Origin of the sequence: Clostridium grantii DSM 8605, from assembly GCF_900129965.1 — a bacterium.
Classification (GTDB): domain Bacteria; phylum Bacillota; class Clostridia; order Clostridiales; family Clostridiaceae; genus Clostridium_AF; species Clostridium_AF grantii.
In genome coordinates this window covers 1-115343 of record NZ_FQXM01000005.1, presented here as the reverse complement: position 1 = coordinate 115343, position 115343 = coordinate 1, and the positions used below count along the sequence as shown (strand labels likewise).

General features: G+C 31.2%; 103 protein-coding genes (1 of these 103 running past the window's edge). 21 read left to right on the top strand and 82 right to left on the bottom strand.

The features are described from left to right. The 10 genes from BUB83_RS05585 to BUB83_RS22685 form a co-directional block, all read right to left on the bottom strand. A protein-coding gene (locus tag BUB83_RS05585) for an EAL domain-containing protein (RefSeq protein ID WP_073337463.1) crosses the window boundary here: on the bottom strand, positions 1-1511 show its 5' portion. It extends 748 nt beyond the left edge of the window; 1511 of the gene's 2259 nt are visible here — the first part of the coding sequence; it begins with the start codon at positions 1509-1511; its stop codon lies off the left edge, out of view. 219 nt (positions 1512-1730) lie between these two features. After that, positions 1731-3086 (bottom strand): putrescine aminotransferase, encoded by a 1356-nt coding sequence (locus BUB83_RS05580; RefSeq protein ID WP_073337462.1) that lies wholly within the window; start codon positions 3084-3086, stop codon positions 1731-1733. An 81-nt stretch (positions 3087-3167) separates the two neighbouring features. Then, positions 3168-4646, bottom strand: coding sequence for an aldehyde dehydrogenase family protein (locus BUB83_RS05575; RefSeq protein WP_073337461.1), 1479 nt, complete (start codon positions 4644-4646; stop codon positions 3168-3170). A 33-nt stretch (positions 4647-4679) separates the two neighbouring features. After that, positions 4680-5732 carry an ABC transporter substrate-binding protein gene (locus BUB83_RS05570; RefSeq protein ID WP_073337460.1) on the bottom strand — a complete coding sequence of 351 codons (1053 nt, stop codon included), beginning with the start codon at positions 5730-5732 and terminating at the stop codon, positions 4680-4682. 25 nt (positions 5733-5757) lie between these two features. Further along, on the bottom strand, positions 5758-6555 hold the full coding sequence (locus BUB83_RS05565; protein ID WP_073337459.1) for an ABC transporter permease: 798 nt from the start codon (positions 6553-6555) through the stop codon (positions 5758-5760). 2 nt (positions 6556-6557) lie between these two features. Beyond that, positions 6558-7424, bottom strand: a complete 867-nt coding sequence (locus BUB83_RS05560; protein WP_073337458.1) for an ABC transporter permease — start codon at positions 7422-7424, stop codon at positions 6558-6560. Between the two features lie 11 nt (positions 7425-7435). Next, on the bottom strand, positions 7436-8545 hold the full coding sequence (locus BUB83_RS05555) for an ABC transporter ATP-binding protein (RefSeq protein ID WP_073337457.1): 1110 nt from the start codon (positions 8543-8545) through the stop codon (positions 7436-7438). A gap of 15 nt (positions 8546-8560) precedes the next feature. After that, entirely contained in the window at positions 8561-8908 is a 348-nt protein-coding gene (locus BUB83_RS05550; protein WP_073337456.1) for a P-II family nitrogen regulator, read from the bottom strand. Positions 8909-9079: 171 nt separating this feature from the next. Beyond that, the gene (locus tag BUB83_RS05545; RefSeq protein ID WP_073337455.1) at positions 9080-9829 is read right to left on the bottom strand and encodes a helix-turn-helix domain-containing protein; all 750 of its coding nucleotides are present in this window, start codon (positions 9827-9829) and stop codon (positions 9080-9082) included. Positions 9830-10369: 540 nt separating this feature from the next. Continuing rightward, positions 10370-10492: an iron-containing alcohol dehydrogenase gene (locus BUB83_RS22685; protein WP_143160481.1), complete on the bottom strand. Its 123-nt coding sequence runs from the start codon at positions 10490-10492 to the stop codon at positions 10370-10372. 188 nt (positions 10493-10680) lie between these two features. Between BUB83_RS22685 and BUB83_RS05540 the strand changes: the two genes are divergently transcribed. Further along, complete coding sequence (locus tag BUB83_RS05540; protein WP_073337454.1) at positions 10681-11307, top strand: cupin domain-containing protein; 627 nt, start codon at positions 10681-10683, stop codon at positions 11305-11307. 94 nt (positions 11308-11401) lie between these two features. On the opposite strand, the gene BUB83_RS05535 is transcribed toward BUB83_RS05540, so the two are convergent. Together BUB83_RS05535 and BUB83_RS05530 are read right to left on the bottom strand one after the other, a co-directional pair. Beyond that, a complete protein-coding gene (locus BUB83_RS05535) occupies positions 11402-13696 on the bottom strand; it encodes a PAS domain S-box protein (protein WP_207649328.1) in 2295 nt (764 codons plus the stop codon). Positions 13697-13907: 211 nt separating this feature from the next. Then, positions 13908-15386, bottom strand: a complete 1479-nt coding sequence (locus BUB83_RS05530; RefSeq protein WP_073337452.1) for a sulfatase-like hydrolase/transferase — start codon at positions 15384-15386, stop codon at positions 13908-13910. A gap of 110 nt (positions 15387-15496) precedes the next feature. Here BUB83_RS05530 and BUB83_RS05525 point away from each other — a divergent pair, with 110 nt between their 5' ends. From BUB83_RS05525 to BUB83_RS05505, 5 genes are all read left to right on the top strand, one after another. Then, positions 15497-16393, top strand: coding sequence for a helix-turn-helix transcriptional regulator (locus tag BUB83_RS05525; protein ID WP_073337451.1), 897 nt, complete (start codon positions 15497-15499; stop codon positions 16391-16393). A gap of 149 nt (positions 16394-16542) precedes the next feature. Beyond that, a complete protein-coding gene (gene trkA / locus BUB83_RS05520) occupies positions 16543-17898 on the top strand; it encodes a Trk system potassium transporter TrkA (protein WP_073337450.1) in 1356 nt (451 codons plus the stop codon). Continuing rightward, positions 17899-19341, top strand: a complete 1443-nt coding sequence (locus BUB83_RS05515; RefSeq protein WP_073337449.1) for a TrkH family potassium uptake protein — start codon at positions 17899-17901, stop codon at positions 19339-19341. Positions 19342-19681: 340 nt separating this feature from the next. Then, positions 19682-20719 (top strand): uroporphyrinogen decarboxylase family protein, encoded by a 1038-nt coding sequence (locus tag BUB83_RS05510; RefSeq protein ID WP_073337448.1) that lies wholly within the window; start codon positions 19682-19684, stop codon positions 20717-20719. 31 nt (positions 20720-20750) lie between these two features. Next, positions 20751-21707: a CobW family GTP-binding protein gene (locus tag BUB83_RS05505; RefSeq protein ID WP_073337447.1), complete on the top strand. Its 957-nt coding sequence runs from the start codon at positions 20751-20753 to the stop codon at positions 21705-21707. Positions 21708-21764: 57 nt separating this feature from the next. Here BUB83_RS05505 and BUB83_RS05500 read toward each other — a convergent pair whose 3' ends face one another. The 16 genes from BUB83_RS05500 to BUB83_RS05425 all read right to left on the bottom strand — a co-directional run bounded on the left by BUB83_RS05500 (position 21765) and on the right by BUB83_RS05425 (position 39592). Beyond that, the gene (locus BUB83_RS05500) at positions 21765-23873 is read right to left on the bottom strand and encodes a HAMP domain-containing sensor histidine kinase (protein ID WP_073337446.1); all 2109 of its coding nucleotides are present in this window, start codon (positions 23871-23873) and stop codon (positions 21765-21767) included. Beyond that, entirely contained in the window at positions 23848-24534 is a 687-nt protein-coding gene (locus BUB83_RS05495) for a response regulator transcription factor (protein ID WP_073337445.1), read from the bottom strand. Before BUB83_RS05495 ends, BUB83_RS05500 begins: the two co-directional genes overlap by 26 nt. A 224-nt stretch (positions 24535-24758) precedes the next feature. Further along, positions 24759-25136: a hypothetical protein gene (locus BUB83_RS05490; protein WP_073337444.1), complete on the bottom strand. Its 378-nt coding sequence runs from the start codon at positions 25134-25136 to the stop codon at positions 24759-24761. After that, on the bottom strand, positions 25115-25675 hold the full coding sequence (locus BUB83_RS05485) for a DUF6036 family nucleotidyltransferase (protein ID WP_073337443.1): 561 nt from the start codon (positions 25673-25675) through the stop codon (positions 25115-25117). The genes BUB83_RS05490 and BUB83_RS05485 overlap by 22 nt, the downstream gene beginning before the upstream one ends. Positions 25676-25835: 160 nt before the next feature. Then, the gene (locus tag BUB83_RS05480; RefSeq protein ID WP_073337442.1) at positions 25836-27530 is read right to left on the bottom strand and encodes a M3 family oligoendopeptidase; all 1695 of its coding nucleotides are present in this window, start codon (positions 27528-27530) and stop codon (positions 25836-25838) included. 195 nt (positions 27531-27725) lie between these two features. Then, entirely contained in the window at positions 27726-27923 is a 198-nt protein-coding gene (locus tag BUB83_RS05475) for a cold-shock protein (RefSeq protein WP_073337441.1), read from the bottom strand. Positions 27924-28142: 219 nt separating this feature from the next. Beyond that, positions 28143-29522, bottom strand: a complete 1380-nt coding sequence (locus BUB83_RS05470; RefSeq protein WP_073337589.1) for an MATE family efflux transporter — start codon at positions 29520-29522, stop codon at positions 28143-28145. Between the two features lie 220 nt (positions 29523-29742). After that, on the bottom strand, positions 29743-29994 hold the full coding sequence (locus BUB83_RS05465; RefSeq protein WP_073337440.1) for a (2Fe-2S) ferredoxin domain-containing protein: 252 nt from the start codon (positions 29992-29994) through the stop codon (positions 29743-29745). Between the two features lie 5 nt (positions 29995-29999). Next, complete coding sequence (locus BUB83_RS05460; RefSeq protein ID WP_073337439.1) at positions 30000-31688, bottom strand: [FeFe] hydrogenase, group A; 1689 nt, start codon at positions 31686-31688, stop codon at positions 30000-30002. Positions 31689-31692: 4 nt separating this feature from the next. Then, complete coding sequence (gene nuoF, locus BUB83_RS05455) at positions 31693-33567, bottom strand: NADH-quinone oxidoreductase subunit NuoF (RefSeq protein WP_073337438.1); 1875 nt, start codon at positions 33565-33567, stop codon at positions 31693-31695. A gap of 1 nt (position 33568) precedes the next feature. Continuing rightward, entirely contained in the window at positions 33569-34045 is a 477-nt protein-coding gene (locus BUB83_RS05450; protein WP_073337437.1) for a complex I 24 kDa subunit family protein, read from the bottom strand. Positions 34046-34445: 400 nt separating this feature from the next. Beyond that, positions 34446-35207, bottom strand: coding sequence for a hypothetical protein (locus tag BUB83_RS05445; protein WP_073337436.1), 762 nt, complete (start codon positions 35205-35207; stop codon positions 34446-34448). Further along, positions 35197-36507 (bottom strand): sensor histidine kinase, encoded by a 1311-nt coding sequence (locus tag BUB83_RS05440; RefSeq protein WP_073337435.1) that lies wholly within the window; start codon positions 36505-36507, stop codon positions 35197-35199. The genes BUB83_RS05445 and BUB83_RS05440 overlap by 11 nt, the downstream gene beginning before the upstream one ends. 12 nt (positions 36508-36519) lie before the next feature. Further along, complete coding sequence (locus BUB83_RS05435) at positions 36520-37191, bottom strand: response regulator transcription factor (protein WP_073337434.1); 672 nt, start codon at positions 37189-37191, stop codon at positions 36520-36522. A 50-nt stretch (positions 37192-37241) separates the two neighbouring features. Then, positions 37242-38078 carry an XAC2610-related protein gene (locus BUB83_RS05430; protein ID WP_073337433.1) on the bottom strand — a complete coding sequence of 279 codons (837 nt, stop codon included), beginning with the start codon at positions 38076-38078 and terminating at the stop codon, positions 37242-37244. A gap of 251 nt (positions 38079-38329) precedes the next feature. Continuing rightward, positions 38330-39592, bottom strand: a complete 1263-nt coding sequence (locus tag BUB83_RS05425; RefSeq protein ID WP_073337432.1) for a hypothetical protein — start codon at positions 39590-39592, stop codon at positions 38330-38332. A gap of 194 nt (positions 39593-39786) precedes the next feature. Between BUB83_RS05425 and BUB83_RS22680 the strand changes: the two genes are divergently transcribed. Continuing rightward, positions 39787-40764: a prepilin-type N-terminal cleavage/methylation domain-containing protein gene (locus tag BUB83_RS22680; RefSeq protein ID WP_084133416.1), complete on the top strand. Its 978-nt coding sequence runs from the start codon at positions 39787-39789 to the stop codon at positions 40762-40764. Positions 40765-40853: 89 nt separating this feature from the next. On the opposite strand, the gene BUB83_RS05415 is transcribed toward BUB83_RS22680, so the two are convergent. Further along, positions 40854-45155 carry a 2-hydroxyacyl-CoA dehydratase gene (locus BUB83_RS05415; RefSeq protein WP_242950638.1) on the bottom strand — a complete coding sequence of 1434 codons (4302 nt, stop codon included), beginning with the start codon at positions 45153-45155 and terminating at the stop codon, positions 40854-40856. Positions 45156-45520: 365 nt separating this feature from the next. Here BUB83_RS05415 and BUB83_RS05410 point away from each other — a divergent pair, with 365 nt between their 5' ends. Continuing rightward, entirely contained in the window at positions 45521-46351 is an 831-nt protein-coding gene (locus tag BUB83_RS05410) for an AraC family transcriptional regulator (RefSeq protein ID WP_073337431.1), read from the top strand. A 59-nt stretch (positions 46352-46410) separates the two neighbouring features. On the opposite strand, the gene galA is transcribed toward BUB83_RS05410, so the two are convergent. Continuing rightward, positions 46411-48906 (bottom strand): beta-galactosidase GalA, encoded by a 2496-nt coding sequence (gene galA / locus BUB83_RS05405; RefSeq protein ID WP_073337430.1) that lies wholly within the window; start codon positions 48904-48906, stop codon positions 46411-46413. A 383-nt stretch (positions 48907-49289) separates the two neighbouring features. Between galA and fliB the strand changes: the two genes are divergently transcribed. After that, positions 49290-50510 (top strand): flagellin lysine-N-methylase, encoded by a 1221-nt coding sequence (gene fliB / locus BUB83_RS05400; RefSeq protein WP_073337429.1) that lies wholly within the window; start codon positions 49290-49292, stop codon positions 50508-50510. Between the two features lie 135 nt (positions 50511-50645). On the opposite strand, the gene buk is transcribed toward fliB, so the two are convergent. The 23 genes from buk to BUB83_RS05285 all read right to left on the bottom strand — a co-directional run bounded on the left by buk (position 50646) and on the right by BUB83_RS05285 (position 71758). Then, on the bottom strand, positions 50646-51713 hold the full coding sequence (gene buk, locus BUB83_RS05395; RefSeq protein WP_073337428.1) for a butyrate kinase: 1068 nt from the start codon (positions 51711-51713) through the stop codon (positions 50646-50648). A 41-nt stretch (positions 51714-51754) separates the two neighbouring features. Continuing rightward, positions 51755-52303, bottom strand: coding sequence for a BMC domain-containing protein (locus BUB83_RS05390; RefSeq protein WP_073337427.1), 549 nt, complete (start codon positions 52301-52303; stop codon positions 51755-51757). Continuing rightward, entirely contained in the window at positions 52296-53642 is a 1347-nt protein-coding gene (locus BUB83_RS05385) for a 4Fe-4S dicluster domain-containing protein (protein WP_073337426.1), read from the bottom strand. The genes BUB83_RS05390 and BUB83_RS05385 overlap by 8 nt, the downstream gene beginning before the upstream one ends. 70 nt (positions 53643-53712) lie before the next feature. Continuing rightward, positions 53713-53991, bottom strand: a complete 279-nt coding sequence (locus tag BUB83_RS05380; protein WP_073337425.1) for a EutN/CcmL family microcompartment protein — start codon at positions 53989-53991, stop codon at positions 53713-53715. 246 nt (positions 53992-54237) lie between these two features. Then, positions 54238-54891 (bottom strand): phosphate propanoyltransferase, encoded by a 654-nt coding sequence (pduL, locus tag BUB83_RS05375; protein ID WP_143160480.1) that lies wholly within the window; start codon positions 54889-54891, stop codon positions 54238-54240. Between the two features lie 24 nt (positions 54892-54915). After that, positions 54916-55194, bottom strand: coding sequence for a BMC domain-containing protein (locus tag BUB83_RS21530; protein ID WP_143160485.1), 279 nt, complete (start codon positions 55192-55194; stop codon positions 54916-54918). 324 nt (positions 55195-55518) lie between these two features. Beyond that, entirely contained in the window at positions 55519-55812 is a 294-nt protein-coding gene (locus BUB83_RS05365) for a BMC domain-containing protein (protein ID WP_073337424.1), read from the bottom strand. A gap of 22 nt (positions 55813-55834) precedes the next feature. Further along, positions 55835-56113, bottom strand: a complete 279-nt coding sequence (gene eutM / locus BUB83_RS05360) for an ethanolamine utilization microcompartment protein EutM (protein WP_073337423.1) — start codon at positions 56111-56113, stop codon at positions 55835-55837. A 39-nt stretch (positions 56114-56152) separates the two neighbouring features. Next, on the bottom strand, positions 56153-56461 hold the full coding sequence (locus BUB83_RS05355; RefSeq protein ID WP_073337422.1) for a BMC domain-containing protein: 309 nt from the start codon (positions 56459-56461) through the stop codon (positions 56153-56155). Positions 56462-56472: 11 nt separating this feature from the next. Continuing rightward, the gene (locus tag BUB83_RS05350) at positions 56473-57684 is read right to left on the bottom strand and encodes a zinc-dependent alcohol dehydrogenase (RefSeq protein ID WP_073337421.1); all 1212 of its coding nucleotides are present in this window, start codon (positions 57682-57684) and stop codon (positions 56473-56475) included. Between the two features lie 12 nt (positions 57685-57696). Beyond that, a complete protein-coding gene (locus BUB83_RS05345; RefSeq protein ID WP_073337420.1) occupies positions 57697-59103 on the bottom strand; it encodes an aldehyde dehydrogenase family protein in 1407 nt (468 codons plus the stop codon). Beyond that, positions 59103-60065 (bottom strand): cob(I)yrinic acid a,c-diamide adenosyltransferase, encoded by a 963-nt coding sequence (locus BUB83_RS05340; RefSeq protein ID WP_073337419.1) that lies wholly within the window; start codon positions 60063-60065, stop codon positions 59103-59105. The genes BUB83_RS05345 and BUB83_RS05340 overlap by 1 nt, the downstream gene beginning before the upstream one ends. A 15-nt stretch (positions 60066-60080) precedes the next feature. Then, positions 60081-60416 carry a glycerol dehydratase reactivase beta/small subunit family protein gene (locus tag BUB83_RS05335; RefSeq protein ID WP_073337418.1) on the bottom strand — a complete coding sequence of 112 codons (336 nt, stop codon included), beginning with the start codon at positions 60414-60416 and terminating at the stop codon, positions 60081-60083. Between the two features lie 9 nt (positions 60417-60425). Next, positions 60426-62243 carry a diol dehydratase reactivase subunit alpha gene (locus tag BUB83_RS05330; RefSeq protein WP_073337417.1) on the bottom strand — a complete coding sequence of 606 codons (1818 nt, stop codon included), beginning with the start codon at positions 62241-62243 and terminating at the stop codon, positions 60426-60428. Between the two features lie 10 nt (positions 62244-62253). Then, on the bottom strand, positions 62254-62655 hold the full coding sequence (locus BUB83_RS05325; RefSeq protein WP_073337416.1) for a diol dehydratase small subunit: 402 nt from the start codon (positions 62653-62655) through the stop codon (positions 62254-62256). A gap of 50 nt (positions 62656-62705) precedes the next feature. Then, on the bottom strand, positions 62706-63371 hold the full coding sequence (locus BUB83_RS05320; protein WP_073337415.1) for a propanediol/glycerol family dehydratase medium subunit: 666 nt from the start codon (positions 63369-63371) through the stop codon (positions 62706-62708). Positions 63372-63385: 14 nt separating this feature from the next. Further along, a complete protein-coding gene (locus BUB83_RS05315; RefSeq protein ID WP_073337414.1) occupies positions 63386-65050 on the bottom strand; it encodes a propanediol/glycerol family dehydratase large subunit in 1665 nt (554 codons plus the stop codon). 26 nt (positions 65051-65076) lie between these two features. Beyond that, positions 65077-65868 carry a class II aldolase/adducin family protein gene (locus tag BUB83_RS05310; RefSeq protein WP_073337413.1) on the bottom strand — a complete coding sequence of 264 codons (792 nt, stop codon included), beginning with the start codon at positions 65866-65868 and terminating at the stop codon, positions 65077-65079. Positions 65869-66077: 209 nt separating this feature from the next. Next, positions 66078-66842, bottom strand: coding sequence for a DeoR/GlpR family DNA-binding transcription regulator (locus BUB83_RS05305; protein WP_073337412.1), 765 nt, complete (start codon positions 66840-66842; stop codon positions 66078-66080). 228 nt (positions 66843-67070) lie between these two features. Continuing rightward, a complete protein-coding gene (locus BUB83_RS05300) occupies positions 67071-68495 on the bottom strand; it encodes a rhamnulokinase (RefSeq protein WP_073337411.1) in 1425 nt (474 codons plus the stop codon). 29 nt (positions 68496-68524) lie between these two features. Then, positions 68525-69823, bottom strand: a complete 1299-nt coding sequence (locus tag BUB83_RS05295) for a class II aldolase/adducin family protein (protein ID WP_242950633.1) — start codon at positions 69821-69823, stop codon at positions 68525-68527. 104 nt (positions 69824-69927) lie between these two features. Further along, positions 69928-70251, bottom strand: a complete 324-nt coding sequence (locus tag BUB83_RS05290; protein ID WP_073337409.1) for an L-rhamnose mutarotase — start codon at positions 70249-70251, stop codon at positions 69928-69930. Positions 70252-70264: 13 nt separating this feature from the next. Then, a complete protein-coding gene (locus tag BUB83_RS05285) occupies positions 70265-71758 on the bottom strand; it encodes an L-fucose/L-arabinose isomerase family protein (RefSeq protein ID WP_073337408.1) in 1494 nt (497 codons plus the stop codon). Between the two features lie 233 nt (positions 71759-71991). On the opposite strand from BUB83_RS05285, the gene BUB83_RS05280 reads away from it, so the two are divergent. From BUB83_RS05280 to BUB83_RS05255, 6 genes are all read left to right on the top strand, one after another. Next, positions 71992-72801, top strand: coding sequence for a helix-turn-helix domain-containing protein (locus BUB83_RS05280; RefSeq protein WP_084133414.1), 810 nt, complete (start codon positions 71992-71994; stop codon positions 72799-72801). A 99-nt stretch (positions 72802-72900) separates the two neighbouring features. Beyond that, positions 72901-73671, top strand: a complete 771-nt coding sequence (locus BUB83_RS05275; protein ID WP_073337406.1) for a DeoR/GlpR family DNA-binding transcription regulator — start codon at positions 72901-72903, stop codon at positions 73669-73671. 164 nt (positions 73672-73835) lie between these two features. Continuing rightward, positions 73836-75383 (top strand): sugar ABC transporter ATP-binding protein, encoded by a 1548-nt coding sequence (locus BUB83_RS05270; protein WP_143160479.1) that lies wholly within the window; start codon positions 73836-73838, stop codon positions 75381-75383. Beyond that, a complete protein-coding gene (locus tag BUB83_RS05265) occupies positions 75380-76360 on the top strand; it encodes an ABC transporter permease (RefSeq protein ID WP_073337405.1) in 981 nt (326 codons plus the stop codon). Before BUB83_RS05270 ends, BUB83_RS05265 begins: the two co-directional genes overlap by 4 nt. A 14-nt stretch (positions 76361-76374) precedes the next feature. After that, positions 76375-77346, top strand: a complete 972-nt coding sequence (locus tag BUB83_RS05260) for an ABC transporter permease (RefSeq protein WP_073337404.1) — start codon at positions 76375-76377, stop codon at positions 77344-77346. 41 nt (positions 77347-77387) lie between these two features. Continuing rightward, on the top strand, positions 77388-78386 hold the full coding sequence (locus tag BUB83_RS05255; protein WP_200801439.1) for an autoinducer 2 ABC transporter substrate-binding protein: 999 nt from the start codon (positions 77388-77390) through the stop codon (positions 78384-78386). Positions 78387-78432: 46 nt separating this feature from the next. Here the strand turns inward: BUB83_RS05255 and rhaS are convergent, their stop codons facing one another. From rhaS to BUB83_RS05210, 9 genes are all read right to left on the bottom strand, one after another. After that, the gene (rhaS, locus tag BUB83_RS05250; RefSeq protein WP_073337403.1) at positions 78433-79476 is read right to left on the bottom strand and encodes a rhamnose ABC transporter substrate-binding protein; all 1044 of its coding nucleotides are present in this window, start codon (positions 79474-79476) and stop codon (positions 78433-78435) included. Between the two features lie 62 nt (positions 79477-79538). Next, positions 79539-80528, bottom strand: a complete 990-nt coding sequence (locus BUB83_RS05245; RefSeq protein WP_073337402.1) for an ABC transporter permease — start codon at positions 80526-80528, stop codon at positions 79539-79541. A 3-nt stretch (positions 80529-80531) separates the two neighbouring features. Beyond that, entirely contained in the window at positions 80532-81536 is a 1005-nt protein-coding gene (locus BUB83_RS05240; RefSeq protein ID WP_073337401.1) for an ABC transporter permease, read from the bottom strand. A gap of 43 nt (positions 81537-81579) precedes the next feature. Beyond that, entirely contained in the window at positions 81580-83076 is a 1497-nt protein-coding gene (locus BUB83_RS05235) for a sugar ABC transporter ATP-binding protein (protein WP_073337400.1), read from the bottom strand. A gap of 414 nt (positions 83077-83490) precedes the next feature. Continuing rightward, entirely contained in the window at positions 83491-84612 is a 1122-nt protein-coding gene (locus tag BUB83_RS05230) for a glycoside hydrolase family protein (RefSeq protein ID WP_073337399.1), read from the bottom strand. 235 nt (positions 84613-84847) lie between these two features. Continuing rightward, positions 84848-87475, bottom strand: coding sequence for a family 78 glycoside hydrolase catalytic domain (locus BUB83_RS05225; protein ID WP_073337398.1), 2628 nt, complete (start codon positions 87473-87475; stop codon positions 84848-84850). Positions 87476-87655: 180 nt separating this feature from the next. Next, positions 87656-88021 carry a sensory rhodopsin transducer gene (locus BUB83_RS05220; protein WP_073337397.1) on the bottom strand — a complete coding sequence of 122 codons (366 nt, stop codon included), beginning with the start codon at positions 88019-88021 and terminating at the stop codon, positions 87656-87658. Between the two features lie 49 nt (positions 88022-88070). Continuing rightward, the gene (gene rhaA / locus BUB83_RS05215; protein WP_200801438.1) at positions 88071-89342 is read right to left on the bottom strand and encodes an L-rhamnose isomerase; all 1272 of its coding nucleotides are present in this window, start codon (positions 89340-89342) and stop codon (positions 88071-88073) included. A gap of 175 nt (positions 89343-89517) precedes the next feature. After that, positions 89518-90396 (bottom strand): AraC family transcriptional regulator, encoded by an 879-nt coding sequence (locus BUB83_RS05210; protein WP_073337396.1) that lies wholly within the window; start codon positions 90394-90396, stop codon positions 89518-89520. A 192-nt stretch (positions 90397-90588) separates the two neighbouring features. Here BUB83_RS05210 and BUB83_RS21525 point away from each other — a divergent pair, with 192 nt between their 5' ends. Beyond that, positions 90589-90732 carry a transposase gene (locus tag BUB83_RS21525; protein WP_143160478.1) on the top strand — a complete coding sequence of 48 codons (144 nt, stop codon included), beginning with the start codon at positions 90589-90591 and terminating at the stop codon, positions 90730-90732. A 177-nt stretch (positions 90733-90909) separates the two neighbouring features. Here BUB83_RS21525 and BUB83_RS05205 read toward each other — a convergent pair whose 3' ends face one another. From BUB83_RS05205 to BUB83_RS05120, 18 genes are all read right to left on the bottom strand, one after another. Next, positions 90910-92388 carry a sulfatase family protein gene (locus BUB83_RS05205; protein WP_073337395.1) on the bottom strand — a complete coding sequence of 493 codons (1479 nt, stop codon included), beginning with the start codon at positions 92386-92388 and terminating at the stop codon, positions 90910-90912. Position 92389: 1 nt separating this feature from the next. After that, positions 92390-92530 (bottom strand): helix-turn-helix domain-containing protein, encoded by a 141-nt coding sequence (locus BUB83_RS22910; protein WP_073337394.1) that lies wholly within the window; start codon positions 92528-92530, stop codon positions 92390-92392. Between the two features lie 7 nt (positions 92531-92537). Further along, positions 92538-92855 carry a helix-turn-helix transcriptional regulator gene (locus BUB83_RS05195; RefSeq protein ID WP_143160477.1) on the bottom strand — a complete coding sequence of 106 codons (318 nt, stop codon included), beginning with the start codon at positions 92853-92855 and terminating at the stop codon, positions 92538-92540. 162 nt (positions 92856-93017) lie between these two features. Beyond that, positions 93018-93734, bottom strand: a complete 717-nt coding sequence (locus tag BUB83_RS05190; RefSeq protein WP_207649327.1) for a sensor histidine kinase — start codon at positions 93732-93734, stop codon at positions 93018-93020. Positions 93735-93859: 125 nt separating this feature from the next. Continuing rightward, positions 93860-94345, bottom strand: coding sequence for a CHASE3 domain-containing protein (locus BUB83_RS05185; protein WP_073337391.1), 486 nt, complete (start codon positions 94343-94345; stop codon positions 93860-93862). 26 nt (positions 94346-94371) lie between these two features. Next, positions 94372-97287, bottom strand: a complete 2916-nt coding sequence (locus BUB83_RS05180; protein ID WP_073337390.1) for a glycoside hydrolase family 2 TIM barrel-domain containing protein — start codon at positions 97285-97287, stop codon at positions 94372-94374. 87 nt (positions 97288-97374) lie between these two features. Beyond that, positions 97375-98127: an ABC transporter substrate-binding protein gene (locus tag BUB83_RS05175; RefSeq protein ID WP_159434049.1), complete on the bottom strand. Its 753-nt coding sequence runs from the start codon at positions 98125-98127 to the stop codon at positions 97375-97377. Beyond that, positions 98121-98987 (bottom strand): carbohydrate ABC transporter permease, encoded by an 867-nt coding sequence (locus tag BUB83_RS05170; protein ID WP_073337388.1) that lies wholly within the window; start codon positions 98985-98987, stop codon positions 98121-98123. The genes BUB83_RS05175 and BUB83_RS05170 overlap by 7 nt, the downstream gene beginning before the upstream one ends. 745 nt (positions 98988-99732) lie before the next feature. Further along, the gene (locus BUB83_RS05165) at positions 99733-99933 is read right to left on the bottom strand and encodes a hypothetical protein (RefSeq protein ID WP_073337387.1); all 201 of its coding nucleotides are present in this window, start codon (positions 99931-99933) and stop codon (positions 99733-99735) included. A 186-nt stretch (positions 99934-100119) separates the two neighbouring features. Continuing rightward, the gene (locus tag BUB83_RS05160; protein WP_073337386.1) at positions 100120-101145 is read right to left on the bottom strand and encodes a Gfo/Idh/MocA family protein; all 1026 of its coding nucleotides are present in this window, start codon (positions 101143-101145) and stop codon (positions 100120-100122) included. Positions 101146-101156: 11 nt separating this feature from the next. Further along, positions 101157-102314: a Gfo/Idh/MocA family protein gene (locus BUB83_RS05155; protein WP_073337385.1), complete on the bottom strand. Its 1158-nt coding sequence runs from the start codon at positions 102312-102314 to the stop codon at positions 101157-101159. Continuing rightward, on the bottom strand, positions 102307-103170 hold the full coding sequence (locus BUB83_RS05150) for a sugar phosphate isomerase/epimerase family protein (RefSeq protein ID WP_073337384.1): 864 nt from the start codon (positions 103168-103170) through the stop codon (positions 102307-102309). The genes BUB83_RS05155 and BUB83_RS05150 overlap by 8 nt, the downstream gene beginning before the upstream one ends. A gap of 76 nt (positions 103171-103246) precedes the next feature. Further along, positions 103247-104020 (bottom strand): sugar phosphate isomerase/epimerase family protein, encoded by a 774-nt coding sequence (locus BUB83_RS05145; protein WP_073337383.1) that lies wholly within the window; start codon positions 104018-104020, stop codon positions 103247-103249. Positions 104021-104629: 609 nt separating this feature from the next. Beyond that, a complete protein-coding gene (locus BUB83_RS05135; protein ID WP_073337382.1) occupies positions 104630-107284 on the bottom strand; it encodes a hypothetical protein in 2655 nt (884 codons plus the stop codon). Between the two features lie 335 nt (positions 107285-107619). Next, positions 107620-108885, bottom strand: a complete 1266-nt coding sequence (locus tag BUB83_RS05130) for a TolB-like translocation protein (protein ID WP_073337381.1) — start codon at positions 108883-108885, stop codon at positions 107620-107622. A gap of 12 nt (positions 108886-108897) precedes the next feature. Next, entirely contained in the window at positions 108898-109329 is a 432-nt protein-coding gene (locus BUB83_RS22195; protein WP_200801437.1) for a sulfatase/phosphatase domain-containing protein, read from the bottom strand. Next, positions 109284-110261 (bottom strand): sulfatase-like hydrolase/transferase, encoded by a 978-nt coding sequence (locus BUB83_RS05125; RefSeq protein ID WP_200801436.1) that lies wholly within the window; start codon positions 110259-110261, stop codon positions 109284-109286. The genes BUB83_RS22195 and BUB83_RS05125 overlap by 46 nt, the downstream gene beginning before the upstream one ends. A gap of 409 nt (positions 110262-110670) precedes the next feature. Further along, positions 110671-110856 carry an oligopeptide/dipeptide ABC transporter ATP-binding protein gene (locus BUB83_RS05120; RefSeq protein ID WP_242950632.1) on the bottom strand — a complete coding sequence of 62 codons (186 nt, stop codon included), beginning with the start codon at positions 110854-110856 and terminating at the stop codon, positions 110671-110673. Between the two features lie 95 nt (positions 110857-110951). Here BUB83_RS05120 and BUB83_RS21850 point away from each other — a divergent pair, with 95 nt between their 5' ends. The 5 genes from BUB83_RS21850 (at position 110952) to BUB83_RS22675 (ending at position 113085) form a co-directional block, all read left to right on the top strand. Continuing rightward, positions 110952-111092, top strand: coding sequence for a hypothetical protein (locus BUB83_RS21850; RefSeq protein WP_159434048.1), 141 nt, complete (start codon positions 110952-110954; stop codon positions 111090-111092). 187 nt (positions 111093-111279) lie between these two features. Continuing rightward, the gene (tnpB, locus tag BUB83_RS05115; RefSeq protein WP_073337379.1) at positions 111280-111630 is read left to right on the top strand and encodes an IS66 family insertion sequence element accessory protein TnpB; all 351 of its coding nucleotides are present in this window, start codon (positions 111280-111282) and stop codon (positions 111628-111630) included. Between the two features lie 90 nt (positions 111631-111720). After that, positions 111721-112518, top strand: coding sequence for an IS66 family transposase (tnpC, locus tag BUB83_RS05110; protein WP_073337378.1), 798 nt, complete (start codon positions 111721-111723; stop codon positions 112516-112518). Next, complete coding sequence (locus BUB83_RS22905; protein WP_084133427.1) at positions 112505-112810, top strand: IS66 family transposase; 306 nt, start codon at positions 112505-112507, stop codon at positions 112808-112810. Before tnpC ends, BUB83_RS22905 begins: the two co-directional genes overlap by 14 nt. A gap of 26 nt (positions 112811-112836) precedes the next feature. Beyond that, on the top strand, positions 112837-113085 hold the full coding sequence (locus tag BUB83_RS22675) for a transposase domain-containing protein (protein ID WP_084133426.1): 249 nt from the start codon (positions 112837-112839) through the stop codon (positions 113083-113085). Positions 113086-113228: 143 nt separating this feature from the next. On the opposite strand, the gene BUB83_RS05090 is transcribed toward BUB83_RS22675, so the two are convergent. Beyond that, a complete protein-coding gene (locus BUB83_RS05090; protein WP_143160475.1) occupies positions 113229-114788 on the bottom strand; it encodes a sulfatase family protein in 1560 nt (519 codons plus the stop codon). A 165-nt stretch (positions 114789-114953) separates the two neighbouring features. Further along, positions 114954-115343, bottom strand: a 390-nt coding sequence (locus tag BUB83_RS05085; RefSeq protein ID WP_200801435.1) for a fibronectin type III-like domain-contianing protein, incomplete at its 5' end; no start/stop codon positions are given.

The window sequence follows — 115343 nt, the reverse complement described above, 5'->3', positions numbered from 1 at the left end:
TTCTTTTTTTCCATATCTTCTATAATAGAATTATCATAAAATGTATAATCCCTTTTCTCTTCTAGTGATTTTTCCATAGCCAAATTAGCATTTTTAACTACATCCATATATTCTGCACCATCATTATGAAAAATATCTATACCTATTACCGATTCCAAATCGCACTGATAATTTGAAATGATTTTAGAATTATTTATACTTCTTGAAATTTTGTCCGCTGTATTTTTAACTTCACTAACCTCACTGGTATAAAGAACACAAATAAAGCTATCTTCATGGACTCTTGCTAGTATATCCTTGTTTGATAAATATCGTTTTATATTTTCAATCACTTTATTTAACAAATCTTCTCCGCTACCCGATCCATTCATTTGAATTTTATTTTCGAATTTTAAAAGCTTTATATACAATATGCTAAAATCAGTATTCTCTTTGTTTTCTGATAATATTTCTTGCTCAATATAATTTGAATTTGGTAGTAAGGTTGTTTTATCAATATAAGCTGCATTATATATAATCTCTTCTTTAGCTTTTTCTTCTGTAATATCTGAAACAAAACCTATAATTTTCATAGCTTTATCACTGTCATTAGTAATAATTTTCCCATTCAATGAAAAATATTTATATTCATTGTCTTTAATTTTTATTCTAAATTGTTCTTTATAATATTTTGTTTTATCTAAACTGTTTTTTTCAAAACTAGTTTTGAATTTTTGTATATCATCTTTATGAATATATGTTTCTATTTTCTTTAGTTTATAATAAAGTCTTTCCTCATTTAAACCCATTATTTCCAATGCTAATTTAGGTAACTTAACAATCTGATTTAAAACATTATATTCCCATATACCATCTGATGAAGACTCCATAGCTACCCTATAGTTATTTTCCATCTCTTTGAATTCTTTATTAGATTTTTCAAAATATGCTATTATCATGCCAAGGCCTATTAAAATAAAAGAAATTGAATTCATTAAATATTTCAATGAAGAATATTGGTCAAAATCTTGAATTAGCCAAAATAATATATAAATAATTCCCATTAATATAGAAATAAATCCAGCCACATTTTTTCCAATTATAGATTTACTTAAAGAATAATATATAACTCCAGCTGAAATAACACTTACAGCTGCAGACTCTAAATCAAAAATATCATAATTGAATGCCAAAAATAATCCTATAAAACCTATTATAACAAAAACAACTATTATTGCTAAATCTGTAGATTGAGTTTCTTCTTCCTTTATTCCATTATTAAATTTATATAATGAATATAAAGCCATTAAAGCTGCCATTGACAATGCTATTTCTTCTATGAATGAAAAAAATGATGCTTGTATATATTGGATATTCCCGATTTTAGCGAAATATACAGCTGCAATGATAAATCCTGCCCACCCATACAACCCAAAACTTTTTATACCACTTTCTCCACTCATATACACAAGTATAGTAGTAAATAATAAAATGCATAAAGCTGAAATCACCAATATTAAAACCATATTCATTTAGATCACCCCTCTGTATACAACAATCTACATTTTCCCTATTTTATTTCATATTCCTTATTAGATATTCATAAATACTGGATATGAAACCATTTAATATTTAATTTAATTATAACTTACATTAAACATTGTTGTCAAACAAAATAAACTTAGAAAGTTTTAGTGTACTTTCTAAGTTTATCATATCTTTTCAGATTTTGTTTTTTTTTAATTTAACCTTTATAATGAGAAACTTTTCTTTGTCTCTGCTAATGCTTCATCCATTCTTTCAATAACATTATCTATATCATCTTCACTAATTAAAGCTGATGGCTCAAATCTAATGCATTTAGAATTTACCAAAGTTCCTGCTGTCATAACTCCACGTTTAAATAACCCTTTAGCTACATCATAACCAACTTCACATTGGCAAAATTCTACCGCAAGCATCAAGCCTATTCCTCGTACATCATCAAGTAAAGTAGGGTATTTTTCCATTAATTTTTCTAAGCCTTCTTTTAAATATACACCCTTTTCTTTACATGCTGTTGGAATATCATTTTCAATCATATATTTTATTGATGCAAGAGCTGCAGAACAACATACTGGATTTCCCCCAAAGGTAGGCGAACCAAGCAACCAAGGATTATCAATTAAGTCCTGTGTCCACATATGCGGTCTACATATAAGACCAGTAATAGGCATTACTCCTCCTCCAAAAGCTTTTCCAAAACACATCACATCCGGAACTACTTCTTCTGCTTCGCATCTCCACATGGTACCTGTACGCCCCATACCGGTTTGAATTTCATCAAAAATTAAAGCAACCCCGTACTCATCACAAATTTTTCTTACTTCTTTTAGATAACCTTTTGGTGGAACAATAATTCCTGCCTCACCTTGAATTGGTTCTAAAATTACTCCTGCTACTTTTTCCCCTACTGATTGTAAGTTTTTAATTGCTTTTCTCATATCTTCTGCATTACCATACTCCACATGTTGTACTTGCTGTACCATAGGTGTATACGGTGTACGATATCCATCTTTACCACACACAGACACAGCTCCCATTGATTTACCATGAAAAGCACCAATTGTTGATATATACCAACGTCCACCAGTAGCAACTCTTGCAAGTTTTAAAGCCATTTCTACCGCTTCTGCTCCTCCATTTGTAAAGAAACAATGTTTTAAATCTCCTGGTGTTATATCTGCTACAGCTTTTGCAAGATACCCTCTTAAAGGATCTAATAATTCTTGTGAATGAAGTGCTTGATGATCTAACTGGGATTTTACCACATCTATAATCTCATCGTTCCTATGTCCAAAAGTATATATTCCAAATCCACCTAAACAGTCAATGAATTTTTCACCATTTAAACCATAACAATAAGCACCTTCATCTGACCACTCAACAACTGCTGCATCTGTTGATACTGATTTTCTATATTTTAGCCAACCTGGACTTACATAACTATCAAAATATTCTACAGTCTCTTTTGTAATTCTGTCTTTGTCTTCCCTTGATAACTCTTCACTTTTAATATATCCAATAACCCTACTAATATCTTCAATTACTTGTTCTTTATTACTCATAATGTCTCTACCTCTCCCTCTCAAAATATGCTTACTTTATATTTTCTACTTTCTACTTTCTACTTTCTACTTTCTACTCTCTTAATGCTCGTACCATCCCACTACTCCAGGTTGAAGGTTGATATTTATCTGCTTGATTTCTTGGTACTCTGATAGTCCATGTATCCCAAGTTCTCTCCCAATTCCACTCATCTTATATCCACCCCAAGGAGCTTCATTAAAAGTAGGATTATAACAATTAATCCAAGTTATACCTGCTCTCAATTCTTTTATCACTGAATATGCCCTTGAAATATCTGAAGTAAATACCGCTCCAGCCAATCCATATTCAGTATCATTAGCTAGTGCAATAGCTTCCTCTTCTGATTCAAAAGTTTGTACAGTTACCACTGGTCCAAATATTTCTTCTCTTACAATTCTCATATACGATTGACATTCGTCAAATATAGTAGGTTTTATAAAGTACCCATTTGCACATTCTTTTTCCACATAGCGTTCACCGCCACATACAAGTTTTGCACCTTCTTCTTCACCAATTTTTATATATCCTAATACCTTTTCCATATGCTCTTTTGTGATAACAGGACCAATATCTGGATTATCAATAGGATTGCCTATAGTCATTGCTTCTGCTTTTTTCTTTAAGCGTGCTACAAATTCATCCTTTATTGATTTTTCTATAATAATTCTTGAACCTGCAGAACAAACCTCTCCTTGGTTAAAGAACACACCAATCATTGCCCATTCCACTGCTCCATCTAAATCTGCATCTGCAAAAATAACATTTGGAGATTTTCCTCCAAGCTCTAATCCTATTTTCTTTATATTACTTGCTGCATTTCTCATAATACTCTGTCCAACTTTTGTGCTTCCAGTGAAAGTAACCATATCAACATCTTTATTTATACTCATTTCATTTCCAGCTTCAGCATCACCCTGTACCAAATTCACGCACCCTTTTGGCAACCCAACTTCTTCAAATATTTCAAAAAGTCTTATAGTAGATAATGGTGCTTTTGGACTTGGTTTTAGAACAATACTGTTTCCTGCCGCTAGTGCCGGTGCTAATTTCCACACAGACATAAGTAGCGGATAATTCCAAGGGGTAATCTGAGCACATACCCCTACCGGTTCATGAATAGTATAAGAATGCATTTTTCCAAAACCATCATTTACATCATATACTCCACCATGAGGAACTTTTATAGCTCCTGCATAGTATCTAAAACAATGAATCGCATCACTAATATCCCCCTCTGCTTCTCTAAGAGGTTTTCCGCTGTCTAAAGTGTCCATAAGGCTTAGTTCTTCACTATATTCTTCAATTTTATCTGCTATTTTAAGCAATATATTTCCTTTTGCTTGAGAATCCATATTTCTCCAAATTCTTGAAACATAAAAGGAGTCTTTTGCTGCTGCAATTGCAGCCTTTACATCCTCAACACTACTTTCATATACCTTTGCAAATACCTCACCACTAGCTGGATTAATCACATCTAGTATATTTCCCGAAGTACCCTGAACCCACTCACCATTAATATACATCTTTTTAACTTCCAAAACTTAACACCTCTTTTATTTATACTTTCTAAGCTAATTTTTCAATTCTGTCCACATTTGATCATATATAGCTAAAGTATCTACATCTAAATTATCAATATATTCTACTTTTTGTATAACCTCTGTAGGTATATTCTTAGCTTGATTTTGAATATATTCTTCACCCATAGCTTCCACTGCTGCTGCATTAGGATTTAGGTATGGGAATTCTTCTATTACCATTTGTGTATTTTCCGCATCTAGCATAAAATCAATAAATTGCATTGCTTCATCATAATTTTTAGCTCCTTTAGGTATAGCCCAATTATCCATAAACATATAAGAACCTTCCTCTGGGAACACTATTTTAATGTCAGGATTTTCTTCCATAGCAAGAGCAATTTCTGCACTCCAACAACATGCTACTGTACAATCTCCTGATATTAAAGCTGATTTAGGACTATCTGAATCATAAAGTTTTACATTATCTTTTAGCATCATTAGCTTATCTGAAATTTCCTTTAATTTATCAGGATCAGTTTCGCTCATACTATATCCCATACTTTTTGCTGCAATACCAATATTTATTCTATAATCATCTAGCATAACAATAGAATTTTTAAGTTCTGGGTTAAATAAATCATCATAACTTTTAATATCTAAATCAACTTTAGAAGTATTAACCGCTATTGGTACAACTCCACCCTGATAAGGAATAGAATATACATTTCCCGGGTCATAAGTAGCATCTAAATATGCTTCTGATAAGTTGGATAAATTAGTTAATTTGTCTTTGTTTACTTCCTCCAACAATCCTTGCTCTATCATCAGCTTTACCATATAATCTGTTGGTTGAACAATATCATAAGTTCCCTCTGCTTCCGCATTTACTTTTGAAAGCATATCTTCATTAGAAGAAAATGTAGACATATTAACCTTTATTCCTGTTTCCTCAGTAAACTTATCAACTACTGACTGTGGAACATACTCTGTCCATACATATATATTTAACTCCCCAGCCGCTTCAGTATTTTCACTGCCCCCACAACCGGTTAATAAAGAAACTGTTACTAAACATATCATTAATAAACTAACTATTTTTTTCATATTTTATATCCCCCTTTTCTTTTTATTATGCTTTTTTCTTAATCAAATTACTTTCTTTAAGAACTACAAATAATACAGTTACAATTAAAATTAAAGTAGAAAGTGCATTTACATCTGGCGAAACCCCACTTTTAATACTTTCCATTACTTTTAAAGGATAGGTTTTCACTTGTCCATTAACAAAATAACTGATAATTACATCGTCAATAGAAAGTGTAAAGGCTAGCAAAGCTCCTCCTCCTACTCCAGGTGCTAACACCGGCAAAGTAATTTCAAAGAATGTTCTAAGCCGATTGGCCCCCAGATCCATACTGGCCTCTTCAATGGAATTATCATACCCAGACAACCTAGCTCTTACATTAAAAACAACGAAAGGAATACTAAAAGTAGCATGTGCTAAGATTAAAGTAATCATTCCTCTTGGAATATCAACTTTTGCAAAAACAGTCAACATTGCAATTCCTAATACTATTTCTGGGATTACAACAGGAATATACAACAATCCATCAATAACACTTTTTCCTTTAAATTTATATTTGTACATACCTATTGCACCTAATGTACCTATGATAGTGGCTAGTATTGTAGAGGTAATAGCAATAACAATAGTGTTTTGAAAAGATTCTAATAGTAACCTATTATCGAATAATTTTATATACCAATCAAAGGTAAAACCCTTCCATGATAAATATGGTTTTGATGTTGTAGAATTAAAAGAATTGACTACTATAACCACTATGGGCAAAAACAAAAACAGGTATACCAAGGTGCATAAAATGACTTGAAACAACTTATCTATTTTTTTTTGCTGTTTTCTTTTCATAATTACACCCCCAGACTTTCCATATCTCCACCAATCCTTTGATAAAGTTTTACCAAAAGAAGTGTGATGACAATTAATATTATAGAAAGCGCCGATCCAAGAGGCCAATTATTCCCACTTTGGAACTGCCTTTCAACCAAGTTACCTATAACGTCTGAATTTCCTCCCCCTAAGATATCTGATACAAAGAAATATCCCAGTGTTGGAATAAATACCATAAGACTTCCAGAAAAAATACCACTTACCGTCAAAGGTAAAATTACTTCGAAAAACGTAGCGGATTTTTTTGCACCTAAATCTGCTGAAGCTTCTAATAAATTATTATCCAATTTTTCTATAGCAGAATAAAGAGGAATAACCATAAATGGAAATAGACAATATACCATACCTAATACAGTGGTTCCTTGCTTAAATAATAGTTCTAGTGGTTCCTTGGTAATATGCAAAAATTGTAGGATAGTGTTTAACCAGCCACTAGTACCAAGAAATGTTCTCCATCCATAGATACGAATCAAAGAATTTGTCCAAAAAGGAATAATTACCAACATGTAAAGTAAATTTTTTCGTTTTCCTGCCTTTCTTGCAATGAAGAAAGTAAAGGGATATCCAACAAGAATACAAATCAATGTTGTAGAGAATGCAATTAATAAAGATCGTCCATATATAATTACATAGTTAGCATCAAACAATCGTTTATAATTTGCCAAGGTAAAATTGAAAGTCACATTATAATATTTATCTAAGGAGCAAAAACTCATAACAACCACGTATATTAAAGGTATTGCCACCAAAAATAATAACCATAAAGTTATAGGCCCCACTGTGGCATAAACTGAAATCATTTTTCTTTTAGATTTTAATTTCTCCATATACCATCCTCCTAACCTAACACAATATTTTCAGCAGCTTGGAAAAATACTTGATCCGGATTATGAGTCAACACTCCATCTTTCTTATCCCAATATAAAAATACCTGTTCATTTATCTCAGGTAATGGCTGTCCGGCTAAACGTTCTATCTTTGCCTTCTGCCCATTGGATAAAATAGCAATACATTTTATTATAGACCCCACATAAATATATTCTGATATTACTGCTGTAATAGAAAATTCTTCTATGGGTTCCTTTGAATATTTCATTTTCTCCGGTCTTACAGATATACTTATGAATTCATTTTTTTCAAATCCGCTTCCATATCCAATAACCTGCCCATTCTCAAGCCCAACTGTAGCATATTCCCCCTGAATATCATTGATACATCCATCAAAAACATTTGATTCTCCAATAAAGGTTGCAACAAACTTTGTTTTAGGATGTTCATATATATCAATTGGAGTAGCAATTTGTTCTACTATTCCATTATTCATAACAGCTATTCTGTCACTCATGGTAAGGGCTTCTTCCTGGTCATGGGTTACATATATAAATGTAATGTTTAATTTTTTCTGTAAGTGTTTTAATTCTAACTGCATTTGCTTACGAAGTTTTAAATCCAACGCTCCTAAAGGTTCATCTAATAACAATACTCTTGGTTGATTAATTAACGCTCTTGCAATGGCTACCCTTTGCTTTTGTCCACCAGACAACTGCTTTGGATAACGTTTTTCAAAGCCTTCAAGTTGAACAAGTTCCATCATTTCTTGTACTTTTTTTGCTATATCCTGTTTCGGCACCTTCTTCATCTTTAATCCATAAGCGATATTATCATATATGGTTTTATGCGGAAATAATGCATAACTTTGAAATACTGTATTTACATTTCTTTCATAAGGTTCTTTATCCTCAATTTTTTCTCCTTCAACTGTTATAGTACCAGAGGTTGGTTCCTCGAAACCTGCTATCATTCTCAATGTTGTAGTTTTCCCACAACCTGAAGAACCTAACAAAGTTAGAAATTCACCTTTCTTTATTGAAAGATTCAAATCTTTTACTACATGATTTGTACCGTATATTTTATTAACTCCTTTTAGTTCAATAATATTGTTTTCCATTAGTTTCCACCTCTTTTATAAAGCTTTTACTCCTCGCTCTCCTGTTCTAATACGAACTGCTTGTTCTATGTTACGAACAAATATTTTACCATCACCCACATGATCCGTAACCAAATGCTCTCTAACACTCATGATAAGTGTTTCCACATCTTTATCATCAACAACAACCTCTACCTTAATTTTAGGAAGTAAATTTATAGTTGTTTTAAATCCCTTTATTTCATTAAACCCCTTAACATTTCCTTTCTGACTTCCACACCCCATTACAGTTGAGATTGTCATACCTCCACAATTAATGCTTTCTATAATTTCTTTTACATCCTCTAAATTCTGAGGTCTAATAATCATAATAATTTCTTTCATTTCATAATTCCCCCTATTATTGGCTTATTTTATTGATTACCAAAAACTACTATACCACTAATACATTTTGTGTATAAATATATAAATGTTGTACTTATATAAAATAATATACTTTTTTGTATTATACTTCAATTCACTATTTGTACCATCTTTCTACTCATTTTTAAGTACTTATTCATAATCCTTTATCAATTTAAACATCTGCACACGACTACTAATTCCTAATTTTCGATATATATTCAAAATATGTTTCTTTAAAGTATTTACGCTAATTGATATTTGGTCACAAATCCAATCACTTTCTTCCCCATTCATTAGCAATTGTAAAATAGTATGCTCTCTCTTTGTTAATTGAAATTTTTCTGCTGCTTCTAATATAGATAATTTCTCTTCATCTCTTTTTTCTTCTTTTTTATCCTCATATAGTCGGTATGACAGATGATCCTTCAGCATATCTAAAATAAAAATATCATCATACTGAAAATTTTCTTTACCGATGGTTCTGTAAAATGTAATTACTCCTAAAAATTCCTTATTCATTGCTAACACCATTTGTAGTGAGTAATACCAGTTATTTGGAACATAAACTTTTTTATAATATTCCGATTCAAGTCTTACTTCCTCTGAAATAATATCTGTTTCTCGGTACACTATACTTTTCCCGCTATACATAATCCCCCTACTATAATCTATCTCATCATAAATTGCAGAAACATTATCATCAAAATTATACATAACTGGTTTTACTAATTTTTTACTACCGTCATCATCTGACAAATGAAAATCCGCACTATCAAAATCTACCACCATCTTTAAAAGACCTAGTAACTGTTCCCTCATGTTAAATGAATCGCTTGTAGTATAAATTTTATAAATAATATTATTTAATACAATCCAATCATTCATTTCTAAATTTTTCACTATATCACCCTCTTGCTTTTATTAATATTGTAATATATTATCAAATTAATTGCAATATTAATAATTTTTAATTATTTTTTCTGTTATATTATTAAAAATAATTAGTTTTTATGATTATATTAACAAACTTCATTTTCGCAAGCTTTTATAACAAAAAATCAAAATGAGAGAAAATATGATTTGTATAAAATCTATATTTTCTCTCATTTTTTTCAATTAATCAAATTTTACAACTATTTCTTATATCTTCTTAATAATATTCCATCATTCTTTTATATGAACAATATAATTTTATTTTTGGAGATGTATTTTCATCTAGTTCTTTTATGTTTTTTATAAAATTTATTATATTTTTTTATTCAAAATAAGTATTATTTATATGCATTCTTAAGAATTAATGTTGTTTCTTCTAAAGACAATTTATATGGGTCTAGTTTGAAAAGTCCCCCCATTGTATCCATTACATTTTCAGCATATTATCTTTATCAATATTAAAATCAGATAATTTTAGTTCATTTACTCCACAAGCTTCCTGCATTTCTAAAAGTCTATCCACAAAATGTTCTGGTTTGTAGGATTTTCATATCCAAGTGCTTTAGCCATGTCAATAAATTTTTCAGGAACTTTATCTGCAAAGAATCTATAATAAGATTCAGACAACATAATAAGTCCTGCTCCATGTGTAAGTTCTGTATAATATGCACTTAATGCATGCTCTAAAGTATAAATTAATATAGGTATCCTTTAAGTAAAACTAAGATGAACACTAACTTTTCTATCGCCATTGAAATCACCTTATATAATCATAAAGCATATTATAATTTTATAATACTTTGAAAGGAACAAAAACCATGTATAATGTTTATAACCCTTATGCATCTTTTTATTACCCAAATGTCCCAATGTGTAACTTATACAATATGTATAATGCTTATACAATGTATCCATCTCCTTACTTTGGTACAGCTCCCATGGATAACCCTGAATTTTTTCAATTCTTCAGAAATCAACAAGCTTTCTTTAATGAGGAAATGGACGATAATGGTTTAATTAAATTAAAAGATTACGGACCAGAACCCTTTGTGTTTGATATTAATGAAGCTACTATAAGAAATAATACTTATCGTACTGCTTTATGGACAGGTGACCATTTACAAGTAACCTTAATGAGCATTCCTGTAGGTGAAGATATAGGCTTAGAGATTCATCCTACAATTGACCAGTTTTTAAGAGTTGAAGAAGGAGAAGGAATTATTAAAATGGGTAACACCAAAAATAACTTATGCTTTCAAAAAAAAATAGTAGATGACTCTGCCATCTTAATCCCTGCTGGAACATGGCACAATTTAATCAATACTGGTGACAAAGCACTTAAACTTTACTCTATCTATGCACCACCTCAGCATCCATTTGGTACCGTTCATGAAACTAAAGCAATAGCTGAAGCATCAGAAAAAGAAGACGAGTTTCTTTACTAAATAACTCAACAAAGACCATAAAATTAATTTATGGTCTTTCATAAAATCAAAATGGTGTGGGCAAAATTGCATACACCATTTTTATGTTTATTAATTACAGGTCATTTATATCAATGGTGAAAAAAGCTTCAACTACGCTTGGATCAAATTGAGTTCCTGAATATTTTCTAATTTCTTCTATCGCTTCTTTTTTGGTTAATCTTCTATTGTATGGTTTACATGATGTCATTGATTCATATGCATCAGCTAAAGTTATGATTCTGGCAATTAATGGTATTTCATCATTCTTGAGTTTTCTTGGATATCCAGTTCCATCCCACCTTTCGTGATGAGAAAGTACATATTCTGCTAAAGAGGAATATTTATCAACTGACTTTAATATTTGGTAACTATTTTTGGGGTGCTTTTTTACTTCTTGAAATTCTTCTTCTGTCAATTTTTTTGGCTTATTTAAAACTTCTTCATCAATTGATATTTTTCCAATATCATGCATTAATCCAGCAGTTTCAGCTTCTTTTATATTTTCATCATCAAGTTTCATAACTTCAGCAATTTTTTTACTAATTAAACTTACTTTTTCAGAATGAACTTTTTCCCTACCATTTTTTTCGTATAAAGCATCAAAAATCACTTTTATAGTTTTATTTCGCATACTTTGACTTTCTGTAAGCTTTTTACTATACATATGTTCTTCTGCTTTAATAAAAATATCTTTCATTTCTTGCTCTTTACTTGTTTTTGTATCCCATCCTATGGATACAGAAATTACGCCATTTTCAAAATATTCTTCAGAAATAGCTTTATAAATTCTTTTAATAATAATTTGAGTTTCTTCATGATTAGTTTTAGGAAATAAGATTATAAACTCATCCCCTCCAATTCTTGCTATTATATCGTCGCTTCTACATTCTCTTTTTAACGCATCACTTACTTTTCTTAAAAGTTCATCTCCTACCAAATGTCCAAAAGCATCATTTGTTAGTTTTAATCCATTAACATCTATCATGGCAATGGTAAATGGTAAATTTCTATCAGTATCCAATCGTACTAGTTCTTCTTCAAAAAATCTTCTATTATACAAATCTGTTAACTGATCATGATAACTAAGATAGGATATTTTCTCTTGCTTTTCTTTCTTATCTGTAAAGTCTCTAAATACAATTACTGCTCCATTAATATTATTATTTTTATCTTTTATAGGCGCTATACTTTCTTCAATTGATAATTCCTCACCATTTTTTTTAATCAAAACAATATCGTTTTCTAATTCAACCATATTTCCTGTTTGTAAAACTTGGTTAACGTAATTTTCACATTTTTCTTTAGTGTGCTCATCTATAATGTTAAATATTTCCTTAGCGTCAAGTCCTTTAGCTTCCTTATAAACCCAACCTGTAAGTTCTTCTGCTACAGTATTCATTATATGTATTTTACCATATTTATCAGTTGCTATTACCCCATCACCTAATGAATGTAAGGTTGTTTGAAATAAAGATTTTTCTTTTTTAAGCTGTTCTTCAAGTTTTTTTATACTTGTAATATTTATATGACACCCCACCATCTTTAATGGTTTGTTTTCTGGTGACCATTCTATAACTCGACCTGAACAAATAACCCATACTATAGACCCATCTTTATGATGATATCTAACTTCATTGTAATAGGCAACTCTTCCTTGACTTTCTACATGCCTATTAAAATTATATTTCAATTTTTGTAAGTCCTCTTGAAAGATAAGTTTTTTCCAAGATTCATTAGAATTTTCAATTTCATCATTTTCATATCCAAACATTTTTTTAAAAGAAGGACTAAAATAAACTGTTTCATTTTCTATATTCCAATCCCAATAACCTGATAATGTATCTTCAAGTATAATCTCAAGTATATTTCTTTCCATTTCGCTTTTCTCTTTAGCTTGTACTTGCTCAGTTATATCTGTAAACATAGTAATAAACTGCTTCTTCATAGGACTGTACACACTAACATTAAAATGTTTTCCCAACTCTTTAGAATAATTGCTAAAACTTGTAGCTTCACCCGTCAAAGCTACTTTCCCATATTTTTCAATCCATTCTTTTTCTGTTTGAGGTAATATTTCTTTTACCGTTTTGTTCTTAATTACATTCTTTTTCAAACCTGTAATGTTTTCAAATGATTTATTCACATCTAAAAACTTATAATCCACAGGATTACCATTTTCATCACAAATTATTTCATGAATTGCAAATCCTTCTTGCATATTATCAAAAAGACTTTCCAATCCGTAATTTTCTATTTTCATTTTTCTTCTTGATTTATTTATAAATAACAATGCAATTATTATAACTATCAATCCAGCAATAAAAAAAAGTGTCATTTTTATATTGTTTGCTATTGGTAAAATATTCAATACCTTCACCTCATTAATATTCATTTTATATATTCAGTTCATACTCCTGTTATATTATTATATCTTATTTTTCAATATTTTTAACTGTTTTTTAAGAATTATTTACTTTTTATGCATTAAAATCTTCTTTATACAGTACTAAAAGGAAGGGACACAAAGCTGCGCCCTTCCTATAAAATATATAAAAAATTTTCTTCATTAGTCAATATTTCTACTTCTTTCTAACGTATTCCGTTATAGGAAGACCTGTTGAATAATCAAGTTGATGAACTTCATCCTCTTCTGTGTATCTTTGTCTAGTCATACCTGTATATTCCCAATGCGCTGGTTTTGCATCTATTCTCCAAGGACGGCGTTCCCAATAATATCCTCTAAATGGGTCTCTAGTTTCATCCATAAACTTAAGCACTGTATCATGTAATTTATTTCTTATGCTTATATGTGATTCACTTTCAATTAAATTATGCATTTCACATGGATCTTCTTTTGTATCATACAATTCATCTGTGGTAAGCAAATTGATTGATAACTTATAACGTCCATCTGTTACTGATCTAATTGGTTGAAAACCACCAAAACCGTCATGGTCTACTTCATATCTACTAAACTCTGTAAAAACATATTCATTTGTTTTAATATTAGAATTAATAAGCTCTGGTAACATACTTTTACCTTCAAGACATTTAGGTAGCTCTAAATCAAAAATATCCATTACTGTTGGCACAATATCAATATGAGATACTGGATTCTCACTTACTTGTGCTGGAGTTATTTTTTTATTCCACTTCACTAAAAATGGAATATTTGTTATTTCTTCATACATAGCTGGGCCTTTATCCCATAAACCATGAGCCCCTAAAGCTGACCCATGATCAGATGTGTAAATAATACAAGCGTCATTTGCAAAAGAATCAATAGCATCAACCACTCTACCTATTTCTTTATCTACATAAGCATTGCAACCCATTAATTCATAAGCAGAATAATCATTATTATTAACAGTTTCTGCCCATAATCTGATATGTTCTGGATGATCTTTAAGGTCAACATTAATATTTCCGTAATTATTATGATTTCTATTCTTAAATAATTCAAAATAATTACTAGGTGCTAAAAATGGTTGATGAGGTTCATCATAAGATATCACTAAAAAATAATCCTCATCTTTGTGTTTTTCAATAAAATCAATTGCACGGTCACTACATTGATGAGCATATGTAAAACTTGGTGCTACCTCCTTTTCAAAACTTGTTTTGGTTTTTCTAGATATAAAACGATCTTCTTCACTCATTAAATCCAAATAATTTCTCATATCAAACCAATATTCTTTGTCCCAACCATTTGGACATTTTCCTTCACCAAAATAGTCTCCTCCGTCTAAATGCCATTTACCAACATAAGCCGAATGAACCCCTGCCTTTGTTAACCTTTGTCCAATAGTTTTAGTTGTTTGGCTAAGAGCCATGCTATTACCAAAACTTCCATTGGTATGTGGAAATGTTCCTGTAAAAATTGCTGACCTTGCTGGCCCACATACTGGTTGTGCTGTATATGCACGTTCATATCTTATACCTTCATTTGCAATTTTATCTAAAAAAGGTGTATTCATGTTTAATTCTTTATTATAACAACTTAGCATATCTTTTCTTTGTGTATCCGTCATAATTAAAATAACTTGATTTCTTGACATTTTACAACCTCCCATATAAAGTACTATTTTAAGTATATAGCAATTTTCATCTTACATTGTAGGTAAAACTTCGATATAATAAGTGTATAATTCCGACATGAGGTGATAATATGAATCATATATTAACCATTCAATCCATTAACCCTTGCATCAGAAAAGTTGGCATTGAAGGAAAAAGAATTAACCTAGGCCCTAAAAGATTTATTTACGACTATGAATTTATTTATTGTCACAAAGGTAGGATGGCTGTTATTTATGATGACCATATTGATGAATGTTTTGATGGACATATGCTAATAATTCCTCCAAAAGTATTTCATCAACTAGACTCAAGAGATATTATTGAAACTTATTGGGTTCATTTTGATTTAACTGATTCTATTGACCAAGAAGCTTTATCCTTATTTATTGAAAATCAAGAAATAAGCAAAACTTATCCTTTGGATTATACTAGGCACTTCATAAGAGGTCAGGCTTTATTTGTACCTAATAAAAGATTACCTTCAATATATTCTGTTATAAACCCAATTAATACTTTGTCTATATTCTTATCCTTATATAAAATATATACCTCCAAAGATAATAAATGGTTTCTTCAATGTAAAACATATTTGTGTCAATTATTGTTAGAAACACTAGACCATTTGAAAGAAGATTCTTCATTTTTACGTGACCAACGCTTTTTAGTAATGGATATTAAACGGTATTTAGAGTCCCATAACCACAGACTGGTAACCAGTGATGAATTATCTGGTGAATTTCATTACCATCGTGATACCCTTAATCGTATATTTAAACAAGAGACTGGGGAAACCTTGGGGTCATACAGTCAAAATTTGCGTCATTCTAAGCTAAAAACACTTTTAAGCACTACCACATTATCTCTAGAAAACATAGCCGAACTATGTGGTTATACAGATAGATCGCACCTGATTAGATCATTTAAAAAAAATGAAGGAATTTCTCCCAATGAATATAGAACTATTAATATTCTAACTACTAAATAAATTCTTTTGTACTAAATTTCTACTTTTTTCGATATTATTTATTCAATTTGCCAAATTCATTGAAATAAATAATTCTATCCTTTAATATAGAAACTAGGATAAAAAATTTAAAAACTGGGTATAAAATTTGACAGAAAGGTTGGTATATCATGAAAGTAATGATTATAGGAGCGGGTAAACTTGGAACAAAGCTAGCAACAGCAATGCTCAATGGAGAAATTCATGTTACCATAATGGACAACAACCCAAGTGTTCTTGAGCGACTTAAGGACCATTTAGACGTATTAACAATAACTGCTAATGGAGCAGTAAAAGAAGTTCTTGAAGAAGTAAATATAGCATCTTATGATTTAATTATTTCAGTTACAAGCAGTGATGAGATCAATATATTAATCAGTTCAATAGCTAAAAATTTAGGATGTAAAAGCAGTATTGCTCGAATTAGAAATCCTGAATATTCTAATCAATTAGATTATATGAAAAATGTTTATAATATAGATCATGTTATTAATCCTGAACTAGCAACTTCAAATGAAATTTTAAGATATTTAATGGAAAGTTATACTTTCCACTTTGGTGACTATGCTGGAGGAAAGGTTTCTTTAGCTTACTTTAACATTAAAAATCTTCCTAATTTCGTGAATAAAAGTATAAGTCAAGTAAATTTTATTGATGACATATTAATAGTTGCTGTGTCTAGAAACGGTGATATTATTGTGCCTAATGGTGATACAATTTTAAAGGAAAACGATTTTATATATGTTTTTGGTCATAGATCCAATCTTGAAACTGTGGCTAGAAGTTTAAAACAGTCTATTGATAAAAAAACTGTAAAAAAAGTTATGATTCTTGGTGGAGGAAAAATTGGATACTATTTAGCTGCTAGTCTTTCTAAAAGAGGCGTTTATGTTAAAATTATAGAATCAGACCTTGATAGGTGTAAATATTTAGCCGACAATCTTCATGATAACACTTTAGTTATTCATGGTAATGGTACAGATAGCAATCTTTTAGAAGAAGAGGATTTAGCTCAAATGGATGCTTTTATAGGTGTAACTGGTTATGATGAAGAAAATCTTTTTATGTCTTTAAGGGCAAAACAATTAAATATTGATAAAGTTATTGCTAAAATTTCAAGACAAAGTTATGTGAATATTATTGAAAGATTAGGAATTGATTTAGCAATTAACCCCGTAAACATTACTGCCAGCGATATTTTAAAGTATATTCGTGGTGGACGAGTTGTTTCAGTTTCTTTACTTCTTGATGGCCAAGCTGAGGTAACTGAAATTATAGTTTCTGATAATTTACAAGTTTTAAATAAACCTATTAAAAATCTAAATCTACCTAATGGAATCATTATTGCATCTATTGTTCATGAGGATAAAGTTATTGTTCCTAATGGTGATTCTACTTTACAAGCTGGAGATCGTATTGTAGTATTCTCCCTTTTATCAGAAGTTCCAGCTTTAGAAAATTTCTTTAGGTTAAAGGATGGTTTTTAGATGAATTATAAATTTATTTTCAAAGTATTAGGGTATCTTTTACTTATTATTGGGGTAAGTATGCTTCCACCATTTATTATTTCAATAGTTAGTAAACAAACGGATATGGTAGCTTTTGGCGTAAGTATAGCCTTAACCTGCTTAATAGGTTTTGCATTTACAAGAATATCTGTTACTAAAATAAGAATAAAAGTAAAGGAAGGCCTTGCTATCGTAACTTTAGGTTGGATTTTTGCATCAATTTTTGGTGCGCTTCCTTTTTACTTATCTGGCAGTATCCCTAGTTTTGTCGATGCATTTTTTGAAACTGTATCTGGTTTCACCACTACTGGTGCCACTATTATTGATGATATCGAAGTACTTCCTATGGGAATATTATTTTGGCGTTCTTTTACTCACTGGATTGGTGGTATGGGTATTTTGGTTGTTGCCGTTGCAGTACTTCCTATGATGGGAGCAGGTGGTTTTTATGTATTTAAAGCTGAAAGCCCTGGCCCCATAGCGGATAAAATTGTACCTAAAATTAAAGATACTGCAAAAATTTTGTATACTTCTTATATAATCATTTCCTTAGTTGAATTTATTCTATTAATGTTAGGTGGAATGACTCCCTTTGAATCTGCTGTGCATACCTTCGGGACATTAGGTACAGGTGGATTTTCTACTAGAAATGGTAGTATTGGAGCTTTTAATAGTTCTTATATAACCATTGTTATTTCTATTTTTATGGTTATGTCTGGCACTAATTTTTCTCTTTATTATGATGTTTTTAAGGGAAAATGGAGGGATGTAATCAAAAATAGCGAACTAAGGCTCTATCTTAGTATTATAGGAATATGTGTTTTATTTATTACTATTGATATGAATATACATTTATATGGTGATTTATTTACTTCTTTTAAACATTCATTTTTTCAGGTAAGTTCAATTATTACAACAACTGGATACACCACCTTTGATTATGAGCAATGGACAACCTTCTCAAAAGCAATTCTTTTTATGCTTATGTTTGTAGGAGGAAGTGCTGGTTCCACGGGTGGATCAATAAAAGTAATAAGAATTCTAGCATTGATAAAACTTATTAAAAGAGAAATAGTTAAGATTCTTCATCCTAGAGCTATTGTTTCTATAAAAATTGATGATAAGCCTATTTCTGATGATAATTTACTTAATATTTCTGGATTTTTTGTGTTATATATGTTGATATTTATCTTTGGTTCTATCCTCATATCCTTGGAAGGTATTGGTTTAATGGGTTCTACCAGTGCAGTTGCTGCAACTCTAGGTAATATAGGCCCAGGTTTTGAATTTGTTGGGCCAACCCATACTTACTCACAGTTTTCAAGCTTTAGTAAGTTATTATTATCCTTTTTTATGTTATTAGGAAGACTTGAACTCTTCACAGTGATTGCTTTATTATCACCAAAATTTTGGAAAAATTGATTAAACAAAAATAAAGAGTTTTTGAATAATAACTTTGGTCTTCAAACCCAATCAAATTAGGAACATCTATATGCCTAATTTCATTCAATATACTATTAGCACCCTCAATTAGCACCCTCAATATTCTTGCATTTTACACATTGAATTAATTCCTTTTCTTTTTCTATTGGATAGTTTATTTTAATTTTTTCTTGTTTGTCCAAACTCTTTATATAATTTTCAATAAAGATAATAAAAAAGTACAAAAAATAGTGTTTTTTTTATATAACCACCTTGAGTAATATTCTATTATTAGTATAAAGAGAAACAAAAAATAATTGATTACATTGGAGGAGTTAAAATGAATTCATTAGAGCGTGTTAGTTTAGCTTTACAACATAAAGAGGCAGATAGAATACCTGTTTATCCACTTCTAAATAGTGTTTCAAGAGATATTATAGGAATAGATTATGAAAAATGGACTAAAAATACTGAATTATGTGCTGAATCTATAATTAAAACAACAGAGGAATTAGGCCTAGATGTAATTTGCTCTTTAGTTGATTTATCTGTAGAAGCAGCCGATTGGGGACAGGACTTATTATATTTCGAAGATGATGCTGCATGTCCTGACCATAACAATAGAGTTATAAAAAGCGTAGAAGATTACAGAAAAATAAAGCAAATTAATCCTAGAGAAACACCTAGAATGAGTGAACATATTAAATTGTGTGATTTATTAGTAAAAGCAAAAGGAAATGAAGTTCCAGTAGTAGCTTTTGTTTTTGGGCCTCTTGGAATAGCAAGTATGCTTAGAGGCCAATCAGAGATGTTTATGGATTTAATTCTTGAGCCTGAAGCTGTAAAAGAATGTGTAGCAGAGATTACAAAGACCTTAATAGAATATTGTAAAGCCTTAATGGAAACTGGAGTACATGCTATTATGTTTGACACTTTATTTGCGTCTCAATCTATCTTAAGTAAACAAATGTGGGATGATTTTGAGGGTGAAGCTATGGAGGAACTTGCTAAATTAGTTCATGATGAAGGTCGTATGGTTATGATTCATAATTGTGGTGATGGAATTTATTTTGATGCTCAAATAAATAGAATGAAGCCTGAAGCTATTTCCTTTCTTCATACACCAGATGATTGTATTAGCTATGAAGAAACTAAAGAGAAATATGGAGATAAAACTACATTAATTGGATGCCTTGATCCAGGTTGGCTTGTATCTGCTTCATTAAATGAAGTGGTAGAAGAAACAAAAAAACAAATTGATGTATTTAAAAAGGATGGTGGTTTTATTTTATCTACTGGTTGTGAATATCCTTCAACTTTAGGTTTTGAAAAAGCCAAAGTTATAATAAATACTGGACTAGAGTACGGAAAATATTAATCAAATGCTATTATAAAGTAGGTGTTTTTATTTGAAAACTAAAGTAGATATAATATCAGGTTTTTTAGGTGTAGGTAAAACTATGCTTATAAAAAAGTTAATAAAAGACGCTCTTGGTTCCGAAAAAATAGTGATTATTGAAAATGAATTCGGAGAAATTGGGATAGATGGTAATTCCTTTCTAGAAAATAATGTTCAAGTTAAAGAAATGACTTCTGGATGTATTTGTTGCTCTTTTAAGAATAATTTTAAAAAAGCTTTGCTTGAAGTGATTGACGTTTATAATCCTGATAGAATAATCATTGAACCCACTGGTGTTGCAAAGTTATCTGATATTTTAAAAATCTTAGAAAATGAATCTATAAAAGATAAAATAACTGTAAATATGATACTTACAGTTATAAATCCCGAAAAACATGGATTGTATTTAAACACTTTTGGTAACTTTTATAAAAATCAAATTATTTATGCAAAAACTCTTATTTTCAGCAGGGCGCAAAATTTTTCCAAAGAAAACTTGGAAAGATTTGCTCTCTCTATTAAAGAATTAAATTCCAAAGCTAATCTTATAACCTCTCCATGGAATCATATTGAGGGCGATTTAATTCTTCGAATGTGTGAAAATATTTCAGAAGATTTATTATTTAGTAATCCTAGACTATCTAAATCTAGTAAAATAAACTCAATTTCTACTTCAAAACCTATAAAAGCTTCGGACATTTTTGATAGCTTAAGCATTAAAACTTCCAAGTTTTTTTCTGAAAAATATTTAGAAGAATTATTTTATGGTTTTAATAAAGAAAATCACTGTGGCTTTATAATTAGAGCTAAAGGTATTGTTCAAGTTTCAGAAAATAAATGGATACAATTTGATTATGTTCCTGGTGAATTTAATATAATAGATTCCACTTATTTTGATACTGGCAAAATTGTTATAATTGGTGAGAATTTAAACAAAAATAAACTTAGCGAATTATTAGCTTTATAAAAACCCCTTGAATTATTTGGAATATATTAAATAATTCAAGGAGTTTCTTTATATTTATTATTTTTTATGCTTTGGCATTTTTATAATAGCTTTAAACAAGTCCCCATCTATTTCTATAGCAAAATTTCCCTTTTGAATATCAATCAAACTTTTAGCTATAGATAATCCAAGTCCACTGCCTTGACTACTTCTAGATTCATCTCCACGTTTAAATCGTTCCATAAGTTCATCAGTAGATATGTTTAATTCATAAGCAGAAATATTTTTAATTGTAAATTTAACTTCATTCTCTAAATCTTCAACATCTAAATAAACCCTAGACCCGCTTTCAGCGTATTTAAATATATTTGACAATAAATTTTCTATGGCTCTCCATAGTAGTTTTCCGTCTCCTTCAATAAATAATTTTTCTTTAGGCTCATTTATTTTAAACTTTAATTCCTTCTTTTCTATTTTATCGTTAAGTTCTCCTAGTCCCTGTTTAATCAAAGAAATAATATCTATTTTTTCATAGTTTACTGGAATACTTCCACTAGAAGCTTTTGATGCCTCAAATAAATCATCTGTTAAATCTTTTAATCTTTGAGATTTCTGACTTATAATTTCTATATATTCTTCTGATTTTGATTGGTCTTTTTCTATTTTTAATAAATCAACATAAGTAATAATAGAGGTTAATGGAGTTCTTATATCGTGGGAAACATTAGTGATTAATTCTGTTTTTAATCTTTCACTTTTAAGCTCATTGTCCACCGCTTCTTTTAATCCATTGCTGATTTCATTAATATTAGTAGCGAGTATTGCAAGTTCTCCCTTTCCTTTTGTATCTAAAATATAATGAATATCTCCATTCTTTATTTTTTCTACCCCTTCTTTTATCTCATTAAATTTATTAACTTGCTTTAAAGCCAACCAAGATACAAAGGCTATGGTTAGTGGATAAATCAAAAAGGTTAGTGGATAAATGAAAAAGGTTAAACTTACTAATATGGGATACCCTATTACAATCAAAAGAATCTTGGAACCAACACTTCCACTATCATATATAGATTTTATAGATTGAAATACTTTATGGTAAAAAGTAAATATTAATGTGTGTTTCAATAAAGTCTTGTTTTTAAATTTCTTAACCAATGATAGAATTAAAATAAATCCTAAAGTAGCTATAAATGTAGTTATTGGAATCATTATTCTATAAATATCAACTTTATAGGAATCAAAGAAAAATGATACTGACAAAAGCCATAGAATTATAAGTCCAAAACATATTTCCAAATTTATATCACTATATATTTTATCAACTAAATTTAAATGTAGCTCTTTATCCTTAAAGAATTTTCTTCCCACAACTATTATTAAATATATAAAAGATACTAAAAATCCTATGAACAATAAAGCTAGTACAAATAAACTTTTAGTAATACTTTCTTTAGCTTCCTTCCATTCTTTTATATTTGAATTTAAATAATCATCATCATAAGCAATATATATTTTTTCCCCTACCCTATTCTCCATATTACTATTTGGGGATATTATCCAATAATTTTTGCTATACTCAATTTCCTTTGGATATACCTCATCTCCTTCTTCATCAAATACCATAAAAGAAGAAAAAGTTTTAAAATAGTCTTTAGTTTTGTTCAAACTATTAGTAAATTCTACCTCTCCATCACTAGCGTAATAGATAACATCTTTATAACCTTCCAAAACTTTTAGCGTAATTTCATATTGTTCCAAATCATTTTGTATAGTATCTTTTTTAATCTGAGAAAGTTCATAAGCATAAACCTCTTTGAATTTCTCATGATTTTCTGCATTAGTCAAATTAGGATTAAAGTATTTAGAATTCCATTGAAATTCTGAATATAATCCATCTTCTGCTTGTTCAACTTCTGATTTATCAATGCTTTGTCCACTCAAAATGTATCCTTCACTTTTATATTTTTCTATTAGCATTGCTAAGCTTGATACAACATCTCCACTTTCATAAGTATATTCATCACTTTTAAAATAACTATCTTCAAAAACAATATCAACTTCAGCTTCATGATATTCATCAATTTTTACACATAATGTGATTATTCCAGTAAAGCAGGCTATCATAACTATAAAAACAATACTTTTTGTTTTCATTGAATGACTATATTTTTTCCACCTTGTATCCAATTCCCCACACCACCTTTAAATATTTTGGTTCTTTAGGATTTATTTCAATCTTCTCTCTTATTTTTCTTATATGTACTGCCACAGTATTTTCAGGACTAAAAGAAGTTTCATTCCACACCTTCTCATATATTTCATCAATGGAGTATACCTTTCCAGCATTTGCAATCAATAATAATAAAATCTTATATTGAACAGGAGTAAGTTGAACTTCTTCTCCATCAACGGTTATAATCTTACTTTCATCATCCACTACAAGTCCACCTGTTTTATAAACATTAATTTTTGTTTCAATGCTTCCTAATGTTGTATATCTTCTTAGCTGAGATTTCACCCTTGCAATTAATTCTAAAGGACTGAATGGCTTAGCTATATAATCATCGGCTCCCATATTTAATCCCATTATTTTATCTGTATCCTCAGTTTTTGCTGAAAGCATAATCACTGGTATATTATTGTTTTCTCTTATTTTCATAACAGCTCGGAGTCCATCCATTTTAGGCATCATCACGTCCATTATAATAAGATGTATTTCATTTACTTTTAATACCTCTAATGCTTCTATACCATCAAAAGCCTTCAATACTTTGTACCCTTCATTATTCAAATAAATTTTTATAGCTTCTACTATTTCTATATCATCATCACAAACTAGTATCGTCAAGAAGTATCCCCTCCACCTATTAATTTATACATATTATACCACATCCTTTATTTTTTACTTTAAATTAATGGTATCAACTAAATCTTAACAAATCGCTTATATAAATCTTAAGATTTCCTTAATATTATAAATTCCTATACAATAAAAAAAAGCATGTCTCTTTCTTAAAAGAAACACGCTGTTATTTTACTATTTTTACCCAAAGGTATAACGTTATCAATTTATTACATTGGTTTTAAAGTTTTTTCTTCAAAGAATACATTCCTAATAGAAAATTCCTTTGGCGCAGAAAATATTCTTTTTAGTCTTGATATACTTTCATATTCAACGCCAGGTGTATATGGTTGTTCTAATTTTAATCTCTTTGAATATATCCAATTATAAAGCTGAACATCTGCATTTCTATTTCCAATATATTCAATCACGGCTGCAATTTTTGTTAATTTATCAATTTGTTTTTGACTTAGATTATTTATTTCATTTTCATCAAAAAATAAATCCTTAAAATATTTTTTATTATCACTAGAATATAAATCGATAAGTAAATTTGTTAATTCTATGTTAAAATCTGAAGAATTTATTATATCGAAAATTCTTTCCATGCTTTTCTCAAATCCTTTCCAACATAGTTTAGAAATATTTTTTGTCGATTACCTAAATACCTTCTCCCTATGTAATTATTAAATATATTTATTACTTCTTCTAACGTTTCGATTTTAAGGTACTCAATTAAATACTCTGCATCATCAAAATCCTTATATGGTTCTGGTCTAGCTGATAATATCTTCATAGCTAACATCTGCTCAGCACTTGGTGCTAGAACTTTAAGATTTTTAAATTTGTATATTTCCTTTAAGTTTTCTTTCTTCATATATTTCAACGGTTCTTTAATATCCTGATTTATCCAATCTTTATCTAACTCATAGGTCTCAGCAATATCCACTAATATATTATTTATTTGTGGAGATATATCAAATAGTGCATCTATATCTTTTGTAGCAGGTCTTGCATCAAAACAAGCCATCATCACAGTATCACCATATATATTTAATATAAGTTCCAACTTATTTTCTTGTAGTTTTTCATCTAACACCTCAAGTATTTCTATGAAAAGTTCCTTTGTAACTTTTACTGAACTCACCAAATCACATCCTTAATTATTATGTATTTTGATTATTAAAACTTTCCTACTAATAGTATATCAAATTTATTAATAATATTTACACTATATTCTTTTTTTAAACAGTTTAAAGAAGCCAATTTTGGCTTCTCTAAATTATTAAATAAAAATTTCTGTTTTATTAGAATTTTGTAACATCAACACCCTTAAGCCAATTTTCAATATCCCCTGTAACTGACTGTACCGCACCATCGTTAAAGGGAGATTTTAAGTTGGCTAGTTCCACTAAATCCAAAAAGGATTTACTTCCGCCAGCTAAACAAAGATTCATATAATCTTTCCAAGTGCTTTCTCTATCATTATTAGCTTTTTTCCAGAATTGAAAAGCACAAACTTGAGCTAACGTATAATCTATATAATAGAAAGGATCACTAAAAATATGTCCTTGTTTATACCAATAAGTTCCTTTTTCTAAAAAGTCATTTTCTTCGTAATCTCTATGTGGTAAATATTTCTTTTCGATTTCTCTCCAAGCTGTTTTTCTTTCATCTGGTGTAGCTTCAGGATTTTTATAAACAAAATGTTGGAATTCATCAACAGTTACTCCATAAGGTAAAAATAAAAGTGATGCACTTAAATGCTGATATTTATATTTTAATTCTTCCTCTTCAAAAAATAAATTCATCCATGGCCAAGTTAAAAATTCCATACTCATAGAATGAATTTCAGCAGCCTCATAAGTAGGAAAATTATACTCAGGTATTGCATAATTTCTGCTGCAATAAGCTTGAAATGCGTGCCCTGCTTCATGTGTTAGTACATCTACATCCCCTGAAGTTCCATTAAAGTTTGAAAATATAAATGGTGCTTTGTATTTCCCTATAAATGTACAATAACCACCACCAGCTTTTCCCTTTTTACTTTCCAAATCTATAAGTTCATTATCAATCATGAAATTGAAAAATTCTCCAGTTTCTTTTGATAATTCCTCATACATCTTTTTACCTTGATTAACTATCCACTCTGGATTTCCATGAGGTTTTGCATTTCCATTTTTAAAGCTTATATCTTCATCGTAATAGTATAAATGATCTAAGCCCAAAATATCACATTGATTTTTTCTTAATTTAGAAGCAATAGGAACAATATATTCCTCAACTTGCTTTCTGTAATTAGCAACCATTTCAGCATTATAATCTGTACGAAGCATACGATCATATCCAAGTTGCACAAAATTCTCATAGCCCAATTTTTTAGCAATTTTAGTTCTTACTTTTACAAGGCCATCATAAATCTCATCTAATTTTTTTTCATTTCCAGCAAAGAAATCATATTTAGCTTTATTAGCTTCTTTTCTTATATGTCTTTCTGTAGACAAAGTGAAGGGAGTTAATTGAGATAATGTTCTTTCTTCTCCTTCAAACATTATTTTTGCAGAAGCTAGTAATTTTGTATATTCACTAGATAATTTATTCTCAATTTGTAGATCTTCAATTATTTCTGGTGAAAAAGTTTTAATATTTAAAGCAGCTATACTAAAAAGTTGATTTCCCCATTTTTCTTTTAATTCATCTTTGAATTTTGAATTTATAAGAGCTTCATAATATTTTGTTATTAACCCTTGATATATAGGCATATTTTCATCAATAAAATCCTGTTCTTTTTCATAAAAGTCATCTTCAGTGTCAATAGTATGACGAATGGCTACTAACTCAGCCATTGACTCCATTTCAGTTCTTAAAGTATTGATTTCTTCCATAATTGAATTTGCAAGTTGAAAAATGTCACAATTATTAAATCTGTTTAATAAATCAGTAAACTTTATTTCTAACTCTTTCATATCTGGTCTTTTGTATTGCATTTCTGTAAATTTCATAATGTCCACCTTTCTATATGTTTAAATAAATAATAGCATATTTTATAGGAATCCCACTGTGAAACTTAATTTATACTTGTACAAATTCTCCATGTTTCTAGGAGTTTTAGACACGTATAAATTAATAGTTGAACTGGGATACCTATACGAAAAAAAACCTGAAGATAAATCTTCAGGTTTAATATTCTAATAAAATTAGATTGTTTGGATGCTTTCTGCTTGAGGTCCTTTAGGTCCTGAAACAACGTTAAAAGAAACTTTTTCGCCTTCTTCTAAAGTTTTGTATCCATCTTTTTGAATTTGAGAAAAATGAGCGAATACGTCATTTCCTTCATCTGTAGTAATAAATCCGAATCCTTTTTCACTGTTAAACCATTTTACTGTTCCTGTCATGTTTGTTACCTCCGAAATTTTTATTCCTTTAATCCTTTGAAAAAATAAATCATCAATAAAAATTTCGAAATATATGTATTTAAGTTATACTCATCTATATATAATTCAATTGATTTTCTAATAATAAAATATTTGCTTCTGAATCAAGGTTCTACTTAAGTATACACTATATAAAAAATAATGCAAGTGTTTTATTATTAATTTAATGTATTTAATTAATTAAAGTAAAATTTCACTTGTACTTTTTTTATAAATTTCAGGATGCTTCATAATAAATATAACAAACCATGCGGTCAATATTATTCCTTTAAATACACTAGTCATGCTTATACTCCACCATACCCCCATCAAACCTAATGTGCTAAAAGAGGAAAGGAAAAGTGCAGAAGGTATTCTAAGTCCGTTGAATATAATACCTACCAAAGATGGAGGTATTGTTCTACCTATGCCGTTAAAGGCTCCAGCTGAAGCAATTTCTATACACATAAATAATTGAGATAATCCTAGAATTCTTAAATATATAATACCTTCAGCTATAGCATCATTTTCTTTTATAAATATTGAAAAAATAGGTCTTGCGCCAAAGATTAAAAGAACCGTTGCAGCTATACCTAAAATAGTTACAATTCCCATTGATATAATGTATCCCTTGTATATGCGATTCCATTTTTTTGCACCATAGTTTTGTCCAACAAAAGTACTAAGTGCCGTTGCAAAACCACCTGCTGTCATCCACGAAATTGCTTCTATTTGTGAACCCACCTTTTGAACAGCTATAGGTACAGGCCCCCAATTTGCAATAATTCTAGCAATAAACATAGAAAATATTGTGAATAATCCGCTTTGTATTGCTACAGGTAATCCTAGATTTACAATTGATTTTACTATTTTTTTATCCAGTCTTTGCATTAAATGAAAATCCTGAAAAAAATCTGTTTTTCTTATAAAAAAGAAAATAAATATTATAGTTACTACAAATTGTGAAAAAATTGTTGCAATAGCTGCACCATTAGCGCCTAATGCTGGGAAAGGTCCAAATCCAAAAATCAACATAGGATCAAGAATAATATTTGCAACTAATCCTACCGTATTTATTATAAAAGGCGTTTTGCTATCTCCATGCCCATTTAAAATTCCAGTAAAAATAGGATTAATAAAATAGAATACTATTCCCAAGGATATAATTAATAGATAACTCAAGGACATTTCAATAACTTCTATATCCCCCAAATTAAAAAAAGCAATAAGATTTTTTCTAAACACTAACAAAAAAACTCCATATATTGAAGCCAATATAATACCTATTTGAATTGTATGAGTAGTATACCCTTTAGTTTCAACTGCATTTTTTCTTCCTATAGATTGAGCTATTCCAATTTCTGCTCCCATCTTAGGTATTATTATAAAAGCCATAGCCAGCCATGTAAAAAAACCAGCAGTGCCGATAGCCGCTACAGCTTTACTTCCTAATCTGCCTATCCAAATCATATCCACCATGTTGTATGCCATTTGAATAAAAGATGTCCCCATAATTGGTAACGCTAATTTCGTAATTGCTTTTAAAATATTTCCCTCTGTTAAGTCATTCTTTTTTGCCATTTTATCACACACTCTCATATAAATTTTCCCTTATAAATATATCAGAATAATATATCACTTTCAATCTATTTAGAAAACTGAAATAAACTACATTAAAAGAAAATCAAGGTTATTATGCTTCTAAACCAGTTCCTTTTGAGGAATTCAAAAAACAATTATAATTTCACAAAAATAGCCACAATCATAATTTGATTGTGGCCGTTTTTATAAAATCAAAATTCTATAAATCTACCTTAGGCAATACCTCAGTTTGAAAAAATTTTCTTGCTGTTGATGATGAAACACTATGAACTTGCGATTCATCAATTTTCACAGAAACCCCTTCTGTACAATGTCCCAAGCAAAAAATCGCTTTTAATTCAACTTTATCAGAAAGATTATTTTCTTCAATAAGTTGCTGAAAAGTATTTATAACATTGTATGAGCCTTTTATATGACAGGCGCTACCTACACAAACACTTATATTAGTCATGAAAATTACTCCTCCCCTTTATAGTTTACATGTAATAGCTTATGAACATTTCCTTTTAACAAGCCTGAATACAATGACATCATTAATGGATTCTCTTCTGAACGTTTTATACTACTCATTCTATCTGCTTCATATAATCCAGCACTTCGTTTTAATTTTCCATCAATTTTAGTAAATGGTTGCCCTGCGCCACATACACAGCCTCCTGGACATGCCATAACTTCAACAAAATCATAATGAACTTCACCTTCTTGCATCTTTTTCACAAGATTGTCTGCATTTCTAAGTCCACTTACTATTGCTACCTTAATTTCACGACCATCCACAGTTATACTAGTTTCTTTAACTCCATCCATTCCTCTTATACCCTTAAAAGCAAGAGAACGTAATGTGGCATTAGATTTATCATCTAAAACTCTACGTATAACAGCTTCAGTAACACCGCCTGTTACTCCAAAAATAACACCTGCACCACTACTAACTCCAAATGGCATATCCACTGCCTCTGGCTCTACTTCTGAGAATACAATTCCAGATTCTTTTATCATTTCAATAAGCTCTAATGTTGTTATTACATAATCTACATTAGGAACATCTTCTTCTTTAAATTCATCTCTTTTTGCTTCGAATTTTTTTGCTGTACAAGGCATAACTGCCACAGATACAACTCTCTTACTAGAGTATTTATAGTGTTCTTTTAATACTGAAGCGAACATTTGCATAGGAGAACGACAAGTAGATATATTATCTATTAAATTTTTATGATTCATTTCAACATATCTTACCCAAGCTGGACAACAAGATGTAAATAAAGGTAATTTTTCGTTTTTCTCTAGTCTTGAAAGAAATTCGCTTGCTTCCTCTAAAACAGTAAGGTCTGCTCCTGTTGATGTATCAAAAATTTCATCAAACCCAATTCTTCTAAGAACACTAACGATTTTACCCATTGCATTATCGCCATCTTCTTCCCCTAATTCTTGACCAATTCCTACTCTTACAGCTGGAGCAATTTGAACTATAACCTTTGTATCTTTGTCACTAAGGTCTTTCCAAAGCTTTTCTGTATCTCTTTTTACAACTATTGCCCCTGTAGGACAAACAGCCGCACATTGTCCACACCCAACACAATTAGATTCAGACAATGGTTCTTCATAAGCAGTACCAACTGTCATCTTTGAACCTCTTTTAATAAAATCAATAGCTCCAACATTTTGTACTTCATCACACATTCTTACACAGTCGCCACATAAAATACATTTACTTGTATCTTTTACTATACATGAAGATGAATCATCTATATTTTTATTTTCAGAAGTGTTATTGAATCTAACCTGCTTTATACCAAATCGTTGTGCTAAATCTTGTAATTTACAATGTCCATTTTTATCACAAGAAGTACAATCTCTACAATGATTTGCAAGCAATAATTCAAGGATCATTTTTCTGTGTTTACGAACCTTTAAGGTATTAGTGTATACCTTCATACCTGCTCTTGGAGGTGTAGAACAAGAAGCATCCATGCCCCCCCATTCATTTTCTACCACACACATACGACAAGCACCATAAACTGAAAGCTCAGAATAATAGCATAAGGTAGGTATATCTATACCTACTTTTCTAGCTAATTCAAGAATATTTTTTTCATCTTTTATCTCTACTGGTATATCATCTATATACATAAACTTTTCATTCATTTTTTTAATCCTCCTTTATAGCTTTAAAACCACAAGCATCGATACAAGCACCACATTTAATACATTTCTCTTGATCAATTATAAATGGTTGCTTAACTTTACCTGAAATAGCTCCCACCGGGCAAATTCTTGAGCATTTCGAGCAGCCTATACAAAGCTCTTTATCAATAAATATTGTTTTAAGTTTCACACAAGTTTTAGAAGGGCATTTTTTATCAATTATATGCATCTCATACTCTTCACGGAAGTTCTTAATAGTACTGACAACAGGAAATGCAGCTGTTTTTCCAAGACCGCATAGTGCCGTTGACGATATTGTATCTGCAAGTTCTAATAACAAATCTATATCTGAAATCTCACTATTTCCCGAAACAATTCTTTCAAGAATTTCAAGCATTCTCTTTGTACCTTCACGACAAGGAACACATTTACCACAAGATTCATTTTGAGTAAACTCCATAAAAAATCTTGCAACTTCAACTATACAAGTATTGTCATCCATAACTACAAGGCCACCTGATCCAATCATTGCCCCTGCTTTTTTAAGAGAATCAAAATCTAGTGGTAAATCAAGATCTTTCTTTGTAAGGCATCCACCAGAAGGTCCACCTATTTGTACAGCTTTAAACTCTGCACCGTCTCTCATACCTCCACCTATATCAAATATTATTTCTCTTAAAGTTGTACCCATTGGTACTTCAATAAGTCCTGTATTTTCAATGTTTCCTGTTAAAGCAAAAGCCTTTGTTCCTGGACTTTTTTCAGGACCTATAGATTTGTACCATTGTGCTCCTTTAATAATAATTGAAGGAACATTAGCAAAGGTTTCTACATTATTAAGTACTGTTGGCTTAGCAAAAAGTCCTTGCTCTACTGTTCTTGGAGGTTTCACCCTTGGCATTCCTCTTTTTCCTTCAATTGAAGCTGTAAGTGCACTACCTTCACCACATACAAAAGCTCCTGCACCTCTGTTTATTTTTATATCAAAGCTGAAGTTTGTACCAAGAATATTTTCTCCTAAAAGACCGTAACTTCTAGCAGTACTAATTGCATTTTTAAGCCTACTTACCGCAAGAGGGTATTCAGCACGAACATAGATATAGCCTTCTTGTGCTCCACATGCAATGGCAGCAATCATCATTCCTTCTATTACTCTATGAGGATCTCCCTCCATTATACTTCTATCCATGAATGCACCTGGATCTCCTTCATCACCATTGCACACAATATATTTAGTCTCTTCCTTTTGATTTTTCACTTGTGCCCATTTACGACCTGCTGGAAAACCACCGCCGCCACGGCCTCTTAAATTAGACTCTTCTATTTGTTTAATTATTTCATCTGAACTCATATCAAATAAAACTTTTTCAACAGCTTCATACCCTCCAACTGCAAGATATTCTTCAATAGAAGTTGCATCAATATGTCCACAATGCTCTAGAACAAGCCTAGTTTGTTTTTTATAAAAGGGAATTTCCTCTTGTTTCTTATGTATTTTTCCATCTTTTTGATATGCAAGTCTTTCAACACACTCATCATTAATTATTGTTTTATTTAATATTTCTTCACAATCATCCGGCTTTACTTTTATGTATAAATATCCCCATGGTTCAATTCTTACTAAAGGCCCCATTTCACAAAATCCATGACATCCACTTTTTTTAACTCCAACAGATTTATCATGAGGTTCCTTTTCAAGGCTTAATTCACAGTTTATATTCTTTTCTTTCATTAACTTTATAAATTCATCATAAATCTCTAATGCTCCACCTGCAACACATCCAGTACCAGCACAAATAATAATTTTCTTATCTTGATTTTCAAGACTCTTTTTATACACACTTGTAATATTAGTTAAATCATCTCTATTAAGAAGCATACTATTTTTCCTCCTTAAGGGTTTTTAAAAGTTCCGCTGTTTTTTCAGGTGTCATAGCACCATAAACCTTCTCATTAACTGTAATAACAGGTGCTAGTCCACATGCTCCAAGACATGAAACAGTTTCTACTGTAAATATTAAATCATCTGTTGTAATTTTCTTTTGTGAAAGTTTCAATTCTTTTCTTAACATTTCTAATATAGGAATAGATTTTCTTACATGACATGCTGTACCATCACATATTTTTATAACATACTTTCCTTTTGGCTCCAAAGAAAAATTATCATAAAAAGTTGCTACACTATATATTTTTGTTCTACTCATGCCAAGTTTTTTTGATAAATAGCTAAATATCTCTTTAGGCAAATACCTATATATTTCTTGAGTATCTTGTAATATTGCTATAATATTACTAGACTTAAACTCGTGATTTTCTAATATAGTATCCAACTGGCTATAATCAAATTGTGTTTCCATATTAATTCCTCCTCTTTACTTTGTTAAATTTTTATCATAGATATATAATATATCAATCTATTAATGTTTTCAATAGTAAACATTAAATTTTTTATATAAACTTTTGATTTGTTTAAACCTTTCACGCTTTACATTTGTTTACACGAAAATACCAGTATAATCTATATTTTTTAGTTTATACTGGTATTTTTTGATATATTATTCTAAATTTATAAAATTCACTGATTTAAAACCATATTTCTTATCCACTTTATGCAATTTTTTTTTTACTTTATATCCACAAACTTTGTTAATATATTAATAATCTTTAGTGGAATTAATGGAAAATTATAATCTAATACTTAAAATTTACAGTGCCTTTCCTACTGACTTTTTTTCTAAGTATTATTCAGTAACAAAATTATTTTGAAAGTTCCTTAGAAAATACACTCCAATTAACTCCTGACTCACTTAAAACAAAGTCAGCCGTAGATGGATTGTAGATAGAAAATTCGCTATAATAACTTTTACCTTGAAAATCACCAATACTAATTTGATAATATTTAATATGATTCTCATTTAAATCATCTATGGGACTAATATTATCAATTTCAAAATATTCACTAATACCATTCATATAATCAAGATTGGTAAGTGTAAAATCCATTTCTTCATCAATTAATGTAACTTCATAAATTTTATCCGTTCTACCATCCATCCAAATACTATATTCAAAAGAGCTATAATCAGTAAACTTGAACTCTTTTAATGAAACTGATAAAGGTAGTGAAACCTGATCTGTTGAATTTAAAATATTGTAGTAAGCCACATAAATAAGGTGTTCCTTAATCTTCTCGCCATTAATTTGCTTAATCAAGCCACATTTTACTAAATTGTTTAGCTCCCCATATAGCCTATTAAACTCACTATCTGTCATTTCTTTTTTTTGAAGTGCTTGTAAATTTGTAGAATTTGAGTTTTTAATTAATTCACTTCCAATTTTTAAATTCTCAATTACATCATTGTTTGTTTTCTCTGAATCCTCAATAGATATTTTTTTTTCAACAATTACTTTGGATATATCTTTTGCATCTGAAATTCTAAAATATATTTGTGGTAAAAATACTGCAATTGCCAAAAGTAATGAAAGCATAATAAATCCAATATAAATTTTATTTTTCATTATTTTCCTCCTTAGTTCTTGGAATTTTTAGTATTATTCTAGTTCCATGTCCTAAAGTGGACTTCACTTGCATTTTAACATTTGATCTTTTTGCTATTTGGTTTACTATTGCCATTCCAAGTCCAGCACCACCCTCTTTACGAGTACGTGCTTTATCTGCCATGTAAAAAGGTTGTGTCATCTTTTCAATAGTTTCCTCATTCATACCGCAACCATTATCAACAATTGCAATTTCATATACTTCAAAGTTATTTTTTCCAATCAAAGAAATCTCTCCATTTTGTGAAACTGCTTTTCTTGCATTATCAAGAATATTAATCAACATGGATTGATATAAATCTTCTGCCCCTATCAAGGTGCCTTCTTCAACTGATATATTGAATACTATCTTATTTTCTTCCATTTTTCTTTCAACAGATTTTAAAACTTTATTTAATAATTTTTTTACATCAATACTTTCTTTAGTAATTTTTTCATCTCTAATATTTGATAAAAGCATCATTTGCTTGGTGAGTCTTTCAAGACGCTTACCTTCGGAAAAAATATACTCCGCTGATTCCTTTTGTTCCTCTTCACTTAAATCCGTTGATCGTAGCATATCCGAATAGCCTATAATGGATGTAAGTGGTGTTCTACATTCATGAGCAAAGGAAGCTGAAAATTCTTCTTGCCTTCTTGATGCAAGTTCAATTTGTGTCAATCTTTCTGCAATTCGAATATTTTTTTCAAATCCTTTTATCAGTAAGTACAAACCCACCGCAAATAGTATAAATATAGCAAATATAACAATTCTATATCCACTAACCTGCGCATCTCGTTCAGAATATATTTCTGCTATATCCATAACTGTTTTAACATATAATGTGTCACCGCTAATCTCAAGGCGATTAGTTACTTGTATATAATGTTTTTCGCCTGTTTTAAAATGTTCAATATACCAGTTATCCTCACTTGAATAATCAACTTTTCTATTTGTATTTATATCAATCAATCTACTGGTGTACAAAGTATCAGGATAATTGCTAACAATGTAGGTTACCGCATGGTTATTCATACTCTTATAGATATTGTCACTTACATAATTTAACACCACAGAATTATCTACTATGCTTTCCGCTTCCAACATCTCAATTGATGTAGATAAAGCATTAGAAAATTGAATATTTGCATTTTGTACATTTTCAAGCTCTCTGTTAAAAGCCATATTAAAACTAAAAGATAATGCACTAACTTCAAATAATACAAATATTCCTGTAATCAAAAGCATCAAAATTCCATATATACGATAGTAATTTTTCATAAGCCCTTCTTCCTATAAAATCTTTTGTATAGAACTCAGCAATCTATATCCCACCTTATAAACACTAACTATTTCTTTGTCCCAATAAAGCTTTTTCTTTAATCTTCTCAAACTCATATCAATTGTTCTACTCTCCACATCATATTCCCCACCCCAAACATTTTCATAAATCTGTTCACGAGTTAAGGGTTTATCTATATTTTTAATAAAATATTCAAGCAAATCAAATTCCAATTCTGTTAATACAATTGTCTCTTCTTCTCTTTCAATAAGCCTTTTATTAAAATCAATTTTAAGATTGTGGATGTTATAAATCCTATTAGTACTATTACTTCTCCTCAATACATTATCTACTCTTGCAATAAGTTCTGCCATTTCAAAGGGTTTTGTGATGTAATCCTCTGCCCCCATTCTTAATCCTTTAACCTTATTATTCGTTGTATCCATTGCTGTAAGAAAAATAACGCTTATTTTTATTGATTTGGCATATTCCATAACTTCAAAACCATCTACATAGGGTAACATAATGTCTAAAAGAATCAAATCGTAATTATGTGTTTCAATTAAATCACAAGCTTTCATGCCATCAAAAGCACAATCACATTCATGTCCTTCTTTGGTAAGAAACATTCTTATTAAATTAGAAATTGGTTTCTCATCTTCAACAATTAGTATTTTTGCCATAATTCCTCCAGATCAACTTTGCCATGGTGATTTTAGGTATCTCAGTTTAACTATTTGACAATCTCAATATTGTATTCTTTCCAGATAGAATCTAAATCTGAAACACTTTTAATGGGTGTTGCTTTACCAGTACCTATAACTTGAGTATATCCAAATGTACCATCATCTTTAATTTCAGCTTTAATCTCTGCTAAAACAGTAAGTTTGTTATCTTTTACAGTGTATAAAGTATAGTTACCAAGACCTCTATCATAATTAACTCCAAAAATTTGTTTTTTCTCTGCATTAATAGAAGGATTTGATATGCCCATAAAGTCTTGATTCAATTCAAATTCTTTAGTACTTTCATTCCAAATTCTAATATTATAATATTGATTTACCATAGCCCCATACTGCTGAGTTTTAATATCCATGTTACCATCAAAATTAAAATCTGCAAATTCAAATAATTGGCCACCATTGCCTTTATACATTTCATACCACCCTTTATCAAATAAAGGTTTTTCAGTGAATTTGTATGTTGTTTTTCCATCTGTACCTGTTATAATATAATCTACTGTCAAATTGCCATCTTTACCTTCATTAACATTTGCTACTCCTGTTAATTTAACGCTTTTAGTTACCTGCTCTTTATTAGCATCTTTGGTTGTATCTGACTTTGTATTTTCCTCTGTTTGCTTATTTTCATCCTCTGATTTTTCAGAATCTACTGTTTCTTCTTTTTTATCATCACTTTCTACTTTTGACACATCATTTTCTGTTTTGTTTACTTCTTCAACTATTGTCTCTTCCTTTACTTCACTAGTATTCTCTTTACTATTGTTTGCACATCCTGCTAACAAGCTTATTGACATACATACTGCTACTATTAATCCTATTTTTTTCATAATTTTATTCCTTTCAAGCATTTAAGCTTAATTTATTTTTACTACTCTTTAATTATATCAATTGATTGTAACACAATTGTAACTGAATTTTTCTTTATTTTTTATAGGCATAAAACAATAAAAGGTAGCTAAATTTGTGTAAATACAAATTTAGCTACTCTTGATTAAATCAAAAGAAAAACGTTCAGTATTATCTTCAGACGCATTAGAAACAGAGTTTACATCTATTATATAAAAACCATTTTATTGCATTATTTATTAATTACTCTATCCCAGCTATCAACATATTTCCCGTATGACCACTGTTCAGATATAATTTTATCATAACCATCATTATCTATGGATAAATCAGGTTTGGATAAATCCCTATTGTTATCTTTATAAACAAGAACTTTATCCTTTGTAAGTATAATCAAAAGCTCACTTTCATTTGAACTTACAGCATCTATTGCATCTGGTAATACCTTTATAATTTCACTCCACTTTAAACTCAAACTATTATTTAATACTAAATCTGAAGGCAATTCAGTATTAATAGTTAAATATTCCGTTGGATAAATAAAGTTACTACCATTGCCATAATGTCCTGTTTCAACTACTACAGGTACTTGGGCTACCCAAACTCCATTTTCTCTACCAAGTACAATGTTATCCCAATCCATCTTTTGAGTTTCTTTATAAAAAGTTTCATTATTAACTTTTTCATCTTTTAAAACCTTGTTATACTTCTCATTGTATTCAGCATATTCCTTTGTATCTTTAATTTTTAGTAAGTCAAACAATTTTAATTCATTACTTTTTTTGTTAAAATCAGAAATTTTATGGATTTTTGTATAATAATAACCGCTTCTATAGGTTCCTCCACCTGTTTCAAACTTATCACCTAGAATAGTAACATATTCATTACCCACATAAATTACTTTTTCATTAACTTCTTGTATTGGCCAATCAAGCTTTGGAATTTGTTTTTGCATGAATTCTTCCGTATATTGAGGAGCTATTATTTCACCTATCTTAGCTGCCCCTATAGTATTATATGTAAGCTTATATTCGTAGGAACTTATTGAGTAATCAGTTTGATTTTTTTCAGCCCAGTCTCCTAATTTCGACATGGAAAAATCTATATTTTTCATTTGATAAAAATCATTTCCATGAGGAGCTATTATTACATCACTTTTAATCTTATGTGAAACCTCACCATCTATTTTAGAAATCCATATAGTTTTATATTCAGAAGAATAGTCTCTAAGTCCTTCTGGTTTTGAAAATCCAAGGATTACCCCTGCATTATTAGTAGAGTCTTTTGTAGCTACAGTGTCACTAGTATCCTCTAATCCTTCTGATTTATCTGCATTTGATTCATCAGTTTCGGTAGTAGTTTCGGTAGTAGTTTCAGTATTTAAATTTTCTTTAGAATTATTCACCTTTATTTCATTATTGCTTGAACATGATGCAAAAAACAATACTATTGTAGATATAATTAAAATAAGTACTACGTTCTTTTCTTTTGTCATTTTTATCCTCCATTAAATTCATTGTAAATTAAGTATACCATTATAAAATAATTAAATAGTTACATTAAAGTTACAGTAAAGTTACAGTAAAATATAAGTGATAACTACTCTTTTTAATTCAAAAGCGTCCTATTTAATGGTATAATATATATTATTATATATATTATAGTATTATTTTCAAGGGATGTGTTTATATGAAAAATGTTAAATCCGGTTTTACACTTATAGAGCTTATTATTGTTATTGCTATACTTGGAATACTGTCTGCTGTAGCAATTCCTAAGTATAGCTCATATCAAGATAATGCAAAATATGAAGTATGTTTAGATAATAGAGTTAGCCTTCTAAAAATGTATTATTTGCAAATTTCTCAAAATAATTATGAAGATGAAGAGCAATTGCTACAAGATATTATAGACAATAAGGACAACCTTTATTTTAATGAAATTCCTAATTGTCCTGAAACTGATGATACACATGATTATACAATAAAGAAAAGTGATTATGGCTTTAGTATTCACTGCAAAAATCACGAAAATGACGTAGTAATATATGATGATAAAGCATATGTTATTGATTATGATTTTTCAAATAAGGATGCCCAAGACTTAGCTGCCAACGGATTTTTATCCTCAAATTTATCAAATTGGAAAGTATTTAATGGAACTTCCATAAGAAGTAGTTATGGAACAATTTTTAAAGAAATACCAAAATCTGAATATAATATTAGCCTAACAGCAAGTTTAGAGGGTAATAACACAGCTGGGGGATATGGTGTTTTTTTTGATACTACAACAACAGATGGCGGTAAAACAGATTCAGGATATATTTTTCAATTCGATAGAGGTTATTCCGGCGGGGAATTAATTATAAGAAAAAGAACAGTTAATAGCAATGTTACTGTTAATGAAAGTGCTATACCCTTTAGATATTCTGAGGGACTTCCCGCTAGTTCAGATCCTTGGTGGACCGACTCACATGATATTGAATTAAAAGTCACTAATACAAATAGCGGGAATACTAATAAGAATCTGAAAGTATATATCGATGGCGAATATAAGTTTGATTGGGATTACCAAAGTACAATAACTGCGGATTCAGGAACTTCAAATTATACAGGTTTTAGAACTTGGGGGGACGGTACTCAATTCAATTCATTAAAAGTAGAGTAAAAAGTAAAGATTATAAAAGCCAATTCTTCGAATATACGAAAGATTGGCTTTTAAATTTATTTCAAGCTTATTTAATTTTTCGACTTACTTTATACTACTGATTTCTTTATATTTTCTACTGTTTTCATGTTTTTATTGGCTACAGATAGCATTAACTTCAACCTGTTTAATTGGTTAACTTCACTAGCCCCTGGGTCATAGTCAATAGCAACAATATTGGCTCTTGGATGCTTTTCTTTAATTGGTTTAATCATTGCTTTACCAATAACATGATTTGGTAAACATCCAAATGGTTGTACACAAACCACATTTTCAAATCCATGCTTCACTAATTCTACCATTTCCCCTGTTAAAAACCAGCCTTCTCCTGTTTGATTTCCAAGAGAAATTAGTTCTTCAGCATGCTCTGCTTTTTTCTGTATACTTGTTGGTGCAGTAAAATTTACGCTATTTTCAAAAGCTTTTCTTGCAGATTTTCTGTATATTTCACATATTTTAATAAACATATTAGCATGGTTCCAAGCTTTTTTACTACCATTTAACTTTTCATATTTGAATTTTGCTGTAAAAGCTGAATAAAGGAAAAAGTCCAATAAATCTGGCACACTTACTTCAGCACCCTCTTCTTCTAGTACTTTAACTATTTGATTATTCCCTGTTGGATGATATTTAATTAATATTTCTCCAACAATACCCACTTTAGGTTTAAGAATGTCTATTCTTTCTAAAGCATCAAATTCCTCAATAATTTTTTTCACATTATTTCTATATACAATAACATTTCCATTTTGAATATTATTTATTGCAATCTCTTTCCATTTGTTATGCAACTCTTCTGTAGAGCCTTTTACTTTTTCATAAGGTCTTGTAGCTTGCGTAACACGAAGGAAAATATCCCCATATACTATTGCCATTACAGCTTTATTAAGAATTGATCTTCGAAGATTAAATCCTGGATTTTCTTCAATACCATATGCATTAATAGAAACCACAGGGATTTGCTCCATATTAGTATCTCTTAAGGCTTTTCTTATTAAACCAACATAATTAGATGCTCTACATCCCCCACCAGTTTGAGTCATAAACACAGTGGTATTATCTAAATCATATTCTCCTGATTTAAGAGCTTTCATAATTTGTCCAACTGTTAATATAGAAGGATAACAAGAATCATTATTTACATATTTCAACCCTTCATCCACAGCCCCTGGGTCCACCCCTGGCAATATAACGATATTATATCCTTCACTTTCAAATACAGTTTTTATTAAATCAAAGTGGATAGGTGACATATTAGGAGCTAAAATTGTATGTTTCTTTTTACTTTCTTTTGTAAACACTGATTTATTTGTATTAATATGAACCTTTTCTGGAATTACATTTTTTCTTTCACGTTCATCCATAGCAGCTTTTAAGGAACGTATTCTAATCTTAATAGCACCAAGATTATTTCCTTCATCAATTTTAATAAGACTGAAAATCTTTCCATAGCTTTCTAATATTTCACCAACTTGATCACTTGTCACTGCATCAACCCCACATCCAAAAGATGTTAATTGAATAAGCTCTAATCTTGGATTATTTCCCACAACCTCTGCTGCTGAATACATTCTACTATGATAACTCCATTGATCAAGAACCCTTAGTTTACGGTTTGTTTCATTTAAATGGAAAATAGAGTCCTCTGTTAAAACTGCCATACCTAAATTAGTAATAATATTTGTTAAGCCATGATTAATTTCCTCATCTATATGATAAGGTCTTCCCGCTAGCACAATTCCTTTTTTATTATTATCTTCTAGATATTGAAGAACTTCTTCTCCTTTATTTGCAATTTCTTCTCTAACTTTCAGTTTTTCCTGCCAAGCTTTCTTAGCCGCAGCTTTTATTTCTTCACTTGGAATATCAAATCCATATTCCAAAAACTCTTCATTTAATCTCTCCGCTAATCTTTTTTCATCATCCATTGGTAAAAATGGATTCATAAACTTAACATTTTCCTCTTGTAACATGCTAACATTATGTTTGATAGCTTCAGGATATGAGGTTACAATGGGACAATTATAATTATTATCTGCCTGCTTACTTTCCTTCACTTCATAGGGAATACATGGGTAGAAAATAAAAGGCACCCCTTTTTTAATCAAATGAATAACATGTCCATGAACAAGCTTAGCTGGATAACACACTGATTCAGAGGGAATTGTTTCAATTCCTTCTTCATATATTTTTTTACTTGATTTTGGAGATAACTGAACGCTAAAACCTAACTCTGTAAAAAAAGTATACCAATATGGATAGTTTTCATATAAATTTAAAACACGAGGTATTCCCACAATTCCTCTTTTGGCATCCTTCACTTTCAAAGGCTTATATGCAAATATTCTACCCATCTTGTAATCATACAAATTAGGAATATCTTTATTTGGAATCTCTTTTCCTGCTCCTTTTTCACATCTATTACCTGAAACAAATTGTTTGCCATTATTAAACTTTGTAGTGGTTAACAAGCAATTGTTTCCACATAACTTACAATGGCTAATGGAAGGTTGAAATTCAAATTCTGATAACTCTTCTTTTTTAAGTAATGTAGTTTGTTCCCCTTCTACAAATCTTTCTTTTGCGATTAAAGCCGCTCCAAATGCACCCATTAATCCTGCAATATTAGGTCTAATAACTTCTCTTTCAGATATATGTTCAAAAGCTCTAAGAACTGCATTATTGTAAAAAGTTCCCCCTTGAACAATAATCTTTTCCCCCATTTGTTTTGGGTCTCTTATCTTAATTACCTTTTGTAATGCATTTTTAATAACTGAGTATGATAATCCTGCAGAAATATCTCCTACAGATGCCCCCTCTTTTTGAGCTTGTTTAACACGTGAATTCATAAAAACTGTACATTTAGAACCAAGGTCTACTGGTTTATCCGATAATGAAGCTGCCTCAGCAAAATCTTCAATTTTATAATTAAGAGAAGTTGCAAAAGTTTCTATAAAAGACCCACAACCAGATGAGCAAGATTCATTAAGCATTATATCATCTACCGTGCCATTTTTTATACGTAGACATTTCATATCTTGTCCACCAATATCCAGTATAAAATCTACTCCTGGTAAAAAGAAGTCTGCCGCTTTATAGTGTGCAATAGTTTCAATCTCTCCAATATCTATTTGAAGTGCTTCTTTAATAAGTGATTCTCCATAACCAGTAATAGTTGACTTTACAATCACAGCTTTTTCAGGCAGTTTTTCATAAATTTCACTTATAATTTTAATAACTAACTCAAGAGGCTCTCCATTATTACTTCCATAATACTCATATAGCAATTCACCTGATTCATTAATAAGAGCTGCTTTTGTTGTGGTAGACCCTGCATCTATCCCTAAATAGCAATTACCTTCATAGGTACTAATATCTGCAACTTTGGCAACATTTTTATCATGTCTTTTCTTGAATGCCTCAAGGGCTTTTTTATCTTCAAATAATGGATTTAATCTAGCAACTTCGTTTGCACTAGAATCCTTTAAGCTCTCTGATTTTTGCACTAATTCTTTAAAAATAATATCATCATTAACTTCAGACTCTATAGCAGCTCCTAAAGCAACAAATAATTGTGAGTTTTCTGGAATTATTGCTGCCTCCTCAGATAATTCTAAGGTTTCAATAAATCTATTTCTCAGTTCTGATAAAAAGTAAAGTGGCCCCCCTATAAATGCAATATTACCTTTAATAGGTTTTCCACAAGCAAGTCCCGCAATGGTTTGATTTACAACTGCTTGAAAAATCGATGCTGCAATATCTGCTTTTGGTGCACCATCATTAATAAGTGGTTGTACATCTGTTTTAGCATAAACTCCACATCTTGCAGCAATTGGGTAAATAGCTTTGTAATCTTTAGCTAATTCGTTTAATCCCATTGCATCAGTTTTTAATAAAGATGCCATTTGATCAATAAAAGCTCCTGTACCCCCTGCACAAATACCATTCATTCTTTGATCAATAGAGCTTCCCTCAAAGTAAGTTATCTTAGCATCTTCCCCACCAAGCTCTATTGCAACATCTGTTCTAGGTATTATTTCTTCTATTGTTTTAGCACAAGCAATAACCTCTTGAATAAAAGGCACATCTAGCCATTTAGATATAGAAAGCCCTCCAGAACCCGTAACCATAATGGTAATATTACTATCTTCAAATTGTTTATATGCGTCTTTTATAAGTGTTGAAACAGTATCTCTTATGTCAGAATAATGTCTCTCATATCTGCTATATAATAATTCTTGTTCTTTATTAATAACTACTATCTTAACTGTAGTTGACCCTACATCTAACCCTAAGTGAATTATTTCCTTATCTAATTTCACATCTTTACTGACAATTTTATTATTTATAATATTCACTAACGCATCCTCCCTAATTCTTTCAGAAACTATTTGCTATATATAATACATATAATATTTATAATATAATCTTTGAATATAATATTTTCATATATAATTACTATTGTAAATACATTTTTTTTTAATAGCTACTACTTTATATGATACTATAGAAATTTTACAACTAAGAAACATATTAAGTATTTTAATTTATTATATTTAAATTCACCTATTTGTCAATAGAAAATCAAAATACATTTACTGGATTTAAAAAAATTCCCTACAACGGTAGAATATTTTCTTGCAGCCTATGGTAATAGTTTTCCTACTTTCTCTCATTATTATAATATTGTATAATGTATTTATCAGGAGGTGTTTATATGCTATTTGAATTCCCTGTACTTAATAGTGATGTATATAATCTACCTTTCTATATTAGCGAACTGGGTTTTTTAGAAAATCAAGATCATGTTATCCGAAATAATACTTTTGATAAAAATCAAATTTTAGTTTGTTCTGGTGGAAAAGGTAAATTAATAGTTAATAATAAGGAATATATTATTTCAAATAAAAATATTTTTCTTATAGAAAAAAATGTACCTCATGAATATTTTTCTATATCCAAACCATGGAAAATCAATTGGGTAGTATTTGATGGTACCTACATTCCTCAATTATTAAAACAACTCAATATAGAAAATCATGAAGTTTTTGAGCTAAGTAGCATAAAATCTATTGCTAATATATTTGAGGAATCTTTGCTGATGCTAAAATCAAACAATAATAAAAAACATATTGAATGTTCTATATTAATATATACTTTGATTACAAAATTAAGCTATTGCAAAAGAATAAATTCTGCTTATAATCATAAAACAAAAAAACAAATGACCTTTGAAAAAATAATCATTTATTTAGAAGAAAATTATGATAAAGATATTTCATTAGAAGATATTTCTAAAGCTTTAGGCATTTCAACCTATTATATCTGCCGGATTTTTAAAGCATATAATCCCGTAAGCTTAATAACTTATTTAAATCAATATCGGATTTCTATGTCAAAAAAAATTTTACTTCAGAATCCTCAATCCTCTATTAAAGATATCGGCATTCAAACTGGTTTCAAAGATCCTAGTTATTTCAGTGCCATATTTAAAAAAGTAGAAGGCATATCCCCTATAGAATTTCGACAACAACATGGTTTTCATTAATTGAAAAGTAAAAAAAAAAAGAGGGATTTCTTCATCCCCCTTTTACCTGGTAGCTATTCTTAAACTAAACCATCTGCAGCATCTCTTCTGCCTATTATCTTAGCTAAAGCTATATCTTTTGATACTTTACCCACATATTTAAACTCATTTGTTTCTATAGATTTTAATTGTATTTGTGTTTGCTCAAAATCCTTACCTTCTACCGTTAAAATAATGTCCCCTGTTTGAAAATTTGATTGTACTATAACTTGACACAAACCATGATATAATTTTCTTTGTAACAATTTATCTTGTTCATGGCTCATGGGATTTCCATTACCTGTGCCAATAATTTTACCTTCCCCTTTTATGCTAAATTCTAATAATTCGTTTGAAGTTTGAACAAAATAACCATCCTCATCAAGTGCTTCAATATTAATAATACAAACATCATTTTTATTTGCCAATAACTCACTTTTATTTGAAGTTATACCAATTTTTGAGGCTTTTTTTGTTGTCTTCACTTCTTTAACCATTATTACTTCTTCACCTTTATAACCTACTGCTTTTAATGTTCCTGCTTCATAAGGAACTTGCCAAGTTGCTTTCACAGCCTTTGTTATCTCTTTTATACCAAGACTCTTATCATTTAAAAATAATTCAACACAATCCATATTACTAAATACACAAACATCTATTAATTCTTTTTCTTTACCTTCCCAATTCCAATGTGGAAAAATATGAAGAGTATCTTCATTTGTCCACCATGATTTATAATAATAATAAATATCTTTTGGGAATCCACAAAGATCCATAATCCCAAAATGTGACACAGTAAATGGCCATCTATACGGAATGGTTTCTCCACGATAATCAAATCCTGTCCATATAAATACCCCTGCCATAAAATCTCTTGTATCAACAGATGTCCATGTTTCCATAGGAGTAGAACCCCAAGGTGGATAAACTTCGCCATACCCACTTACAATCTGATTCCTTTGTGCTTTTTCAAATATGCACTCATGTGAAGATTTAAATGTTATACTAGCATCATTTGAACTAGGTTCTTCACAATATAATCCTCTTGTTGAAAGTGTACTAGCATTTTCTGTGCCAACCAAAACCATTTCTGGGTATTTTTCATGTAATGTATCATACTTATTGAAATTTCTCATCAAATTATAATTTAAACCACCTACTTCAACACTAAAATTATGACTTTCATTAAATTCACTAATATCATACCAATTACAATTCATTGCATAGGTGGTTTTTCTTGTTGGGTCAAGACTTTTTGCTATTCTTATAAGTCGTTTATAAATTCTTATACCCACATCAGTTCCATGAATATTCATTTCTTCATTTCCAAGAGACCACAATATTACACTTGGATGATTTCTATCACGTTTAATTAATGTTTTTAGTTGCTGAACATATTCTTCACTGGTATCCATTACTCTTGTTTCATCCATTACTAACATACCTAGTTTATCGCAAGCATCTAGCAGTGCCGGAGTGGGTGGATTATGAGATGTTCTATAAGCATTACAACCCATTTCTTTTAAAAGTTTAATTCTATATTCATGTAATGCATCAGGTACAGCTACTCCTACCCCTGCATGATCTTCATGGCAACAAACACCTTTTAATTTAATATTTTTACCATTTAAATAAAAACCTGTTTCATTATCAAAATGAACTGTTCTTATACCAAATTTTGTTTCATAACAATCCATAATTTCATTGTCTTTCTTTATCAAAGTATTTAACTTATAAAGATATGGATCCTCAATATCCCATAAAATTGTTTTATCCATATTAATACAATTCATTACTACAAGCTGACTATGTGGCTTTATAGAATTTATATTCCTAATTTCTTCTACAACTTCACCTGCTTGATTTATAATTTGAGTCACTAAATCAAATACCATTACTTTATCATATTCATTGTATATGGTTGTATCACAAACAACTTCGGCTTTACTCTCTTCTAAAACAGTATATTTAACAAAGGTTCCCCATTGACCAACATGAAGTTTTGAGGTTTTTACTAATCTAACGTTTCTATAAATACCACCACCCTCATACCACCAACCTTCACAATCCGTTGCATCTACTCTAATAGCAATAACATTCACATCTTCATAGCTACATACATCATCAATATTATAAGATACACTTTTATAACCACTTATTTCCATACCTAAAAGATGGCCATTTAACCATACTTCATAATTTCTAAATATTCCATCAAATTCAATTGTTACACATTTTTCACTGTCCTCTTTCTTCAGCTCAAAGGTTTTTCTATACCATACAATTCCTTTTACTAAGCTACCTTGCGAAGCACTAGCTGTTTCAGAAAACTCACCTCTTTCACATACAAAATCATGTGGTAGATCAATATCTTGCCAATCTAAATCAGGATATCCCCATTTTGCAACACCATTATTGCCTGACTTCATCCATGATGGATTTTTACTTACATTTCCATGTGTACAATCAAAACTTCTATCTTGAATATCCCCGTCATAAAACTTCCAATCATAATTCATTGAATATATTTCTCTCATAGCAATCCCCTTTCACTAATGTTCAAATTCTAAAAACTGTTATATTGTCATTGTATAACTCCTATTATTCCTAGTAAATCATAAATATTTGACTCGTCTATAAATATATTGCACTAAATTGCAATTTAAATTTTTTGCAGGTATTTATTGGCGCTCACTTAACAAAATTTGAATTTAACCCAAAACCAATTGTTTCTTGAAACCACTTACTCATACTTTTACAAAAGTATAAATAAAAATTTTTATAATATATTCCTGGTGTGGATTAACAGTGTATAGATGTTTACCGAAATATCAAGTATAATATATATTATTCTTGATATTATACTCAAGTAAATCATGCCTGGAGTATTTTTGCCAGCGGTATTAGTTTGGAGGTACTAATGAATAAAAAAGTGAAAATGAGATATCCACTATATGTTCAGGAATTTAAGTGTATAGGGGGTAGTTGTGAAGATACCTGTTGTGTTGGTTGGGATGTAGATATTGATAAAACTACATTCAGACAGTATTATAAAGTTCAAGACAAAGATATGAAGAAAATGTTTCAAAAGAACGTTCATAATAATGATGCCTATTGTAACGCTGATATAGATTATGGAAAAGTTAAGTTAAGAGAGGGTAAAGTTTGTCCTTTTTTAGACGAAAATAATTATTGTGTAATCTACACTAATCTAGGAGAAGAATATCTTTCAAATGTCTGCACCTCTTTCCCTAGAATTATCAATAAAATTGATGACTATTATGAAATGTCTCTTGATACAGCTTGCCCAGAAGCTGCAAGAATTCTTTTATTAAAAAAAGATGGACTCCAATTCAAAGAAAGTGAAAATACTTTAGGTAAACATATTATATCTGGAGATATTGATACTACTTCTAAAGAATTTAATAATTTTCCTATAAAGTACATAAAGGAAATCAGAAATTTTAGCATTAAAATAATAAAAAACAGAGAATTTGATTTAAGTGAAAGATTTTTTATATTAGGAAATTTCTTAGACGAACTTGAAGAAAAACTTGATAATAATTTTAACGAAGTGAGTAATTTTATTAATGAATATGATATAAATTCAATCAATGATTTCTATGAAAAACCTATAGTAAATTATGCTATTCAAATATCATTATTAAAGAAACTTATAGATGATTTAAATGTTTTTGAAGAAGTTGACAGTACTTCTTTTCAAGAATATACTAAAGAGCTTATATCTGGGTTGAATTTTAATAATACAAATGATTTAAATAAATATTCAGAAACTTATAAAGAAGGTTTTGATAATTATTTTGAAAATTTCATAAATAATAATAGCTATATTTTCGAAAATTACTTAGTTAATTTTATATATAAGGATTTATTCCCTTTTTCAGAAACAGACTCAGTATTTGACGGTTATATTATGCTTTTAATGAGATTTGCACTTATTAGATTTTATTTGATTGGAATCTTTTTGTTTAATAAAGAATCTTCTATTGATAATGTAGTTAGATTTATACAAGTTTTTTCAAAAACTATAGAACATCATAAAACTTATTTAGCTGATGTTTTGAATAATTTGAAAGAGAATGAATTTGACAATATGGAGTTTGCAAAAATATTTTTATAAATGTAAATATGAAAGGATTTAGCTTATCTTTTAACATTATAAAGAGGTGTGCTCAATTTTGTGCACACCTCTTAAATACTTTAGAAATTCTTATAATTTTTATTATATATTAATATAAATCCCTAAAAATAAATTTTAATATTCTTTTGCTTTTTCACTACCATTTAAAACCCTTAAAGCTCCTTGTGCAAGTGCTAATAATTCATCTTCTCCTGGATAAATTGTTACTGGTGCAATAAAACCTACACTCTCAACAATTTTACTTGTTATATTCTTACTGTAAGCTATGCCACCAGTTAAAATAATAGCATCTACATTTCCTTTTAGTACAGTTGATGCACTTCCAATTTCTTTAGAAACTTGATATATAAAAGCTTCCAAAATCAGCTTAGCTTTTTCATCCCCTGTATCAACCATTCCCTGAACTGTTCTTACATCATTTGTACCTAAGTATGATACTATACCACCTTTACCGGCAATCTTTTTATTTATTTCATCAATTGTATATTTTCCACTAAAACACATATTAACAATGTCTCCAATAGGTACGCTTCCACTTCTTTCTGGTGAGAATGGACCATCTCCGTCTATAGCTCCGTTTACATCCACAACTCTCCCGTTTTTATGAATGCCGACAGAAACTCCTCCCCCCATATGTATTACAATTAAATTTAGTTCTTCATAATTTTTATTATTTTCTAGGGAATATCTTTTTGCAACAGCTTTTTGATTTAAAGCATGAAAAACACTTTTTCTATTTATACCTTCCATACCTGACACTCTTGCAACTTCTTCCATTTCATCAACTACCACTGGGTCTACTATAAAAGAAGGAACTTCTAGTAGACTTGCAATTTCATTTGCAATAATTCCACCTAAGTTTGAAGCGTGTTGTCCTTGTATTCCTATTTTCAAATCTTCAATCATTCTTTTATTAACTGCATAAGTACCACCATCAATTGGTTTTAAAAGTCCACCTCTAGCAACCACTGCATTTAAATCTTTTATGTTAATTCCATTTTCCTTTAGAATGTTTAAAATAACAATTTTTCTAAATTCGAATTGATCATAAATCTTATCATACTTTTCAATTTCTTCTGATGAATGTCTCAAGGTTTCCTCAAAAATCTGTTTTTCATCTTCATATACCCCAATTTTTGTAGATGTAGACCCTGGATTAATTATCAACATTTTATAGCTCATGTAAAACACCCCTTTGTTAATTTCATATTATCTTAATTGTTTTATACAAGAGTTTCCCAAAGTTTAGGGTCCGGATTTGGTATTATAGACATGTCTATTAGCATACCTTCTTCTTTTACCATTTGAATAGCTGCTTGCACTGAAGCTTCTACAGCAGCAATTTCTCCACTAATTAAAACAAAGCTTTTTCCGGCCATTCCTCTTGCAATCCTCAACTCTAATATATTTACCTTTGCCGTTTTAGCTGCAATATCTGCTGCTACTATAGCTGTAGCTGCAGAATAAGTTTCAACTATACCTAAGGCTCCTGAATTACCAAATTTAGCTGTAGCATTCATTGCACTAAATATTGATTCATGAGGGTTACCAAGTATAAAGCTATCTATTAAATTATATTCATATTTAGACTTACCAACTTCAATTGCAGCTTTTACTGCACTTAAATCCCCTGCAATTAAGGCTATGAACTTACCAGGACAAACCGTTTGAGCCATTAATAGCTCTACATGGGCTGTTTTTATCATTTCATCTGAAGCTGTAATTCCCGTTGCTACTGTTTTATATTCAACTAATCCTATAGCTTTATCCATTTATATCACCTCTTGCTTCAATAAAAATACTATTTTCGCTCACACTAACAATAACCCCTGTTATGCTAGCATGAATAAAAGCCCCTAAATTCTTTTCATCAACAATGCCAATCACATTTCCTTTATAAACTTCATCTCCAACTTTTACTATTGGAACTGCCGGTGCCCCTATATGCTGTCTCATATTTATTTCTACTTTTTTAACTTTTAATCTATCTGGGCTTAAATTTGCATCGACATTATAAGTAGTTAAATTCAATTTTGCAATAAGTCTATCAATAGGAATTTTTCTATACTCTCTCATTCTTCCCACATTTATTGGTGCATTGTTATGAGGATTTTTAATTCCTTTTTCTCTTAACTTTAATTTCATTTCAGCAATCAAACTTCTTGGTGCTAACCCCTGATGGCAAGCATACATTTCACAAATACCACATTCACAACAAAGCATTGTAGAAGTAAAGGTATCAATATCCTCTGTAAGTCCATTTGCAAGAGTATTCATGATTTTATGTGGGGATATTACATGCCCCAATTGATTTCTTGGACATAAATCAGAGCACATTCTACATTGGGAACAAACTGACATGGCCCTTTTTATATCTATAGAAGGATCAAATTTTCGTTTATTTATTACTAAATGTTCTTTTGGGAGAACTATCAATGCTTTAGTAGTTTTGGTAATATAAGAATTTAAAGTGGTCAATCTCCCTGTCATTGGTCCACCCATTATTATTTCATAATCTTCTATTTTACTTCCACCCGCCAAGTTTATTAAATCAATGACTTTACTTCCGATAGGCGCTTTAACAGTAATAGGATTATTAACTTCTCCAGTTATTGTTACATAAGTGTCCACTACTGCTTTTTTATTTACTACAGCATTATGAATATTCAATACTGTTTCAACATTAACTACAATTGCTCCAACAGTAATAGGTATAGCTCCTTCTGGTACAATTCTTCCCGTTGTTTCATAGATTAAAACAACTTCATCTCCAGCCGGGTATACGTCTTCCAATATATTTAATTCCAATTTAGGATAATTTTCTATTTTATGTTTTATTGCTTCAATTGACTCTTTATAATGAGATTTAATTCCTATTATTCCTTTTTCACAACCTAAAACCTGAACCATCATTTCATAAGTATCTAGAATTTCTTCTGTATAAATTTTGATAAGTTGTCTATCTACCCTTATCAAGGGCTCACATTCCGCACAATTCATTATAAGTACATCTGCCTTACTATTTAGTTTTGCATAAGTTGGAAAACCAGCTCCACCAGCTCCTACAATTCCATTTTCCTTAAGAATAACTTTTAATTCATCTAAATTCATATATACACCTCTTTTATGCACAGAGCTAACACTTCAAGCTACTGGCTATATTGAGAACTATTGTTTTTTATTAGCTATTAATTCTTATATCCTTTTCATCATCTACAATTCCTACTATGGTTGCATCTACTGGCATATCTGGAGTATCACAAGCAAACCTAGCTGCACTTCCCAAAGTAACAATAACTAGATCTCCAACACCTGCACCAACACTATCTATTGCTAAAATTTTGCCTTTATTTCCATTATCAAATTTTTCATAAATATCTACTACTAAAAATTTATTTCCTATTAATTTTGGGTCTTTTCTTGTTGAAACAATTGTTCCCACTACCTTACCAACTACCACGTTATAACCCCCATTTTATAATTTACAGTTCACAGTTCATAGTTTTATAGGAACTTCCTCGTCAAACTTAATTTATACTTGTACAAAATCTCTCGGATTATAAGAGTTTTGTACATATATAACTTAATAGTTAAACTGGAATAGCTATATTAGCTTACTAAAAGAAAGCTTATTAACTATGTGCTGTGAACTGATTTTAGTATTAGTCATAGAGAACTTAATTTAACCACAACTAGCACATTTTTATTATTTAATCAATTTAAGATGTTGTCCGCATTTTATACCAAAAGCATTTGCTTCATCTGTATCAATATGCATTTCTAATGTATACGTGTCATGGACTCTAACTTGAACATTAGTAAATATCCCGCCTCGTTCTCCCGGAACTTTAATGTTAACAAAGTCATTATCTATAACATTCATCGCAGCTGCTTCTTTAGGTGACATATGAATATGTCTCTTTGCAATTATACAGCCTTCATTTAAATTTATTGCTCCTTTGGGGCCAACTATAGTTATGGAAGCAGATCCAGAAATTTTTCCTGATTCTCTTATTGGTGCATTTATTTTTAATTTAATGGCATCTGTTTTAGCTAACTCTACTTGGGTTTCTTGCCTTACCGGACCAAGAATCCTAACTTTTTCTATAGCATTTAATTTACTTCCTAATAAAGTTACACATTCTTCAGCTGCAAATTGTCCACCCATTAATTCTTTCTTTTTAGTAAGAGTAGCATTTTCACCAAAAAGTACTTCTAAATCCTTTTGAGATACATGTACATGTCTTGCAGAAACACCTACTGGAACTATATCAGAAGCTACTTTATCATTGCTTTCTACAAACTTCTCAACTTCCTCTTTAACTATTCTCTCAATTAACGAATTAACATCAATACTCATTTTTATCACACTCTTTTATAAAAATTATTTTTCTTGTGGTAATATTTTTTCAACATCTCCGTGAGGTCTTGGAATTACATGAACTGCTACTAATTCTCCTAATCTTTCTGCAGCTCTAGCTCCAGTTTCTGTAGCAGCTTTAACAGCCCCAACATCTCCTCTAACCATTACTGATACTAATCCTGAACCTATTTTTTCGCTTCCTATTAATACAACATTTGCAGCTTTTACCATTGCATCTGCTGCTTCTATTGCTGCTACTAAACCTCTTGTTTCTACCATTCCTAATGCTTGTTGTTCCATTTTTATTTCCTCCCTATAATTTCTATTTTTATTTTGTGCAATTTCCTTCTTATCTTTTTTCTCATTAATATTTGCTTCAATAATATCCTTATTAGCTTCACTTGCTATTTTAACTTGGTTTCCTACTTCCACTTCATTCACTACTTTTACTTCATCTTTCACTTCAACAACGTTTTTTATATTCTTTGTTGTATTGGCACTTTTATTATTAGACTTATTTCTACCTGAAGCTTTTACTTTAGTTACCGTTAAATTTTTTTCTTGGTTTTCCTTTAGTTCAGGTGATTTTAATTGTTCTTTTTCTTCCAAGTTATCACCACTTTACTATTTATTATTGTATTTCTTGGCACTTATGTTGAGAATCTTAATTAATTCCTCATGTGGATTTGGTATAACTGCAGAAGCAACGGTTTTCCCTACTTTATCTGCACTTTCTTTGCCCATTTCAACTGCCGCAGTAACTGCAGATACATTTCCCTTAACAACTATAGTTACTAATCTTCCACCTAGTTTTTTTTCAGAGGTTACAAATTCAACATTGGCTGTTTTTAACATAGCATCTAATACTTCAACTGATGTTACATATCCACTAACTTCTACTATCCCTATGGCAAACAATAGTTACACTCCTAATCCCATTTTATTTTACAATTGGTAGTATTTTCTCTACATCTCCATGTGGTCTTGGAATTACATGTACAGCCACAAGTTCTCCTAATCTTGATGCAGCACTTGAACCAACTTCTGTAGCTGCTTTAACTGCTCCTACATCTCCTCTAACCATTACAGTAACAAGTCCTGAACCAATTTTTTCTGTTCCAACTAAAGTAACATCTGCTGCTTTCACCATTGCATCTGCTGCTTCTATTGCTGCAATTAAACCTCTTGTTTCGATCATTCCTAACGCTTCTTGTAACATAATTAATCCTCCTAAAGATATATTTTTTTTTAATTTTACTTATTCAAAGCAATTTAATTTTGTTAGTTTTTCTGTATCTAATGCACAGTTTGGTATTATGTGAGCTATCACAAATCCACTAACTGTATTAGCGGCTCTTTTTGCTGCTTCAATTGCCATTTCGACATCTACTACGCTTCCCCTAAACTTCACACAAATTAATAAAGGTACAGGAAGACTATCTGCATTTCCTGGTTTGTTTTTGTCAAGAGCTTCTATTGTCACATTTGCTGCTTTGCATCCAGCATCTGCAGCAACCAAGGCAGTTGTCATACCAAAAACTTCAATAAAACCTATTGCATGTGCCATTATTCATTCTCCTAAAATTTATCGTTTATGAAAACTACTTTTATTCCTAATTGTTTCATATTAGTTTCCATAGCTTCATTCATTTCATCTATTGTATATCTGTGTGTTATTAGCTTTTCAAGAGGTAAACCAATTGATTTTGCTCTTTTAATAAAATCAAAGGTTATTGGGTAGTCCTGTGGAGAATAAACCCATGAACCAACTAAAGTTATTTCTTTATTACAAATATCATAATGAGGATTGATTGTGCAGTCTCCATTATCTACAAAGAAACCAACTTCACAAAGTCCTCCACCTCTTTTTACAAACTTCCAAACATTAGCTGCTGCTACTGGAACCCCAGTACATTGGAAAGCAAAGTCTGCACCCAAACCATTTGTTGCATCTTTTACTGCTCCTACTAAAGCATCAATTCCCTTATGGTTCATGAAATTAATAGTATCAGTTGCTCCCATTTCTTTTGCCATTGAAAGTCTTGCATCATCACCATCTATAGCAATTATATTCTCTACCCCTAAAGTTCTAACTACAGATATTAGTAATAATCCTATTGGTCCACAACCTTGAACAACAACTTTAGAATTGAATTTTAATAAACCCGTTGTTTTAGCTCTCTCTACAGCATGAACTACAACTGCTGCTGGTTCGATTAATAATCTTGAATCTAGATCCATATCATTAACTGTAAAGAAGGTAGAGCCTTTTCTCACCACTAAGTACTCAGAAAACCATCCATTTAAATGTGTTTCATCATCTGAAATCAAGCCATATATTCCAGTATTTTCACAAAGATTAGTTCTAGATGGTGTATTTAAGCATGCATCACAATGTCCACACGGAATAACACATGTAACTATTTTATCTCCTAGATTCACTACTTTGCCCATGCTATCTCTTTTTATGTTCTTACCCATTTTAATAATTTGACCAGAACCTTCATGTCCAAGTACTACTGGAATTAAACCGAATGGATCACCTTTGTACTCATGAACGTCTGTTCCACATACTCCACAGCCTTCAACCTTAACTAACATTTCATCGTCACCAATTTCAGGAATTGGGTATTCTCTAACTTCAATCTTTTGTTTTCCAGTAAGCAAAGCAACTTTAGATGTTTTAGGCATATTTGTACTTGGCGTTTGACTACTAGTAACTGGTCCACCTTTCATTTCTGAAAGAATTTGTTTAACAATTTCTTCAACATTAATTTGATTGATTTCCATTATATTCTCTCCTTATCTAATTGATAAACCATCTGATAAAACACATCTTCTACTTTTAGTAAATGTTTTTCCAGAAGTTAATCCTTCACCTGTTCTACTTGCTATTGTAAAAGTACAATAACCTTCACCATTAAATCCTAGTGCAGAGTAAGATGGTGCATTTTTAACAAATATAGCTGTATCAATTTCTCTGCCGTATTTAGTTAGATTATCAATATTTTTTGAATGCATATGAGCTGAATGTCTATTCCCATGTTCATATCTAACTGCAAGTTTAATAGCTTCATCAACATTTTCAACTTTAACAATTCCAAGTATTGGCATCATCAATTCTTCTAAAACTAAAATATGATCTTCATCTGCATCAAAAATAATACATCTTATACTATCATCTACCTCTATACCTAGTTTTTTCAAAATAACTTTTGCATCTTTACCAACACAATCTCTATTTAAACCAATTATGCCATTATTGTTTATTAAAACTGTATTCACTAATTTATCTATATCAGAACCTTTTAATTCATAACATCCGTTATTAATCATATGGTATTTTAATTCTTCTACTATTGATTCAACAGCAACAACTTCTTTTTCTGCAATACATGGTAAATTATTATCAAAAGTTGCTCCATCTACAATATGTTTAGCGGCGCTTTGTAAATCTGCTGTTTCATCAACTACAACTGGTGGATTACCTGCTCCAGCTCCTAAAGCTCTTTTTCCTGATTTTAAAGCAGCTGTAACAACTCCAGGACCTCCAGTTACTGCTAGTAAAGCAATATCCTTATGAGTCATTAGTATTTTTCCACTATCCAATGTAGGTTTTGTAACTGAACAAGCTATATTCTCAGGCCCACCACATTCTACAGAAGCTTCATTTACTAATGTAACTGCATAATTTGAAACCTTTACTGCACCTGGATGTGGGTTGAATACTACTGTATTTCCTCCAGCTATCATTCCAATGGAGTTACACAATACTGTGCAGCTTGGATTTGTACTTGGTGTTATTCCACCGATTACCCCAAAGGCACCCATTTCTATTAAAGTTAAACCATTATCCCCTGACCATGCAGTGGTTGTTATATCTTCTGTTCCAGGTGTTTTATCTGCTACTAGTAGATGCTTTAATATTTTATGATCCACTCTACCCATACCAGTTTCTTCAACAGCCATTTCAGACATTATTTTTGCATTTTCTCTAGTTTTTTCTCTTATTCTTGTTATGATTTTTTCTCTTTGTTCCATTGACATTTTCTTAATCTTTTTTTGAGCTATTTTAGCAGCATCTATAGCCTCTTCTATATCCTCAAAAATTCCTATTGCTTTATTCTCATTTTTAACTTTTGTTGTTCCTGATACATTTAGAAGAACTTGTTTAACTATTTCTTCAATTTGGCTTTCATTTATAGCCATCATAATACCTCCTTTATAGAACTAGCTCCATAAGCAGCAATTTCATTATCTTGGGCTGCTGAGCCTCCACTTACTCCTATTGCTCCAACAACTTCTCCCTTATAAATCAAAGGATAGCCTCCTGCAAAAATTACTATTCTATTATTATTTGTATTGTTAATGCCATAAAAAGGTTGACCATTTGTTGCCAAATCTCCCAATTCATTCGTAGGCATTCTTAAAGAAGCAGAAGTAAAGGCTTTATTTACAGCTATATCAAAACTCCCTGGTAATGCATCATCCATAAAATGTACAGCAATTATATGCCCCCATTTATTAGCTACTGCAATAACAACCTTTAAATTAATTGTATTTGCATATTGTTCAGTGATTTCCAATATATTTTTAGCAACCTTTAGATTCAATTCTTTTTTTTCTGTATTATCCGAGTACAAGGAGTCATCATCTCCAAAAGTATTTTTTTTCAAAGATTCTAAATATCTTGCAGATACATAAAGAAAATCTGATAACCTATTTACATATTTTCTGTTTATTAAATTTACAGGATACAATCTATCCAAAGTTAATAAGTGTCTTTCAATTCTTCTAGAAACTGCTCTAGCAACATCTAGCGTAGCTGATTCTTTACTACTTCCAGGAAGAATAAATTTTTTAAATTTAGGATATTTACTCTCAAAGTTATTGATTATTTCTTCGAGTCTTATTAATTCAATTTCTGGGATTAAGTAGCTGTTTTCATCTCCACAAGATATATGTGCCATAAGTGTTATCATATTTTGCTGAATCTTTTCAAGTTCATTTTTTATTTCATATAAATCTATTTGAGATTTTGCTAATCCTAAATAGCTTGTTAATTCATCCATATCACCTGTTGTTTCAACTCTCACATCATACTTAGGTACTTCTTCTGAATTTAATAAACATGTGAATCCACTATCTCCAGTTTTAGTAGTTACACTCATCTTACCACCTAATTTTTATATTATTTTAAAAGGTATTTTCTTAGCATAGCGAGCAGCATTTGAACCTAAAACTCTCATATGCTTTAATTTATAACCAGAATACTCAAATAAATATTCTCCTTTTTTCATTTGTCTAACATGAATAGCCACTTCATACTCATTTACTCCAATGCCTACTTCTAAAGAAGAATTAGTTGAGGCTTCATAGGATAATCTATCAACATCTTTATAAACCATTTCAGATATTTCATAAGGAAGTCCTTCTTCCTCTATTCCTGCAAATATCTCTTTTAATACTTGACTATTACAATTATGAGTAAATATATTAATTACTGGTTTATTCTTATACATATAATCACCTTAATTCCCAACATAGGACATAACCAATCCTGTTGCCACTGCATTTCTTGGGCCTTCAACACTTCGAATATTTCCTCTGCCAGACACAATTTTATATTTGGATAGCTGTGATAAAATCATTTCTGGTATCTCAAAATCTAAAGCTGAGCCACCCACTAAAACTACATTAGGTATATTTCTCAAATTGTTCATAGGAGCAATTTGTTTGAGAGCTCTCAAGGAATTTTGTACAAAAACCCTTTCTTTTGCACTTTTTCTAACACTAATTATTTTCTCTAAATTTACATCTTTATAAATTGGTAACATCTCGTTATTTTTTAAAATAACTATTCTACCAAAGAATCTAGCTTCTAGCGGCTCCTGAAAGAATTTTATTTCATCATTCTCCATTTTTATGTGGAATAAACTCTCAACTTTTGCTATTGGATACTTTTTTATATCTTCTGCAATACTTCTATCACTTAATCCAAGTTCTGAGTTTATGATCATTGTTACCATCTCACCTGCCCCAGCTAAATGAATAGACTTAATTAATCCATCTTCATGAAGTACTGCCGCATCCGTTGAACCTCCACCAATATCTAAAATTGCAAGAGGTAATTTTGTTCCCGGTGTAGTAAACGCTCCCAATGTTGCCATTACTGCCTCTACCCCTGCTACTTGTACATCAATATTAGTGAGTGCACTTAACTTTGAAGCTATTCTATCCATGGGTAATTTTTTAGTTTTTACCATGGCAGCAACCGCCACAGCATTTTCCATAAAAGTTTCTTCTGCTAATCCACCAACTACTTTTTTAGGGAAAAAAGTGTCAATGGCTAAAATGTCTTTTATTTTAATATCTAAAATATTTTCATTTGTCAACTCTGCCATTGTATTTTTTACTGAACTAATCATTCCCCCTACATTTGTAGCCGCTTCGCCTGATATATCTTCAATTTCTTCAATTCTATTTACCAAACTCATTATTGCTTCTGCACCAGAATCTACATCTACTTTTTCAGTGCTATTATTAGCTTTTATAAGAAGTTTGCCTGACGGAATTACTTTTTCTTGCACTTCACCTTCAGGAGTTTTTATTACTATAGCTGATCTTATACCAATTAAACTTTTTGCTATAGGAATAACTCTTTTAGTTTCCTCAGAATTCAAATTAAATATTGTAGCAATTCCATAAGGATTTGATAATACCTTAATGGTATGACCTGATTTTGCAACTTCTACAGCTGCAAATTTATCCAGAGGGATTTTTTCAATATATTTAATTTCATCTACTATGGGAATAACAGTATTTATTCTGTTACAAATTAATACTGCTTCATCCTTTTGTACAATAGCTGCTTTGATTTTTATTTTATTTTTTAGTGCCAAGTTTATTTTTTCAGAGGCATCTTCATAATCTAAAGATTGGGGAATTATAACTACATAATCTTTATTCATATCAGCTTTATTCATATCATTGATATTAATGGTAATCCCTAGTCCAAGACCTTCTCCTCCTGGAGTAGAAGGATTATGACCTATCATAGTGGATTCTGTTATTATGGTTTCAGTTATTGTTTCCATGGCCGTATCACCAATTACAGGTGCCGCTTCATTTATCCTAATAGAATCAATATCACTAATTCTTATATTTGTTTTATCAAGAGCATTATTTAATGCAGCACTTATTCCTTTAACATTATCCTCTGTTCCTTTTATTCCAGTAGTTTTACTAATACCACTGCTAATAAATTGAAATTTACCATTATTATCAATTTTTGAAATACAAACCTCAGTGGTAGAATTTCCAACGTCTACCCCCGCAATTACTTTCATATCATCGCCTCTATACTTTTAATATTCCTCTTTTTTCATAAACCTTTAAAGCATCTAACACCAAATTAGCACAATTAACTGCATTATATTTATCTTTCAAATCATTAGCAATTTGTAATAATTCCTGTTTAGTGGCTCTATTTGGTCTTAGTTTATTGTAAATTTCCAATAATTCCTTATCAGGTACTTCCGTAAGTTCAGCTGCTCTTGTAAAATTTTGTTGTTGTTGAATTCTACCATCTTCTGCTGCTAATCTTCCTTGAATATTTAAAGTTTCCTTAGAAATTTTTATATCCTCTGAAGAAATACTTCCATCTAAAATATTTTCTACTGTTATATCACTTACTGGTTTACCTGTTTTAGATTTAATTTTATTTGGATCCATGTTTTGGGATAAAGGATACCTTTCCATTTTAATCATCCCTTTCTTTCAAATATAAGTACTAAAAATAATCTTTAAAACTAGCCTTTAAACTGTAATTCTATTGAAGGGGCTTGTTTATCAATCTTTTCTGTTTCTTTAATATGCATAATAGCTGCTTTTACTTGAAATTTTGGCCTACACATATAATCATTTTGAACTGGTACTGGTTTTACCCTCAAACCCTTAGCATATTTTGCGGCATTTTTCCCGATATGTCTGTACATAGCTAAAGTTATAATTGGAGCTTGTGGAAATAGTTCTAAATTGGTTAAAGGATATAAATCCTTTTGATGAATTACAGTAGTTCCCTTTGATTGTATTGCAATACTTATTCCAGATCCGCTAAGCATTGCAGCTTTTTTACCAATAAAAGCAACATCTGATGTATCCATAACTCTTATAATTCTAGTAACCATTCCTTCTTCTTCTATTCCAGCCATAATTTCTTTTAAAATATCTATATGACTTAATTTATTCAACGTATGTTTTATCTCCACTCCAAAACAAGGGGCAACCGCAATCACTACTTCTTTTATGTCATTTCCTTTACTTGCCATACCCTTCTCTGTGAAAATTGATTCATATTCTTTTTGTAAATTTTTCGTTTCATAGGAGTGGGCAGCTATTGGATTAATATTAGATTTTTCAAGCTCTTTTTTTACTAATTCAGCAATTTGCCTAACAATTTTTTCATCTAATTCCATGTCTGACACCACCTTTATAAATTATCTGGATCAATTATATTTGGGATTTTTTTAATTTCTTCCCATCTTTCTTCTGACAATCTATAGCCTGTTCCTGGCCCCAAATAATCATTAGGATAATTTATTGCACTTATAACATTAAAATCTTTATCTAAAATTGCTGATGTTTGTAAATAATCTCCATATACCCTTTGTTTCAACATATTTAATATACTTTGAGCTACATCATCATAACCTGATTTTACAAGAGCTGCTACAATATCTACCCCTGTTATTCCTCTATTCATTAAATCTTCTATAGCTTCAAAATCTGCTAATTCATCTCTATCCGGCATATCTTTACTTCCATGAGCATAAGTAGCTGCTTCTACTTCTTCATCTGTAATTTTTGAAAGATTTAATTCTTTGAATAAAGCTTGCATTACTTTTGCAGCTTTATATCTAACTTTTACCACGTCTTCTTCATTAACTGGTTTTAGTCCTCCATCAACTTTCAAATCTCTCTGAAGTACATTATAATCATCAAAATCTTCTGCATCGAAATTAGCTCCAGCAAAAACATTATCATAATTTGGAACTCCACTATAACCAGAGAAAATAAAATCTGTACCTGGTAAGAATTGCATCATTGTCCTAGCTGTTCTTCTAATATCCGAGTGTGAAAATGTTTGATCATTACTGGAAGCTACTTCTAAATCAAGAAGAGAAGCTATTAAATTTTCTGCAAGAATTGCTCTAATTCCAGAAGGAACTGCTGATGTAACTCCTATACAGCTAACTGCTCCATTTTGTAATCCTTGAACTCCAGCACCTTTTGTTACCATTATGCATTTGGTTTCAAGATACAACATTGATTTTCCTTCAGCATTACCCATTAACACCTCTGAACCTGTTCCTGATGTAAATCTCATTTTCAGGCCTCTTGATGCGTAACAGGATGCTAAAAAAGCTTTTGAATATGGGGTGTCATCACCATCAATAAAAACACTTTCAGTTCCATATACAGAAATTGTTTCAGCATAAGTTGTAAACCCTCTCATTCCAAGTTCCAACTCAACTGCTTCTTCTACTGCACATTGAGTTAGAACTCCTCTTCTGCCAACTTGAGCTCCAATTAATAAAGCTATTGCATTAAATGGTGCATATCTTGCCACTCCAACAGTTGTTTCTTCTTCACCAAATCCTCTTAAAGCTCCCTCTGCTGCATCTGATGCAATTTGTATAGGGTTGTCCTTAATGTTAGTAATATGAGCTTGATTTGATGGGAATTTTCTAGCTCTTATCTTTTGCATAGCCATCATCATTTCTACAACATTTAATTCATCAAGAACCTTTACAATTTTTGCAGGCGTCAACCCTGAGAAGATTTTAATTATAGTTTTTCTATCAATATTTATATCTACCAACATTCTAGCTAGTTCAACATCACTATAATTCATTGATTTTTCAGCTTGTTGCAAGTCAATTGCATAATCTGCAATAAAGCTATCCATAAAATCAAATTCTTCAATTTTCTTTCCATCTAATTCTATTATTTTTCCATTTTGAATTTTTATTGATGGCTTAGGATCATATGGTCCATTCATTGCTACAAATCCTTTTTCAGGCCATTCATCAATAAAACTATCTTTATTTACAGGTCTATCATTTAGAACCTGAAATCTTTTTGATTTTTTCATAGTCTCACCTATTCTTTTCAGAATTACTATTTATTCATTTCCGCAATTACTCTTTGAGTTATTGCACTTACCAATGCTGCCATATCATCTGATTTAGGTTCTACTTTTGCTTCTACTTTAGGTGTTGGTGCACATGCTCCTTCTTTACATAAATCAAATGGATATTTTCCTGGCAAATTAAATTTTGCTCTTAAATCATATAATGCTTCAACCTTAGTATCATCTAATACTTTAGGTCCACCTAATTGTGTAGATATAAACATTAACTTTGCATAAAACTCTAAAGATTCCATTTTGAAATATGCATTTGTTAAGTCAACACTAAAACTAAGTGCTCCATGATTTTCTAATAATACTGCATCATAATTTTGAAGATATTTACTTACTGCATCTGGAATTTCATCAGTAGATGGTGTACCATATTCAGCAATAGGAACACATCCTAGAGAAACTACTGCTTCAGGCATTATAGGTTTAGTAAGTGGGATACCTGCAATTGCAAAACTTGTTGCATATGGTGGATGAGCATGTACAACTGCAGTAACGTCAGGTCTTTCTTTATAAACTCTTAAGTGCATTTTCATCTCTGAAGAAGGTCTATATCCTTTATTAGCAGTAATTATATTTCCTTCTTTATCTACTTTACAAATCATATCTGGAGTCATATACCCTTTACTTACACCAGTTGGTGTACACAAAAATTCGTTGTCACTTATTTTAACTGAAATATTACCATCATTAGCCGCAACAAATCCGTTATCTTGAATCCTTTTACCTATTTCACATATACTTTTCTTAACTTCATATTCAGATACCATTTAAATACCTCCTAAATTTTTGTTTGTTTTGTTTTGTGTCCGTTTTTCTTTGTTTAATGATATTATATCAATCAATAAAAGATAAGTCAATGCAAATAAAGAAAAAACCACAAATACTTTTTGCTGTATTTGTGGTTTTTTCTTTATCTTTTTTATTTATTTGTTTTTTTAATTCTTGTTTAACTTTAAATACTTTATTTTACAATGAGTTAGGTACAATAAATCAATTCACCTTTAGAATTATAAATAGTTTCTTCCCATTCTTGAGATAATTTTTTATCCGTAAATACCATATCAACTTTTTCCAAATCACAAATTTTAACAAAGGCTTTTTTATCAAATTTAGTATTATCTACTACTAATAATACTTTATCCGCTACTTCTATCATTGATTTTTTAACTTCACACTCTTGCTCATTTGAGTCTGTAATACCTTTTTCCTTATGTATGCCCTTACAACATACAACTGCAACATCTACATTATAATTTTGTATTGTATTTTGAGATATACTTCCTACCAAAGACATAGCTCCTTCTCTAAGGGTTCCACCTGTTGATATTACTGTTATGCCATCTACTTTAGCAAGTTTAGTTAGTAATATAACAGAATTAGTGATCACTGTTAATTTATTTCTGTTCTTCAAAAATTCTGCAACTTGAATTGCCGTAGAACTTGAATCTAAAAGTATTGTATCTCCATCATTAATATATTCAGCTACCATTTTCCCAATACATTTTTTTCCTTCTTTATTTCTAACTTCTCTTATCTTAAAAGGAAGCTCTTGAACCGTACTTTCGTTAATAACAGCTCCACCATAAGTTCTCTTAAGAAGTCCTTGCTTTTCAAGTTTTTCTAAATCTCGTCTTACAGTTTCCTCTGTCACCCCAAAATTTTTACTTAAATCTGTTACCATCACACTTTTTTCTTCTTCAATTATTGTAATTATTATTTTTCTTCTTTCTACTGCCAGCATTCTATTCACCTACTTCTAGCTTTTTTAAATTGACTATTCATTTTTTTCAAATAATTAACTAAATTTAAAATAATTCTTACTGTTTGTTTTTCTTTGTTTATCTTTATTGTATCATGACTTGTATTATTTATCTAGTTAAAAAAGGATACATAGTCATCCTGATTCTATGTATCCACAAAAACATATTATTATGCAATAAAATAGTTTTTTTACATACTTATTTTATAGCTATTTTTCAGGAAGAAATTTTTCTGTTTCAAATGAGTTCTTTATTATTTTCCTTCCCTGTTCCAATGTTTCAATTGCACCTATTGCTTTTAATTGCATAACTATATTTCCTAATACAGATGCTTCTATAGGTCCTGCAAGAACCTTTTTGCCCGTTACATTTGCAGTTTGTTGACATAAGAATTTATCTTGAATTCCTCCACCCACCATATTTATTGTTGAAATACTTTCGCCTGCAATTTCTTCAATACACTCTACAACCTTTTTATATTCGCTAGTCAACCCATTATAAGCAGCAATAGCTAATTCTCCAAGTTTTTCTGGTTTTCCTTGATTATTTTCAACACAATAATTTTGTATTGCTTCAATCATATTATGTGGTGCCATGAAAGACTCATGGTTAGGATCAATTATAAAATCTTTATTTTCAACTTGTAATACTGCTTTAATAATATCCGGAAACCCTATTTCCTCCACTCTTTCACTCCAACTCTTTCTGAGTTGTTGAAGTAACCACAAACCATTAATATTCTTTAAAAACCTAATAGTATCTTCAACTCCGCCTTCATTTGTAAAGTTGTATCTTGCAGAATCACCACTAATAATAGGTTTTTTGCTCTCAATACCTAGTAAAGACCAAGTACCACAACTTAGATAAACACTATCATTGCCCTCAAGTGGCGCACCGCAAACTGCCGAGGCTGTATCATGACTTCCAACAGCTACAACAGGTATTGAATCAACTTCAAGTTCTGCTTGTACCTCTTTTGTAAGATTACCAATTATATTACCTGGTTCTATAATTTCCTGCAAAATATCATATGGCAAATCTAATTTTTCTATTAATTCTTTTGACCATTTCTTACTTTTTGCATCTAGCATTTGAGTAGTTGATGCATTAGTATATTCATTATACTTCTTTCCTGTTAAATAATAATTAAATAAATCTGGCATAAGCAATAATGTTTTTGCTTTTTCAATTATATGCGGCCTAAATTTTTTATCTGCCATTAATTGATAAACAGTGTTCAGCTCCATAAATTGAATACCTGTAATATCATATATATTTTCTAATGACATATTTTGTTTAACTTTCTCCATCATACCTTCCGTTCTAGTATCTCTATAATGAATAGGCATCCCTATAATATTATCATTTTCATCCAATAATCCATAATCTACTGCCCAAGTATCTATTCCAATACTGTGTATTTTTCCAAATTTAGAAGATGCTTTTTTTAATCCTTGTTTTAAATCATGAAAAAGTCTAAAAGTGTCCCAATAAATATGCGACCCCATAATAACTGGCTCATTTAAAAATCTGTGAACCTCTTCTAGTTCAATTTTTTCACCATCAAAAGTACTTACTATAGCTCTTCCACTAGAAGCACCAAAGTCAAATGCTAAACTAATTATTTTTTCCATATTATTCACTCCTACTTTTGTTTTTAATATTATTGTAATTTAAACGCTTCTTTCAAATCATCTATTTTACTTTCATCAATAGTAACTATTTTCCCAATACTTTTAGTAGCAATTATTGCCTTTGCACTATATTCTGCTACTTCTAGCCTATCAAAAGCATTTATCAAATTTGTTCCAGTTACAATTACACAATCATTTGCAACTAAAGCAATTGGTGTATCTTCTTGAAAAACTTTGGCAAGTTTCTCTGGTTCTATGAAAGTTGACCCAAAAGGAAGTTTTTTTACATCTCTCAATAATACATAACTTTCTGGTATAGTCCTAGAATCGAAATCAATATCAGTTACTGCAAAAGCCATAATGTTTGGTGCATGAGCAATGATTACTGAATTTATGTGAGGATGTTTTTCATAAATAAGTTTATGCATTAAAACTGAATGACTAGGACTTTTCCCTGCTTCTTTTTTTCCATTTTCAATTCTAACAATGTCCTCCACTTCAATATACTTTCTGTCCACCCCATAAGGTGTTATTATAAATGAATTTTTACTAAGTCTTTGTGAAAAAGTACCTTGAGTGCTGGTAAAAAGATTTTGATCATAAGCACGATGTATTAATTCACACATTTCTCGCCTTGAGTCTCTTTCTTCACTACTAAAATACTTTCCTTCAAATTCTTCCATATCAGCACTTTTTTTATTCTTAGCTAATTCCATTTCCATTGAAGATAATTCTATAGGTTCTCCAATTTGATTTGCTTTAATCTCAAGCCGACTACTAAAATCCAATGTTTCAAAAGACATAAATGTTTCGAAAAGATCATTTCCGCCTATGACTATACCATGATTTTCTAATATAACAGTATTTATACCAGTTTCAAAAACATCAGCTATTTTTTCTCCCAAACTTTCACTTCCTGGTAATCCATATTCCGCCATACCCACATCTCCACAAACGTTTTCAACACTAGGAATCAAACGAGTATTTGGAATTTTTCTTATAATACTAAAAGCAACTAGTGCAGGTGGATGTGCATGAAGAACTGCTTTTAAATCTGGTCTTTTCTCATACACTAATTTGTGAAAAGGGAACTCACTAGAAGGTTTATGTTGCCCTATTATTGTTCCATCAGGCTTTACCCTAATTATATCTTTCCTTGTTAATGAGCCCTTATCTATTGCACCTGGTGTTATCCAAATATCTCCATTTTTATCTCGTATAGAAAGGTTTCCCCCAGAAGTGGTTGTCATTCCATATCCATATATCCGTTTCATAATCATAATAATTTGATCTGCTGGATGTAACAATTTAAAATTCACCAGTATCATCTCCCTTAAATTTGTTTCTATTATAATAATACAGTAATTTTAATTATCTTTTTATGTCCTATGGAGTGATTGATTTGTCTTTTTAAGTTATTATTAGAACACAATTATTTATGATAAAACATACACTCCATAGAATTAACATCTGCATAATAGCTTCCATCATCAAGAAGAATAGAATCTATTACATTGCTCATGTATTCATTCCATTTTAAAACAACATCACTTTCTTTTTGAATCTTAACTGCATATTCAATATCTTCCGTTTCATAATATCCAAATAAATCATTTCCTAAAAGCCAAATTGAGTAATTATGAATACCTGCATCATTTAATATTTCAGTCATTTCTGGCCATATTTCATCATGTCTTTTTTTATACTCTTCTTCCATTCCATTTTTCAGTTTAAGTTTAAATGCTATTCTCTCCATAAATAACCTCTCCTTAAAGAATAATTTTGTTTAAATTAAGTAAATAAGCAATTTTTTCAAATAAAGACGCATTATGACCTACTGACATGGCACAATGATGGGTAGGAGCTTCAACAAACCATTTATCCATGTATTTATCAGGGTGTTCTTTAAATTTTATATGAGTTTGAGTATTCCCTATCATCAATATAGGTGCTTTTATAGCCTTTCCTTCACTAATAATCATCTTCATTTTTCCATCTATTGTTTGCGTAATTCCAAGAGTAGTTACTTCTCCTTCTTTAACCTTTGCCTCTACAGACACACCACTCCCTTTTTTACCATGATAAACTCCCATTCCTCTTAACACAGGTACTCCTTCAGAAATAGAAATGTGGAATGGTCCATCATGACCTAAAATAATAGTTTCTTCATTATAATCTACAGCTACTATTTCAGAAAAACTGCCACCCTTTTCTACTATATCGCAAATTTTCATTGCGATAGCAGTTTTTAAATCCCCTTCTCCTGCACATGGTATACCTGCTGCTGTTAGTAAAGAGTGTCCAACTATAAAACCACTTTGTAAATCTTCATAATGATTTCCATTTGAACCATGATAGTAATACGAAAGGGCATCTAAATCATATTCTTTTATCATTTTTTCTTGAGCTACCGCAACTTTGCAAGACCACTTTAATTGTTCCTCAGAAGGTTTCTTTGCAATTGGGTCTGAGGGTGAGTCCCCTGAAATTTGAAAGAATTCTTTTACGCTTGCCATTTTGGCATTTATTTCTTCTTCTGTAATACTTTTTAAATTTTTATCTAAATCACACATTTCTAATATTTCAACATGAATACCCATTTGAGATTGTACCATTGTAAAATCACTATACATGTCTAACATACCGCTATAATTATTTCCCAAGAAACCAAAACGACTATTTTGTAATGTACGTTTAACAGTTGCTGCCTGTGCCCACTCACTGATTTCTCTCCAAGCTCGAATAGCTTCTTTTCTATTTACTGTTACCTCATCTGTTATAGAGATTTCTGGAGTTTCTTCAAGTCCTAATAATCCATTTATAATTTTATAATCTACTCCTGCCCTATTTAACGCATTTGCAAATTCTGGAACAGGACAAGCACCGCAATGTGCTAACCACTCACCTGTTGAAGTTTTTTCGTAATTCATACTAGCAGTTGGCTGAAGGTTTAAAATTACTAAAGGTGAATTACAAATCTGATGTACTGGCAGCACAGAGGAACTTGTACAATAAGTAGCAGAATGACAAAATACAAAATCCACATTGTTTGAGTTAAGCCATTCCCCTGCTTCTCGCCCTTTAATTTCATCATCTACAAGTCCAAAATTATAAACTTCTCCAAATTGTGATAATTTTTTTTCGATGAACTTTCCATAATTTATTAATCGTTGTTCTAAACCCTCAAATTGAGTCCAATATGCTTTTAGCCCTACTGAATAAAGCCCAATACGAGCTTTTTTTATCTGTTTAATTCTTTCCATTTTATCAACCTCCAATTTATAATCTTACTATTAAGTAAATGAGTACATTTTTTTTTACTATAATTATTCCACCCTTTACTCTTTAATTATAGTAATATATAATCATAGGAACAATAATGTATCTTGTTAGAAAATAATAGTATCTTGGGGGAGTGATTTGAATTTCTAATTTAGTAGAGAATATTGTATATAATTGGTCTAGTGACTCAATTCGTTTAATTACAACACCTAGTATGGTGGCAAAATCATGTTTTTTTTATGTACAAGAAATAGGATATTTCAAAACAAAACAAAACTATTTTGCAGAACGTGCTAATCTAAATTCCTACTTAATAATAATCACATTAAAAGGTAAAGGAATTTTAAAATATAGGGGCAAAAGCTATATTTTACAAAAAAATCAAGTTTTTTTCATAGATTGTATGGAGCATCATTATTATGAAACTGATAATAATGACCTTTGGGAATTCGAATGGCTTCATTTTAATGGTGCTACTAGTAGAGGGTATTATGACCAATACATAAATAACAATTCCCCTGTTACAACGTTAAAGAATGATTCTGAACTTTCATTTAATCTACAAAAATTACTAGAAATTCATAAACAAAGAAGTCTTAGAGTAGAACAAATCAGTTCGAAACTTATAGTAGACATTCTAACAGAGTTATTATTAATAATGAACACTCAAGATCACTGGGATTATTACATGCCTGACTATATTCATAAAATCATGAAATATATAGATAAACACTTTAATGAAAGAATATGCCTAGAACAACTTTCCAAAGAATTTTCTGTTAGTAAGTATCATATGGCTAAGGAGTTTAAAAAATATACTGGTTTCTCACCAAATGAGTATATTATTACTTCTCGAATTACTTATGCAAAGAATTTATTGCAGTACTCTACCCTTTCAATAGGAGAAATTTCAGAAATTATAGGTATTAATAATGTAAGTCATTTTATAAATCTATTTAAAAGCAGAGAATCACTAACTCCACTTGCTTTTAGAAACAATTGTCAAGAATCGAAAAGAAGTTAATTATTATAACCAAAAATTCATATTCAAAATTAAATGAACACAATCGAAATTTATGATACAATTAGATTATACATTTAGATTTAAGCAAAGGAGCTTTTTATGTTTGCAATCGAAAGACGACAAAGAATTAAGGATATTTTAGTTAAAGAAAAAAGAATAGATGTTTGTAATTTAAGCGAAAACTTTCAAGTATCGGAAGTTACCGTTAGAAGAGATTTAGATAAATTGGAACAAGAAGGATTTTTAATTAAAACTTACGGTGGTGCAGTTTTAAATGAAGAACACTCAACACCAATAGCTTATACTGATAATCTTGAAACCCCAGAAGAAGAAAAAAAACTTATTGCTAAAATAGGTGCTCAAATGATAAACGAAGGGGATGCAGTATTTTTAGGTCCTGGTTCAACTATTTTAGAAATTGTAAAACTCATCAAACATAATAGAATGACAGTAGTAACTAATGATTTATTAGTAGCCCTAGAATTAAAAGATTGCAATGAAACAAAAGTTGTTGTCACGGGTGGAGATTTAATACAATCATCTTCTATACTAGTAGGTCAAATTGCCCAAAAACTGATTCAAGATATATATTTAAATAAAGTTTTTATAAGTGTAAAAGGTGTAGACCTAGATTCTGGCTATACTGTAGACAGTTATGAAGAAGCAATGTTAATTAAACAGATATTATCTATTACAAAAGAAGTAATAATAGTAGCTGACTATACCAAATTTAATAAAACCGCTTTTGCTAGGCTTGGTTCATTTAACATTGCAAAGAAAGTAATTTCTAATAAACAGATTCCTTCTGAATATAAAAAGTTTTTCTTCGAGAATAATATTAAACTTTATACTACATATGAATTAGAGTGATTTCAGTTCAACTATTTATTTATACGTGTACAAAACTAGTTGATACGTCTAGTTTTTAGAAAACTAGTTGATACGTCTAGTTTTTAGAATAAGTATAAATTAAGTTTCACAGTGGGATCCCTATAGCGTAATTTTTTCTACAATTTGAGGATGGAGGAAAAACATTGAAATACATTATCGAGATGAAGAATGTATCAAAACAATTTAATGGAAATTTTGTATTAAAAAATATAGATTTTAAAGTAACAACTGGCGAGGTTCATGCTATTATTGGTGAGAATGGAGCTGGTAAATCAACACTAATGAAGATTTTAGCTGGTGCTGTAAAAGCTGATACTGGCGAGATTTTAATAAATGGAGAAAACGTTTGTAATCCAAATGAGAAGTTAATGAAAACTTTTGGGTTAGAAATGATTTATCAGGATATTAGTTTGTTTCCAGATTTAAATGTAGCAGAAAACATTTTTATAGGTAGAAGACCTATTAAAAATTTAAGCTTTATAAAGATTATTGACTGGAAAAAAATTTTTTATGAAACACAGTATTATTTAGATTCATTTGATTTAAAAATTCACCCAAAAACTTTAGTTAAAACTTTAAGTATAGGTCAACAGAAAGTAATAGAAATAATCAAAGTAGTTTCTAAAAATGCTACTATTATTGTAATGGACGAGCCCACTTCCGCTTTAACTGAGCAAGAAAAAGAAAATTTATTTAAAATGATACTTGAATTCAAGAAAATAAATATTACTACTATATTTATTTCTCATAACTTAGATGAAATAAAAAGAATAGCAGATTCTATAACTATTTTAAGAGATGGTGAGATAGTTGAAATTTGTAGAATTGATGAAGTAAACACTAATCATCTCATAAAACAGATGGCTGGAAAATCTGTAAAAGATAGATACCCAAAATTAAATGTGTCTATCGGAAAAGAAGTATTATCCATAAGAAATCTAGGGTATAAAAAAAGAATAAATGATATAAACTTCACCTTAAAAAAAGGCGAAATAATAGGTATAACAGGATTAAGCGGAGCTGGGAGGCGAACACTAGCTAAAACCCTATTTGGTATTTATAAACCCACAGAAGGTTCTATCTACATAAACCAAAAACCAGTTACCATTAGATCCTCTAAAGATGCTATTGCGTCTAGTATTAGTTATATTACAAGTAATGTTAATTCTGAAGGACTTATCGATAAAATGTCTATCTCCAATAATATTTCTATTACAAACCTAAGTAGAATTACTAGATTTGGATTCATTAATAAAAAAGATGAAGCCAATTCTACAGGTAGGTTAATTAAAAAACTTGGTATAAAACAATCAGGTTGTGATAATGTGGCTGATTTAAGTGGCGGAAATAAAAAGAAAGTTATTTTAGCAAAGTGGCTGTACGTTAACTCTAAAATAATAATTTTTGATGAACCTACCAGCGGTATGGATATTAGTTCTAAAGTAGATATCTATAATATAATGAATGAGATTCTAAGATCTGGAGCTTCTATAATATTAATTTCATCTGATCTTCCAGAACTCATAGGAATGTGTGATAAAATTGAAATTATGTGCAATGGGGAGATAAAAAAAGAATTAAAAAGAAATGAGTTTTCTCAAGAAAAAATACTATTTTATGCTTCTGGTGGAGAAGATAATGACCATAAACAAACTTTAGGCGACATATTCACTGTGGGGGATAACTTATGAAAGAGATTTATAGAAAAAGAAAATTTGTAATCTTTTCTATCATTATTTTTATTAGTTTTATTATTTCAGTTAAATCCCCAGTATTTTTAACTCCTGAAAATTTACTTAGTTTAATTACAAATAATATTGTTCTAGCCATAATGTCCATTGGTATGACTCTTATTATAATAGCTTCTGGTATTGATATCTCAGTTGGATCTCAATTAGCAGTTTCAGCCATTATCGTGGGCAAATTTATATCAACCAGTTATGCAAATTATTTTACTGTGTTCTTTGTAGCACTTTCATGTGGTCTTATTCTAGGCTTTATTAATGGATTTATTATAGCAAAAGCTAAAATTTCATCTATTATAATTACTTTAGGAACAATGAGTATGTATAGAGGTTTAGTAATGAATGTAACCAAAGGAAAATGGATAACAGGTCTTCCTGATTGGTTTCTTCAAATATCACGTTCAAAACTATTATTAGTTCCAATACCAATATATATATTGATTATAGTAATAGCAATAACTTGCTTTATTCTAAAATACACTGAACTTGGAAGAAATATTTATGCCGTGGGCAGCAATCCAATTTCTGCAACAAGAGCTGGTGTAAATATATCTTTTGTTTACATGTTTGTATTTTGTTATATGGGTTTATTAACAGGATTAGCTTCTATACTCTATAGCTCTGAATTAGGTTCTATTCAACCAAATGCTGGGGTAAACTTTGAGCTAACAGTTATTGCTTCAGTGGTTATTGGTGGTGCAAATATTCTTGGTGGAAGTGGTACTATCTTAGGTACACTACTAGGTGTTATACTTATGGGCATAGTTCAGAATGGTTTAATAATAGCCCGAATTCCAACTTACTTTCAAAGTATTGTAGTAGGATTCATTATAGTAGTTACTGTATCTCTAGATGTAATTCAAAGAAAAAGAAATGATGAAAACCTGTTTGTTTTTGAACATAAGGTAGAAGATGATAATTAAAGGAGGATTAGTCTGTGTTTAAAAAAATTAACCTAGGTGATATAATACTGCTTGCTTTTTTTATTATTTTATTAATATTTATGTCCATTATGTCCCCAATATTTTTTACATTTAATAATATTATAGCAATAACCGAACAAATGTCAGAGCTTGGAATTATTGCATTAGGTATGACCGTTATAGTTTTATCCTCCGGTTTAGATTTGTCTATAGGTTCTATAACCGGGCTATCTGCTGTAGTTATTGGATTCTGCTTTTCATCTGGCATAAACATTGGTTTATCCATGATATTAGGCCTTTCTGTAGCTGTATTATGTGGTGCTATTAACGGATTCTTTATTGCAAAAATCGGTGTTTCATCCATACTTGTTACATTAGGAACCATGGTTCTTTTTAATGGTATAGCCCTTGCTATTAGTAGAGGTAATGCCATTTCTGGATTTCCTCAAAGCTATTATTTTATAGGACAAGGACATCTAGGCTTCATTCCAATACAAACTTTAATATTTATAATTCTAGCAACTATAACCTCTATTATTCTTAAAAAAACTCCTTTAGGAAGAAAAATCTATTTTGTGGGGTCAAATCCGGTAGTAGCAAAGTATTCTGGTATAAATATAACTAAAGTATTAATGTTTGTTTATATGTATGCAGCTTTACTTTGTGGTATTTCTTGTATAGTTATAACTTCTAGAGTTGCCACTGCGAGGGCTGATATTGGAGCTGTTTATCTTTTGCAAAGTATTGCAGCAGTAGTTTTAGGTGGAACAAGCATTAATGGGGGCGAAGGTTCTATTATGGGAACAATTATTGGCGTCTGTATTTTTGGAGTTCTTGCAAATGGTTTTAATTTAATAGGGGTAAGTCCATTTATCCAAACATTTATGATGGGCTTTATTTTGATTTTTGTACTATTAACTAATTCTATTTCTTCATCAATTGGCATAACTACCTCTAACAAAAAAAATTTAAAGAAACTTTTGTAAATTTATTTTACTTTCTTTAAAAAATAATAGGAGTGAGAATTTTGAAAAAACACTTATGTATATTTTCATCAATACTTTTATGTCTATCACTTTTATCCGGTTGTAATTCTGAAAATCTGCACTCTGATACAGATCAAAAAAAACTCAATATAGCTTTAGTCCCAAAAATTGTTGGCATCCCCTATTTTGAAGCTGCTGCTGATGGAGCTTTTCAAGCCGCAGATGAATTAGGGGTAAATGTTATTTACACCGGTCCAACCACTACTGATGCTGCTCAACAAGTAAATTTAGTTCAAGATTTGATTTCAAGGAAAGTTGATGCTATTGCAGTATCTGCCAACGACCCTGTTTCTCTTGCTCCAATATTAAAAAAAGCTAAAGAAGCTGGTATAACTGTACTAACATGGGATTCCGATTCTCAAGATGATTCAAGAGAATTATTTGTAAATCAAGCTGATGCGGAATATCTCGGTAGACACATAATGGATAATTTAGCTGAAAACATGGATTTCCAAGGTGAGTACGCTATAATTACTGGTGCTTTAACAGCTTCAAACTTGAATACTTGGATGGAATGGATGATTAAACAGCAGCAAGAAAAGTATCCAGAAATGACACTTGTTACTGTTGAAGCTTGTGATGATGATCAACAGAAGGCTTACACTATTACTCAGAACATGTTAATAGCTTACCCTAATCTAAAAGGGATTATCGGTAATAGTTCTGCAGCCCCACCCGGTGCATCTCAAGCCGTTTATCAATCTGGCAAAGCAGGCATAGTAAAGGTGGTTGGTTTATCAACTCCAGCTTTAATGAGAGAATCATTAAAAAATGGTTCTGCACAAGTAGTTACTTTATGGGATCCAGGTAGACTAGGCTATTTAACTATAAAGCTTGCAGTAAATATGATTAGTGGTAATAAACCTCATGATGGTGATGAATTTGCAAGTATAGGCAAAATTCAAGTTAAAGGTACTGAAGTCATTATGGGAATCCCACTTGACTTCACAAAAGAAAATGTAGATGATTTCGATTTTTAAATAGTAAAAATAAAAATCCCCTATTAAATAAGGGGATTTTCGTTTTTTAGTATACTGATTTCCATTCTCCAATGTTATCTGCATCAAATTTGAAGGGGTCGCCTAACATTATTTCTGTTCCATCTCCAACAGCAATAATTTCTTTTTCACCAAGAGTACCAGCGTCAAATTTATCTCCTGCAGCACCTGTTATTGTTCCTTTTACTAAAGCATCCGCAGCGTATCCAGCTAAGTATCCAACATCTATTGGATTCCATAAATACATCCATTGGCAAACTCCGCTTTCAATGTAATCAGCCATTTCGCTTGGTAATCCTAGACCTGTCAACTGAACTTTTCCTTTTAAGCCTTTATCTGTTAAAACTTTACCAGCTGCAGCTACACCTACTGTAGTTGGAGAAATAATTCCTTTAAGATCTGGATAAGTTTTAAGTAATGCTTCAGTTTCAGATACACTCTTATCTCTTAAATCATCACCATAAGCAACTTTTACAAGTTTCATATCACTATATTTAGGATCTTCTAATTCCTTTTTCATCCACTCAATCCAAGCATTTTGATTAGTAGCTTGAGAAGTAGCACTAAGAACAGCTATATCACCTTTTCCACCAGTCATATCGTAAAGAGCTTGAACTTGAGTACGTCCTATTCTTTCAGGGTCTGCTTGATTTACATGAACCATACGGCTATCTGCATTTACAGCTGAGTCCAATGAAAGAACTTTTATACCATTGTCCATCGCTTTTACTAAAGCAGGTTGAAGTGCGTCTGGATCATTTCCAGCTATAGCAATAACATCAACTTTTTGATTAATAAGTTCTTCTATCATTTGTATCTGTGCTTCTGCAGTAGGTTGATCTGGAGCTTTAAGAATAACTTCTGCACCAAGTTCTTCTACAGCTTTTTTAAATCCTTCCATTTCTTTTTCATTGTATGGATTACCAGTGTTTTTAACTATAATCGCATATTTTTTTGTAGTTTCTTTTCCGCCATCAGTGCTAGTAGCTGTATTTACTGCTTTGTTTCCACAACCTGCTAGTAAAGAACCTATTACTACTAATGATAAAATAGTTGACAATACTTTTTTCATTTCTTTTCCCCCTTGAATTTTTATATACAAAGCAATCTTTGACTGCTAGTATTTGAATTTGTTTAGCTTTTAGAAATCTTTTTTTTGGAGATCTTTAAATTTGGCACCATTACTGCAAATATAAGAAGCAATCCGATTATAATTAATAAAGTCTGAGCTGGTATATTAACCAAACCTAATCCATATCTTAAATATCCTATTAAAAATATTGAAATTATTGTACCTAACATTCTTCCTTTTCCACCTGCTGTACTAACTCCCCCTAAAACTACCATTGCTATAACATCCAATTCATATCCAGTTGCAATGTTAGGTCTTGTACTACCCATTCTAGAAGTTAGGAATAATGCTGTTACCCCCGCCATAAATCCAGCCATTGTAAATACAATAATCTTTATTTTATCAGTTTCAACTCCTGAAAATTTGCAAGCGGTAATATTATTTCCCATTCCAAATACCCTTCTACCGAAAGCTGTTTTATGGAGAAGTATCCCAAATAAAATAGCGAATATAATGAATATAATTAGTATAAATGGAACCTTTCCAACATATCCCCATCCCAAGTATGAATACCATTTAGGAAAGTTACCTGAAGCTTGATCTTCTAAAATTATATAAGCTATACCTCTATATATAATCATTGTTGAAAGAGTAACAATAACTGCAGATAATTCTTTGAATTTAACTATTAATAATCCGTTAATAAATCCACAAATAGTTCCTACTATCAATGCTAATATCATGGCTAATATCATTGGTACACCTGCATTAAATGTTACTGCCATAATTACAGAAGCTAAAGCAACTGTCGATGCTACTGATATATCAATATCACCAAGTATTATTATAAAAGCCATCGGAAGAACCATAAAAGCTTTATCCATGAAAGTCATTGTAGCACCAATTAAATTATTAAAATCTAAGTAGTATGGACTTAGTGAAGTATTTATTATATTGATGATTATGAAAATCAAAACCAATAACCATTCCCATTGGAGGAAGAATTTTTTAATATTAAAACCCTTTTTATCTAAAATATTTCTATTTGTCATATCTTATATTTTCCTCCTCATAAGATTATTTTTATGAACTTTTCTTTTAACAAGAGCATTTATTATTACAGCAATAAGAATTATTACTCCTTGAATAGCATTTTGCCAAAATGGTGAAACATTTATCAGTGGCAACGCATTATTTAATATACCCAATAAAAGTGATCCCATTAAAATTCCTGATATTTTTCCTGATCCACCTGCAATATTAACGCCACCTAATACACAAGCTGCGATAACATTTAATTCATAACCCATTGCTGTATCTCCTTGGGCAGAAGCAAACTTTGAAACCCAAAGTACTCCAGCAAGTCCAGCTAATGCACCCATTATTACATAAACCATTAACAAAACTCTTCCAGTGTCTATTCCACTTATTCTAGCTGAATCTGGATTACTTCCAACTGCATAAATCTTTCTTCCTGTTCTTGTATGATTTAAAAAGTAATATGATATTACATAAATAACTATAGCTATAAATATCAAATTATTTATTCCTAAAGTTTTCCCTGTAGCTACTCCCTTAAAAGTCTCAGGCATTTGATGAGCACTAACCCATTTTCCACCACTAACCATAAAAGTTAAACCTCTAAAAACATTCATCATACCTAAAGATGCAATTATAGGAAGTATTCCTGCCTTTGATATTAAAAAACCTACAATTCCACCACAAGCCATACCTATAACTAGTCCTAAAACTAATGTTAACCAAGGATTTAATCCTGGAAACTTACCAATTGTCAAAGCTGTAATCATACCTGATAAAGCAATTGTCGCTCCAATTGAAAGATCTATCCCTCTTGTTATAATAACTAACATCATTCCAACTGCAAGAATACTTAAGATAGCCGTATTGGTAACTAAATCATTTATATTTTCTATGGTTAGAAAGCTACTGTTTCTCATTTGCACAAAGATAGATATTATTATGATGAAAACAACTAATCCTAACTCTCTAAATTTTGAGACATTTATTCCTTTTATTTTTTGCAATGTTTTTTCCGACATAAGATTTTTCCACCTCTTATCTTAATTACTATAGTCTTAACTTTTATTTATTTGATGCCATAGCCGCTTCTAAAATTAATTCTTGAGTTGCATCTTTTCTTTCAAAAATCTTAGCGATTCTGCCTTCTTTCATAACTGCTATTCTATCGCTCATTCCAAGTACTTCTGGCATTTCAGATGATACTAATACAATTCCATACCCTTGTTGAGCTAAATCACTCAATATTTCGTAAATTGCTGCCTTAGCACCTACATCTACTCCTTTTGTAGGCTCATCTACTATAAGTATTTTCAAGTCAGAAGTAAGCAATTTTGCAACTACTACCTTTTGTTGGTTTCCTCCTGATAAAGAACTTGCTAAATCAAAAATACTTTGTGCTTTAACATTAACTTTTTCTGAAAGAATTTTAGATATTTCTGTTTCTTTTTTATCATTTAACCAACCTTTTTTAGAAAGCTTATTTAAAGCAGGTAATGTTATATTCCTTCCAATTCCCCACTCTAGTATAAGACCTTGTTTTTGCCTATCTTCCGGAAGATAACCGATTCCAAGTTTAACTGCACTTAATGGGCTATTTACTTTCACTTCTTTACTTTCCACAAATATTTTACCTTGATCATAAGATAATACTCCGTATAAAGACTGGCATACTTCCGTTCTCCCAGCACCTACCAATCCAGTAAGAGCCAAAATTTCTCCTTCTCTAACCGCAAAAGATATATCTGCGAAAAATCCTGTTTTACTTAAATTTTCTACCTTTAAAATTTCTTTTCCAATTTTAGGTTCTTTCTTTGGAAACATTTCAGTTATCTCTCTACCTACCATAGCAACAATCAAATTCTCATTTGATATTTTATCTACATCCCAACTACCAATATACTTAGAGTCTCTGAATACAGTAACCTTAGTTGCAAGCCTGTACATATCTTCAAATCGATGTGATATAAATATTATAGATGCTCCATCATCTCTTAACTTTTCTGCTATTCTATAAAGTTCTTCACTTTCTTTTTTTGTTAAAGCAGCAGTAGGCTCGTCCATTATTATTATTTTTGCATTTGTGGATAAAGCTTTTGCAATTTCTACAATTTGTTGTTGAGCTACACTTAAGGAACCCATTTCAACCTTTGGATCAAAATTAGCACCAAGCCCATCGAGAAGAATCTTTGCTTCATTATGCATTTCATTCCAGAGAATTCTTTTTGTTTTTTTATCAACATTCTCATGTCCCATAAAAATATTTTCCGTTACACTTAAATCTGGATAACAAGTGACATGTTGGTATATTGCTGCTATTCCATGACTTTGAGCATCTTTAGGATTTTTAAAATTAATCTTTTCACCGTTTAAGAAAATATCCCCTTCTTCTTGAGCATGAACACCAGTAATTATTTTTATAAATGTAGATTTTCCAGCACCATTTTCTCCCATTAGCGCATGAATTTCACCATGCTTTAATTGAAAATTAACATTATCTAATGCTTTTACACCTGGAAATATTTTAGTTATACCTTTTAATTCAAGTACAAATTCAGACATTCCTAGCACTCCTTCCTATTCAATATTCCCCTTAGTTGTAAATCCCTTACACACATTATGCAATTTATAATCGTTTACTTTAATTCCCCTTTCATTACATTCTTAAAATTATTTTTGTTCGTTTTGTTTTTATTGTGTTCTTTTGTGTTTATTTGGTTCGGTTAATGATATTTTAGCACTCAATGTAAACATTGTCAAGCCTTTATTTATGTGTTTTTCTGTGTTTATTTATGTTTTTCTGTGTTTTTAATTGTGTTTAGGTTTTTTTGTAACATTTCCCCAATGTTTTTTTGATTACCCCTAATTGTTTTTTTTAAACATAAAATAAGCCCATACATATATAACCCTACATGTATGAACTTATTTATTTTTAAAATACTTTTAAATTTTTATTTATACTGTATATAAACTATTTTATACTTTTTTAAGTCTACTAATTGCTTCAACAAAATAGTAATCTCCATAAATTAAAGATATATCAATTCCTAAGTTAGCAGGGCAATTAAATGTACCTCCACTTAGTAGTCCTTCCTCATCATCTTTTGACCAATTTCCATAATTGTCATAAAGCGATTTAACAATATCTCTTGCTGGCTTTTCATAAATATGCTTTTCTTCTTCACTCACTAAACCACTAAGTTCTAATAAACCACAAGCTGCGCAAGCTCCTGCCGATGTATCTCTTGGTATTGTTTCTGTTCTTGGTGCCCTGAAATCCCAATGAGGAACATTATCTTCTGGTAACTGACTAATAAAAAAATTAGCAACCTTTTTTGCACAATCCAAATATTTTTGCTCTTTTGTATATTTATAAGCAAGAGCCATACCATGTAATGCCCATGATGCACCTCTTGACCATGCTGATGTGGTTGAATATCCTTGTCCACTTAAAACCTTAATCTTTTCTCCTGTATATGGGTCAAATTCAACCATATGATTTACAGAACCATCTTCACGAATAAACTCCTTTAAAACTGTATCTGAATGTGCTTTTGCTATATGACTAAATCTTGGATCACCTAATTCTTCTGATGCCCAATATAATAAAGGTAAGTTCATCATACTATCAATAATGCTTAAACCTAGGCTATTAGCTTCATTTAATCCATTTTTATTCCAAGCTCTTAGATAATTCCCCTTAATATTAAATCTGCTTGCAAGGTGACTTGCAGCAATCAATCCACGTTTCTTAGATTCCATATTACCAGAGAGTTTATATCTTTTAACAGAGGTCAACAACCACATAAATCCTACATCATGATGTAAATTTGTATACTCATATAATGCCTCATCCATTTTATCTTCACAGGCCACTGCAATATCTTTAAATGGTTCATATTTGTTTTCTTCATAAAGCAACCACAGTAACCCTGGCCAAAAACCAGTAACCCAACGCCAGTAATCTGTGGTATATGTATAAATCCCACTTTCCGTCATTGATGGAAATTGACTTCCTATGATTAAACTAGTCTTTTTTACTTTTTGGTTAATTGACTCCCAAGCTAAATCGATCCATTGATTTTCATAATTTTCCATATTAATATCCTCCTATATTTAATGTTACTCAAATTTTCTAAATTCACTATTCTCTATTACTTCATAGGTAAAAACTTTATATTTTTCAAAATCACCTTATACTAATAATAACTCATTCATATAAAGTAATCTTTACACAAAACAAATGACTATTTGCACAAAACAAATAATGTGTTCAACCCACACAAGCATGAAATATGGTTCTAATATACTATATATTGCCAATGCTTCTTCGTTAAGAATTATGGATTCCTATAAACTCATATTCACCAGATTCAATTTCTATATATTTCTTTTTATTTTTATCACTTTGTAAATCTACTTTTTCCTTGCTATCATCAATTACTGAGTAGATTTTACCTTCTACTGGCAAATATACTTTTGCACTTGTGTTTACTGGAATAGTAACCTTTATTCTAAAATTATCACATTCTCTATTCCACTGGCACTTAACCTTACCATAAATAGTTTCATAACTACCTTTTGCCCAAGATAAATCTCCTATAAGATAAGGTTTAATTGTTATTTTCTTAAATCCTGGGGCGTCTGCTTTTATACCAAGAATGTGAGAGTATATCCAAGAATCGAATCCCCCTTTAAAAGGATGGCTCAATGAGCCTGTATTTCTAGGCTCTCCATAATCTTTATCTCCTTCCCAGCGTTCAGGTATTGTGGTATATCCTTCATTTAAGAGATGTACAAATCCAGGATATTCCTTTTGAACAAGAGCATTAAAAGCATAATCTTCATATCCGTAATCCGTAAGCATTTCAAATATATATTTTGTGCCTATATGTCCTGTTGTTACATGAAAGCCCCTATATTTTATATCATTTGCTATTGTTTCAGCAACTTTTAATTCATTTTCATCTTCAACCAATCCAAGAGCAAGTGCAAAACTATCTGCTGTTTGTGTACCATAAGTAGATTTTTCTTTATTATAATATCTCTTATTAAATGCTTTTTTAATGTTTTCTGCCAATTCATTATACACTTCTATATCTTCTGTTCGGCATAGTACTTTAGCAATTTTTGCTGTTAGTATAGTGCTTTGAAAGAAGTAGGCAGTTGATATTAAGTGGTGTGGTACATCGAGATTTTCTCTACCTCCTGGATACCACCAGTCACCAATTCCAAAACTTATAAGATATTCTTCAGCTTTACTTAATAAATAATTCGTCCATTCTTTAATGGCATCATACTGATCTTCTACAATCTCTACATCATTATAAAATTCATATAAATACCAAGGTATCTGTACTTGCGCCGCTCCCCATGCTGGTGCGGCTTCTCCGCATACTCTTTTTCCTGGAGCAATCATCATCCATGTACCATTTGCTTTTCTTGTACTTTCAATGTCCTTGGTGTACTTCTCCCAAAATGTGACCGCGTCCCAGTTATACATTATAGAATCCGCAATAATCATTGCATCTCCTAGCCATCCGCATTTTTCTCTCGTTGGACAATCCGTTATGTTTCCCTGAAGATTACTTGTAATAGTATTTTTGACCATTTTATGTATATTATTTATATCTTCATTGGAACACTGGAATTCACCAGACTCTTCAAGGGCAGTATACACTGCAACCCCTTCAAATGTACTTTCCTCTGGTATAAATGGTAATCCAGTTACTTCTATATATCTAAAACCACAATAATTGAACTTAGGTTCAAATACTTTTTCCTCGCCATTAAATATATATTTATGAGTTTGAGGCATTCCAATAAATTGAACTCCTGTTGAGGAGAAATTAGGAGTTCCATCTTTATAAACTGATTCTGAATGTCTCATTGTAACTTCTGTACCTGCTGTAAGATTAGCTTTTAATCTAGTCCACCCAGCAAAATTCCTACCCATATCAACAATATAGATGCCTTTTTTAATTTCTTTTATTTCTTTAGGGTGAAAATATTCCATTCTTTTTATTGGTGGAATCATTTGTGATACAAGTTTTCCAGCAGGTCCTTCAACTTCTTCTGCCTCGTACCATTGACTATCATCAAAATTGGGTTCATTCCAACCCTTTTGTTCAAGTCTAGAATCATAGTTTTCACCGGAATATATATTATTTAATACTATTGGTCCATAAAAGCATTTCCATTCATTATTACTTAGAATTATCTCCTTTGTCCCATCATTATATTCAATATGGATTTGGCAAATTAGTCTAGGGACTCCATAAGCCATGTTTCCACCCCAAACTTTATTTTGATGATAAAATCCATCCCCTAACATAACTCCCACTGTATTACTATTATCCTTAAGTAAATAAGTCATATCATGAGTTACATAAAAAGTTCTAATATTGTAATCTGTTTGCGCTGGATCTAATACGTTATCCCCAACTCTACAACCATTAATTGTCATTTCAAAATATCCAAGTCCACTAATATAAGCACGAGCTTTCTTAACTTTACCCTTCACATTAAAGTCTTTTCTGAAAATAGGTGACCAACCCGCTTTATTTTTCCAATCCATACTTATCCATTTTGCTTTCCAATCATCCTCTTGGAGCAATCCCATTTCAAAAGTATTTATTTCAGAAAAAAAACTATCCCCATAATTATCCCACACCTTAACTTTCCAATAATATATTTCATTTGATTTAAGTTCTTTTCCTTTATATTTGATACTGCTAGTTTTCTCAGATAATACTTTCCTTGAGTCCCATAAATCATATTCTCCTGCCTTACATTTATCTCTAGAACTTGAAACCATAATTTGGTATGCTTCTTGATAAACATTTTTGCTACTTGAATATAATTTCCATCCTAAACGAGGTTCCATTACATCAACCCCAAGAGGATTTTCTAGAAACTCGCATCTTAGATTTTTAATATCTATGTTAATGAAATTTTTCATTAATATTACCTCTCTTCTTATAATACTAATTCTCTTATTAAAAATATCTAACGATAGCCGTTATTTTTGTATAGTCCTTGTGCCTGAGAACCATAGTTATATCTTCAATTAATAAAAATAAACACCACTATATCTTATATATAAAGAAAGTGATGTTTACTTTTTATTTTAATCTTTTTATTAGTATGCTATTGTAGTCATCAAAGTCATTTCTGCTTGAGTTGTATCCATTCTGCTATGTTGCACCACAATCGGAACACTACTCTCTACTTTTAATGCATAGGGCACTCCAACAGGAATCATTTTGCTTGATTCAGACTTTATCTTGTCCAATCTTATATGATTAGTTCTTCTTGCTTCACAAACAACATCGAATTTTTCCATAGGCTCTCTATCTTCAAAATAAACAATTATACTAATTTCTGCTGCTTCATCTCCAGTGTTTAAAACACAAATAGCTTCATGACTATTAAAATCTCCATTGCTTTTTTCTGGAAGAAAACCATCTGGAATTATCCAAACATTTTTACCAATACCTTTGCACATAGAAGTTCCTCCTTTTATACAGATCTAATATTACTATGTTTTATCTAAACTATCTTTTTGATAAAACTTCTTTTTCATAATTTTGTACTTCTTCTAACCATTCTTCTCCTACTGCTACTTCTTTAGTTAAACAATAGTAGTCCCATATAGCACCTGATGGATATGTTTTAAATTCTTCAAGTAAAGCTAATCTTGTTGTATAATCTCCATTAGCTTCCACGTCTTTTAAATAATCACTTGGCTCAAGCATAGCAATTAACATAGCTTTAATCATATTTCTTGTACCTATAGCCCAAGCTGCTATTCTATTGATGCTTGCATCAAAGAAATCTAAACCTATATGAACTCTATCAATAAAGTTTCCTCTAACAATTTCCTCGGCAATATTTCTTAATTCATCAGTAAGCAATACAACGTGATCACTATCCCATCTTACTGGTCTAGATACATGAAGAAGTAGTTCATCTGAAAAATTTAATACAGAAGATATTTTATCTGAAATTACTTCTGTTGGGTGGAAGTGACCTGCATCAAGTGTAAGTAACTTATTATTTTTTAGTGCATACCCCATATAGAATTCATGAGAACCAACTACATAACTTTCAGAACCAATACCAAATAATTTACACTCAACTGCATCAAGGTGATAAGCAGGATTTATTTCTTCTTTAAAAATCTCATCTAAAGATTCTTGCAATCTTTTTCTTGGAGCAAGTCTATCTACTGGAATATCTTTATATCCATCTGGAATCCATACATTAGTAACAGAAGCTGTTCCAAGCTCTTTACCAAAATATTCACTAATCTTTCTTGATGCTTTACAATGCTCAATCCAGAAATCTCTAACTTTTTTATCAGGATGACTTAAAGTTAAACCATCTGCACTTAATTCATGTGAAAAACATGAAGGATTAAAATCAAGACCAAGGCCTCTTTCTTTTGCCCATTCTACCCAATTTTTAAAGTGTTCAGGTTTCAATTCATTTCTTTCTACTTTTTGTCCATTTGTTTCAGCATAAATGGCATGTAAATTTAAACGATGTTTTCCTGGTATCATAGTTAACACTTTATCTATATCAGCTCTTAATTCTTCTGGGTTTCTTGCTGCACCAGGGTAACTACCTGTGGCTTGGATTCCTCCAGTAAGTGATCCTTCTGGATTTTCAAATCCTCTTACATCATCCCCTTGCCAACAGTGAATAGATATTGCAACCTTTTCAATATCTTCTAAAACCTTGTCAGTATCAATACCCCATTTTTCATATTTTGCCTTTGCTAATTTATAAGTTTCAATTATAGCTTCCCTATTTTTCATTTCCATATTTCATCCTCCTAGTATGTTTTCTTGACTTAATTTTAACACCTACTAGTAGTTAATTCTTTGTCTTTAAAAGGTTTTCATTTGTCTTATTAAGACTTAGTAAATGGAAATAGACTTTTTCTAATTTAATATATCCTATATATTATGCTCATGACATTTAACAAAGTAAATCCTTTTATCTAAAATCTGAAGGATTCAATCCTACCTTCTTTTTAAACAATCTTGAGAAATAGTGAGCACTTTTGAATCCACTTATATAAGCTATCTCACTTATGGTTTTATTTGAATTCTGTAACAAATCCATACTTCTATTTATTCTTATATTTATAAGATATTGTTGAATAGACATTTCTGTATATCTCACCATTAATCTATTTAAATAGTTTGGATGGAATTTAAAAAGTTCACCTACTGTTTTATTTGAAATATCCTTTTTATAATTCTCCTGTAAATAATTAATAATTTTATTAATTATTTCTTTACTATGATTATTTTCAACGTTGTAATTATTTTGCATTGATAGTATTAAAAAAGCTTTAAATAATCCACTTATTCTTTCTCTAAAGTACAATCCTTTATGTTGAAATTCATTAACTATATCTGTTAAATATGATTCCCCAATATACATATCTTTGGTATCAATATAATGAGGAAAACATTTATGGTCCTCAAATTTTATATATTCTTCAATAAGTTCAGTGCAAAATGTTTCTTTAGTATAAGGTCTACATACATAATCATTTTTGTTATTATTCTGAGTAAAATCAAACTGAACTCCAAAAACAGTCATTGGTTTATCTATATCTGATTTTATGGTATGTTCATCTCCAGGTCCCCAAAACAACAGATCTCCTTTTTTGCATTCAAATTGCTTCCCATTTATGATGAAAATTCCTATACCACTACATATATATTGAATTTGATAATGAGGTATTAGACGAACTGCTGAATCATAACCTGCCTGAATTAAATGCTTTGAAGCTCTTCTTACATAAGGATTAATATCAATTAAATTAATAGTTTTAGTTTTATTCTGCGAATTAATATCTTTCAAAATACATCACCTCAGTTTATTTTGTACACAAATCATTTTATGTACATAAACATTATATCACTTATAGCTATTATTTTTATACAAATATCGGCACAATGTATCTAAAAAACTGTATAGGTTATAATAAATTGTACAGTAAACATTCCCCCTGTGTTATGATATAATAGATAAAAAGGACTGTATAAAAATATCATGACAGGAAAAACAAAGAATTATACAGAAGAGTTTAAAAAACAAATAGTAGCTCTTAAACAAAATGGTAAATCAACAGCAGATATAGTTTATCCATTACAGTTACCTTGCATGACGGTTTTTGTTCCAGTGCTTACTAATTAAAGTTGGTATCAATTTTCTTTGTGATAAATAATCCTCATAGATTCTTTAAAGTGTATTATTCTAAATTTACCAACTAATCATACAAAAGAAGAGTAGATAAATTTGTGTTTACACAAATCTATCTACTCTCCCATGAAAAAGATAGGTATCAAAACTTTGACTCTTAATGACCTTAAATCATACTCTACCCTTCCTACCGCTGTATTTCAAATCTGTTGCAAAACTATTATGCCCTTTTGCGAACCCTCCGGCAAGGTTTAGCTGCCCTCTTCCCATAACAGCTTCTTTTGTCCCATCTAAATCTGGATTCACATACTGTATGAACCATTCTGTAAGTTTTTTCCTGCAACTGTCAATTAGCTCTTCAAAGTTCTTATCATCAATCAAATCCATGCTTTCGTCTGGATCATTGATCAAATCATAAAATTCATGTGGCCCATCAGGATAGCGATGAACATATTTGTATTCCTTTGTCCTAATCATTCTTACTGGACCATATTCATCATAGATAACAACATTTTCTCTAAATTCCGAATAATCACTACCAAGAACCCCAGCGAAACTCTTTCCGGGAAAATCCGCAGAAATATTGTAAGGCAGCTGCAGATAATCAATTAATGTAGGGAAAATATCATAATGACTGGTTAAACCTTCATAAATCCTGTTTTCATCAATTTTTCCGGGCAATGATGCAATAAAAGGAACCTTAACACAGGTATCATACATATTCTGGGGGAATGTTCCGTTTCCTTTTCCCCATATACCATGATGCCCCATATTCATGCCATTGTCTGATGTAAAAATAACCAGCGTATCTTCCCTCAGACCACACTGTTCAATTTTGTCGATTATTCTTCCCACTTCATGGTCCATTGCTGTAATAGCTGCATAATAACCTTTTAGTAGTTCTTTTCTCCTCTCGCCGACACCACTCTCACAGGTGTTTACCTGCCATGGATGCACCTGCAAATCCGGGGTGCACAGAAACTCGCAGTCATCGTACAGGTCAAAGTATTCCTTTGGATGTTCTTCTCTTCCCCAAGGTGCATGTGGAGCTGTAAAATGTACACTCAAATAAAAAGGATTCTCTTCTCCTTTTCTATTTTCAATAAAATCCACCGCTTTGTCTGCAATTTTTGTCGTAATATATTCATCGCATAACTCTATTTTATCTTCTTCAATAATGTCCGCTTCATAATAGGAACATCCACCCCTGCCAATTGTAAACCAGTCTGCAAATCCCTTCTGTGGTGTTCTGCTGTCTCCCAAGTGCCATTTTCCACAGAATCCACATCGATATCCGTTTCTGTTAAGTACATCTGTATAGCACTCATAATTATCAAGGTAGCCAATAGCTGTACTTTCATTTTCATATGGCAAAAAAGCTTTCATGGAATCCGGTAAATCACTTACTTCAATATTACCGCACCGAATCCAATCGTGAACTCCATGCTGTGATGGGAGCTTTCCTGTTAATATTGAAGCCCTAGCAGGAGAACACACCGGTGATGTGCAGAAAAAATTTTCAAACAATAATCCGGTTTTTGCCAACCTATCGATATTCGGTGTTTTAACTTCCGATTTTCCTGCACAGCCAATAGCCCATGCTCCTTGATCATCGGTCAAAATAAATACTATATTCAACTTATTTTTCATTCTATAATCCTTCCTTCATCGAACTTCTGAATTTACTAGGTGTAACACCTGTATGTTTTCTAAACAGCTGACTGAAATATCTTGCATCATTAATCCCTACCCGCCCTGCAACTTCATATGTTTTTAGTTTAAGGTCTTTCATCAGTTCTTTAGCAACCTGAATTCTCTTCAAAGGTTATCAAGTCAGTAATTGTTTGACCAGTCTCTTTCTTCACTAATGTGCTCAAATACTTCTTGCTTAAGAAAACTATATCCACCAAATCATTCAAGCTAATATTCTTATCGTAGTTTTCATTTATATATTCCTTAATACATTCAATGACACTTGTATTCATCCCATCTAAATCTTCCTGTCTTTTCTCTGAAGCCTGAAAAATAAGATTGCTTAACAGAATATATATACTGTGCCGATCTGAGAATTTATTGATTTTCTCATACATCAAATGTAAAGGTATCAATTCTTCCATGTCAAAATTTTTATCTTTTAGATAATACGGCCAGTACCACGAGCAGTTCTATTGCCTTATTTCTCCTTAGGTATCCCGTTTCCATTGTCTTTAATCTCAATATACACATTTCTGTCTTTCTTATAATGCCTAACCTCTATATGCATATCCTTTTCAACTTCCTTAAAACCATGCCTGATACAAGTAATCTTCAATATGATTGATTTCCTCTTCTACTGTCACTTCCATCTCATTCCCTACAAATGAATACCCAAGATTGTTTGATAAGGCCTTGATCATTCCTCCGATTTCGGGAACATTTTTTTCCCTAGCCTTCCAATTGATAATATCCAATGTATTATACAGAAAATGCGGATTGATTTGGGCCTGCAAGATTTTTATCTGCTGTTTCTCCTGCAAAACACTTTGCTCATAATTCTGTTCAACCAGTTCGTTAATCCCATGCGTCATTTCAACAAAGGTTTCGTATAAATAGGAAATCTCATCCTTGTTAGTAAATTTATTCTCAGGCACTTCCCCTTTCACCTCGAACTCTTTCATTTTGTGTGTAATCAGTTTTATCGGCTTTGTAATTCCATTGGAAATAAGAAATAAAATACATAAGAATATACAGGTAAAGATTATACCCCAAACGAATACACCTTTTCTAATGGTTTTTGCATCATTTAGCAAATCATCTTTACGAATGAAGCTTACATATTTCCAGTTATTGTACTTGGTTTCATATGCATAAACTCGATATTCCCCAGATTCATCCACAAATTCAGCATAGCCGTCTTCTATTCCAAAGTTCCAATTAATCAGTTCTTCTTTTCTGAGACTCTCAATGTAATGATCACCAGAAGATACAATGACTGTTCCCCCTTCATTAACTATCATTGAACAGCTCTTGAAAGATTCTTCCTGCCATTTAAACAATTGTTCTATTGCATTTTTTCTAATATTGATAACAACGAAGCCAATATCTTTCAGCTGTGTATTCTTAACAAGCCTTACCACAGTTATTAGAGCATTATCCTTTTGAGGTTCCAGCCATACCAGTTTTCCCTTGCCTGATTCAGCTTCTGACTTAAGTTCTCTTCATAAGACCACTGATCCATATAGCCATGATTACCATATATCTTACCTCTGTAATCAAAAACATAAATCCACTCTATTTCCGGTCTTATCAACGTGATATTCGTCAGTATGTCATAAATATTCACTATGTCTCTGTCTTGAACTATGAAAGAAGTCTTACCCATTTCCACAATATTATAGACTTCCTGATTAGAAAGAAAAGTATTGACACCCATTTCAACATCCTTTAATATTTTATCAATGTTTTCACTTGATTGCTCCAGGATGCGATTTGAATTCTCACTAGTTTTGTTTAATATGACTTTTGAAGCTTGGTAATAGGAAAAAGAACTTATTACATAAACACAAAGGAGGATAATAATCGAATTGTATAATATCATTCGCTGCCTTATCTTAAGCTTCTTAAACATACCTATTATCCTCCATGTCATTATTATTACTGTTCCTTGTTTAATTCAATTATCTTTTTATGTCCAAAGGAAGTACCTATGCCACCTTCACTATTGTCAACGGTCAATCCTTTACCTTCCTGGGTTTTCAAGGCAATGGTACACTTTTCACCGGATTTTAGCCAGATTTCACCTGTTCCTGCATAGTCCTGAGCCTCAAAATGATCAAGGGGATAATCATACCACCACATCCCAAGAGGTTGCTCTCCTACTTCAAGAATTCTTACAAACTCTCCGTTTTCTCTAAACTCAAAAACAAATTCTCCATCATTCCATTTTCCTGCCAACTGTTTGGCAAAAGGACCAATTGGATACTCCAAGTTAAGATCTTTGTTTCCATGGGTCAAATCCATTACTTTCTCTTTTTCACCTTTAATAAACAGTCCTTCTATGGTTCCTAAAAACTTGTATGCTGAATAGACAGCTGCTTTTACTACTGTAGACTCATTTATTTCAAAGGATTTAGTATATCTTCTGGATTTTTCAGTAGGTTGTGTGCCATCCACCGTATAGAATATTTCTACAGGCTCCACTGTACTTAAATCATTTCCATCTAACGAAATACATCTAACATCTATACTTACCTTTGAAGAACACTTAAACAACGTTTTACCTAAAATGCCCGCTGCATAAATTTTTGGTTTTTCATCACTTCCATCAGTTCTTACAAGGGCCATACACAATCCGTTAAACGCTTTTCTTACTGTGGATGTAAGGGGTGTATGATCCACTGCATCACCATTTTCAGTACCTATTATTTTAGTTCCCTGAGTTCCTATAAAAGTTACTGCATTGTCAGCGTAGGGAACCATTTCTCCCTTTTCATCCACAATTTCAACGCTTACCTGTGCAATGTCACCTGGGTTAAAATAAATATCTTCTATATCTGAACTTATCCGGATACGACTTGCACGACCTGCTGTACAAAACGCTTTTCTGGCTTTTTCAATCCCATCAATGTAAGCAATGACTTCCACCCTGCCCTCTTCATAGGGAATATTATAGCATAAATTTTTTAGATTTCCTTTTATCTTACGCCCTAAACTCCTTCCATTGATAAATGCTTCAACTTCATGACAGTTGGTATAAACCCAAACAGGTATAACCGTTCCCTTTTCCAGATTCTCATGGGTCCAATGGGGAAGCATATGTACCATTGGCTCTGTTGTCCACATGCTTTGATAAAGATAGTAATGGTCTTTCTTGAAATTGGCAACATCAATCACACCAAATCCAACATAATGAGAGGGCCAATCAAAGGACTCACCATAGTAGTCAAACCCTGTCCATCTGAATTCTCCACATAGATAATCATGACTTTCAGACAGCTGCCATGAATCACGGACACTGGTTCTAACCCCTGCATTATCATAGGATGAGTGAAAACTCATATGTCCGTCAAAAAATAGCTCTTCCTCTGTCAGGTTTTCAATCTCAATTCTTGGCTGATTCTTATCTCTCCACCAAGTTTGAGTTCTGTAGTGTCCCCTTGTCTGATAGGTATGTGGCGCTTCTGTTGCAACAAACAGCTGATTTGGACGAGTTTTATGGTCACTTTCATAGAGAAAACAAGCACCGCCGCCATCATTATAGCCGGCAATATCCAACAGTGCTCTGTTGTCTTCTGAAATCTGTCCTGCCCCTTGAACACCACATGTAACAAGTCTGGATGGATCCAGTTCATGGACCATATCCTGCAGCTTTTTCGTAAGGGACACTTTCATATCTGTTACTTCATTACCTATACTCCACAGCATAATACATGGATGATTTCTGTCTCTAAGGATAAAATCAGTCAAATCCCTTTCATGCCAATTATCAAAATACAGCCCATAATCAAACTCAGCTTTTACCTTATCCCATCCGTCAAAGATTTCGTCAATAACCATCATTCCCAGTTCGTCACACAGGTCATAGAACACAGGCGGAAAAGGATTATGTGCTGTTCTTATTGCATTACATCCCATTTCTTTCAACATCATAATTCGTTTCCTGAACATTCTTTTTGAAACTGCTGTCCCTATTACACCGGCATCGGGATGAAGGCATACACCTTTGAACTTAGTAGATTCACCATTTAAAAAGAACCCTTTATCAGGTATAAATTCAGTTTTTCGGACTCCAAATTTTGTTTGATGTGTATCTATAATCTCATTATCTTTTATAATATCAATCTTATAAACGTATCTATTCGGCATATCCACGGACCATAGGAGTGGATTTTCAATATCAAAGTCCTGACAGATATTTTCTTCTTCTTTTGAAAGACATATATCTTGTTCCCTGTCAGCAATCTTAGTACCATCCACCATATAAACACCTGATACAACTTTTATATCCGCCTGCTGTCTGTCCATATTTTTCAGCGTCACCCTACATTGCACTTTAGCGGAACCCTCTCCTACTTCAGCAATGACATAACTTCCCCACAAAGGTATATGAATGGATTTCTTTATTCTAAGATGTACATGCTGATTAATACCGCTGCCGGTATACCAGCGACCAGTTACACCTTCGCCTGTATTGACTCTAACAGCAATTACATTCAGTCCTTTTACTATATAATCAGTCATATCATAACTGAAACTCATATATCCATAAGGCCTGTTGCCCAATAAATGTCCGTTTATATAAACTTCACTGTTCATATAGACACCGTCAAAATCAATATAAACTTTGTTGCCGTCCAATTCCTCATCAATGAAAAAATTCTTCCTATACCACCCGACTCCGGCTTTTAAAAATCCCAATCTTGCACTGCCCTTTTTATCAAAAGCCCCTTTTACAACCCAATCATGGGGAAGATTTACCTTTTCCCATGTAGAGTGATCGAAATAAACCTCCTTATATAGATCATCATCACTTAAAATAAATCTCCAATCCTTATCAATATTAGTTACCATTTTACTGTCTCCTTTTAATAAAATACATATATCCCACCCCACAGCATCAAGCAGCAGAATGGAGATTTATAATAGTTCAATAGTTAGCTATTCTTCTGAATTCTGTTTTCTGTACTTTTCAAGTTTTTCAAATATAGTCTGAATATCTGAACCGCCAGTAATAGCCTGAATTGCTATTTCAACTTCTTTTTCAATTGCGCTGTTTACCGTATAGGTCTTAACTAAGTCGAATGGCGTATTATATTCTGCAAATGCTTTAACTACATCATTATATGATGTATTATCAGATTTTTGACTTACCTCAATGCTGTTCCATGGTAGAATAACGGAGAAATCATCTGCCAGTTCTCTAAGTCTTTCTTCGCTCATCATGAATTTGTAGAATTGAATAACTTCTTCCTTATGTTCTGTATTCTGACTGATCGCATAACCAGGAGGTGATGTTTTCAATACAAAGGAATTGTTTCCATTGACTGTTGGGAAAGGTATGACTCCAACATTCTCGCTCATATCTTTATTCAACGCTGGCAGATTCCATGTTGCCTGTACGAACATTGCCGCTTTGCCTTCAATGAATTCGGCTCTTGACTCAGCAGGTGCTATTCCGTTGAAGTTCTCTCCAAACACACCCTCATCAACAAGCATTTCCAGCTTTTTTGCTACTTCAATAAACACAAGATCATCATAGGAAACTGAATTATTATTCATTTTATCAAAGATATCCGGATCCAACTCAAGTAAGATGTAACTATATGGTATTGTTGTTACCCATGCAACACTATTACCAACAGAAATCGGTTTAATCCCATTTTCAGCAAAAACTTTACTTATTTCTACCAACTGATCCAAAGTTTTTGGGAGTTCGAGATTATATTGTCCAAAACGCTTCTGTCAACCATACAACTTAGTGCTTCATCTTCACTAATAATATCATCCAAAGGCATTACTGTTCCCATCTGTACCATAGGCTCCAGCCTTACTCCAAGCCATGTCATGAATATGTCAGTTAGATTTCCAACTGCCGCTTCTGAGGCCAGTTTGGTTCTATAATTGTCACCGCCAGCACCACCAATGACCACTTTCTCAATCTTGATATGTGGATTTTCTTTCATAAACAGAACACACAGCAAAATAATAATAACTGCTATGGAGCTGCCGTACCCATACTGCATTCTGCCAAAGGATGTATCATACATATGAAGAGCCAACAGATACGTTGACAGATTAGGTCCTCCCTGAGTCATAATGTACATTAAGTCGAAGCCCTTGAATGAATTTACAATGGCTAGAACACATGTTATTTGGAATATCGGCTTTAGAAAAGGAATGATTATATTTATCAAAATTTGTCTGCTGTTCGCACCGTCAATTTTTCCAGCTTCAATAAGGTCATCTGGAATCATTGCCAATTCTGAAAGATACAATACCATATAATACCCAACCCATTGCCATGATATAGTAAATATAACACAATACAACGCCGTCTTCTCATCTGTAAGCCATGCATGCTGAAAGTTCTCAAAGGCTATCAGCCTGATCAAATAATTTAAGATTCCAATCTTATAATGATAAACGAAATACCAAATCAGCCCTACAGCCGTAGACGACAGATATACCGGCAGGAAGAGTACACTTCTTAAGAAATTCTTACCTATTATTTTCGAACTAAGTATAAGTGCCAGAAAAAAACTAGGAATCAATACAAGAAAAACATTGCCCGCAATTCATATAAGATTGTTCCTAAATCCAACCCCAAAAATCGAATCATTTGTAAACAGATACTGATAGTTTGCAAATCCCTTAAAAGTTGGTAGTGTAAGGGCATCCCATTAAAAAAAACTCGAACCTACAATTAATGCTGTAGATAATGTATAAATACAATGAATAGGACTAATGCCAGCAGAATAAGCAGCAATATACTAAGTTTATTACTGTAAATTTTATGCATGTTAAAACCTCCTTCAAAATTATTACAGTTCATTTATTCTTTCTATCGAACCGTATAATATCAGTATAACGGAGGCTATTCAGTAATGTAATGGGTCTAGAATTATATTTTGTTTGCTGTATCTACTATCGCTTTATGTGCAAATATTTCTCTGCATAAGAAAGCGGTAAAACCACATCCTCTTAACTCAAAATATAGCAGCAACATTAAGCTTTAACTTTCATAAGACTTTACAAACTCATCCCAATTATCTCTAAAAATTTCTTTTAATACTCCTGTTTAATCATTAGAAATCCGTTTCTACTTTTTAACTGGTTGAACTTTGATATATACCCCTATATAATAGTTTAATATTCTCTAGGCCTTTAATTATAAGCCTTATTACTCATATAAAGAGATAATCTTTTAATAAGTAATAAGGCTTTATTTATTATCTACCTAACTAGGCAACCACGATCAATTGCAAAAATATGGCCACTCATATAATCAGACCCTTTTTATACAAGAAATATAATTAATGCCATTAAATCTAATGGATGTGCCCATCTATTTGCAGAAATTCTTCCTAATATTTCAGAATTTCTTTCCTCCTGAGATCTAATTGGGGTAATATTAGTTGTTACAACATATCCTACCCTACCTAATTTCCAAACTTTATTTTTTTGAAAATCAACTAATACTAATAATAGCTCTTTCATATAAAATAATCTATACACAAAATAAATGATTATTTGTACAAAATAAACAATTTGACAAAAGTTACTCTTCCTACATAGAATTGCACCCCTTGTTTCCTTAAATCTCTAACTTTTTTATCTGGGTGACTTAAAATCGGTTCCACTGCACTTAATTCATTATGCCGATAGTTAAATCATTTTCAGTTTTTATTCTACATAATTTAGTGAATATTTCTCATTTGTTTTACTTGATTCATATATGCCAAGAACTATTTCATTAGCTACCAAAGCTTCCTTTATTGTGATAAAAGGTTTTTCCTTATTAAGAATATGATTATAAGCATCCTCAATATATATTCTATGTCCTTGTCCCCAGTAACCTTTTTCACCTTTGTTTGCGCAATTACTTTCTACCACTTCTGATTTATCACCTGAAGTTATTTTAATAAGTTCTTCATTTTTTTGAACAAAGGTTGCTTTTTCAAATACAAATTCCAATTCAACACTAGAATTAATTCCATTATTATTAGTTGCATAAAAATTACCTACAGTATTATTATCATAATAAAGTGTAGCAAGGGCTGTATCTTCTACTTCAATATATGGATGATAATGATTGTCTATATGTCCTTTTACAGCTGTAACTTTACCACCAATCCATTGCATCAAATCAATGGTGTGAATAGCTTGATTTATAAGTACACCTCCACCTTCTGATGCCCATTCACCACGCCAATTAGAATTTTCATAATACTCTTTGGAACGATACCAGGCAACAATACCCTTTGTTCCAATTAACTTCCCATATTCACCTGATTCCACAACTTTCTTCAAATACAAAGAAATAGGATTGTATCTATTTTGTAATACAACAGCAATATATGGTTCACTTTTGTCAGATATTTTATTTAGTTCCTTCAAATCTTTCATAGAAATGCCAATTGGTTTTTCCAAAACAACATTTTTTCCGGCATTAAATGCTTCAATAGCCATTTCAGAATGTAAATAGTGTGGGGTAAGTATATGAATAATATCTATATTTGGATTACATATTAAATTTTTATAGTCATCTGTATATTTGCAATCATATTCAAAAGCTGTTTTTCTAGCTTTATCCACATCTATATCGCAAACAAATAATAATTTTGCTACCTTCATTTGCTTAATAGCATTTAAATGCATATTAGAAATAGTACCACAGCCAACAACAGCCACACCCAATGTTTTATCCATGATAAATCCTCCTAATGTGAGCCTTGCAAATTCAATACAATATCAATATCTTCTTTGTTTATAGTAGAAGTTTCAATTTTTTCTTGTAACTTTTCATAAAATAAATCCTCGTTTAAAGGCAGTGTTACCCAATTATCTGTCCAAGAAGATAAATGAATAGCATTAGAAATTGTTAATCCATTAATTCCCTCTACTCCTGGAGCTAGTTGTTCTTTATTATCCATTATTGCATCAACAAAATTTTGCATAATTCCTACATGGTTAGTTAGTATTCCTTCAACGGGTATCTTACATTCCCAATTTTCAGGTTTATCAAAGCCTTCTTGAGAGGTAGCATTATGTTCTCTTTCACTAATACGATTTCTATAGAAAGTTAACTCATTTTTTTCTACTACTAGTTTTCCTTTATCACCAACAATTTCTAATCTATTGGTTCCAGGTGCTTCTCCTGTAGATGTTATAAATACACCTGTTGCTCCATTAGGATATTCTAAGTAAGCAGTCACTTCATCTTCAACTTCAATATTGTGTAATTTACCATAATTACAAAATCCTCTTACCTTACTAGGCATACCAAGAATCCACTGAATTAAATCAAGTTGATGAGGACATTGATTAATTAAAACTCCTCCACCTTCACCTTCCCAAGTAGCACGCCATCCACCAGAATTATAGTAAAATTGTGTTCTATACCAATCTGTTATTGTCCAATTAACTCTTCTAAATTCTCCAATCTCTCCACTTTTCACTAAATCTCTAACTTTTTTGTATATAGGATTAGTTCTTTGATTATACATAATTGTGAAAACCTTATCTGATTCACTTGCTATTTTATTAAGCTCTGCAACAGCTTTTGTATAAACTCCTATAGGTTTCTCAACTAAGATATGCAAATTATTTTTCAAACCTTGAATACCCATGATTGGATGTTGATAATGAGGGGTTGCTATGATAAGTGCATCAGCACAATTAGCATCAATTAATTCATCTATAGATAAGAAGGTTGATACTTCATTATTAAATTCTTTCTTTGCCCAATCTAAACGACTTTGTTTTATATCACAAATAGCTACTAATTCCGCATTTTTAACTTTACCATTATATAAATTAACCACATGCTGTGTTCCCATATTTCCAATTCCTATTACACCAATCTTTACTTTATCCATTTTCAACCTCCAATAATATTTTTTTAAGACTTTGTGCAGCCTGCTTAAATTTACTTGCATCGCTTTTTTCTTTAAATTCTGGAATATGATTTTCCCCTTCTAAATCATTAAAACCTTCAAAATATCCTAAGTGTGGCTCTAATGATAAGAAACCTTCATATTGTCTTTCTTTAAGTCTTGTTAGGATTGATTTTATTTCAGCATTTCCATTCCCTGGTACTACTACTTGTCCCGAATCTGAAAGTGCATCTTTTATATGATAATATATAACTTCATCTTTCAACAACTCAAAAGCATAAGGATAACTTTCAACTTTGCATTGAACAAAATTTGCTGGATCAAAAATTAGTTTAAAATTAGGTGATCCAATAGTATTAACAATATCTAAGCATCTTTCAGGTGACTCTCCGTATATTTCTTTCTCATTCTCATGAAGTAGAATTATATCAGTTCCTTCTACATAATCTTTAAATATTTTTAGTCTTCTCATGACTTCATCACGATGCATTTCCGCCTCTGTACTTTCCATAAAAAAACTAAATAATCTTATATACTTGGTATTAAGTATCTTACAAATTTCAATTGTATGTTTGAATAATTCATAATGTGGTTCAAAATCATCCTCAATATTTATTTTGCCAATAGGTGATGCTATGGCGGATACTTTAATACAAGCTTTATCAAGAGCTTTTTTTATATCCTTTACTTCTTCAATTGTATGCTCTACAATGCTTTTCCCATTAACCCCTCTTATTTCAATATATTCAATCTCTAAAGCTTTAATTTCACTAAGTTGAACTTGAAAATCCGAATCAATTTCATCTGAAAAACCTGATATTTTAAAGTTACTTTTCATGTATTTTTTCACCTTTCCTTTAGATTAAAGTAGAATTTAGAAGTCAATAATATTCTATATAAATTCTATATAAAGTCTATAAACCTTTTGATTTTAAGAATTTAATACTTTCTTCTAAACTTTCAAAGGGATCTTTTTCTCCACGATCTCTTTCAATTGCTGCCCACTTTACTTGTGTTTCATCACAAGCTGCTATGATTTTATCCCAATCTAAGTTTCCTGAACCTATTTCTGCAAAATAATGTTCTCTGTTAGATAATATTCCCATATCTTTAAAATGAACAACACCCATACGTCCATCAACTTTTCTAATCCAATCTTGTGGACTGCATCCACCTTGTTGAACCCAATATGTATCTAATTCAAATTCTACATATCTAGGGTCAAAACTTTCAAAAAGAATATCCATACCTGTTTTTCCATCATATTTTATGAATTCAAAATCATGATTATGATAAACTAATTTAAGACCTGCTTCACTCAATTTTTTACCAATATCATTCATCATTGTAGCAAATTCTATATATGTTTCTTTGGATCTTCTACATTCTTCTGGAAGAGCACCAAGACCCACATATTCACAATTCCACATTTTATGGAATTCAATAGCCCAATCAAGATTTTCTTTTAATAAATTTAATCCTACATGAGTTACACATATTGTTAATTCAAATTCTTCTGCAAGTTCTTTTATATATTTTGCTTTTACTTCATCTACATCTCCCATTCCAGACATTTGAATAGCCGTATATCCCATATTCCTAACTCTTTTGAAGGTTTCTCTCATATTCTCTGGTGTTGTCATATAATCCCTGAGTGTAAACATTTGTGCTGCTATTGTAAAATTCATTTTTATTCCTCCCTATGCTTTTAAATTATTAATAGTTGAACTGGGCTCACTTTATAATTTCTTTAATTGATTTTTTTCTTATATGTTTATTATAATTACTATTGCTTAAAATAAATTTGTCATTATTGCTTTTTATATTGCAAATATTGCGATATAAAAATAATATTAGCTGCTCCATAAATATTTCTCAAGTCAAGAATTGCATCTGTTCCTATATCAATTTTTATCAATTTGCAGCCTCTCTAAAAGCCATTCCATTTGACGTTTTGTTATATCTCTTATTTCCCCTTGATTCTTTAGCCACTGAAATTTCATATCATCAGAAAGAACTTTTGTAATTAAAATAAAACCTCCCATCGATTACTTTATTAAAATATATCAAAAGGGAGGTTAAATTACATGACGGGTTTTGTTCCATCGCTTACTCAAATTAGAACATCTTATATTTAAAATAATATGTTCTAATTTAATTTTTGTTTAGTTAAATTATTTTATTTTTATATTGGTTTAGTAAATTTAAAGGTGGACATTGCTTTATTTGAGGTAATATTTAAATATATTATATGAATAATGTTCTAATTTGACATTATTTTTGCTGATTATGACCTCCTATTGTCCTGTTTGGTCTTTTTCAACTGATGCTCCGTCTGAAAGTAGAACTACTGGACCAAGTAAACCTGAAGGCTCGATTGTCATTGACATGGAAAAATGGTCCCTAATCTGATGTACCACTGTATTGGTTACTTCTAGCTCCATTGTATTTTTTCCTTCCTTTAACAATCCTCTTAGATCAAACTGATAAGGTGGTGAAATCCGTACTCCTGCCATTTTCCCATTGATTCGAAGCTGTGCGGTTTCATATACCTGTCCAAAATCAATTGCAGTCAGGTTCTTTCCTAAGTCACACGTAAGCTCAGTAACGTATTTCATGGTTCCGCAAAAATGTGGATCTACATCATATCGTGTAATGTTCGTAAGCTTAGTAAGCTGTCTGTCAAAATGAAATTCTGTTTCCTTGGTCTTCTTTAAATAAAGACTCCATTCTGGATTAATCTCAATTTTTTCATCATTAAAAGCAACCTTTGTATGAATAAGTTCTTTATTAATTTTCGCGATTGTGATAATCTTCATCTCATATGGTAAAAGCTTTAAAGACAGTATTCCTTTCTCCTGATTCCATGCTGCATTCTCTAATCGATTCTCCCAGGCATTGTATTCTGCTACATTCTCTCCCTTTCCTACCTCAAGTCCTATTTCAGTTCTGATTTCACTGTTAACTGACTCATTAAAAAACAGGTAATATGCTCCATCTGTATGTGCATAATGATAATATCTTAGATAAGGATCAGTCACAGAAAGTTCCAGCCCAACCTTACTCTGTCGTAACTTATCCCCTAATTCATCTAGTGACATAACTTCTGGACAATGCGCACCCCATCCATTAAGTTTCCCATCCTCATCAAGGATACGAGGTAAAGAATTTAAACAAATAATTCGTACTTTCTCTTTCATTGTTTTTTTACACCAGTCAGCAAATTTTCTAGTCAAACAACGGCACTCTGGAATTACAAGAGTTGTAATATTCTCCTGTCCTACGAAATTCCCATCTTCATAAACTGGTGCTCCGCTGTAAAGAAATCCGTTTTCTATTTTACTTTCTGTCACCACATCGATTGGCAGAATATCAAAATCAATCTGATTCTGTGTCAGCACCCTAGCTGGCTCATAAAACTGCATGGTCTTACGGTCCATCCACTCTAGATCATCAGAATATAAAATTCCTACCTTGGTACAATGAACCCCACCATTAATCAAATGACTGACACGGTTTAAATATTTCATCAGTAATCCAAAGTATGGAAACTGTGGATTATTTCCTCTTGCATAAAAATGTGGTGGACAATCTGGGTCTGGAAAATCTCTCATGGTAAAACCGTGTGGAACATAATAATTAATTCCTCTGACTAACATATGATCTGTAAGCCACTTCATAAGCTTAACTCCCTCTGTCCATCCATAAGCCCCAAAATTTTCACAAAGGGCACGTCCCTTTTTCTTAGGATCAATATGGGAAAGAGAAGCTCCAAGCTTTGCAAGTCCGTAATGAGGGAATTCCCCATCTCTTATATCAAGGCCACCGATACTATGGAAACAAAGTTTATCTAACTCTGGTCTAATGCTTTGCAATACCACATCAATACCAGACATATCCTGTCCCCATAAACCCCTAAAGTAGTGTCCTACACCGACACCTAAACGACATTCTTCTATAATGTGACCGATATATTCTACCCCATGCGCTCTACACCAGTCGCCTATCTGTTCACCAAAATTTTTCTGGTATAGACGGGTAACAAGGTCTGTATACTCTCTCCTGATTTTTCCCGTTTCATTCGTAGTTTCTGGATTATTATCCATGTGATACCAAAGTGCACAAAGCTTTCTGCAATACTCTTCGCCCCATAGCTGATGCAGCTTTTCTTCCAGTTCCTTACACCAAGGTAGCGGAATGTTTGGCACCCCTGCATAAGAGTTTCCTGGTTCTGGAATATCCTTAAATGTGTTTCCAAGCTGCGGCTCATCTGAGAAAAATCCTGCAAAAACTGTTCCAAATTCTTTGCCGTAATATTTATAATGTGGTTCATATACAGTATCCAAAAAGAAACGGACGGCATCCCTATCAATTAGGTTGGCATATCCCTGTCTTGCTGTATGTTTATCCGTAGTTTTAATTATAGTAATACTATAAAATCCCTCCGGAACATCCCATTCAATAACATCCCCATAATAGCAATGCGAAATATCCTGTACCTCAGTCAAAATATATTCTCCGCCCTCTTGCATTTTTGCAGCAACTGCTCCAATAAATGTTTCATTCTTCTCCAAATTTACCATAAAAGAAGCTTCCTTCATCGGTCCAACAGCTTCAATACTATAATGTGTCAGCAATATTTTACGATAAGGAGAGTCTGCTGTGATCTTATCATTACACCTACCGGTTGGAAAGTGGGAATCATCCAGTACCCATACCTTCATTCCCAATTCTCTTGCTTTTTGCATAATGATATCCATATCTCTCCACCAAAGCTTACCGACAAAATCAGGATGTGGCCTTGCCTCGATACAAACTGCCTTAATCCCGCATTCCCTGATTCGTTCCATTCCCTCTGCAAGAAGTTCTGCATCCTCTCCATGCTGCCAATAAAATGGAAGAATATAATTGTCACCCTGATTGTTTAAAACATCGTTCAATCGTATTTGCATAAAACATCCTCCTCGTATAATTATATACTCTCAGAATTAACCGAGTGTTATGTTTTAAGGATTTCCTTAAAACAATATTTTACAATGTTAAATAATTATAAACCAAATATATGACTTCATTAATTATTGGGTTTATAAGTTAAATTTTAGTATAAATATACTCTTTATTAAATAAGTAAAATAAACATAAAAATGCACATAATAAACTTATATATAGCTTATTTGTGCATTTTACTATCATTGTAATAATACCAATTACATATAGATGTACATTATTCTTTAATTTGATATTTCTTGAATGGGTAGAGATAATTAATCCAAAATTTATTTCTTCTCTACAAATATTTTTCCATATCCATGACATAAACTCGTCTTGTACCGCCCTCATAAGCATTAAATGCCACATATCTGTTTGTTTTATCCCAAGCTGGATGTGGATCAACTCTTAAAGCAATGTTTGATTCCTGATAAGGTGTTAAAGTGCTAATACGAACCAAGGTTATTTCCTCCCCTGTTTCTAGATATATTAAACGTAGTGGTATTGTACCGTCACCGTAACTAAGTGATTCATGGGCATATGTATCTGTAATTAGGAACTTACCATTTGGATGGAAGGTAGGATGTCCAGAACCTATTATATTATCAAATACTGGTTTAACACAGTTCCCATCAAGTGTAGCAGTTGCAAATCGCATTTCACCCCAATCTTTCTTGATATTCATTGTTAATTGCTCTTCATTTGGATGCCATGTAGTATGATGTCCCCCATTGACCCAATGTTCTTGCCCTATAGATACTTGTAAATTACTACCATCTCTATTGCACGTAAAAATAATGAATCTGATTTTACGTGTACCGATATTTTCTTTACGATTATGAAGTTCTTTAGGTATCCATCTAGTAGAAAACATTATTTTATTTCCTGATGGACTGTATTTGGAATGAAATAGATAACATTCTCCATCTTTATGTTCATCTATATATTCTTTTGAAAAGCATGTTTCAAAAATTTCTTTCATTGAAAGAAGTAATCTTGCTTTTCCTGTTCTAGTATCTGTTACAAATAATCCTTCATCTTCAGATAATATTGATACAGTTTTAGTTAGTTCTTGCGGTATCATTAGACCATACCCTGATTGTGTACGCCATTTACAGGAAGGGTTACCTGTACAAGCTTCCAATCCATCTGGCGATACATGGTAAACTCCTATTTCTAATCTAGTTTTTTCTCCTGTTTTCCAGTTCAATTTAACACCAAAATATTCCCAAGTTTCTGGGTCAACATCATTATAAATAACCAGATTGTCATTTTCTCCCCAGTTAATATTGGCTCCTAGTTGATGTTCAAATCCATAAGACTCTGCTACAACTTTCTCAACACCCTCTTCTAAATCAACAATAACAATTTCACCTTTGTCACCTGGTTTTGGTAAATCTATTTCGTCTGGCATTCTAAATAGCGCCATATATCTTCCTGAAGGACTGAAGGGTGACGTATCAAAAAATCTATGGATGATTCTTCCTTCACCAGGTGTTACACAATATACCGGTACCTTTGGATTGAAATTCTTATATTCTGGAAATTTATTACTAATTATCATTACAATACCCCCCTATTCTTCTCTTCTATTTCTCAATTGACCATAACTATTCAGGAAGTCCTGATATACATTTGAACTTATTTCTAATAAATCTTTAGTTGATTTCATATGTTCTCTAATAAAATCAACCATCTTGATAACAATTGGCTCGTACTGCAATTCAAAAGCCAAATTATTCTGCTCCTGAACATCCTTTCCTATATCATATAGTTCAAGGAAAACCTCGTCTTTAAAAATATCTACAATCAATTTATAATCACCCATAATAGCGCATCTTTGGAAGTTACTCCTAGCACCATTACCATCAAACTGAATGTAAATCACTTCTCTGTCTATTTTCTTTCCTGCTATTGCATCCATCAATGATACCCCAGATAGAATCTTAGGACGTTTTATATCTAAATACTCACACAAGGTAGGAAATACATACACATTTTTTGCCATAAACCATGAGATCCTAGCATTTCACCATGATCTGTTGTAAAGATAATCATCGTTTCATCGTATATACCTTGAGCTTTAAGTTCATCAATAATCATTCCAACACAATCATCTATCAGTGATACAAGACCTTTATAAACTGGCCATATGCCTTTCCAGTCTTCTCTGCTATATCGGCTTCCCAATATACCTGTTAGATTATACATCTGTAGTGGTGACTGATCTTTATTCCATATGCCAACATTTTCTGGTAACTCTACATCTTTATACATAGAAAACCATGGTTCTGGTATATCTAATGGCGGATGTGGTGCTAAAAACATTGCATTAAGCAACAATGGTTTACTTTTATCTCTCTTTTGAATTGCTTCAACAGCTCTGTTGGCAAAATAACCATCAAAGAAAAAATCAAAACCTTCTTCGTAACATCCAGTTTTTGGTGTTGAGTATTCTCTCACTCTTGTATATTTTCCTAGAACCATTTCTGCTACTTTACCTCTATATTCATTACCCCCTGGTTTTCGTTTCCCATGTTCTTTTAAATATTGTACATAAGATCCATCCGTAGCTATCCAGTTAGTCTTTGAATCTGCATTATGCTCAATTTTACCGCCTTCTGTATAAAGATGTTGTTTGCCTGAATGCCAACTATCCCATGAATCTTCCATCATATGATATAAATTTGGTACTCCTTTACGTACATCTCCATGGGCCTCATCAAGTTCAAACCAAGGATTAATGATACTTCCATTAACATTTGGATAGGTTCCTGTAAAAAAGGCACCTCTAGCAGGCACACACAAAGGTGAATCACAATAGGCTCTATTGAACTTAACACCATCAGCAGCAATTTTATTTATATTTGGTGTGTCTTTTCCTAATATATCAGCCCTTAGCTGATCTGCCATAATTAGTACTACATTAGTTTTACTCAAATTTATTTTTCTCCTTTCATTAACAATTATTCATATATTTATACAACAAGGTTGAAAATACTTTTCTATTATAAACTTTTACACCTTTAATTTAGAAATTTTATAATCTTCCTATCTCTACAATATAAATTCTAATTAATGTTAAAAAATATAATTCCAGTAAAGATAAAATCATTACTGGAATTTTCATACTATGTGTCTATTAAAGTCAAAATAAAATTGAAAATTCCTTAATCATATAGCTACTTAAAACTTTATTCACTCATATTTTTTAATTTTCTTAAACACTCTATTACTTCAGTAAAATAGTAATCCCCATAAATCAAATATATATATACTGGAGTGCTAACAGATTCCTCATAAGCATGTCATCATAGATATTTTGATTTTATAGTTCATTTTAATTTGTCTACTTCATAAACTGTGCTGCTTTATGGCAAGCAACATTGTGTCCTGGTAAAATCTCTTGCATTATAGGTTCTTGTGTAAAACATTCCTCGCTTGCATATGGACAACGTGGTGCAAAACGGCAACATTTCTTAGGGTTTATTGGCGAAGTTAATTCACCCTGTAACAGAATACGCTTGCGTTCCACGTGAATGTTGGTAAGCGTCAAAAATTAAGTACCTAGATATACTATCCTCTCATTGATAAAATTATCTCATAAGATTATTAGTGGGAGGATAAACTATGTCTAGAAAATTAGATAATGCAGCATGGGAGGAATATATAAATAAATTTGATTCACTCCAAGGCTCAAAAACAGTAATAGATTTTTGTGTTGAAAATGAGCTTACAAAAGTAAGTTTTACTATCATAAAAAGAGATTAGAGAAATCAGCAGCAAAAAATACTCAACACATTTTTCACGCTATCTCATTAGATAATAAAGAAAATAGTATTCAACAAAATATATCTAATTCAAAAGAAGTTAAAATTAACATAGGCAATGCTAATATAACCATTCCTGTTAGTGAAACTAATTTAATTGCATCAATAATTAAGGAGCTGGTAGCCAAATGCTAAATATAGATAAGGTTGAAAAAGTTTATCTTGCCTGCGGCTATACAGATCTAAGAAAAAGTATTGATGGATTAGTTATGATAGTACAGAACCAATTTAAGCTAGATCCCTTTGAAAAAGCATTATTTGTTTTTTGCAACAAACAGATGGATAAGTTAAAAATTCTTCATTTTGATGAAGGATTTTGGTTATATTATCACCGATTAGAAGCTAATCGCTTTAAGTGGCCTACTACTACAGAAGAAGCATTAAACGTAAATATAGATGAATTACGTTGGCTTATAAAAGGTTATGAAGTAAGAATAAAATCTAAGTTTAAACCTATAAAACAAAGTAATTATTTTTAAACTTACACCATGACAAAACCCTTGGAAACCTTTATTTTTCAAGGGTTTTGTGGTATAATGAGAGTATCAAATTTAGCATAAGAGGTAGTTATGAATAAAGAAATTTTAACCAATGAACTTGATGAAAATACAAAACTATTAATTAGTAAAGTTGAATTAATGGAAGAAGCAATTGATAAAAAAAATAAACAATTAAGTTCAGTTGAAATTGGAGTTAAATCTACAAAAGAAATAATTAAATATATTCCTGCTAAACTAATAGTAGAAGAACATGTTATTTACAGCTATGCTTGCAAATCATGCGAAAAAGAAACTGGGGAAAGTAATATAGGTTCAACTCAAATGGCACAAACTATTTTTTACAATAGCATGGCTTCTAATGAATTAATTGCCCATACTCTTATCCTTAAGTACCAGCATGCAATGCCTTTATATAGACAAGAAAGCTACTTTAATATGATGGATGCTACGCTTTCAAGACAAACCCTTTGCAACTGGACCATGGCAGCAGCCACAGCCCTTGAACCTATATACAATCATATGAAAAAAGAGCTACTTAGACGCAACTATATTAATGCTGATGAGACAACCTTGAAAGTAATTAATGATAATGGTAAAGACTCCAAGAGCAAAAAATATATGTGGCTATATATGAGTAATACAAAGGCAAAGCCTGTAATCTTGTATGATTATCAGAGTACTAGATCCAGCTCTTGCCCTAAAAACTTCCTAGGAGATTTCAATGGATTTCTTCAAACAGACGGATACATTGGGTACAATTCTGTTAGCGAAGCTACAATGGTATATTGCTTAGCTCATATAAGAAGATACTTCCATAATATAATTGTAGATTTAGATGAAGAAGCCCTAAAAAATTCTAGATCCTAGATCAATAATAGGGTTTAATTATTGTGAGCAAATTTATAAACTTGAAAAAGAACTTCGTGAAACCTATTCAAGTAATGAAAATTATTATGATATTAGATTTAAAGTAAGAGCTGAAAAATTAGCTTTAATTTTATATGATTTTACTCATTATGCTGAAAGAGAAATAAAAGATGCTCTTCCAAGAAGTCCTTTAGGTAAGGCACTTGATTATGCTAAAAAACATTTACCAGGATTAAGAAATGTATTGTTAGATGGTTCATTAGAAGTTGACAATAATGCAGCATTATCCTAATATAAGAATAAGCAGCAGAAAGAGCTATCAAACCTTTTGTTATAGGTCGTAAGAACTTTCTTTTTGCGAATACTGCTAAAGGTGCAACCTCTAGTGCTAATATTTATAGTATAGTTGAAACTGCCAAAGCTAATAATCTAGTTGTAGAAAGATATTTAGTTTATTTATTTGATAATCTACTACAGATAGATATCTCTCATAGCGAAGCTCTTGATAATCTTATGCCTTGGTCAGGCAACATACCTGAAAATATTAAAATTAAAGATAAGAAATAATTTAAATCCTAGTAGAGCTTGTATTGCCTTACTAGGATATTTTAATACTATTTTTTAAGTTATAGAAGATGCTAAAACTTTGACGCTTACTGAAGAGTTATTAATTTATATATTTTTCTCAATATTATTAAATTTTTTAATTACTAAAGATCAGTATATCCTGGTATATAAGTATCTACCCAAGGAGTATATCCATCTTGTATTAGCAACCCTCTGTCAGGATCTTTTGTGAATGGTGGCAGTTTATGTGCCTTCCAGTCTGACCCTTCTATACCAAAAGTTTCACCACATTCTTTCAAGTGATTTATTAAAGAAGATTTTATATTCTTTAACTCTTCCTTATAGAAAGGATTGCTCACAACATTCCTAGTTTCTTTTGGATCATATTTTTTATTAAACAAGAACTCTCTATTATCTGGAGCACTGTAAAAATACTTCCAATCACTGTTTGCTGCCATATAAGTACTAAAAGCAGCTCTTTTACATTCTTTATTAGTTACATAATTTTCAAAATCAGCATCAGCATCAATAAAATCCATTCCATTATAATTTAATTGTCCAAAAACATATTTTCTGGTTATATCCCCTTTTATAAGAGAATATAAATCAACTCCATCCATATTATGAGTTTCCATTTTTAGCTCTGCAGCCCCAAGAATTGTAGGTGCAAGGTCAACAAGACTAGCAGCTTCTTCACAGATAACTCCTCCATCAAATTTTCCCGGTTGTTTAATAATAAGTGGAATTCTAGCGCAGGAATCATGCATGGAACGCTTTCCAACACATCTATAGTCACCAAGATGCTCTCCATGGTCAGCTGTGAAAATAATCATAGTGTTATTTTTGTTTCCCGTTTTCTCAAGCTCATCAAGTATTCTTCCAATCTGATAATCCACAAAAGAAATACATGCATAATAGTAAGCTTTCATAGTTCGTATCAAATTCTTATCAAAGCCATTGTCTCTATATTTATAACGATTTTGACACTTGTTAACAAATGTATGCAATGATTCAAATTCATCCGGAATATTCGGAAGTGGCATTTGAGATGGTCTATATAGCTTGTGCCAAGGATTTGGTGGTGCAAAAGGTGGATGAGGATGAATAAAACTGGAGAAAAGATACCACGGCTCATTGTTATCACCATTTTCCTTTATAAAATCTACTGTCCTGTCCCCTATCCATTGTGATGGATGATCTTCTGGTGGCAATTGTGAAGGTTGAGGAATATAGTACATTTCTCCTCTTACTCCATTAGGTTCGCATAAATGTTTATATCCTTTTTCCTGTAAATATTCCATATAAGGGTAGTTTTCAACTGACTCTACACCTAATTCTTCCTGTACTTCTCTTGTTTGGAATCCTTTTAATGCAAGAGCATCAGGTGTAAAATGGCACTTTCCTATACCATGAGTTCTGTAGCCTCCTTTTGTCAATACATCCATAAGGGTTTGTCTATTGTCTAAAGGCATCAAGTCATTCTCAAAGCATCCTGTATTTGCAGGGTATTGACCATGGATCATGGAACAACGTGCAGCAACACATACCGGCGAAGGAGCATAAGCATTTGTAAAAGCTACACCAGTTTTTACCAACCTATTTATATTTGGTGTTTTAATAATGGGGTTGTTTAATGCCCCAATAGTATCAAATCGTTGTTGATCCACAAAAATGTGTAGAATATTAGGTTTATTCATTTCCATATTCCCTTCTTTCTTATGAAATACATTAATTTCTTTATCTTCTAAGATATATTGTAGTATAAATATATTCTTTATTAAATAAATAAAATAAACATAAATATGCACATAATAAACTTATCCATATCTTGATTGCACTTAATCAATTTATTTTAACTTGCCTTAATATTAATTATTGACTGTTAATAAAACAGTTGAATACTTTTCACTACTAGTTCCAACCATAACCTCAAATTCCCCTGCTTCGATTATAGTTTTATAATCTAATCCAGTAAATGAAAGAGCTTCAGGTGTTATGTTGAACTTAACAGTTTCAGTTTGATTTGGACTAAGCACAATTCTTTTAAATCCTTTTAATTCTTTAGACGGTCTCGTGGTACTCCCTACCTTATCTTTTATATACATCTGTACAACTTCATCGCCTAAACGTGTACCTGTATTAGTTACATCAATACTAACTTCTACCGACTCACCAATTTTAATGTTCTCACTAGATAATTTAAGATTGCTATAGGAAAATGTGGTATAACTTAGACCATGACCAAAACAGAAATAAGG

Excerpts from the sequence above, each read along its gene's own strand:
- BUB83_RS05580 (WP_073337462.1), bottom strand. The coding sequence starts at position 3,086 with ATGAGTAATAAAGAACAAGTAATTGAAGATATTAGTAGGGTTATTGGA.
- BUB83_RS05570 (WP_073337460.1), bottom strand. The coding sequence starts at position 5,732 with ATGAAAAAAATAGTTAGTTTATTAATGATATGTTTAGTAACAGTTTCT.
- BUB83_RS05565 (WP_073337459.1), bottom strand. The coding sequence starts at position 6,555 with ATGAAAAGAAAACAGCAAAAAAAAATAGATAAGTTGTTTCAAGTCATT.
- BUB83_RS05560 (WP_073337458.1), bottom strand. The coding sequence starts at position 7,424 with ATGGAGAAATTAAAATCTAAAAGAAAAATGATTTCAGTTTATGCCACA.
- BUB83_RS05555 (WP_073337457.1), bottom strand. The coding sequence starts at position 8,545 with ATGGAAAACAATATTATTGAACTAAAAGGAGTTAATAAAATATACGGT.
- BUB83_RS05550 (WP_073337456.1), bottom strand. The coding sequence starts at position 8,908 with ATGAAAGAAATTATTATGATTATTAGACCTCAGAATTTAGAGGATGTA.
- BUB83_RS22685 (WP_143160481.1), bottom strand. The coding sequence starts at position 10,492 with ATGTTGTCTGAATCTTATTATAGATTCTTTGCAGATAAAGTTCCTGAA.
- BUB83_RS05540 (WP_073337454.1), top strand. The coding sequence starts at position 10,681 with ATGTATAATGTTTATAACCCTTATGCATCTTTTTATTACCCAAATGTC.
- BUB83_RS05530 (WP_073337452.1), bottom strand. The coding sequence starts at position 15,386 with ATGTCAAGAAATCAAGTTATTTTAATTATGACGGATACACAAAGAAAA.
- BUB83_RS05525 (WP_073337451.1), top strand. The coding sequence starts at position 15,497 with ATGAATCATATATTAACCATTCAATCCATTAACCCTTGCATCAGAAAA.
- trkA (WP_073337450.1), top strand. The coding sequence starts at position 16,543 with ATGAAAGTAATGATTATAGGAGCGGGTAAACTTGGAACAAAGCTAGCA.
- BUB83_RS05515 (WP_073337449.1), top strand. The coding sequence starts at position 17,899 with ATGAATTATAAATTTATTTTCAAAGTATTAGGGTATCTTTTACTTATT.
- BUB83_RS05510 (WP_073337448.1), top strand. The coding sequence starts at position 19,682 with ATGAATTCATTAGAGCGTGTTAGTTTAGCTTTACAACATAAAGAGGCA.
- BUB83_RS05490 (WP_073337444.1), bottom strand. The coding sequence starts at position 25,136 with ATGGAAAGAATTTTCGATATAATAAATTCTTCAGATTTTAACATAGAA.
- BUB83_RS05480 (WP_073337442.1), bottom strand. The coding sequence starts at position 27,530 with ATGAAATTTACAGAAATGCAATACAAAAGACCAGATATGAAAGAGTTA.
- BUB83_RS05475 (WP_073337441.1), bottom strand. The coding sequence starts at position 27,923 with ATGACAGGAACAGTAAAATGGTTTAACAGTGAAAAAGGATTCGGATTT.
- BUB83_RS05470 (WP_073337589.1), bottom strand. The coding sequence starts at position 29,522 with ATGGCAAAAAAGAATGACTTAACAGAGGGAAATATTTTAAAAGCAATT.
- BUB83_RS05465 (WP_073337440.1), bottom strand. The coding sequence starts at position 29,994 with ATGACTAATATAAGTGTTTGTGTAGGTAGCGCCTGTCATATAAAAGGC.
- BUB83_RS05460 (WP_073337439.1), bottom strand. The coding sequence starts at position 31,688 with ATGAATGAAAAGTTTATGTATATAGATGATATACCAGTAGAGATAAAA.
- nuoF (WP_073337438.1), bottom strand. The coding sequence starts at position 33,567 with ATGCTTCTTAATAGAGATGATTTAACTAATATTACAAGTGTGTATAAA.
- BUB83_RS05450 (WP_073337437.1), bottom strand. The coding sequence starts at position 34,045 with ATGGAAACACAATTTGATTATAGCCAGTTGGATACTATATTAGAAAAT.
- BUB83_RS05445 (WP_073337436.1), bottom strand. The coding sequence starts at position 35,207 with ATGAAAAATAAAATTTATATTGGATTTATTATGCTTTCATTACTTTTG.
- BUB83_RS05440 (WP_073337435.1), bottom strand. The coding sequence starts at position 36,507 with ATGAAAAATTACTATCGTATATATGGAATTTTGATGCTTTTGATTACA.
- BUB83_RS05435 (WP_073337434.1), bottom strand. The coding sequence starts at position 37,191 with ATGGCAAAAATACTAATTGTTGAAGATGAGAAACCAATTTCTAATTTA.
- BUB83_RS05430 (WP_073337433.1), bottom strand. The coding sequence starts at position 38,078 with ATGAAAAAAATAGGATTAATAGTAGCAGTATGTATGTCAATAAGCTTG.
- BUB83_RS05425 (WP_073337432.1), bottom strand. The coding sequence starts at position 39,592 with ATGACAAAAGAAAAGAACGTAGTACTTATTTTAATTATATCTACAATA.
- BUB83_RS22680 (WP_084133416.1), top strand. The coding sequence starts at position 39,787 with ATGAAAAATGTTAAATCCGGTTTTACACTTATAGAGCTTATTATTGTT.
- BUB83_RS05410 (WP_073337431.1), top strand. The coding sequence starts at position 45,521 with ATGCTATTTGAATTCCCTGTACTTAATAGTGATGTATATAATCTACCT.
- galA (WP_073337430.1), bottom strand. The coding sequence starts at position 48,906 with ATGAGAGAAATATATTCAATGAATTATGATTGGAAGTTTTATGACGGG.
- fliB (WP_073337429.1), top strand. The coding sequence starts at position 49,290 with ATGAATAAAAAAGTGAAAATGAGATATCCACTATATGTTCAGGAATTT.
- buk (WP_073337428.1), bottom strand. The coding sequence starts at position 51,713 with ATGAGCTATAAAATGTTGATAATTAATCCAGGGTCTACATCTACAAAA.
- BUB83_RS05390 (WP_073337427.1), bottom strand. The coding sequence starts at position 52,303 with ATGGATAAAGCTATAGGATTAGTTGAATATAAAACAGTAGCAACGGGA.
- BUB83_RS05385 (WP_073337426.1), bottom strand. The coding sequence starts at position 53,642 with ATGAATTTAGATGAATTAAAAGTTATTCTTAAGGAAAATGGAATTGTA.
- pduL (WP_143160480.1), bottom strand. The coding sequence starts at position 54,891 with ATGAGTATTGATGTTAATTCGTTAATTGAGAGAATAGTTAAAGAGGAA.
- BUB83_RS21530 (WP_143160485.1), bottom strand. The coding sequence starts at position 55,194 with ATGGAACAACAAGCATTAGGAATGGTAGAAACAAGAGGTTTAGTAGCA.
- eutM (WP_073337423.1), bottom strand. The coding sequence starts at position 56,113 with ATGTTACAAGAAGCGTTAGGAATGATCGAAACAAGAGGTTTAATTGCA.
- BUB83_RS05355 (WP_073337422.1), bottom strand. The coding sequence starts at position 56,461 with ATGGCACATGCAATAGGTTTTATTGAAGTTTTTGGTATGACAACTGCC.
- BUB83_RS05350 (WP_073337421.1), bottom strand. The coding sequence starts at position 57,684 with ATGGAAATCAATCAAATTAATGTTGAAGAAATTGTTAAACAAATTCTT.
- BUB83_RS05345 (WP_073337420.1), bottom strand. The coding sequence starts at position 59,103 with ATGGCTATAAATGAAAGCCAAATTGAAGAAATAGTTAAACAAGTTCTT.
- BUB83_RS05340 (WP_073337419.1), bottom strand. The coding sequence starts at position 60,065 with ATGAGTGTAACTACTAAAACTGGAGATAGTGGATTCACATGTTTATTA.
- BUB83_RS05335 (WP_073337418.1), bottom strand. The coding sequence starts at position 60,416 with ATGTATAAGAATAAACCAGTAATTAATATATTTACTCATAATTGTAAT.
- BUB83_RS05330 (WP_073337417.1), bottom strand. The coding sequence starts at position 62,243 with ATGAAAGTAATTGCGGGGGTAGACGTTGGAAATTCTACCACTGAGGTT.
- BUB83_RS05325 (WP_073337416.1), bottom strand. The coding sequence starts at position 62,655 with ATGGAAAGGTATCCTTTATCCCAAAACATGGATCCAAATAAAATTAAA.
- BUB83_RS05320 (WP_073337415.1), bottom strand. The coding sequence starts at position 63,371 with ATGGAATTAGATGAAAAAATTGTTAGGCAAATTGCTGAATTAGTAAAA.
- BUB83_RS05315 (WP_073337414.1), bottom strand. The coding sequence starts at position 65,050 with ATGAAAAAATCAAAAAGATTTCAGGTTCTAAATGATAGACCTGTAAAT.
- BUB83_RS05310 (WP_073337413.1), bottom strand. The coding sequence starts at position 65,868 with ATGGTATCTGAATATGAAGTTAAGAAAAGTATATGTGAAATAGGTAAA.
- BUB83_RS05305 (WP_073337412.1), bottom strand. The coding sequence starts at position 66,842 with ATGCTGGCAGTAGAAAGAAGAAAAATAATAATTACAATAATTGAAGAA.
- BUB83_RS05300 (WP_073337411.1), bottom strand. The coding sequence starts at position 68,495 with ATGGAAAAAATAATTAGTTTAGCATTTGACTTTGGTGCTTCTAGTGGA.
- BUB83_RS05295 (WP_242950633.1), bottom strand. The coding sequence starts at position 69,823 with ATGATACTGGTGAATTTTAAATTGTTACATCCAGCAGATCAAATTATT.
- BUB83_RS05290 (WP_073337409.1), bottom strand. The coding sequence starts at position 70,251 with ATGGAGAGAATAGCATTTAAACTTAAACTGAAAAATGGAATGGAAGAA.
- BUB83_RS05285 (WP_073337408.1), bottom strand. The coding sequence starts at position 71,758 with ATGGAAAGAATTAAACAGATAAAAAAAGCTCGTATTGGGCTTTATTCA.
- BUB83_RS05280 (WP_084133414.1), top strand. The coding sequence starts at position 71,992 with ATGGTGGCAAAATCATGTTTTTTTTATGTACAAGAAATAGGATATTTC.
- BUB83_RS05275 (WP_073337406.1), top strand. The coding sequence starts at position 72,901 with ATGTTTGCAATCGAAAGACGACAAAGAATTAAGGATATTTTAGTTAAA.
- BUB83_RS05265 (WP_073337405.1), top strand. The coding sequence starts at position 75,380 with ATGAAAGAGATTTATAGAAAAAGAAAATTTGTAATCTTTTCTATCATT.
- rhaS (WP_073337403.1), bottom strand. The coding sequence starts at position 79,476 with ATGAAAAAAGTATTGTCAACTATTTTATCATTAGTAGTAATAGGTTCT.
- BUB83_RS05245 (WP_073337402.1), bottom strand. The coding sequence starts at position 80,528 with ATGACAAATAGAAATATTTTAGATAAAAAGGGTTTTAATATTAAAAAA.
- BUB83_RS05240 (WP_073337401.1), bottom strand. The coding sequence starts at position 81,536 with ATGTCGGAAAAAACATTGCAAAAAATAAAAGGAATAAATGTCTCAAAA.
- BUB83_RS05235 (WP_073337400.1), bottom strand. The coding sequence starts at position 83,076 with ATGTCTGAATTTGTACTTGAATTAAAAGGTATAACTAAAATATTTCCA.
- BUB83_RS05230 (WP_073337399.1), bottom strand. The coding sequence starts at position 84,612 with ATGGAAAATTATGAAAATCAATGGATCGATTTAGCTTGGGAGTCAATT.
- BUB83_RS05225 (WP_073337398.1), bottom strand. The coding sequence starts at position 87,475 with ATGAAAAATTTCATTAACATAGATATTAAAAATCTAAGATGCGAGTTT.
- BUB83_RS05220 (WP_073337397.1), bottom strand. The coding sequence starts at position 88,021 with ATGTGCAAAGGTATTGGTAAAAATGTTTGGATAATTCCAGATGGTTTT.
- rhaA (WP_200801438.1), bottom strand. The coding sequence starts at position 89,342 with ATGGAAATGAAAAATAGGGAAGCTATAATTGAAACTTATAAATTAGCA.
- BUB83_RS21525 (WP_143160478.1), top strand. The coding sequence starts at position 90,589 with ATGACAGGAAAAACAAAGAATTATACAGAAGAGTTTAAAAAACAAATA.
- BUB83_RS05205 (WP_073337395.1), bottom strand. The coding sequence starts at position 92,388 with ATGAAAAATAAGTTGAATATAGTATTTATTTTGACCGATGATCAAGGA.
- BUB83_RS22910 (WP_073337394.1), bottom strand. The coding sequence starts at position 92,530 with ATGAAAGACCTTAAACTAAAAACATATGAAGTTGCAGGGCGGGTAGGG.
- BUB83_RS05195 (WP_143160477.1), bottom strand. The coding sequence starts at position 92,855 with ATGGAAGAATTGATACCTTTACATTTGATGTATGAGAAAATCAATAAA.
- BUB83_RS05190 (WP_207649327.1), bottom strand. The coding sequence starts at position 93,734 with ATGATAGTTAATGAAGGGGGAACAGTCATTGTATCTTCTGGTGATCAT.
- BUB83_RS05185 (WP_073337391.1), bottom strand. The coding sequence starts at position 94,345 with ATGTTTAAGAAGCTTAAGATAAGGCAGCGAATGATATTATACAATTCG.
- BUB83_RS05180 (WP_073337390.1), bottom strand. The coding sequence starts at position 97,287 with ATGGTAACTAATATTGATAAGGATTGGAGATTTATTTTAAGTGATGAT.
- BUB83_RS05165 (WP_073337387.1), bottom strand. The coding sequence starts at position 99,933 with ATGAAAGAGCTATTATTAGTATTAGTTGATTTTCAAAAAAATAAAGTT.
- BUB83_RS05160 (WP_073337386.1), bottom strand. The coding sequence starts at position 101,145 with ATGGATAAAACATTGGGTGTGGCTGTTGTTGGCTGTGGTACTATTTCT.
- BUB83_RS05155 (WP_073337385.1), bottom strand. The coding sequence starts at position 102,314 with ATGGATAAAGTAAAGATTGGTGTAATAGGAATTGGAAATATGGGAACA.
- BUB83_RS05150 (WP_073337384.1), bottom strand. The coding sequence starts at position 103,170 with ATGAAAAGTAACTTTAAAATATCAGGTTTTTCAGATGAAATTGATTCG.
- BUB83_RS05145 (WP_073337383.1), bottom strand. The coding sequence starts at position 104,020 with ATGAATTTTACAATAGCAGCACAAATGTTTACACTCAGGGATTATATG.
- BUB83_RS05135 (WP_073337382.1), bottom strand. The coding sequence starts at position 107,284 with ATGCAAATACGATTGAACGATGTTTTAAACAATCAGGGTGACAATTAT.
- BUB83_RS05130 (WP_073337381.1), bottom strand. The coding sequence starts at position 108,885 with ATGATAATTAGTAATAAATTTCCAGAATATAAGAATTTCAATCCAAAG.
- BUB83_RS22195 (WP_200801437.1), bottom strand. The coding sequence starts at position 109,329 with ATGGCAAAAAATGTGTATGTATTTCCTACCTTGTGTGAGTATTTAGAT.
- BUB83_RS21850 (WP_159434048.1), top strand. The coding sequence starts at position 110,952 with ATGTCTAGAAAATTAGATAATGCAGCATGGGAGGAATATATAAATAAA.
- tnpB (WP_073337379.1), top strand. The coding sequence starts at position 111,280 with ATGCTAAATATAGATAAGGTTGAAAAAGTTTATCTTGCCTGCGGCTAT.
- tnpC (WP_073337378.1), top strand. The coding sequence starts at position 111,721 with ATGAATAAAGAAATTTTAACCAATGAACTTGATGAAAATACAAAACTA.
- BUB83_RS05090 (WP_143160475.1), bottom strand. The coding sequence starts at position 114,788 with ATGGAAATGAATAAACCTAATATTCTACACATTTTTGTGGATCAACAA.